The organism is Burkholderia savannae (assembly GCF_001524445.2).
GTDB classification, from domain to species: domain Bacteria; phylum Pseudomonadota; class Gammaproteobacteria; order Burkholderiales; family Burkholderiaceae; genus Burkholderia; species Burkholderia savannae.
In genome coordinates this window covers 2,645,254-2,758,874 of sequence record NZ_CP013418.1, presented here as the reverse complement: position 1 = coordinate 2,758,874, position 113,621 = coordinate 2,645,254, and the positions used below count along the sequence as shown (strand labels likewise).

The following is a 113,621-nucleotide window of genomic DNA, read 5'->3' as shown; positions in this document are numbered from 1 at the left end:
CGTGCGGCGCGGTGCCCGGCCGCCCGATCGGGTAATACTCGATGCCGAGCTCGCGCATCGCGATCGGCTCGTACAGATTGCGTCCGTCGAAAATCACGGGCGTCTTCCAGCGCTTGCCGAGCGCCGCGAAATCCGGGCTCTTGAACGCCTTCCATTCGGTGACGATCACGAGCGCGTCCGCGTCCTGCGCGACTTGTGCTTCGTCGTCGGCGAACGCGAGCCGCGCGAGCGCATCCGGTCGATCGTGCAAGTCGAGCGCGAGCACGCGTTGCGCTTCGGCCTGCGCGACCGGGTCGTACGCCGTGACGTGCGCGCCGCGCGACAGCAGCTCCGCGATCAGCGCGCGGCTCGGCGCCTCGCGCATGTCGTCGGTGTTCGGCTTGAACGCGAGCCCCCACACGCCGAAGCGGCGGCCCGTGAGGTCCTCTCCGAAACGCGAAACGACCTTCCGCGCGAGCACATGCTTCTGCTCGTCGTTGACGGCCGACACCGCCTGCAGCACACGCAGCGCCTGCCCGTGCTCGGACGCGGTGCGAATCAATGCTTCGACATCCTTCGGAAAGCACGAGCCGCCGAAGCCGCAGCCCGCGTACAGAAAGTGATAGCCGATGCGGGGATCGGAGCCGATCCCGCGGCGCACAGCCTCGATGTCGGCACCGAATCGGTCCGCGAGATTCGCCAGCTCGTTCATGAACGAAATGCGCGTAGCGAGCATCGCGTTCGCCGCGTATTTCGTGAACTCGGCCGAGCGCACGTCCATGTAGAGCGTGCGCTCGTGATTGCGATTGAACGGCGCATAGAGCTTCTTCATCAGCTCGCGCGCGCGTTCGCCGGGCACGTCGTCGTCGCAGCCGATCACGATCCGGTCCGGCCGCGTGAAGTCCTCGACCGCCGCGCCTTCCTTCAGGAACTCCGGATTCGACACGACCGAGAACATCGAATCGTCGCCGCGCGCTTCCAGTTCCTCGGCGACCACCGCGCGCACGCGCTCGGCCGTGCCGACGGGCACCGTCGACTTGTCGACGATCACCTTGAAGCCCTTCATGTGCCGGCCGATGTTGCGCGCGGCCGCGAGCACGTACTGGAGATCCGCGGAGCCGTCCTCGTCGGGCGGCGTGCCGACCGCGATGAACTGCACGTCGCCGTGCGCGGCGGCCGCCTCGACGTCGGTCGAGAATTGCAGGCGGCCCGCCGAACGGTTGCGTGCGATGATCTCCTTGAGGCCCGGCTCGTGAATCGGCACGCCGCCGCCGTTCAGGATGTCGATTTTCTTCCGGTCGACGTCGAGACAAAACACGTCGTGGCCGATGTCGGCGAGACAGGCGCCCGTGACGAGCCCCACGTAACCGCTGCCGATGATAGTCAGATTCATCTGTCGAACCTCTTACCCAGTGAGTCGAAAAACGCGTTGCCGCGCTCAGTACGCGTTGCTGCCCGTGAAGCCTTTCCACAGCGTCAGCGCGACGATCTTGATGTCGAGCCAGAACGACCAGTTCTGCATGTAGTACAGATCGAGCTTCACCCGGCCCATCATCTTCTCGACGCGATCGGTCTCGCCGCGAAAGCCGTTGATCTGCGCCCAGCCGGTGATGCCCGGCTTGATCCGGTAACGGAACATGTAGCCCTTGACGAGATCCTTGTAGATGTCGTCGTGCTCGAGCGCATGCGGACGCGGGCCGACCACCGACATCTCGCCCTTCAGCACGTTGATGAACTGCGGCAGCTCGTCGAGGCTCGTGCGGCGCAGGAAGCGGCCGACGGGCGTCACGCGCGCGTCGTTCTTCTTCGCCTGCGTGATCCTCCCCGCCGCCTCGTGATGCACCTTCATCGAGCGGAACTTGTAGATCTCGAACTCGTTGCCGTCGATGCCCTTGCGCTTTTGCCGGAAGAACACGGGGCCGGGCGACGTCAGCTTCACGAGCGCCGCGATCGCGAGCATCGCGGGCGACAGCATCATGAGCGCGGCGAGCGCGAACAGCCGGTCGAACACGAACTTCGGCAGGATGCGCACGTCGGTGATCGGCGACGCGGCGAGATTGATCGCGGGCACGCCGAGCAGTTCGATGACTTCCTGATTGAAGAACGACAGGCTGCGCACGTCCGGCACGAAGCGAATGTTGACGAAATCGTTTCGGAACTCGGTCACGATCCGGTGAATCTGCGGCTCCTCGGACAGCGGCAGCACGAGCCACAGCTCGCGGATCTCGCGGCCGCGCACGAGGCGCACGAGATCGCCGAAGCGGCGCTCGATCGCGACGCCTTCGATCTCGGCGAGCGCCGCGTCGTCGTGCTCGTCGTAGATGCATACCGGATTGAAGCCCGCATCTGGACGTGCCCGCATGTGGGCGACGAGGCGCTTCGTCGCGGCTGCATCCGCGCTGCCGACGATCGCGACCGACTTGTGATTGAAGCCGCCGCGCCGCAGTTGCCGCAGCACCGCGTAGACGCCGGCCTTCGAGGCGACCAGCAGCGTGATCGTCGCCATCGCCCAGTAGCCGAGCCACAGGCGCGACAGCTCGCCCGCGTGATGAACGCTGAAGCTCATCAGGATGCCCGCGCCCTCGACGACGAGCCACGCGACCGACACGCGCCACATGAGCCCGAACAACGGCTTGCCGCGCCACGACTGATAGATGCCGAACGCCGGAAAGAACACGACGACGAGCATGCAGTCGAACACGACGACCGTGCGCTGAAGGTCGTCGAGCCACACGAAGCCGCCACGATGGATCATCGCGGCGAACAACGCGCCCGCCACGGCCATCGCGATATCGATCATCCTAGCCAGCACGCTCAACATGACTCTTCCTCGTGAGACGGAAACCGGCCGCACACATCTCGTCGACGTGCATCCGATTTAAACATTGCATGGCGTTATTGAACCGGGAAGAAAATTCCTCCCGCAAGCGCACAAGTATTTCTAAAAATAATCGGAAATTTTTTCGGTCGCGCGATGCTTTTCAGGCAGCATGATTTTCCGAATCAATCACTTCGATAGAGAACCATAAGATCTGAAGATCGAGATGAAACCCTTGTCCCGCAAGGGCACCAAGGACCCGCACCCAATATTTTTTTAATTTTTTATTCATTACTTATCGCGCATTCGATGCAACTTGTTTGCATCGCACGATAACAAGCCGTCAATCGGGTGCATCCGTGCGATTCTTTTATTGTCGATTTACGTCGTGCTACAACCTCGGGACTGTCTTGTATTCGAGGAGCGCCATCATGAACGCCACGCCCGCCGCCGCCGGCCCCGCCACCGCCGCCGTCGGCGCGCGCCTTTCCGTGCAACCCGTCGTTCTGGCCGGGGGGGCGGGCACGCGGCTCTGGCCGATGTCGCGCGAGCGTCATCCGAAGCAACTGATCAACCTGCTCGGCAACGAATCGCTGCTGCAATCGACCGCGCGCCGTCTCGACGGCCTGTCGGCCGATCATCCGGTATCCGAACGAATGATCGTCGTGTGCGGCGAAGAGCACCGCTTCACGACCGCCGAGCAATTGCGGCTCGCGGGCAAGGACGCGACGCTCGTGCTCGAGCCGCTCGGCCGCGACACCGCGCCAGCGCTGACGATCGCCGCGCTGCATGCGGCCGCGGGCGGCGGCGACGCCGTGCTCGCCGTGATGCCGGCCGACCACGCGGTGGCCGACGTCGCGCGCTTCCAGCAAGCGGTCGCGGCCGGCGTGCGCCATGCCGAGCAAGGGATGATCGCGACGCTCGGCATCGTGCCGACGCGCGCCGAGACGGGCTACGGCTACATCCGCGTCGGCGCCGCGAGTGCGGGCGACGCCGGGCTCGGCGTCGCGGTCAGGAAGCTCGAGCGCTTCGTCGAAAAGCCGCATCTCGAGCTCGCTCAGCAATACGTCGCATCGGGCGAGTACTGGTGGAACAGCGGCATCTTCATCGTCCGCGCGTCGGTGTGGCTGAAGGCGATCCGCCACTTCCAGCCGGCGATCCACGAAGCCTGCGCGCGTGCGGTCGCGCTCGGCAGAGACGACGGTCCGTTCTTTCGCGTCGACCGGGACAGCTTCGCCGCATCGCCGTCGAACTCGATCGACTACGCGGTGATGGAACCGTTGTCGAACCTGCCCGCCGTTTGCGAGAGCGTGGTCGTGCCGCTCGACGCCGGCTGGTCAGACGTCGGCTCGTGGGACGCGCTCTGGCAGATCAGCGACAAGGACGCCGACGGCAACGTCGCGCGCGGCCGCGTGTGCTTCGAGCAGGCGTCGTCGACGTTCGCGCATTCGGAAGGACGCCTGATCGCCTGCGTCGGCACGCAGGATCTCGTCGTCGTCGAAACGCCGGATGCGATCCTCGTCGCCGATCGCGCGCACGTGCAGGACGTGAAAAAAATCGTCGGACGCCTGAAGGCGGAATCCGGCGCGGAAACGTCCGATCACCGCAAGGTGCATCGCCCGTGGGGGCATTACGATTCGGTCGACAGCGGCGAGCGCTTCCAGGTGAAGCGGATCGTCGTCAAGCCGGGCGCGCGCCTGTCGCTCCAGATGCATCACCACCGCGCCGAGCACTGGATCGTCGTGCGCGGCACCGCACGAATCACGCGCGGCGACGAAACATTCCTGCTGTCGGAGAACGAGTCGACCTACATTCCGCTAGGCGTATCGCATCGGCTCGAAAATCCCGGCAAGATGCCGCTCGAACTGATCGAAGTGCAATCGGGCTCGTATCTCGGGGAGGACGACATCGTCCGCTTCGAAGACAACTATGGAAGACACTGACGGTAACGGGACGGCCGCCCCGCAGCGGCCGCGCGGTCCGCGACCAAGCGGGCCGCGCGGCGACGGGCGCTACGGCATTCAACCGACGCGATATGCGTATTCGTGCCGGTCGACCTGCACTTGCGGCGCATCGCCGCGTCCCTCTGCCAGCGCGCGACGGCGCTCGGCCGCGAAATGCTTGATGTTGGTTTCGGCCATCGCGAGCGCGGACAGCCCGGCGATCGTCGGCACCGACTTGCCCGCCGCCCCGTCCGCGGGCGCAGACGCTTCACGCTTGCTCTGCGCGCTCCCGGATTGGCGATCGATCCATTGACGCGCCCAATCGAGCGCGTACTGCTCCGCCGATTCGGCGTCGGTGAAGCGCGGGCCGATGAGTCCCGAGCGCTCGACGCGCCGATCGTCCTGCACGATCTCCGCCCATGCCCGATACATCAGGTTCTGCACGGGCTGCGCGATGCCGTACACGGTGTAGCCGCGATAGGTCTCGGTTTGCGGCGCGTGTGTCGCGAAGCTGAACGAGGCGGGATGCGCGCGGCCATGTCCATGGTCGCGCACGGCCGCGCCGGGCACGGCGAAGCCGTCGCGATGCGATTTCTCGACGTCGCTCGGCTCGTCTTCCTCGTCGTCGCTCGCGAAGCGCCGGACGTTCACGCCCGCGCCCGAGCGGCAGGCGTTCGCTTGCGCGACGGGCAGTTGCCACGACTCCGGGTTTTGCCAGAACACGCCGCGCAGCCGATCGCAATCGGCTGCGGGCTCCGCGCGCCGCACGGGCGTGACGGACTCGGGCGGCGGCGGCACGTACGCGAACGCGCGGCCGCTTTCTTCCGACAGCACTCTCACCATCTCGCCGAGCGTGCCGCTCGCGAGCCATTCTTCGAAACGGCGCCGGCACGTCGGACCGGACGGATAGCGACCGGGCAGCTTCGACCACGGTTCGCCCGTGGTGAGTATCCACAGCACCGCGTTCGCAACGACCCGATTCTCCGCGCGCGGACGACCTCGTCGGTTCAGTCGGATGGGTTCATCGGCGATCAACGTCGACAGACGGGCCCACTCTTCATCGTTTAGCTCATCGAAGAACATAGATCTCTCCACGCAGCCAGGCCGGGCTGCGATTGGCGGCACGGCCACGAGCGTGTCGCTCTCGTGACCGCGGCCAGGTTGCACATGGACCGCTATTCGGTTGTGCACGCCGGCGCGCTAGGCACAAACAAGGTGCCGCGACTCCCGACGATGAGGCACGAACCACTGTCTCACTCGTATGCGATATTTTTTGTGCATGAAGCATACCATCATCAGGGTTTATCTCAATATGACACCGGCGTCATGTTACGCACTGAAACAAGAAAGTGGTCAAGCAGGGTCAGCTTTTCCTTCATATTTTTATGAATTTCTTATCTCGAGTGGCCACAAAGCCCCGTCCAGCAAGGCTGAATGGAATATGAAAAGTATATTTCAAGCGGTTCCGGCGCAAGCTCCCAGCATGAGTGGAAGCATTTTCCGACGTCGTTGCAACATCGGTAAATTAAGGGAAAATACGTGACAAATTGTTTATTGTTCGGTAATTAAATCCTTTTCCAATCGTTATACTTTTCATTACACGCAATCTCATAATTGATTAAATGCGATCGATGCCAGCTCGTTCGGCCGCGTGCCGCGCGCTCGCTCAATCCAGATCGCCGGCGAGCGACGCGGCGACGTCCGGATCGATCCGCATCGTTTGCACCGGGTAGTTGGGATGGTCGCAGCCAATCGACAGCGGCGCGCCCGCCTTGAGCCTCGCCTTCATCGCACCGCTCAACTCGAAGCGCAGGAAGTGCACGGCGGACGTCTTCTGCGCCGTTTCGCGTTCGAGATCCTCGTCCGCGATCGCATAGACAGGCGTCTCATCGCCGACGACGAGAAAAACGCGATCCTCGATGCCGATGAGGCGCGTGAGCGCCGCGCGCCGCTGCGTTTCGTTTTCGTATTCGATCTGCATCGTCGCTTTGAGATTGCTGCCGTCCGGCACGAGCGGAAGATACGCGTCGAGCTCGGCCGAGATGCCGTCCTCGTCGAAGATTTTTTCGACGTGCAGCATCTCGTGGATCTGATAGCGGATCGTCGTCTCGTCCTCGAACAGCAGGCGCAGATGATTGCCGACCGGCACCGCGCGGCGCTTCTTGTGCTCGATCACGCGAGCTCGTTCCTGGCGGCGCACCTTCGCGTACGCTTCGAGCGTCAGCAGCGAGTCGCGGGTGAGCGTCATGTCGTGGTCCTCGTTCGGTGGGCCGCGCTCAGATGCCGTATGCCTTGCGCAGCAGCGTGAGCGGATGCGCGAAGGGCGGCGGCTCGACGCCTTTCGCGCCGATGCCCTCTTCGATATGGTGTCCGGCGAGCGCGCAATCGGACGACATGTAGTCGGGCGCCTGCTCCGCGATCGACTTGAACACCGGCGCGCCGATCCTCAGCGCCTGCGCATGGAATTCCCTCTTCACGCCGAACGTGCCCGCGTGGCCCGAGCAGCGCTCGACGACGTTTACCTTCGTGCCCGGCACGAGCGACAGCGCGTCGGCCGTCTTGCGCCCGATGTTCTGCACGCGCGCATGGCACGGCACGTGATACGACACGGTGCCGAGCTCGTGCTTGAAATCGGTCTTCAGCAGTCCGTCGCGATGGCGCGCGATCACGTATTCGAACGGGTCCCAGAACGCGTCGGCGACCGCACGCACATCGGGATCGTCGGGGAACATCGACGGCAGCTCGCTCTTGAACATCAACACGCAGCTCGGAATCGCGCCGATCAGCGCATAGCCTTCGCGCGCGTAGCGGGCGAGCACCGGAATGTTCGCGCCCTTCTTCCGTGCGACGCCTTCGAGATTGCCCTGTTCGAGCAGCGGCATCCCGCAGCATGCTTCGCTCGAGACGAGTTCGTACGGAATGCCGTTGTGCGCGAGCACCGCGAGCAGATCGTGGCCGATGCCCGGTTCGTTGTAGTTCACGTAGCAAGTCGCGTAGATCGCGACGCGCCCCGGCGTGCGCTCGCCGTCACGCGGCGTCGCGCCGGGCGAGCGCTGCGCGGCGCGGCGGAACTTGCGCGGCGCGAACGGCGGCAGCCATGCGTGCCGGTCGACGCCGAGCGTCGCCTCGAGCGCGCCGCGCAAGGGCTGCGTGCGATTCGCGGCATTGACGGCCTGCGTGACGATCGGGATGCCGGCGAAATAGCCGAGCATGTCGGTGTTCGACAGCAGCTTGTCGCGCAGCTTCACGTCGTTGCGCTTGTAGCGCGCGGCCCTCGCGCGCAGCATCAGATGCGGGAAGTCGACGTTCCATGGATGCGGCGGCACGTACGGGCATTTCGTCATGTAGCAGAGGTCGCACAGATAGCACTGGTCGACGACCTTGCCGAACGATTTCGGATCGACCGCATGCGCTTCGCCCGTGTCGGTCTCGTCGACGAGATCGAATAGCGTCGGAAACGCGCCGCACAGCGACACGCAGCGCCGGCAGCCGGCGCAGATCTCGAATACGCGGGTGAGCTCGGCGTCGATCGCGGCTTGATCGTAGAACGCATCCGATCGCCAATCGAGCGGATGCCGGGTGGGAGCCTCCAGACTGCCTTCTCGATGGGACATGGGGCAGCTCCATCATGTTGCGCGCGGACGCGCGCGTGGCGCCCGCCCCGCGGCGACGCGCTCGCGCGCGGCCGCGTCCGGCCGGCGATGCGGCGGGCGAACGCTCGCGGGCCGGCGAGCGGCGCGCTCAGTCGACGAGCCCGTCGAGCGCTTTCGTATACCGATTCGCGTGGCTGCGCTCCGCTTTCGCGAGCGTCTCGAACCAGTTCGCGATTTCCTCGAAGCCTTCTTCGCGCGCGGTCTTCGCCATGCCCGGGTACATGTCGGTGTACTCGTGCGTCTCGCCCGCGATCGCCGATTGCAGATTCTGGCGGGACGTGCCGAACGGCAAGCCGGTCGCCGGATCGCCGACCGCTTCCAGATATTCGAGGTGGCCGTGCGCGTGGCCGGTCTCGCCTTCGGCGGTCGAGCGGAACAATGCGGCGATGTCGTTCTGTCCCTCGACGTCCGCCTTCGATGCGAAATACAGGTAGCGGCGATTCGCTTGCGACTCGCCCGCGAATGCGTACTTCAGGTTCTCTTCGGTCTTGCTGCCCTTGAGCTGTGCCATCTGCGCCTCCGTGTCCGATGCCGGCGCGCGGCGCCGGACCGGATGAACGATTGTGGGGAACGATGCGCAACTCGGCTGCCGCCGCTGGGGCACCGTGCATTTCAATCTAGGCGCTTCCGTGCGCATCCCCCAATAGGCTTTTTCAATGCCGTCGATAGTCGTGGCGATGACCTTCGAAGGCCGCGGCTCGGCGGACGGCGGTCTCACCGCACGGCGCGGCGCCGTACCGCACCGTGACGTACCGCGCCGCGTCGCGTCGCGGCACGGTACGCGCGCGTCTGCGACGTCAGCGCGGCGACGCCGGCGCAAGCGGCCATACGTCGCTGCCCTTCTCTCCCGCCGGCGCGGTCGCGCCCGGCAGCACCTGCTTGCTGATCGCGCGGCTGCGGTTGAAGTACTTCTCGAGCAGCGCGTCGAGGATCGCGACGGTTTCGACGTCCGGCGCGCCGTCATAGCGCGACGGCCTGAAGTGCATCTGGAACGCCGACACGACGTTGACCGTCTGTGCGTCGAGCGTGCCCGTCTGCGGCGTGTCGTAGCCGTATGCGAGCAACTTCGACTGCAGGCTCGCGACATCGCCCGAAAAAGGCCGGTTGGTCCGGTAGTAGTCGACCGCCTCGGCCTCCGGCCACGCGCCGATCTTGTATTGATCGTAGAGCTTCTTCCACGGGAACAGCGGCCCCGGATCGGTCTTGCGGCCGGGCGCGACGTCCGAATGCCCGACCACCTTGTGCGGCAGCACCTGGTGCCGCGCGACGACGTCGGCGGCGAGCGCGCCGAACACCGCGACCTGCGCGTCCGGATACGAATACCAGCGCCGGTTCATCAGCGGCAGGTTCTCGTCTTCCGGCGGAAAGCCGAGATTGACGATCTCGATGCCCACCGAGCCCGCGTTGAGCATCCGGTCGCCCTGCCAGTAGCTGACGCCCGCATGCCACGCGCGGCGCGCCTCCGGCACGAGCTCGAATACCTTGAAGCGCTGGCCGTCGTCGGCCGCGTCGGGCACGAGATAGTGCGAGCTGACCTGCCGCTGCGGACTGGTGAGCGATGCCAACGAATCCGCGAGCGTCTGCGCGGTGTAGTGCAGCACGAGCGTGCGCACGCGCGAATCCTGATTCGGCGACTGGATCGAGCGATCGATCGTGTAGCCCGCGCCGCCCGTCGAGCCCGACGATTGCGACGCATCCTGCGCGTGCGCGGACGACACGACGCCGTCGCCATCGCCGCAGCCGGCGAGCGGCAGCATGAGCATCCCCACCGGCCATGCCGACGAACGCGCGAGAAAACCGCGCCTGCCCTCGTTGATGATTTTCGCTTGTTGTTCTTCAGCCATACCCTTTTCCGTTCGAGTCGTAACTTGCGATTGAGAATCGGCGCGGCGCGCCGAGCGAGTAGGTTGCGCGATGAAGCGATGCGCGACCGTGGGAGTCGTCGACGCGGCGCAAGTTCCTGTTCGGACTGCGATGCATTATCGGAAAACGGGAAAGCTTCGAAATGAAATCGACGATGGGGAGGGCTTGAAAATGCTTCGCTTGTCGATTCTTTGCCGGGCGGTTGGCGGTTGGCGGTTGGCGGTTGGCGGCTTTCGGCTTTCGGCTTTCGGCTTTCGGCTTTCGGCTTTCGGCTTTCGGCTTTCGGCTTTCGGCTTTCGGCTTTCGGCTTTCGGCTTTCGGAAGACTACGTGAAGCGGTTCACCAGATGTCCGAATGAAGCGGCGCTGTTCCGACACATACCAACGCAGCGCAACGACTCACATGTGCATCGTCGCCCCGATCGACATCGACATGTGCGTCGCGCGACGTCGTGGCACACGCCCGCGCGCCGCGCGCGTCGAAAGCCCGTCAAGCCGCGTGCTCGCACATCGAGCGTCGAACATCCCGCATCCGCAGCGCGCACCCGCCCGACGACACGCCGCCGACACGCCACGCATCACGCATCGAAAATCGAAAGCACCATCATCGCTCCATCGCCCGCGCGAGCAGCATCTCGCGCTCGCGCGCATTGAGCGTCATGCCGGCCGCGCGTCGAAACTCCGCCCGCGCTTCGTCGCGCCGCCCGAGCTTCGCGAGCAGATCGCCGCGCACGCTCGGCAGCCAGTGATAGCGCGCGAGCGCCGGATCGGCCGCGAGCCCGTCGACGATCTCGAGCCCCGCCGCCGGCCCGAACGCCATGCCGACCGCGACCGCGCGATTCAGCTCGACGACGGGCGACGGCGCGACTTGCGCGAGCGCGTCGTAGAGCGCGACGATCTGCTCCCAGTCGGTGTCGGCGGCGCTGCGCGCACGCGCGTGGCACGCGGCGAGCGCCGCCTGCAGCGCATACGGGCCGCTCGCGCCGCCGAGCGCTTCCGAGCGCGCGAGCGCGGCGAGCCCGCGCCGGATCAGAAGCGGGTCCCAGCGGCTGCGGTCCTGATCGAGCAGCAACACGGGGCGCCCCCGCGCATCGACGCGCGCATGCATCCGCGACGCCTGGATCTCCATCAACGCAACGAGCCCGTGCACCTCGCTCTCGCTTGGCGCGAGCTCGGCGAGCACGCGCCCGAGCCGCAGCGCCTCGTCGGTCAGCGCGGGACGCATCCAGTCGTCGCCCGCCGTCGCCGAATAGCCTTCGTTGAAAACCAGATAGATGACTTCGAGCACCGAAGCGAAGCGCGATGCGCGCTCGGGCGCGCGCGGCACTTCGAACGGCACCTTCGCGGCAGACAGCGTGCGCTTCGCGCGCACGATCCGCTGCGCGATCGTCGGCTCGGGCGTGAGAAACGCGCGCGCGATCTCGCCCGTCGTCAGCCCGCCCAGCAGGCGCAGCGTGAGCGCGACGCGCGCGTCGGTCGACAGCACCGGATGACACGCGGTGAACACGAGCCGCAGCAGATCGTCGCCGATGTCGTCGTCGCGCGCCGCCTCGAGCACGTCGGCGACGTCCGGCGAAACGTGCGCGCCGAGCGCGTCGAGATCGAGGCCGATCTGCTCGTGCTTGCGCGCATGCAGCGCGTTCTGTCGCAGATGATCGAGCGCGCGGCGCTTCGCGGCCGTCATCAGCCATGCACCGGGATTATCCGGCACGCCGCCGCGCGGCCAGTGCTCGAGCGCGGCAACGAGCGCATCCTGCGCGAGCTCTTCGGCCACGCCGACATCGCGCACGAGCCGCGCGACATGCGCGATGATTCTCGCGGCCTCGATCCGCCAGACGGCGTCTATCGCGCGATGAACGGCGTTCCCCGTCATGCGCGTCCTTCGGCGAGCGCCTTCAGGTTCGCGAGCCCCGCGGAAAAATCCGCGCCGACCATCTTGTCGATGCTGAAGAACACTTGCATCAGCTTCGACAGGAACGGCGACGGCCCGCGCATCGCCCACGTGACGACCGTCGCGTCCCCCTCCGGCCGCAGCGTGAATTCCGCGACGTTGTGTGCCTCGAACGGCTTCTCGAAATCGAGCCGCATCGTCACGTGCGAAGGCTCGTCGAGTTCGGTGATCTCGAAACGGCCGATGCCCACTTTCTCGCTCGTCCACGCATAGCTCGCGCCGACGCCCGAGGTCACCGCGCCGTATTCGCCGCGCAGCGTCGGGTCCTTGCGCTCGTACGGATTCCACGTGTTGAAGCGGCGCAAGTCCGCCACGTATGGAAAGATGCGCGCGGCGTTCGCGTCGATCCGCGCGCTGCGCTCGACGCTAAACGTGCCCGGCCGCGACGCCGCATACAGCATCAACAGCAGCGCGAGCGCAATCACCACCGCGCCGGCGATCACCACGATCTGGACCATTGCCGTCTCCTGTCGCCGGCGTCAGCCGAGCTTGCTCTCGAGCTCGCGGAATCGCTCGACCGCGCCGCTCGGCTCGAAATCGTCGAGCTCGAACAGTTGCCGCACTTCGATCTCGCCGTCCTCGCGCTCGCCGAACGGCGCGGGAAAACGGCGGGCCCATTCGAGCGCCTCGTCGCGCGAGCGCACCTGAATCAGCGTGTAGCCGGCGATCAGCTCCTTCGTTTCGGTGAACGGACCATCGACGACGGTGCGCCTGCCGCCCGAATAGCGCACGCGCCAGCCTTTGGACGAAGGCTGCAGGCCGGACGCGTCGAGCAGTACGCCCGCCTTCGCCAGTTCTTCGTGATACGTCGCCATCGCGGCGATCAGCGACTCGTCGGGCATCGCGCCGGACTCGCTCGTCGCGTTGGCCTTCACCATGATCATGAAACGCATCGCGCTCTCCTTCGGCAGATGACAGGACGCCTGACCTGGCGTCCTGCCCCTACGACGGACGACGCGATCCCCGCTCGACATCAAGGATATCGAATCAGGGAAAACCCCAGATTCATGCGGCGCACGGCTTCCGGCGAGCGTTGCGCGCGCGCTCGCATCCGGTCACGAGAAGCACGGGCCGATCTCGCGCACTTCGACCGAGCACCACTCGGCTGCGGGGCAATCCTTGGCGATCGCGAGCGCCTCGCCTTCCGTCGCGACGTCGAGCAGGAAGAAGCCGCCGACCATTTCCTTCGCTTCGGCGAACGGCCCGTCCACGAGCCGCACTTCGCCGTTGCGCACCTGCACGCGCGTCGATTTGTCGTCGGACACGAGCGATTCGGCGCCGATCAGTATGCCGCGCGACTGCAACTCGCTGGCGTAGTGGCGCATCCGCTCGTACAGGATCTCGCCTTCGGCTCGCGCGCGTGCCGCGCGTTGGCCCCGCGGTTCGACGATCAACAACATGTAGCTCATTTGCGTCACCTCCTATGACGTGGCCCTCCGGAATCGCGCGATGCGGCCACATCGCGCCGCCGATCACGGACGGCTGCGCTTCTATTTTGAGCGGCCAACGAGCGGCGGTCCATCGGAATCGATGGCTGCCCGCGCGCGGCGAAGCCGTGCGGCCATTCGCTCGCCCGGCGCATGAGCGCAACCGGCTCCAGCGGCCCGGACGATGGAAACGGTTCGCTCGCGCGCCGCCGCGCCCGCGCCGCCGATGCGCTGGGCCATTGCTCAAAAAAACCTGGCCAGATTACATATCCATATCTATTCTTTACGCAAAACTGTCAACATGCACCATTAAGCTTTCAGGATTCCCACACAACGGACTGTCCCCATGCGCACTCCGACGCCCTTGCTCACCGCCCTGTCGCTTCTGTCCGCCATCGCGACCACGCCCGCCCTCGCGGCCACGGCCGCGCCCGTCAGCACGAACTGCGGCGGCAGCACGACGCCGATCGCCGAGATTCAAGGCGCCGGCGCGCCGTCGCCGCTCGCCGGCCGGAACGTATCGATCGAAGCCGTCGTCACGGCCGACTTCGGCGGCACCGACGGCTTCGGCGGCTTCTTCGTCCAGCAAGCCGATCCGCAGCGCCGCAATCAGCCCGGCGTCTCCGAGGGGCTGTTCGTCTACGCGCCGAAAGCGCGCGCGCAGGCGGGCGACCTCGTGCATCTGACGGGCAAGGTCGAAGAGAAATACGGGCAGACGCAGCTCACGCTGTCGGGCGGCATCGCGGTCTGCGCGGGCGGCCAGTCGGTCACGCCCGCTACGCTCACGCTGCCCGTCGACAGCCCGGGCACGTTCGCCGCCTATGAGGGCATGCTCGTGCGGCTGCCGCAGACGCTGACCGTCACCGAGGTCTACGAGCTCGGCCGCTACGGCAGCGTGCTGCTCAGCAACGGGCGTCTGCGCACGCCGACGAGCGTCGTGCCGCCCGCGCAGGCGAACACGGTGGCCGACGCGAACGCGCGCAACCGGCTGATCCTCGACGACGGCTCGAACAAGCAGAATCCCGCGACCGTTCCCTACCCGGCGCCGGCGCTCTCCGCCGCGAACACGCTGCGCGCGGGCTACACGGCGGCGAACGTCGAAGGCGTGCTCGAAATGCGCTACGGCACGTGGCGCCTGCAGCCGGTGCCGGGCTCGCGCACGCCGGCGTTCGCCGCGAATGCGAACCCGCGCACGTCCGTGCCCGCGCGCGATCCGCGCGCGAACCTGCGGGTCGCTTCGTTCAACGTACTGAATTACTTCAACGGCGACGGCACGGGCAAGGGCTTCGACGATCCGAACAACCGCGGAGCGAAGAGCTATGAAGAATTCGTCCGGCAGGACGCGAAGATCGTCAGCGCGCTGAAGGCGCTCGACGCCGACGTGATCGGCCTGATGGAAATCGAGAACGACGGCTACGGCGAGTTGAGCGCCGTGCGCCAGCTCGCGGCGAAGCTCGGCGACGGCTGGCGCGTCGTCGATCCGGGCGTCGCGCGGCTCGGCGGGGACGCGATCGCGGTCGCGCTGATCTACGACAGCCGCAAGGTCAAGCCGGTCGGCGAGCCGGCGACGCTCGTGATCGACGACAAGAACCGCCAGCCGCTCGCGCAGACGTTCCGCCCGGTCCGCGGCTCGCGCGCGGTGACGGTCGCCGTGAATCACCTGAAATCGAAGAACTGCCCGAACGCGGCGGGCGACGACCTCGACCAGGGCGACGGTCAGGGCTGCTGGAACGCGACGCGCACGCGCGCGGCGGCGAAAGTCGCCGACTGGCTCGCCCGCAATCCGACCGGCGCGCACAGCGAAGGCGTGCTGCTGATCGGCGACCTGAACAGCTACACGTATGAAGACCCGGTTCGCGCGCTCGAGTCGCGCGGCTACCTGAATCTCGTGTCGAGCAAGATCGGCTCGGGCGCATACAGCTATATGTACAACGGCGAGGCCGGCTATCTCGATCACGCGCTCGCGACGGGCGCGCTCGCGTCGCGCGTGAAGGCCGTGCACGACTGGCACATCAACGCGGACGAGCCGGTCGCACTGCAATACACGCTCGCGTACAAGAGCGCGGAGCAGCAGCGCACGTACTACGCTCCCGACGCGTATCGCTCGTCCGATCACGATCCGGTGCTGATCGACGTCGCGCTCGCCGACGAATACGCGGCGGCGGCCTCGCGCCGGGGCGCGGAAATGGCGAGGGCGCATAGCCGCCGCGCTTCGCGGTAACGCTTTCGATGTCGCGCTGCTCGCCGTTCGCTGCGCGCGGCGGACGGCGGACGGCGGACGGCGGACGGCGGACGGCGTGCGATGCGCAACGCGCCGCTATCGGCGTTCACGCGAGCGACGCCGCAAACCGGGCTGGCAACGTGCCGGCCGTCGGCGGTTGTATTCTCGATGGCGAGAAGTGGCGGGCGCGCATGCCGCTTTTCATCGCGTCATGCCGCGGCCCGAACGCGGATCTCGAACACGTTCGACAGCCGCATCGGCGCCTCCGGGCACCGTCGAATCGGCGCATAGGCGCATAGGCGCATAGGCGCATAGGCGCATAGGCGCATCAGCGCGTCGGTGAATCGTTGAATCGGTGAATCACCGATTCAGCGCATCGACGACTCAACCGATGCTGCCGACATCGAATCATCGATGCACATGCGCGCATGCGTATCCGAAAACGACGGAATCCTCACGATCTCGGCGCGAGCGCCCGTCTGGCGACGCGCATCGCAACGATGCGCAAAACGCGCGAACAAGAAGAAAGAACCACCCCCTTCTCCCGCACGCGACGCCAGTCACATTTACCGAAATCCGGCACACCGATCCGCAAAAACTTCCACCATCGATTCGAACGCGCAGCGGCGCTGTGCCCGATTGCCGCACAAACTGTTGCATTTTCCGCCGAGCCCCGCCCCGCAAAGGCTTCGGCCCCACCGCGCCGGCGCGCCGCCGCCGCCGCGCGAAACTCGGGGCCGGATAGCGGATCACATAGGGGCAACGTCCGCACCTTTCCCTCAAACCCTCAGGAGAACGATCATCATGGCTCTTTCCGACTCCGTCGAATACAAGCTCGACCGCGGCCTCTCCGAAGCACGACGCGCCGGCCGCCGGTTCGCGCACGATGCGCGTTCCGCGGCGCGCGACCTGAACGGCGACGTGAAGGACAACATGCGCTCGCTCGTCGACGAGCTCGACGCGCTGCTCAAGGAAGACGTCGACATCGAGGCGCTCCGCAAGCGCCTGCACGGGCGGCTCGAAGCCGCGCGCGACACGCTCGACGACGCATCGTGGCACGCGTCGCGCCGGCTGCGGCAATCCGCGCAACGCGTGTCCCGGGTTGTCCACGACAATCCGTGGCAGACGGCCGGCATCGTCGCCGGCCTCGCATTCGCGGCAGGCATCCTCCTTGCGCGTCGATAAGCGCGGCGCTGTCGCCCGACGTTCAACCTTCAAGATGGAGGAAGCATCATGCGCAAGACTCTCGTTATGAAAGCCGCGATCGCGGCCATGCTCGGCAGCCTGGCGCTCGCGGGCTGCACCACCACGCCCGACACGCCGTCGACCGCGGCGTCCAATGCGTCGACCCGCGAAGCGATCGACGCGCGCGTGAACGCGACGCTGTCGCGCCTCTACTCGACGGTGCCGGGCTCGCACGAACTCGTCGCGAAATCGCGCGGCGTGCTCGTGTTCCCGAACGTGCTGCAGGCAGGCTTCATCTTCGGCGGCCAGAGCGGCAACGGCGCGCTGCGCGTCGGCGGCGCGACGCTCGGCTACTACAACACGTCGTCGCTGTCGGTCGGCCTGCAGGCGGGCGCGCAATCGAAGGCGCTCATCTTCCTGTTCATGACGCAGGACGCGCTCGACAAATTCCGCGGCTCGCAAGGCTGGGCCGCCGGCGCCGACGCGTCGGTCGCGCTCGTCAAGATGGGCGCGAACGGCGCGGTCGACACGTCGACCGCGACAGGCCCGGTCGACGTGATCGTGCTGACCAACGCCGGCCTGATGGGCGATCTGTCGATCAACGGAACGAAGGTCACGCGCCTGAAGCTCTGACGAAAGCGGCGCGGCGCATCGCGCATTCGCGCCGCGTCCCCGCCCGCGCCGCGGCGTTGCGCCGCGGCGCTTTCGATCGCAGCCCGAACGATGTGCGCTCAGGGCGCGGCAGCGCACGCTCGCCGTGCGGCACGCGTCAGGCATAATCCACGCATCAAGGCGGGCCGCCGCGACGCGGCTTGCCCGGCCGATCAACCATCCTCCCCGAGCACACCATGGATAGCGGGCACGATCACCAGAAATTCTTCCACCTGCTGCTTTTAGTCGTCACCGTCGGCCTTTGCTGGATATTGACGCCGTTCTTCGGCGCAATCTTCTGGGGGACCATTCTCGCGATCCTGTTTCAGCCGGTGCAGCGCTGGCTCGCCGCGCGCTTCGGCAAGCGCCGCAATCTCGCCGCGCTCGTCACGCTGTCGCTCATCATCCTGATCGTGATCCTGCCGCTCGCGTTCGTCGCCGGAACGCTCGTGCAGGAAATCGCGTACGCGTATCAGCAGATCAAGGCGATGCAGCCGAACATGACGCAGTACTTCCAGGAGTTCATGCACGCGCTGCCGACGTCCGTGCACCGGGTGCTGCGCAACTACGGGCTCACCGACATCGCCGGCATCCAGAAGAAGCTCACCGACGGGGCCGCCGCGATCAGCCAGTTCGTCGCCGCGCAGGCGCTCAGCATCGGACAGAACACGTTCCAGTTCGTCGTGAGCTTCGGCGTGATGCTGTATCTCGTGTTCTTCCTGCTGCGCGACGGCGGCGAAATCGGCCGCCGCGTGCGGCGCGCGCTGCCGCTCGACGACGAGCACAAGCAGCATCTGCTCACGAAGTTCACGACCGTCGTGCGCGCGACCGTGAAGGGAAACATCGCGGTCGCGGCCGTGCAGGGCGCGCTCGGCGCCCTGATCTTCTGGATTCTCGGCATCGAGGGCGTGATCCTCTGGGGCGCGCTGATGGCGTTCCTGTCGCTGTTGCCCGCGATCGGCGCGGGGCTCGTCTGGGTGCCCGCCGCCGGCTACTTCGCGATCACGGGGCAAATCTGGAAATGCGTGATCCTCGTCGCGTTCTGCGTCGGCGTGATCGGGCTCGTCGACAATCTGCTGCGGCCGATCCTCGTCGGCAAGGACACCAAGATGCCCGACTGGGTCGTGCTGATCTCGACGCTCGGCGGGATGGCGCTCTTCGGAATCAACGGCTTCGTGATCGGCCCGCTCGTCGCCGCGCTGTTCATGGCGAGCTGGGACATCTTCGCGCGCACGGAGCAAGCCGACCTGGAATGATGCGTGGCGCGGGCAGCGGCAGCTTGGCGCGCCGCCCAACAGGCAATCCGATGCGCGACCCGATGCTCGTCGGCATTCCAAACGAAAAAACCCGGCCTCGGCCGGGTTTTTCTTTGGCGACGCCGAAGCCCGCTGCGGTCGCCCCCCAACGCGTGCCGGCGAGCCGATCGAGCCTGAGCGGCAGCGGCATCCGCATGTGCGACGCACGACGCATCGCCGCGGGCGCCGCCGCGCACCGCCCCCGTTACTCGAAGCTGAAGCGCAGATCCTTGACGACGGGCTCCTTGCCCCAGTTGAACGAGCACACGCGCCCGGTCTCGAGGCTCACCGCGTCCGCGCCCTTGCCCTGCGTCTCGCTGATCGGCTCGCAGCCGCCCGCAATCGTCACGGTCGGCGTGCCCTGCTTCGACAGAGGGAACTCGATCGCGCCGTCCTCCGGCACCGTGTGCGTCAGCGCGACCTTCTCGACGTAGTCGTCGGGCAGCATGAAGATCGGCGAATCGTCGACCCACAGCGTGTAGTAGTCGTGCTTGAACGGCGTCTGCTCGACGCACATCTTCGACGTGTGCGCGCCGAGCTTCTGCGTCTGGCACAGCGGCGCGGCGGCGCAGACCGAACCCGCGACGAGCAGCGGCACGAGCGCCGCCCAGCTTTTCTGGATTGTTCTTTTCATGCTCGACTCGAAAAGGAATGGCGGAAGAAAGTCATGCCGTTTCGCACGACGCTGCGCGCGCCCTCAGCACCGCGCGCGGCGACCGCTATCTTACAAACGAACGGCCGGGAACAGAAGAGGGGCTGCGGGGACGTCGGGTTTTGTGCGTTTTGTGGGTTCCGTGGGTTTTCCGAGCCTTGGGCGTTTGGCGTTTGGCGTTTGGCGTTTGGCGTTTGCCGTTTGCCGTTTGCCGTTTGCCGTTTGCCGTTGGGCGTTGGGCGTTGGGCGTTGGGCGTTGGGCGTTCGCCCTTTGACATTCGACATTCGGCGTTCGGCGTTCGGCGTTCGGCATGAGGCACCAAGCGGCAAGACTAGCCAATCATCAAGTGCGCCCCCGCGCTCAGCCTGGCCGCCCCTCGCCGCCGGTTCCCCGCCCGCACACGCGCGCTCAAAACGTCGTGCGCATCCCGACCGTCACGCTGCGTCCGCCCTGCGGCGCGATGTTTCGCACAACCGAACTCGCGTAGCGGATATCCTGGTTCGTCAGGTTGTCGCCGCGCAGGTATGCGAGCCAGTTCGTCGCGCCCACGCGGAACTTGTACGTCAGCACGACGCCGAGCGACGTGTAGCCGTCCGTCGCGAGATCGTTGTCGGGCACGCGGTGCTGCGCCCATGCGTGCGTGACCTGCGCACGCGCGCCAAACGGCCCGTAGCCGTAATCGGCCGCGAGCGTCGCGCGCAGCGGCGCGATCCGCGGCAGCGGCTCGCCCGTGTCCGCGTTGCGCGCGTGCGTGTAGTCGGCCGTCAGCTCGAGATCCACGCGATGCCCGCGCTTCTCGAACGCGCGCCACTTGCCTTCGAGCTCGACGCCGTAGAACTCCGCGCGCACGCCGCGATAAACGGCCTCGCGCAGCGCGTCGGCGGAGCCGGCCGCGACGAGCGCGCCCTCGTCGTCGACGAGCCGCCCGGTGTCGTATTCGGCGAGATAGTTCCGAAAGCGGCTGTAGAACACGCCGACGCTGCCGCGGTTCGGCCCGCTCGCATAGCGCAGCGCGAGATCGGTCGACACCGCCTTCTCCTTCTGCGCATCCGGCAGGCCGATCAGGTATTGCCCCGTCGCGCCGTGCGGCCCGTTCGCATACAGCTCGTAGAAGGTCGGCGCGCGCTCCGTGTACGACACGTTGCCCGCGAGCGCCCACGCAGGCGCGAGCTGGTACAGCGCGCCCGCCGACACGCTGCCCGCATTGAAGTCGCGCGAGCGCGCGAAGCCGAACTTGTCGTCGCCGTTCGCGCTCGGGTCGAGCCGCACGTGCTCGATGCGCGCGCCGGCGGACAGCTTCAGCGCGTCGCTCGCCTGCCATTCCTCGAGGCCGAACAGCGCGACGCTCGTCGTGCGCGTCGTCGGCGCGAGCGCCTCGCCGCCGAGCGCGGAGAACGTGTTCTGGCCGACCTGCACGCCGAGCGCGCCCTCGAACGGGCCTAGCTTGCGGTGACGCGCCTCGACGCGCGCCTCGTAGCCGTGGTTGCGGAACGTCGTGCCCGTCACGCCGTCCTCGATTTCCTTGTGCAGATAATTCGTGTAGCCGAAGTCGAACTTCAGTTGCGAGAACGGCCCGCGCAGATTGCGCACTTCCGACGCGACCGCGGCGCGTTCCTGCCGCATCTGCAGCCGCGCGTCGGTCTCGGCGACCGAGCCGTAATTCGATTCGTAGCCGCTGTACGACGCGCCGACGTAGCCGTCGGCCCACGTGTACGAGCCGCCCGCCGCGCCGCCGTAGCGGCGTCCGTCGCTGTTCGGCAGCTTGCCGTACGGCTCGCTCGCGTCCTCGCCGTCGAGCGCGCGCTGGCGCGCCGAGTGCGCATAGCCGGGGATTCTCAGCTCGTCGGTCTCGCGGCCGAACGCGTCGAGATGGAAGGCGAAGCGGCCGTTGCCGCCCTCGACGAGCGCCGCGCCCGCGCGCGCGTTGTTCGCGCCGCCGTAGCTCGCGTCGACCGCGCCCGAAACGCCGTTGACCGCCTCGCGCGGAATCCGGTTGTCGATGGTGTTGACGACGCCGCCGACCGCGTTGCCCCCATACAGCAGCGCGGCCGGCCCGCGCACGATCTCGACGCGCTCGACGGTGAGCGGCTCCTGCGGCACCGCGTGGTCGTACGACAGCGACGATGCGTCGTACGCGGCGACGCCGTTCTGCAGCAGCCGGATGCGGTCGCCGTCCATGCCGCGGATGATCGGGCGGCCGACGAGCGGGCCGTAGGTCGTCGTCGACACGCCGGGCAGGCCGTTGAGCGTATCGCCGAGCGAATCGGCGCGGCGCAGCGTCAGCGCATCGCCGGACAGCGACGCGGTTGGCGACGTGAGCGCCGATGCGCCGAGCGGATTGGCGGTCACGAAGATCGGCGAGAGCGTCGTCGCCGGCGGCTCGTTCGACGGGCGATCGGCGGGCGGCGCGAGCGTCTCGCCGTGTGCGAGACTCGCGGCGAGCAGCAGCGACATGGGATGCAGCCTGCGAACGAAAGGCGGCGCGGGGCGTCGGTGGTCATCCATTGCGGTAATCGGTGTGGTGTTGTCGGAGTGGACGGGATCACGGACCGAATCGCGCAGCGCCATCGAAACGATATAACGTATCAAATCCTGCGCGCACGTAGGCCGTGGCGAAACACATCGACAGCCGATCCGGCTGGCTGCGACGGTGCAGTCGCGGCTCGCGGCGGCTTACGATGGGATGGATATGTTATATCATTTCAATTTAAGCAACAAATGCCTTACGGTGCGTTTGGGCGCGGTCAGGGCGGTGGTGGTGACATCGGCGGCGGCTGCATCGGTGGTCCCTGCATCGGTGGTCCCTGCATCGGTGATGGTGGCATCGGCAAGGCCGTGCCTGCATCCTCGGCGACGACAGCCGCCGCCGCAAGTCGCGCCGGCACGCAAAACCGACGATGCGCGGAATCAGTCCAGCGTGATTGCCGCATTCATCCACCGAGCATGCGCTGCGCCGGGCCGTCATTGCGCGATTGACACGCCGTTCATGCCGGGCCGCTCGCCGCGCGCCTCGCCATGCCGTTCAAGCGCCCTCGACATCGTCACGACGCATGGCGCGCGCGAGCGCGCTCCGCACCCCGCGCTCCAGGTCTCGGCCGGCTTTCCTCTTGCCGCACATACATACACAAGCGCCGCTGCATTGCTGTGCGCATAGTTGATGCGTGGAACGCGCGCCGCCCCGCGCCGTAGACTCGCGGAGTCGAACTCGGAACGTCGACCGCCAAGCGCTTGCGCCCTCGTCGTCGCGAACGTGCGCCGCGCGGGCCGCGCGCGTCGACGTGGTATCGTCGGGCGCTCGCAAACCGACAAAGTCCTTTCAGTTTCACGCATGCATCCTCTTCGATCGATTTTCCCGCTGGCCCTGTTGACGGCCGTCGGGCTCCTTGCAACCGACCTGTATCTCCCCGCCGTGCCGTCCCTGCCGCAGCAGCTCGGCGGCTCGATCGAAAGCGCGCAGGCGACGCTCGCCGTGTTCTCGGCCGCGCTCGCCGTCTCGCAGCTCGTCTGGGGCGCCGCCGCCGACCGCCTCGGCCACCGCCGCACGCTCGCATTCGCGGTGCTGCTGCAACTCGCCGCGGGCGCCGCGTGCGCGCTTGCGCCGTCGATGGGCGTGCTGATCGGCGCGCGGGCCGTGCAAGGCTTCGGCGTCGGCGCGGCGACGGTCATCGTCCCCGCGCTCGCCAGGCAATCGTTCGGCGACGGCGGCGCGGTCCGCGCGCTCGCGTGGCTCGGCATCATCGAAAGCGCGGTGCCGGGGCTCGCGCCGGTCGTCGGCGCGGCGCTGCTCGTCGTCGCGGACTGGCGAATGAGCTTCTGGATCATCGTCGCGCTGTCCGTCGTCGTGGCGCCGCTCGTGTTCCGCGTGGTGCCCGCCGCTTCGCCGGCGCCCGCCCCCGCGAACGCGAACGGACGCGCGGGCGGCTATCGACGGCTGCTGCGCTCGCCCGTCTATCTCGGCTATGCGCTCGGCCACGCGCTGTGCTTCGCCGCGCTGCTCACGTTCGTCGCGAGCGCACCGCAGGTCGTCGAGATCTGGCTCGGCGCGGGGCCGTCGACGTTCAGCCTGTTGCAGGCATGCGGCGTCGCGGCGTTCATGCTGACCGCGGCGCGCAGCGGCAAATGGACCGACGCGCTCGGCCTCGACCGGATCATCTCGCTCGGCGCGCTGCTGCAGTTCGCGGCCGCCGCCGCGTTCCTGCTGCTCGCGCATCTCGAGCTGCGCTCGACCGCGCTCGTCGTCGCGTCGTGGATGCTGTTCTGCGGCTCGCTCGGCTTGCGCGGACCGGCGTCGATGGCGCGCGCGCTCGCGGCCGAGCCGTCGATCGCCGGACGCGCGGCCGGACTGCTGATGTTCTTCGGCCTCGGCGGCGCGGCGCTCGCGACGCAGGCCGTCGCGCCGTTCCTGCATCTCGGGCTCGCGCCCGTCGCGTGGATGTGCACGGGCTTCACGCTCGCGAGCGGCGTGGTGATCCTGTGGGGAATCGCGATGCGCGGCAAGCACGAAGACGTTGCGGCGGGGCCGGCGGCGTCCTGAGCGCCGCATGAGCGGCGCGCTGCGGCATTTTCTTGAATCGGAGGATGCGGTGAATTCGAGCGGCGGCGAAACCGTCGCGCGCGCCGCGGCCGGCCGCGGCTCGACGGCCGGCGCCGTGGCCGCGCGTGCGGCCGCGCGGCTTCTTTCGGTGTTTCGGTGTGTCGACATTCGCGGCGCGCGCATCGATTGAAGTAATCGATGCATTCGCGAGGCTCGAAGTCGACGCATTGAAACCGCAAAGGCTGGCGAAGCATCCGAAAACTTCGAGGCGACTGCGAACGGCATGCGGTTGAAGTTGTCGATGCGGTCGATGCGGTCGATGCGGTCGATGCGGTCGATGCGGTCGATGCGGTCGATGCGGTCGATGCGGTCGATGCGGTCGACGCCTTCGACGCCTTCGACGCCTTCGACGCCTTCGACGCCTTCGACGCCTTCGACGCCTTCGACGCCTTCGACTCTGTCGGCAGCATAACGATCGCCCGCCGGTAACGCACGGTAAATTGCGTTAATTTGCCGAAATTGACTTGGTTCGCCCGATTCCCAACAATGGGAACTGCTTAGGATGCCGTGTCGTTTCCGGACGCACGGCGCGCCAGAGCGGCTAGACCCAGTCAACCCTCCCCCCCTGACTGGAATTCCCACGCCACGGCAAGCCGCCGTGGCGTCTTTTTGTCTCGACGTACGCGTGCGGTCGAGCCGCCCTTCGTGATATCGACGAATAGACGTGTTCGGCGCGCGCCGTCGCCGAACGCAGCGCGACCCGAAAAAAGCGCACGGCGCGCGAGCGCCGCCCGATCAACCGAGCGCCCGTCGGCACGACGCAACGCAACGCAACGCAGCGCGACGCGACGCGACGCGACGCGACGACGCTATCAAGCCTGCGGATCGACCCGCAACACGAGCTTGCCGCGATGGCTGCCGTCGAACAGCCGATTCAGCACGTCGGGCGCGTTGCTCAGTCCGTCGACGACGGTCTCCTCCGCTTTCAGCCTGCCGTCGCGCAGCCAGCCGGCGAGCGTCGCGACCGCCTCGCGGCTCTTGCGGTAATCGAGAATCAGGAAGCCGCGCATCGTCAGCCGCTTCGCGATCAGCACGCTGACGTCGTCGGACGGGCGGCCGCTGTTGTAGTTCGCGATCACGCCGCACAGCGCGACGCGCCCGCCGATCGCCATCCGCGACAGCACCGCGCGCATGATCTCGCCGCCGACGTTCTCGAAGTTCACGTGCACGCCGTCGGGCGTCGCATCCTTCAGTGCGCGCTTCCAGCCGTCGGCCTTGTAGTCGACGGCCGCGTCGAAGCCGAGCTCCTCGGTCAGATAGCGGCACTTGTCCGCGCCGCCCGCGATGCCGACGACGCGCGCGCCGTGAATCTTGCCGATCTGCCCGGCGACGGAGCCGACCGAGCCCGCCGCGGCCGACACGACGAGCGTCTCGCCCGGCTGCACCGGCGCGATCTCGGTCATCCCGTAGTACGCGGTGAGCCCGCTCATCCCGCACGCGCCGAGCAGGCGCGGCAGCGGCAGGCCGAGCGCGGCGGGCAGCTTCGTGTACTGCGCGGCTTCGTCGGCGCGCACGTGCGCGTAGTCCTGCCAGCCGACGAGCCCCTGCACCAGATCGCCCTCGGCGAACCCCGGCGCATTCGACGCGACGACGCGCCCGATGCCGAGCGCGCGCATCACGTCGCCGATCGCGACGGGCGGCAGGTATTGCGGGATGTCGCTCATCCACACGCGATTGGTCGGGTCCATCGACAGATACAGCACGCGCACGAGCATCTCACCCGGCCCGAGCTCGGGCAACGGCGCTTCGACGAGCGTGAAGTGCTCCTGGCCGACGCGTCCGTCGGGGCGCGACTTCAGGCGCAGTTGGCGATTGACGGGGTTGGACATGGGCGTCACCTTCAGGATGAGTGGAAAGATGCGGCGTACGCCGCGTTGGCGAACTCGGCGCGCATACCGCTGTCGCATGCGCGCGATCCGCGATCCGCGATCCGCGATCCGCGATCCGCGATCCGCGATCCGCGATCCGCGATCCGCGATCCGCGATCCGCGATCCGCGATCCGCGATCCGCGATCCGCGATCCGCAACGATGCAATCACGTCGCCGCGCATGATTCGAACGCGCCGGCGGCCGCGCATAAAGACCATCGCCGGCATGCGCATGCCACGTCAAACCGCGCACATCCCGCCGTCGATCACGAGCTCCGCGCCCGTCACGTAGCGGCTCTCGTCGGACGCGAGATAGACGGCCGCATGCGCGACGTCGTCCGGCTCGCCGAGCCGGCGCATCGGCACGCCGCGCGCGAGCTTGCGCGCCGCCTCCTTCTCGCCGACTTGCTGGACGATCGGCGCGACGATGCCCGTCATGATGAACGACGGATGGATCGAGTTGCAGCGCACCTCGGTCTGCCGGCGCGCGCAATCCACCGCGATGGATTTCGTCAGCGAAGCGACCGCCGCCTTCGACGCGTTGTACGCTGTGTAGTCAGGCTCGTGCTTGAACGCGGCGACCGACGAGATGTTGACGATCGACGCGGGCGCGCCCGCCTCCAGATACGGCAGCGCACGCTTCGTGCCGAGCACGATGCTCTCGACGTTGATCGCCATCACGCGCCGCCATTCGTCGAGCCGAACCTGCCCGACCGCGCCGAACGAGCCGACGCCCGCGTTGTGCACCAGCACCGACAATCCGCCCATCGCGTCGTTCGCCTGCGAAAGCCGCGACGCCCACTGCACTTCGTCGGCGACGTCCTGCACGGCCGCCCACGCGACGCGCTCGCCCGCCGCTTCGTTCAGCTGCGCCGCGAATGCGTCGAGCACCGCCGCGTCGACGATGTCGGTCAGGAACACTTTCGCCGCCTGCTCGGCCATTCGCCGCGCGATCGCGCGCCCAAGGCCGCCCGCCGCGCCGGTGATGAACGCCCGCTTGCCGGCAAGACGCGGCGCCAAGTTCTTCGTCATGAACACTCCCAGTCGTTTCGCTATTCGCTATTCGCTCGTCGCATGCGCGATCGCGCGCATGCGGAATGCGTGATACATGATGCGTCGCGCACCCCACGCGTCGCCGTGAACGCGGCTGCAATCGCAATCGGCGCCGCCGTCAGCAGCGTACGGCATCCGGTGCGGCATGCGTACGCCGAGCGCCAACCGTCAGACGGACAAATACCCGCCGTCGACGTTGAGCACCGCGCCCGTCGTGTAGCTCGACGCCGCCGACGCAAGATACAACACCGCGCCCGCCATCTCCGACGGCTGCGCGGCGCGCCGCATCGGCACGTGCGCGAGCACCTGCTTCAGCACGTCGGGCGCCTGCGTCAGCGCCGACGCGAATTTCGTGTCGGTGAGGCCCGGCAGCAGCGCGTTGCACCGCACGCCGCTCGCCGCGCATTCGATCGCGAACGCCTTCGTCATCGAGATCACCGCCGCCTTCGTGATCGAGTAGATGCCCTGCCAGTAGCCGGGAACCACGCCGTTCACCGACGCGACGTTGACGATCGATCCGCCGCCGCCCTTGCCCATCAGCTTCGCGCCGCGGCTCGACATGAAGAAGTAGCCGCGGATGTTCACGTCGACGGTCTTCTGGAACGCGCCGGGGTCGGTGTCGACGATCGGCCCGTAGTACGGATTCGCCGCCGCGTTGTTGACGAGCACGTCGAGCCGCCCGTGCTTGTCTTCGAGCGCGGCGAACAGCGCGTCGATCTGGTCGAGCTCGCCGATGTGGCACGCGGCCGCCTCGGCCGAGCCGCCGGCCTCGACGATCTCGTTCGCGATCGTGCGGCAATCGTCGATGCGCCGGCTCGTGACGACGACGTGCGCGCCGAACGCGCCGAGCAGCCTCGCGGCGTCCGCGCCGATGCCGCGGCTCGCGCCCGTGACGACGGCGATCTTGCCGGACAGATCGAACAGGTTGGATGCGGTCATGGAGAATATCCTGAGTCGATGAAGGGGGAGGAAATCAGCGATGCGTGACGAGCCGCTCGTCGTCCGCGCCGTCGAGGTGCGGCCAGCCGTTGTACGTCGTCACGCGCGCGCCGCCGCGGCCGATCCTGATTCGGCTCACGCTCGTGTTGACGAGCGGCCACGCGAGCTCGAAGCTGCGCTCGACGGGCACGCCGAGAAGCGTCGCGACGATCACGCCGATCGGCCCGCCCGACGTGAACGCCCAGATCTCGCGCGCCGGCTGCCGCGCGAGCGCGTCCCACGCCGCGAGCGTGCGCGCGCGGAATTCGGGCCACGGGCAGACGTAGTCGCCGTCGTGCGCGCCGCCCGTCCAGCGCGCGACGGCCGCCGCGAACAGCGCCTGGAACGCGCGGCGCGGATCGGCTTGCGCCCTCATCGCGCGCAGCAGCGCGTCGCGCGAAGCAAGCTCGGGCCGATGACGCGCGATCAACTCGTCCGAGTCGAGCTCGTCGAGGCCCGCGAGCGCGAGTCGCGGCGCGTCGACGCCCGCCGCGCGCGCGCAGCCGTCGGCCGTCTGCGCGTGGCGGCGCAGCGTGCCCGTCGCGATCAGCCCGGGCCGCCGCGCGCCGCGCGCCATCCATGCGCCGAGCCGCGCCGACTGCTCGTCGCCGAGCGGCGACAGGCAATCGTAATCGGCCGCATCGAAGCTCGCCTGCGCGTGGCGGATCAGGAACAGCTCGCTCATCGCGCACTCCCGGCCGCCGCCGCGATCACGCGCCGGCACCGCTCGCCGAGATAGCGCACGGCCGCGCCGAAGCCCGCGAACTGTTCGTTCGTCGTATGGCCGAGCACGAAGCGCCGGTAGATCTGCTGCGCGATCACCATCAGCCGGAACAGGCCGAACACTTCGTAGAACTCGAAGCCGCCGACGTCGATGCCCGTGCGCGCGCCGTAATAGTCGACCACCTCGCGGCGCGTCATCATCCCTTGCGCGTGCGTCGGCTGGCGGCGCATCGCGACGAACGCGGGATCGTCGTCGGCCTGCACCCAGTACGCGAGCGAGCCGCCGAGATCCATCAGCGGATCGCCTAGCGTCGCCATCTCCCAGTCGAGCACGCCGACGATCGACAACGGGTCGGCCGGATCGAGCACGACGTTGTCGAAGCGATAGTCGTTGTGAATCACGCAGATGCGGCGCTCGCTCGCCGGGCGGTTGCGCTCGAGCCACGCGAGCACGTCGTCGCACGGGTTCGCGCCGTCGGTGAGCGCCTTGCGCCAGCGCTCGCCCCAGCCGCTCAACTGCCGCGCGACGTAGCCCTCGCCCTTGCCGAGCGCCGCGATTTCGGCGCGCGACGCGTCGATCGCGTGCAGCTCGATCAGCCGATCGACAAAGCTCTCGCACAGCTTGCGCACGCCGTCGCGATCGAGGTTCAGCCCGGCGGGCAGTTCGCGCCGCAGGATCACGCCGGCGATGCGCTCCATCACGTAGAACTCGCTGCCGATCACCGCGGTGTCGTCGCAGCGCGCAAGGATCGCGGGCACGTAGCGGTAGTCCGGCTTGAGCGCCGCCATCACCGCCGCCTCGCGCAGCATGTCGTGCGCGGTGCCCGCCTTCGCGCCCGCGGGCGGCCGCCGCAGCACCAGCTCGCGATCGCCATAGCCGATCAGGTAGGTCAGGTTCGACGCGCCGCCGTGGAACTGCCGGATGCTCGGCTCGCCCGTCAAGCCGTCGATCCGCGACTTCAGGTACGCGTCGAGCTTCGCCGCGTCGAGCCGGTCTTCGTCGCGCACGTCGCGCGCATCGTCGAGGCGCACGCTCATGCCGCCTCCGCCGCGGCGAGCTGCCGCTTCACCTCGAGCTTCGCGACGACCGCGCGATGCACCTCGTCCGGCCCGTCCGCGATCCGCAGCACGCGCGCGTACGCATAGAGCGCCGCGAGCGGAAAGTCGTTCGACAGGCCCGCGCCGCCGTGGATCTGGATCGCCGCGTCGGCCGCCTGCTGCGCGACCGCCGGCACGACCACCTTGATCTGCGAGATCAGCGACAGCGCCGCCTTCACGCCCTGCGTGTCGATCGTCCACGCGGCCTTCAGCGTCAGGAGGCGCGCCTGCTCGATCGACATCCGCAGGTTCGCGACGACGTCGCCGTTGCCGCCGAGCTTGACGAGCGGCTTGCCGAACGCGGTGCGCGTCGTCGCGCGCGCGCACAGCAGCGTGAGCGCCTTCTCCGCCGCGCCGAGCGCGCGCATGCAATGGTGGATACGGCCCGGCCCGAGCCGGCCTTGCGCGATCTCGAAACCGCGCCCCGGCCCGAGGATCACGTTCGACGCGGGCAGCCGCACGTTCGTGAAGCTGACTTCGCCGTGGCCCGACGGCTCGTCGTACGCATTGAACACGGGCAGCATCCGTTCGATCTTCACGCCGGGCGCGTCGAGCGGGCACAGCACCATCGTGTGCCGGCGGTGCGGCTCCGCCTGCGGATCAGTGAGCCCCATGAAGATCACGACGCGCGCGAGCGGATGGCCGATGCCCGTCGACCACCACTTGCGGCCGTTCAGCACGACTTCGTCGCCGTCGATCGCCGCGGTGGCCCGCATGTTCGTCGCGTCCGACGACGCGACCTCCGGCTCCGTCATGCAGAACGCCGAGCGAATCTCGCCCGCGAGGAGCGGCTCGAGCCAGCGGCGGCGCTGCTCGGGCGAGCCGTAGCGCGCGAGCACCTCCATGTTGCCGGTGTCGGGCGCGTTGCAGTTGAACGCTTCGGGCGCGATGAACGAGTGCCCCATCAGTTCGGCGAGCGGCGCGTACTCCGCGTTCGACAGCCCCGCGCCGCCGTGCTCGGCCTGCGGCAGGAACAGGTTCCACAGGCCGGCCGCGCGCGCCTTCGCCTTCAGCGTTTCCATCACGTCGGGCTGGCGCCAGAGGCGCCAGTCGGCGCCGCCCGTCGATTGCTCGACATAGCGCGCCTCGACGGGCGCGATCTCGTCGCGCATGAAGCCCGCGATGCGCTCGCTCAGTTCGCGGCTGCGGGCCGAAGGGGAGAAATCCATGGCGTCTCCGTGTGGTCGGTTCGAATGAAGACGAGCGTACGCGATCCTCGACAATCGATGAAATGAATATTTATTATGCAAGGACATAGACTTCACTGATGGGCTTGCGCGATCGCGCGAGCCTTCCCGGAACGCCGAATCCCCGACATGCCGATGCCGCCCGACCACCGACTCGACCTGAACCTGTTCCGCGTGCTCGACGCGGTCTACGTGCAAGGCGGCATCAGCGCCGCCGCGCGCGCGCTGCACCTGACGCAGCCGGCCGTCACGCACGCGCTGAACCGGCTGCGCGCGCACTTCGGCGATCCGCTCTTCGTGCGGCAGGGCAACAAGGTCGTGCCGACCGAGCGCACGCGCGCGGTGATCGCCGACGTCCAGCTGCATCTGAAGGGGCTGCAGGACGCGGCGCGCGCTCAGACGCGCTTCAGCCCGGACGCGCTCGACCTCGGCTTCGTCGTCGGCGTGCGCGACGTGCTCGAATCGATCGCGCTGCCGCAGCTCGTCGCGTCGCTCGCGCGCGACGCGCCCGGCGTGCGGCTCGTGAGCCGCCGCGTGCCCGTCGCCGACATCGAGCGCGAGCTCGGCAGCGGCAACCTCGATCTCGCGATCGAGCGCCGGGTGCCCGCAGGGCCCCGGATCGTCGGCGAAAACGTGGTCGACGACACGCTCGTCGTCGCGATGCGGCGCGATCATCCGCTCGCGGGCGCGCCGCTGCGCCGAGCCGACTATTTCGCCGCGCGGCACGTGACGGTGTCGCCGCTCGGCGAACCGCACACGCTCGACGTGCTGCTCGGCGCCGACGGCCGCTTCCGCCGCATCCAGCTCGTCTGCCAGCACTATTTCGCCGCGTGCCAGATCGCGGCGTCGGGCGATCTGCTGCTGACGCTGCCGCGCTCGTACGCGCTACGCATGACGCGGCTCCTGCCGATCGCGGTCCAGCCGCTGCCGCTGCGGCTCAAGCCCTATCCGATCCTCGCGTACTGGCACGAATCGCGCGAGCTCGACCGCGCGCACCAGTGGCTCCGCGAGCGCGTGATCGACGCCGTGCGCGCGGCGTCGACGCATCCCGCGGGCGCATGACGGCCGCTGCACGCGGGCGCGAAGCCGTTTATGCTCGTGAATCGGGGCCGGCATGCCGGCCGCTCCTTCCCTTTACCTCGAGGACACGCGATGCCGCTCATTCACGCCTCAGCCGAAATGGCGCCCGACGCGCCGAACTACGTCGTCGATCTCGAAGCCGGCGAGCATCGCCTGCAAGGCGACGAAAACGAGCACGAGGGCGGCGGCAACGTCGGGCCCGCGCCGTACGAGCTCGTGCTGTCGGGGCTCGCCGCGTGCACGGTCGCGACGCTGCGGATGTACATGCAGCGCAAGGAATGGCCGGCCGCGCGCCTCGCCGCGCGCGCCGAACTGCACGTCGACCGCGAGGGCGCGCAGTACGTGCGGCGCACGATCGCGGTCGACGGCGCGCTCGATGATGCGCAGCGCAAACGGCTCGCGGAAATCGCCGAGAAGACGCCCGTCACGCTGTTCATCAAGCGCGGGACGCGGATCGAGACGACGTTGAAGTGACGGATGCGGCGGCGCGGCGTAGGGCGGCGCGACGTGCCGCGTTGCGCTGCGACACGCGGCGGCCTCGTGCGTGCCGCGTCGGGCGTGCCGCATTGCGCCGCACCGTGCCGTGTCAGGCGTCAGGCGTCGGGCGACGCGGTGACGCGCCTCGATCGCTTAGCGGCGGCGATGCGGGACAAATCGGGCCCGCCCGTTCGATGGATGCACGTTGCAGGCTCTCGCGCGTGCGCGCTTCGCATCCGCGGTGGTGGCGGCGGCGGTGGCGGTGGCGGCAGCGCCGCTTCAGTCACCGGCGCCGACCTCTCGGCAGCCGCACGTAAGCTCGCCCGCCAGAACCGAACCGGCGGCGGCACCGCGCCCGGCCGTCGCACCGACCGCCCGAACCGCGAGCGACGATGCAACCGGGCGGCATGCAACCAAGCGGCGAGGCGGGGCCAGACGACGCGTCGCGCCCCACGCCGCCGAACGAGCGCGACGCGCCCGAGGGTCAAGGCAGCGTCAGCAGAATCGACTTCGGCCCGCCCGGCAGATTGTGCGGCTGCCCCACCGCGTAGCCGCCCGTGCTCATCCGGAAGTTGCCGTTGACCACCGAGAACTGATAGTTCGAGCAGATCTCGTTGTGATCGGGCGTGTAGACGGCCGACGTCGTCGCCTTCTTGACCGCGACCCACCGCCCGGCCACCCTGTCGAACGCCCATACGTTGCCGTACTGTCCGGCCCGCTGCGTCGCGTCGAGACACGACGCGCCTTGCGTCGCCCAATCCTCGACGAAGCTGTTCGCGAAATTCGCCGACTGCAGGCTCTTCTGATAGCGCAGCGTCGCGATCAGCTCGCGCACGTTGGTCGACGTGTCCGTGAACCACACCGAATAGTCGGTCTGGTTCTGGCCGGCGACGGGCGCGATCGACGCCATGAAGCGATATGTCCGGCCCGCGACGGGCGCATGGCTCTTCGAGCACTTGTAGCCGGTGCCTTCGCCGCCGAACTGCGTGCAGCTGACGCCCGGCCCCTTCGCGATGATCTGCGGCGACTTGCCGTTCGCGTCCCACACTGAAAACAGGACCAGGCCGTTCTGCTTGCCGTCGACCGACTGGATGCCGGTGTAAGCGCCCGGCCAGCCGATCGCTTCCCAATAGGTGGTCGGCGCGAGCGCTTCGGGCGTCACGTCGACGCTGAACGCGGTCCAGTCGCTCGCCTGCTGGTAGTTCAGATGGACGGAGTTCGCGCGCGTGCGGTGCGGCTGCGCCGAGCCGCCGATCGCGACGCTCTGCGCCGTGCCGTCGAACCTGCGGATGCTCGCCACCGCCGTTTGCGCGCCGCCGCTGCCGGCGATCCACCACGCCGACGCGACCCCGTCCGCGCCGGTCGACGCGTTCACCGGAAAGAGCCAGCCCGACGCACTGCCTGCGCCCCGCGGCTGCCACGCGACATCGCAGCCGGAAACCGGCTGGCCCTTGTTCGTCACCTTCACCGTCAGCATGACGGGGTTGTGCGTGCGGTTGTTCGACGTGATCGCCGGATCGTAGAGCGTCGACGAGAACGCCGAGCCTTGTCTCGCGACGAGCGGCGCGCTCGTCGACGAAGCGATCACGGAGCCGTTCAGGCAGGCGCCGGCGGCCGTCGCGTCGACGGCCGCCACGGCCAGGACGGTTGCTGCGATGCACTTGAATTTCAATTCGATCCTCCTCGTACGGGTGTTTCGATTGGCGGACATGCGTCGTGCACTATAAGCGACGCTCACTCGCCCGATGAAAATAACCGACCATATCCGACGGGATAATCAATTTCTTTTAATATTTAATATATTATCTACTTGTTTAAATGATCGAAGCCGACTCCGTGAAAATCGGCGCCGCGCTTTTCATCGGCCCGTCCGGCGGCTCGCAACGCGCGACACTGCTCACTTCGCCCGAACGAAGCGGCGCTGCCGACAGGAAATCGAAGCCGTTCGAAAAACGTCCGTTCCGATGAATCGATTGCCGCCGATTAAACATCAGGCTGCCGATTGATTGCGCATTCGCGTCGGTATTCGCCGGCAGCGCGAATCAGCCTCGATCGCATTCGAAATCCGTCGACCGGATGCCCCGAACGCCGATTCCCGGAATGCTTCGAGTGACGGGGAACGATCGCCGCGACGCCGCGCCGATGCCGGTTCGTACGAAACCCGGCGTGCCGGGCGCGTCGATGTCGCGATAAACGACCATCTTGCGCCGATCCTCGCGCGGGGATGCGGGAACCGGCGATACGCCGAGCCCCGCGCCGACGAGACTCACGGTGGTGTCCCTCCGGATCGCACGCTGCGAGACCTGCGGCGTGCAGCCCGCCTGAGCGCGCGCGTCGACGATGCGGCCGTGCAAACCCAAGCCTTCGGATTCGGGAGACAAGGCCCACGGCACAGCGGCGAGCGATGCGAGCGGCACGGCGCCGGCGCGGCCGAGCGCGAGCCCGGCGTTTCTGCGCAAACCCTGACGGAAGATTCGGGCGCGCAACGCGGCGACGTGGAACGGTCCGCCGGCACGCGCGCGAATTGACGGATTCGCTGCACGCGCCGGCCGCACGGACGCCCGTGCGGCGACGCCGCGCGACCGCGTTACAGCCCGAGCGCCGACAGATCGAGCTTGCCGCCCTTGGCGGGCGGACACCAGAAGAACGAGCCGGTGATCGGCTGCGTGAAGCGGAACAGGCCGTCGTGCACGCCGTCGGTCGCGCCGATCATCCGGCGCATCTGCACCTCGAACGCGCGGAACGAATGGCCGAATGCGACGAAATACAAGCCGGCGCGGCGCTCGTCCGCCCACGGCGACGAGCGCCGCAGCACCTTCGCCTCCGGCTTGAAGCTCTCCTGCTCGGTGCGCTTCACGTGCGCGTACGCGGGCGCGTCTTCGAGTTCTTCGTTGTCGTCCTTGCGGCGGCCGATGATCCGGTCCATTTCGTCGCCCGGGATCTCGCGCATCTTGCCGAAGTCGTGCACCCATTGCTGGACCGCGACGAAGCTCGCGCCGTCGAAGCCCGCGCCCTTGCCGGACACGAACGCGGTTTCGATCGCCTCGTCGCCTTCCGGGTTCTCGGTGCCGTCCTCGTAGCCGGACAGGTCGCGGTCGTCCGCGTAGCGGAACGCGTTCGCGGCGCAGTCGAGCTCGAACGCGGGCGCGACGAGCTGCTCGATCTCGCGCGAGCGCACGGTGGCCGCGCCGAGATCGTCGGCGCGCAGCCAGACCCAGAGCGCCGCGGGCGTCGACGGCACCGGCGCGCCCGGCACCGACAGCTCGGGAAACTCCTTCAGGCCGTCGATCTTCTTGTCGAGCGCCTGCACGAGCGACGGCCCGATGCCGATCACCGTGTCGACGCCGTCAATGGCGTCGCGCAACGCGGCGAGCGCGCTCGCCGCACGCTCCGGATGCGTGATCCGGAAGGACAGGTAGCGGCTCGCCGCCGGAATCGGAGCCAGAATGCCTTGCTGAAAATCGCTCATCGTTTCCTCGATGCAGTGTTCGGTTCTACAGGGTGGGGGACGCCGGATTGTCCCATAACGTCGGGACGCGCCTGCTTGGGACGTGCCTGCTTGGGAAGTGCCCGTTCGGGACATGCCAGTCCGGGACATGCCCGTTCGGGACGTGCCCGTTCGGGACGTGCCCGTTCGGGACGTGCCCGTTCGGGACGTCCCCGTTCGGGACATGCCCGTTCGGGAGCGGCCCTTCTGGGAGAGACGCGTTCGGGGCTGCATGTTTGGGACGCGCCCGTCTGGGACGTGCCCGTCTGGGACGCGCCCGCTCGGCGTGCGTCCGTTCGCGCCGTCCCGGTCGGGAACGCGTCGTCCCGAGCACATGCGTTCGCCGCGGCCCCCCCGGAACGGGGAGCCACGGTCGCAATACACGCGCTCGAAGCATGTCCGGCCGCGCGCAAGGCCAAACCGACGCACCCGCCCGGGACATATCAGCGGACGCATCCCGCCCGCGACTTCCGCATCGGCGACATGCACGCCGTGACAGCTTCGCGCGCCGCGCACGCGCACGCGTGTACGAACCGCTTCGGCCCGCCGGGCGCATAGCGCCACACGCATACGCCCATACGCCCGTACGCCCGTACGCCCGGCGCGCCCGCGCGTGGCAATCGCGGCGCACGTCGAGTCCCGATGCCAACCCACTCCCTCCGCCCCCAATCGAATGCGGCGAGCCGCATCGCCGCGCATCGCCCCGTATCGAATCGGCAACATCCATTCGTCTGACATTGCAGCAATGCGAAACGGCCGCTAGAATCGCTTCACGAGCTGAACTCCGCTCGCTTTCACTCCACTCACTCAACGTTCGAAGGAGGTGCCAGATGTCGCGAATGCATGTCACCTCCCCGACGGCAGTTCCACGACGCGCGTTCTAAGTCGTCGTCTTCGCGGGCCGCTATCCAGCCCGCACAGCTTCCGGACAGTTCCCCGCCTTCGCTTCGCGCGCTGACGCGCAGCGGCATGCGTCCGGCTTTCGTTTCGAACAACAATCGACAAGTCCCGTTCGCCACGAGCGACCGGGCCCCGACAAATGGCCCAAAAAACAACCCATCCGGGTGGACGAGCGTTTACCGACGTGCTCGCGTTCACCTTCCGGCACTGGCGCGCGCAACCCGCGCGCATCGCCGCCATCGCGTTCTTCGCGCTCGCCACCGCGCTCGGCGACGTGCTGACGCCGCTCTTCGCGGGACGCCTCGTCGACGCGCTGTCGCACGGCGTCACCGCCGCGGACAAGGCGCTCGCATGGAGCCGCGCGCTGCACGCGTTCGGCATGCTGATCGGCATCGGGCTCGCTTGCACGTTGCTGCGGCAGGCGGCGTTCCGCAACATCATCGTGCTGACGCTCGAGATGATGAGCCAGATCGCGGCGAACGCGTTCCATCGCGTGCAGCGCTTTTCGACCGACTGGCACGCGAACAGCTTCGCCGGCTCGACCGTGCGCAAGATCACGCGCGGCATGTGGGCGATCGACCTGCTCAACGACACGCTGCTCGTCGCGCTGCTGCCGTCCGTCGTGATGCTCGCGGGCGCGACGCTTCTGCTCGGCTCGCACTGGCCGGTGATGGGCGCGGTGGTCGGCGGCGGCTCCGTCGTGTTCATCGCGGTGACGGTCACGATGTCGCTGCGCTTCGTCGCGCCCGCCGCGCGGCTCGGCAACCTGTGGGACACGCGTATGGGCGGCGCGCTCGCCGACGCGGTGAGCTGCAACCCGGTCGTCAAGGCGTTCGGCGCGGAGACCCGCGAAGAGGCGCGGCTCGACGGCGTCGTGTCGAAGTGGCGCGCGCGCACCCGCCGCGCGTGGCGGCGCGGCACGCTGAACGGCGGCGTGCAGGGCGCGATGCTCGTCGCGATGCAGGCGGCGATCCTCGGCGCGGCGCTGTGGCTGTGGGCGCACGATCGCGCGAGCGTCGGCGACATCGCGTTCGCGCTCACGACGTTCCTCGTGCTGCAAGGCTATCTGCGCGACATCGGGATGCACATCCGCAACCTGCAGCGCTCCGTCAACGACATGGAGGAGCTCGTGTCGCTCGAGCGGCAGCCGCTCGGCATCGACGACAAGCCGGGCGCGAAGCCGATCTCGATCGCGCACGGCGAGATCCGCTTCGAGCACGTGACGTTCGGCTACAGCGGCGCGCATGCGAAGCCGCTGTACGACGATTTCTCGATCCGGATCGCGCCGGGCGAGCGGATCGGGCTCGTCGGGCATTCGGGCTCGGGCAAGACGTCGTTCATCAAGCTGATTCAGCGGCTGTACGACGTCGACGGCGGGCGCATCGCGATCGACGGGCAGAACATCGCCGACGTCACGCAGGCTTCGCTGCGCAGCCAGATCGCGATCGTCCAGCAGGAGCCGCTGCTGTTCCACCGCACGCTCGCCGAGAACATCGCGTATGCGCGACCCGGCGCGACGCGCGGCGAGATCGAGCGCGCCGCGCGGCTCGCGAGCGCGCACGAGTTCATCGCCGAGCTGCCGCAGGGCTACGACACGCTCGTCGGCGAACGCGGGATCAAGCTGTCGGGCGGCGAGCGGCAACGCGTGGCGATCGCGCGCGCGTTCCTCGCCGACGCGCCGGTGCTGATCCTCGACGAAGCGACGTCGAGCCTCGATAGCGAAAGCGAGGTGCTGATCCAGCAGGCGATGGAGCGGCTGATGGTCGGACGCACGACGCTCGTCGTCGCGCACCGGCTGTCGACGGTGCGCGCGCTCGATCGGCTGATCGTGCTCGACAAGGGGCGCGTGATCGAGGAAGGCAGCCACGACGAGCTGATCCGGCTCGAAGGCGGCGTCTACCGGCGGCTGTTCGAGCGGCAGGCGCTCGAGCTCGCGAAGGGCCTGATCGAGCAGACGGGCGGCGACGCCGCCGAGTGGCTGAGCGACGAGCATGACGGACGCGACGAGCGCAACGAGCGCGGCGAACGCGACAAGCCCGGCGTGCTCGACGGACACGACGCGCGGCGCGCGCATCGCGCGCCCGACGGCGGCGACGGGCGGATCGACGATTCGGCGGTCGCTGTCGAGAAGTAGCCGCGGGCGCGACGAAGGCAAGGCACGGGCGCGCGCGAGCGCGCCGACCGTCTTGCGTCGCTTCGTCTTGCGTCGCGCTCGCGCGATGCGCTTCACGCGACGCGCGCACATCACGCGCAATCGCGACGCCCCGCACGCACGCCCCGCGTGAACGGCGCGCAGCGTCGCGGCGTTCGATCCACGCGGTCAAACGCGATTCGATCGAATCGCGACGAACGGAGCGGAGCCACGCAGCGCGGCGTCGCTTCGAAGCGCACGCTGTCCGCGCGAGCGCCGCCCCGCGATCCGGCGGCATCCGCCCGCGCCCCGCGCCGCCGCGCTCCGCTATCTCCGGCTCGCGCCCCCGTCCGTCAACGGACCATACGCGTCAACGCTCCGCCCGGCCGCGCTCCAGCGCCGCCGCCACGCGCGCGACCACCTGCTCGCGCCGCGCGAGCACCGGCTTCGACCGCTCGCGCACGCGCTCGACGATCCGCGCCGGCGCGGTGTCCGGATCGCCCGCGTCGAACGGCGGCGCCGGCGCGTATTCGAGTTGCAATTGCACGGCCTGCGCAACGTCCTCGCCGACGAGTTCCGCCGCGAGCGTCAGCGCGAAATCGATCCCCGCCGTCACGCCGCCGCCCGTCACGAGGTTGCCGTCGCGCACGACGCGCTCGCGCACCGGAATCGCGCCGAGCGGCGCGAGCAGCGAATGGAACGCCCAGTGCGTCGTCGCGCGCCGGCCGCGCAGCAGCCCCGCCGCGCCGAGCACGAGCGCGCCCGTGCACACCGAGCTCACGTAGCGCGCGTGCGCCGCCTGCCGGCGGATGAACGCGAGCGTGTCCGCGTCCTCCATCAGATCGGCGACGCCCATGCCGCCCGGCACGCAGATCACGTCGAGCGGCGGACAGTCGTCGAACGTCGCGTCCGGCGCGAGCGCGAGCCCGCTGCTCGCCGCAACCGGCTCGCGCGTTTTCCAGACGAGCCGCGCCGTGACGCCCGGCAGCGACGCGAACACGTCGTGCGGCCCGGTCAGGTCGAGTTGCTGCACCTGCGGAAACAACAGTAATCCCACTTCGATGGCCATTCCTCACCTCCTCCTTTTCGCAGTTGTCGCACCGCGCCGCGCGCCCGCGCCGGCGTCGTGGACAAACCGACTGTACGCAAGTACCGTATGGCGGATATGCCAAAGTCCCCACGAATCCCGCCAGCCGAGCCGCTCATATCCGTGCCCGCGCCCGCCGCCGCGCGCCGCGCCGTACACGTGCTCGCCTTCGACGACGTGCAGTTGCTCGACGTCGCCGGGCCGCTCCAGGTGTTCTCGACCGCGAACGACTTCGCGGCGCAACGCGGCCTCGCGATTCCGTACGCGCCGCGCGTCGTCGCCGCGAACGCGCGTTCGGTGGCGTCGTCGGCGGGGCTTGCGTTCGTCGCCGCGCCGCTGCCCGCCGCGCGCGAGCCGTCCGACACGCTGATCGTCGCGGGCGGCTGGGGCGTCCACGACGCGGCGCGCGATCCGCGGCTCGTCGACTGGGTGCGCCGCCGCGCGGCCCGGACGCGGCGCGTCGCGTCGGTGTGCTCGGGCGCGTTCGTGCTCGCGGCGGCGGGGCTGCTCGACGGCCGCCGCGCCGTCACGCACTGGTCGCGCTGCGAAGAACTCGCGCGGCGCTACCCCGGCGTGCGCGTCGACCCCGATCCCATTTTCGTACGCGACGGCAACGTCTGGACGTCGGCAGGCGTCACGGCCGGCATCGATCTGGCGCTCGCGCTCGTCGAGAACGATCTCGGCCGCGCGCTCGCGCTCGACGTCGCGCGGCATCTCGTCGTGTTCCTGAAGCGGCCGGGCGGCCAGGCGCAATTCAGCACGGCGCTGACGCTGCAGCATGAAGGCGGCGGCTTCAGCGAACTGCACGCGTGGGCGGCCGCGAATCCGGGCGCGGATCTGTCGGTCGCGGCGCTCGCCGCGCGCGCCGGCATGAGCGAGCGCAGCTTCATGCGCCGCTATCGCGAGGCGACCGGCAAGACGCCCGCGCGCGCGATCGAGCAGATGCGCGTCGAGGCGGCGCGCAATCTGCTGGCCGGCGGGCCGCTGCCGATCAAGCGCATCGCCGCGCGCTGCGGGTTCGGTTGCGAGGAAACGATGCGGCGCAGCTTCCTGCGCATACTCGGCGTGACGCCGCGGGCGTACCGCGAGCGGTTCGCGCCGCATGGCGCGAGAACCGAAAATGTGCGACCCTAGCCGCATGTCCACGCAGCTTCCTCCCCTCTCGCACTGCTGGCGCCGCGCCTGACGCAGCGGCATAGTCACATCCCGTTCACGACCATGCCGCCGCATCCGGCCGGCATTGCGTCGATCGCGCCCCAGCTCGGCCCGGATTGCGGCGGTTCTTCCCGGAGAAACCGTTCATGCAAGACGACATCTCGATCCCGGCACGAGCGCCGATCGCGCTGACGGGCGACCGCCCGACCGGCCCGCTGCACCTCGGCCATTACGTCGGCTCGCTGAAGACGCGCATCGCGCTGCAGGACACCCACCGGCAGTTCATCCTCGTCGCCGACACGCAAGCGCTGACCGACAACGCGCACGATCCCGACAAGGTCCGCCGCAACGTGATCGAGGTCGCGCTCGACTATCTGGCCGTCGGCATCGATCCGCGCAGGAGCACGATCGCCGTGCAATCGGGGCTGCCCGCGCTCGCCGAGCTGACGCTCTTCTATCTGAACTTCGTCACCGTCGCGCGTCTGGAGCGCAATCCGACGATCAAGGACGAGATCCACGCGCGCGGCTTCGGCCGCGACATTCCCGCGGGCTTTCTCTGCTACCCGGTCGCGCAGGCGGCCGACATCACCGCGTTCAAGGCCGACACGGTGCCCGTCGGCGACGATCAACTGCCGCTCATCGAGCAGACGAACGAGATCGTCCGGCGCATCAACCGGCAGGCGGGCGTCGACGTGCTGCCCGAGGCGAGCGCGCTGATCTCGTCGACGGGGCGGCTGCCGGGCGTCGACGGCCGGGCGAAGATGAGCAAATCGCAGGGCAACGCGATTGCGCTGTCGTCGCCGCCGGCGGCGATCGCCGATGCGGTCAAGCGGATGTACACCGATCCGAACCACTTGCGCGTGTCCGATCCGGGCACGGTCGAAGGCAACGTCGTGTTCACGTATCTCGACGCGTTCGACGACGAGCCGGACGAAGTCGAGCGGCTGAAGGCCGCGTATCGCGCGGGCGGGCTCGGCGACATGACGCTCAAGCGCCGCCTCGAAGACAAGCTGCAGGCGCTGATCGCGCCGATCCGCGAACGGCGCGCGCAGCTCGCGCGCGAGCCGGGCTACGTCGTCGACGTGCTGAAGGAAGGCACCGCGCGCGCGAACGACGTCACGCAGCGCACGCTCGACGACGTGCGCGATGCGCTGGGCGCGTTTTCGTACCGGCGGTTCGTCGGGTGACGCGCGCGTCGGCGCGGAGCGACGTTGCGCCTTTTCGCCTTTTCGCCCGTTTCACCGTTTCACCGTTTCACCGTTTCACCGTTTCACCGTTTCACCGTTTCACCGTTTCACCGTTTCACCGTTTCGACGTTTCGACGTTTCGACGTTTCGCCGCAGCACCGGGACGCTGGAGCGTCTGGGTATCGCTGCATGGCGGCATCGCTTGGCGTGTGCCGTTCGAGCGTGTCGGTCGGATCGCTCGACGCACGCGCTCGACAACGCGCCGTTTCCTCGGACGAATCGTTTCACCGGCCCGAAAACAGCCGTCCCGGACGGGATTTCCGCACGCGCCGACCGCGCGGCTACAGACTTTACACACTGTTACGCGCGGCGCTCATCCAACGATGACGGCATTCCCTATACTGCCGCCGTGCAATAGCAACCACCCGCTACCATGAACACGAAGCCCATCCGAAAGACGGCAACGCAGCGCCCGGCTTTCACGAAGACTGCTCTGCTCGCGTCGCTCGCCGCGACAGCCGCGCTGTCGCTGAGCGCATGCGTCGCGCCGGGTGCGTACGGACCGTATGGTTCGCAGCCGCAGTACGGCGCGCCCGTCTATTCGCAGCCGTCGTATGCGCAGCCGTCGTACTCGCAACCGTCGTACGCGCAGCCCGATTACTCACAGCCTGCGCAGCCTGATTACTCGCAGCCCGGTTATCCGCAGCAAGGCTATGCGCAGCCCGGCTATCAGCAGGGCTATCAGCCCGGCTACTCGACCCAGTACGGCACGATCGCCGGCATCCGCCCGATCGGCGGCGCGATCGGCCCGTCGGGCGTCGCGGGCACGGTCGTCGGCGCGCTCGTCGGCGGCGTGCTCGGCAACCAGATCGGCCGCGGCCATGGCCGCGACGCCGCGACGGTCATCGGCGCGCTCGGCGGCGCGGTCGCGGGCAACCAGATCGGCCAGCAGATGGGCGCGCAGCCGAGCGCCTATCGCGTCGACGTGCAATTGAGCGACGGCTCGATGCGCTCGTTCGACCTGCAGACGCCGGGCGATCTGCGCCCGGGCGATCGCGTGCGCATCGACGGCAATCAGATTTCACGGTATTGAATCGCGCCGCCCGACAGCGGCGGCGGCCGCGTACGCGGCGCATGAGCAAAGCGACGGAAAGCTCGGGGCCGGCCGTTACGGCCGCCCGGCTCCCGTCGTTTTTTTATGCGGCGTCGCGAAGCCCGTCTCGACCGTCCGGCCGCGTGATCGTTCGACGATTCGCGGCATGCGCCGGACTGCACGAGCCGACGCATCCTTGCGTCCCTTTCGCCTTCCTCGTCTTCGCGAGCAGGCGTACATCGACTTCCTTGGCCTCGTCACGCGCGTCGCCGGACACCTCGCGCGGAAGCTGATCCACTATCGCGCGAGGCTCGCCGCCGTCGGCGACATCGACGCGGCGCTCGCGCGCGGCCGCGCGTTGCGCGAACTCGTGCACGAAACGAATCGCGGCGACGCGTTCTGGTTCGTCGCGGATGTCGGCGCGCTCGCGCAACAGCTGCCCGAGCGCAGCCGCGCCGCCGGCGCGCGCTGAGCGCGCGGAGCCATCGCGTCGCGCGCGCCGAACCGCACGGATCGCGAACCCGAATCGGCGCGTCGATCCCGTGCGGCGCCCAGCGCGAGGCGATGCGAACGGCGTTGCGGCGCACCCGACGCATCGCCGCCCGCCCCGGACGCACGCGCTGAAACCGCTCGCTGAACCCGCGCGAGGCCCCGCCGCGCATCGCGCGACACATCGCGACCATTCTCCACAATCCGCGACACCACATTTCCTCGCGCCGGATGTACCATTCGGCCCGGTACGCGCCGCATTCCGAGACCTGGCCGAGCGACGTACGCGAAGGCAATTCGTAAGCATTTCCATCGAAAAACCAGTGACGTGCAAATGGGAGATGTGAACAAAACCGGCTGGCCGCCCCCGTCATCGCCTCGACTCAAACGCATCTGGTACGGCGCCCACGGCCTGCGAACCGGCTGGGCCGTGCTGCTGTATGCGGCGATCGTCGTGGCGATCGTGCTCGCGCTCGGCTACGCGGCTCGCATCGCGCACCATCCGTTTCGTCCGCACATCGAGTCGAGCGCGGCCGGCCAGATTCCGTTCGAGCTCGCGCTGTGCGCGGCGTCGCTGATCGCGACGCGCGTGATGAGCCGCATCGACCGTCGCTCATGGCTCGACTACGGGCTGCGCGCGCCGCACAGCGCGTCGCACTTCGTCTGGGGCGCGCTCTGCAGTCTCGTCGCCGTGTCGGCGATCATGGGCCTGCTCGTGCTGACGGGCGGCGCGACGATCGAATACTCGGGCGCGAGCCGGGCGGCCGCGCTCGAATCGGCGCTCGCGTGGGCGGCCGCGTTCGCGCTCATCGCACTCGCCGAGGAAGTGGCGTTTCGCGGCTACCCGTTCTTCAAGCTCGCGCAGCGCGCGCATCCCGTCGTCGCGGCGGCGCTCACGTCGCTCGCGTTCGGCATGTCGCACGTATCGAATCGCAACGAGAACATCGCGGGCATCGTGCCCATCGTGATGTACGGGCTCGTCGCGTGCGTCGCGATCTGGCGCACCGGCTCGCTGTGGTGGGCGCTCGGCGAGCATGCGATGTGGGACTGGAGCGAGTCGTTCCTGTTCGGCGCGGCCGACAGCGGGCTCACCGCGCACGACACGCTGTTCAGGAGCCACGCGATCGGCCCCGTCTGGCTGAGCGGCGGCACGGTCGGCCCCGAGGCGAGCGTGCTCGTGTTTCCGGCGCTCGCGGCGCTTGCATACGTCGCATGGCGCCTGCCGCCGCGCGCGGCGTCGAACGATCCGGCGCTCGCGCACAAGCGCCGACAGATGATCTGAGCCGCCTGCGGCGGTCGATTCACAATCGGCGCGCGGCCGGCGCGCTGCAACGCGCCTTTAGAGATCACGCACGCGCCGCCCCGTCCCCACGCGCCGCGGCGCGCGCTCACCTCGCCGCCGCCTCCTTCGCAGCCGGCTGCGCGACGCTCGCTTCGCCGCGCGGCCCCGGCAGCTTCGCTTGACCGACGCGCTGCGCGCGATAGATGCCCGCCTGCCCGGAGAACAGATACGCGACGACGCAGGCCAGCGCCGCATACACGCCGATCGGCGCGCCGAACAGTTCGATCGCCATGATCGTCGACGCAATCGGCGTGTTCGCCGCGCCGGCGAACACCGCGACGAAGCCGAGCCCCGCGAGCACGGGCAAGGGCAGCGCGAGCAGATGCGACAGCGCGTTGCCGATCGTCGCGCCGATGTAGAAGAGCGGCGTCACTTCGCCGCCCTTGAAACCCGACGCGAGCGTGACGACCGTGAACGCGAACTTGCCCGCGAAATCGTAGACGGGCAGCGGCCCGCGAAACGCGGCTTCGATCGTCGGAATGCCGAGGCCGAGATACTGCGGCGTGTGAAGGAGCGTCGCCGCGAGCGCGACGAGCGCGCCGCCCGCGACGGGACGCAACGGCGCATAGGCGATCCACCGCTTCGCGCGCGCGCCGAGTGCATGCGTCGCCGCGGCGAACAACCGGCCGACGATGCCGAACGCGATGCCGGCCGCCACCGCCGACGCGGCGCCCGCCGCGCTCAACGCGGGCACGAACGGCACCGCATAGACAGTGTGATGGATGCCCCACATCCGGCACACGGCATCGGCGACGACCGACGCCGCGACGCACGCGAGCAGCGCGTCGTAACGCAGCCGTCCGATCGCGAGCACTTCGAGGCCGAACACCGCGCCCGCGAGCGGCGTGCCGAACACCGATGCGAAGCCGGCGGCGATCCCGCCCATCAGCATGATCCGGCGGTCGTCGCGGCCGAGTGCGAAAAGCTGCGTGACGCGATCGGCGAGCGCGCCGCCCATCTGCACCGCGGTGCCTTCGCGCCCCGCCGAACCGCCGAACAGATGCGTGAGAACGGTCGCGGCGAGCACGAGCGGCGCCATCCGCTTCGGCACGATGCGCTGCGGATCGTGGATCTCGTCGATCAGCAGGTTGTTGCCGCGCTCGACGGACCGGCCGGCGCGATGATAGACCCAGCCGGTCGCGAAGCCCGCGGCGGGCAGGAGCCACAGCAGCCACGGATGCGCGACGCGCGCGCCCGTCGCGAGATCGAGCGCCCGGAGAAAGAACGCGGACGCCGAGCCGGCGAGCGCGCCGACGACGGCCGACAACGCGAGCCAGCGGCACAGATGCGCGAGCGCCGCGACGGGCTCGAGGGTGTGCAGACGTTTCATGGATTTCCAGATTCGACAGGACATCAAACCCGGGCGGCAGGATGCCGCTTGTTGACGGATGGCCTACGACCTCCTGCACCCAGGAACGCGTAGGCATCATCAGCCGGCTCGCCGGCGGTTGTACGGAGGCATGCCATCTCCGGTCGCCGCGGATTGTACGCGATGCGGCTCGCGCGCGGCAACCGTCGCGGCGAACGCGGCGCGGCGGTTGCCGCGCGCCCTCGGCCCTCAGCGCATGCGCGGCCGGTCGAGGCACGGCGCGCGGCCCGTCGACCGGCCGCGCGCCGCGTCGCTCGTCACGCGCCGAGCCGCTGCGCGAGCTCGACGAAATCCGCCGCGACGACGTCCCAATCCTGCTCCGCGCGCAGATCCGTCGTCTGCGCGGGGCCGTGCTCGCGCGGGCGCGCGACGAACGCGCTGCGGTAGCCGCAGCGCCGCGCGGCCGCGAGATCGCCGTTGTGCGCGGCGACGAGGCACACCTGCTCGGGCCGCAGCGCGAGGATGTCGGCCGTGCGCAGATACGCTTCGGGCGTCGGCTTGTACGCCTGCGCGAGTTCGGCGCCGAGGATCGCGTCCCACGGCAGACCGGCGCGCTTGGCCATGTCGATCATCAGGATCACGTTGCCGTTCGACAGCGGCGCGATGATGTAATGCGCCTTCAGCCGGGCGAGCCCCGCGACCGAATCGGGCCACGGATCGAGCCGGTGCCACGCGAGATTCAATTCGTCGAGATCGGTGTCGGGCACGCTCGCGCGATCGACGCCGAACGCGGGCAGGATCGCCTCGAGATTCTCCCGGTGCAGCACGTCGAGCCGCGTGAACGGCCGCCGGCCGCTTCGCACTTCCTCCATCGCGGGCGAATAGCTCGCGCGCCACGCATCGGCGAACGCCGCGGGATCGGCCCCCGCGCGGCCATACTTCGCCAGAAAGGGGCCCGCGTCGCGAATGATGCCCGCGCGCCAATCGACCACGGTGCCGAACACGTCGAAAACCAACGCCTTCACGCCAAGCGCTTGCATGATGCTCTCCTGAGTCGTGGGATGAAGTTTCAGGATGCAGCGGGCCCGTCGGGGAAATCGTGCGGTGCTCGTCGGCCGTGCGCGCGCGGCCGGCTCGTGCCGCGGCCGGCCGCGCGGGCGGAATCGACGAACGCAGAACCGCCCCGCGCGGCCGCCGAACGCAAACTGCCGAACGCGGACCGCCGCTCCTGCACGTCTGGAAAATCGCACATCTGCCGCTCGACATTATCGGCGAATAGCGCGCGCGCTTTCGCTAGGACGCAATCGAGGCAGAAGTCGATGTCGATGTCGATGTCGAATTGGAAGCCGAATCCGCGGTGCGAAGGGGAACTCGGGGAAGACTTCGAACGCTTCGAACGCTTCGAACGCTTCGAACGCTTCGAACGCTTCGAACGCTTCGAACGCGCGCTCAGCGCCAGCGATGCTTGCTGCGCGGAACGAGCGAGATCAGTTGATCGGCGATCCGGTCGAGCGGCAGCACGGCGGTCGCCGCGCCGATCGCGGCGGCCGCCTTCGGCATGCCGTACACGGCGCTCGTCGCCTCGTCCTGCGCGATCGTGTAATGCCCCTTCGTGCGCATCGCCTTCAGGCCAAGCGCGCCGTCGCGTCCCATGCCCGTCAGCAGCACGCCGATCGCCCCGCCCTTCCAGTGCTCGACGATGCTGTGAAAGAACACGTCGACCGACGGCCGATAAGGCGTCTCCTCCGGCCGCCGCGTGTAGCCGAGCAGCCCGCGCGGCGTCAGATGCAGGTGATCGTTCGTCGCCGCGAGCAGCACCTCGCCCATCTGCGGCACGCTGCCCTGCCGCGCGATGCGCACCGGCAGCGGCGAGTAGCCGTCGAGCCATTGCGCCATCCCGATCGCGAACGCCTGATCGACGTGCTGGACGATCACGATCGCCGCCGGGAAATCCTCCGGCAGCCGCCGCAGCAGCGCGGTCAACGCGGTCGGCCCGCCCGCCGACGCGCCGATCGCGACGAGCGGCGGCAGCGCGCCCTGCGGCGCGGGCGCGGCGGCGGACGGCGCGGCGGACGGCGTGCGCGTCGCGAGCAGCCGGCCGATCTGGTCGATCTTCGCGAGCAGCGGCTGCGACGGATCGGCGCTGCCGCCCTGCTCGAGCGTGGGCGTGTCGACCGCGTCGAGCGCGCCTTCGCCCATCGCCTCGTACACGTACGACGCATTCGCGCCGACGTTCGCGGTGACGATCAGGATCGCGCACGGCGAGCGCGCCATGATGCTGCGCGTCGCCGATACGCCGTCGATTCTCGGCATCACGAGATCCATCAAGACGAGGTCCGGCGGCTGCGCGACGCAGAAATCGACGGCCTGTGCGCCGTCCGTCGCAACCCACAGCACGCGATGCTCGGGCCGCAGCGCGATCGTGCGGCGCAACGCCTCGACGGCGAGCGGCAAGTCGTTGACGATGCCGATGTTCATGGCTTTACGCGTCCCCAATCAGGTCGTGCACGGCGTCGAGCAACGCCTCGTCGTGGAAGCCGCCCTTCGCCAGGTAATAGTCGGCGCCCGCTTCGAGCCCGCGCCGGCGGTCCTCGTCGCGATCCTTGTACGAGACGATCATCACGGGCACCGATTTCAGCAGCGGATCGCCCTTGATCAGCGTGACGAGCTCGATGCCGTCCATCCGCGGCATGTCGATGTCGGTGACGACCAGGTCGAAGCTGTCGCTGCGAATCGCGTTCCAGCCATCCATCCCGTCGATCGCGATCGTCACGTCGTAGCCGCGCTTCTCGAGCAATTTTCGCTCCAGCTCGCGCACGGTCAGCGAATCGTCGACGACGAGCACGCGCTTGCTGCGCCGCGCGAGCGCGTCCTGATCGCCGCGCCGCACCTTCGCGAGCTCGCCGCCGCGAATCAGCTTGTCGATCGAGCGGATCAGATCCTCGACGTCGACGATCAGCACCGGATCGCCATTTTCCAGCAAAGCGCCCGCCGCAATGTTCTGAATTTTGTTGAGGCGTCCGTCTAAAGGCTGCACGACGAGCATCCGCTCGCCGAGAAAGCGGTCGACCGCGACGCCGTAGGTTTCCGGCTCGCCGCCCACGACGACGACGGCCGTCGTCGGCCGACCCTCGTCGAGCTCGCCTGCGTCGAGCAGCTGATGCGCGGTGACGAGGCCGACGCGGCGATCGTCGAGCGGGAAATGCTGCTGGCCTTCGAGCACGTCGATGTCCGCGCGGTCGAGCTCGAGCGTGCGGCGCACCTGCACGAGCGGGAACGCGTACGGCTCGCCGCCGACCTCGACGATCAGGCTGCGGATCACCGACAGCGTGAGCGGCAGCTGCAGCACGAAGCGCATGCCGAGGCCCGGCTCGTTGAAGATCCGCACCGCGCCGCGCACCGATTTCACCATCTCCTGCACCGCGTCGAGGCCGACGCCGCGGCCGGACACGTCCGTCACCTGCTCGCGCATCGAGAAGCCCGGCAGCAGCAGGAATTCGAGCAGTTCCTGATCGGACAGGCGCGCGGCCGTGTCCTCGTCGGTCAGATTGTGGCGGACGATCGCCGCGCGCACCGCGGCGAGATCGGCGCCGGGGCCGTCGTCGCTCACGCTGACGAGCAGCGACCCGGCGCTGTGCCGCGCCTCGAGCGTGATGGCCGCTTCAGCCGGCTTGCCGCGCGCGAGCCGCGCATCGGGCGGCTCGACGCCGTGGTCGATCGCGTTGCGCAGCAGGTGGCCGAGCGGCGCGTCGAGCATGTCGAGGATGTCGCGGTCGACCTGCGTCGCTTCGCCGGCGATCGAAAAGCGCACACGTTTGCCGAGCGAGCGCGCGAGATCGCGCACGACGCGCGGATACGCGCGCGTCGCGTCGCCGAACGGGCGCATCCGGCATTGCAGCGCTTCGTCGTAGAGCTGCTCGGCGATGTGCGAGCTGCGGCGCTCGAAGCGGTCGAGCTCGTCGAGCCGCGTCGCGAACGTGCGCTGCACGTCGGTGAACATCTGCCGCGCCTCGTTGAGCGCGCCGAGCACGCGCGGGTCGGCGTCGTCGGCGAGCGATTCGACGAGCGCGTCGAGCGAGCGGGCCGCATCGCGCTGCGCGCGCTTCACGCGCAGCATCGATTCGGCGAACGGCTTCAGCCAGCGCGATTCGACGAGCGATTCGCCGGACAGGCTCAGCAGGCGGTTCAGCGTGTCCGCGCGCACGCGGCGCATCGAGCCGGATGCGCCGCGTGCTTCGCCGGCGTCCGATGCAACGCGAACGCCACCGACACCGGCCGCATCACTCGCATCACCGGCGCCACTCGCGCCGCCCATGCCGCTCGCATCGCCCGCGCCGACCGCGCCGACCACATCGCCCGCACCGCGTCCGCCGCCGCTTGCGCGCATCGCGTCGGTCTTCCCGCTCGATCCGGCGGCGGCATCTCCGCCCGCCGCCCCGCCGCCGCGCGCGCCCGCGCCATCCGCCTCGCCCGCGTCGCCCGTCTGCGCGTCGCCCGTCCCCGCATCCGCCGCCGCGAGCGCCGCCGCGAACGCGTCGATCTCGTGCTGCGCGACCAACGCCGCCGCCTGCGGATCGCCCACGCGCACGAGCAGGTCGACGCCCGTCAGCAGCGCGTCGACATGACACGGCGTCAGCGGCTGCCGCCCGTGCTGCGCGGCGACGAAGCAATCCTCCATTCGCCCCGCGATGTCGACGCCCTGCGGCACCCCGACGATCCGCGCCGCGCCCTTGAGCGAATGCGCGGCGCGCATGCACGCCTCGAGCGTCGCCGCGTCCTGCGCGCCGCGCTCGAGCGCGAGCAGCCGCTCGGAGAGCGCCTGCGTCTGCGTGTGCGTCTCCTCGCGAAACAGCTCGAGCAGCGACGCGCGGCCGAAATCGTCGTCGTGACTCATCGCAGGCTCCGCGTGAGCGAATCGAACAGGCGGTCCTCGTCGAGCAGGCCGATCGTCTTGCCGCGCCACGCGAACACGCCGCGCGAATGCGCGTCGCCCGTGCGCGCGACGGTCGCCGGCACCGGCATCCACTCGGCCGGCGTGAAGCGCAGCACGCCTTCGACTTCGTCGACCGGGAACACGACCGGATCGCCGCGATGCGCGACGACGAGCATGCGCGTGAAGCTCGCGCGCGACGCGGCGCTATCGGCGCGCGCATCGAGGCTCAGCAGCTCCGCGAGCGACACCGCGACGCGCAGCGTGCCGCGCACGTTGACGATGCCGAGCACCGCGCGGTTGCGGCGATGCGGCAGCGGATGAATCGATCTCGTGTCGGTAATCTCGCGCAGCACGCGGATCGGCAGCGCGAGCCATTCGTCGGCGACGCGAAACGCGAACGCCGAATGAACGGTCTCGGCCGCGCCGTCGCGCGCCGCCGACGGGGCCGGGGCCGCGTTCGCGCGCGGCGCGCGCTCGGCGGCGAGGCGCGCCGCGTCGGCGAGATCCGCGTCGGTCAGCGGGCGGTCGAGCAGCAGCGCCGCGTGACGCTCGAACACGGGGCAGTTCAAGCAGCGGCGGTACGTATCGAGCCGCTCGCACGAACGGTCGCCGCGCGTGCCGATGCGATTCCAGCAAGCGTCGATGTCGAATGCGATCCGTGGTCGCTCAACGGCGTCGCGGTCCATGGGTTCCTCTCGGTTCGCCGCCGTCCGTGTCGGTCACGGACGCGGCCGATTCGTATTGGGCCGCGCGCCGGGCCCGTTGCATCAGCCACTGTGCGCCGTCGCGATCGCCCGCTATGTCGAGCAGCGTCGCCAAATGAGTCAACGCTTCGTAATGCGACGGCTCGAGGTACAGCGCCTTCCGATAGCAGTCCGCCGCTTCGTCGCCGCGGCCTCGCGCATCGGCGATCAGGCCGAGCAGGTAGAAGGCGTCGGCGCACGGGCCGGACTGTTCGATCGACGCATGCACCGCCTGCTGCGCGGCGTCGAGCGCGCCCGCGTCGGCGAGGCGGCGGGCCACGTCGAGCAGCGCCTCGGGCGGCGCGCCGATGCGCGGATCACCGGTCGCGCGCTGCGCGGCGTCGATCGCGGCGCCCATCGCGGCGGCGCCGCCGAGCGCCGGCGAGCCGGGCGCGCGCGGCGCGGGTGCCGGCTGCGCGACGCCGGCCGCGCCGGCGATCGGCCCAGACGCGAGCCACGCGGTGTCGAACGCCCGCGCGAGCGACGCGGACGTGCGCGGCACGGCGCCGGCATCGCGCGCGATCGGCCCGGCAGCGGGCCAGCCGGCGTCGGCCGCCGCCGTGGGCAGCGATTCGAGCGCCGGACGCGCGACGTTCGCGCGACGCGCAAGCGGCTCGGCCGCGACATGCGCGCCGCCGCCCGCACGCTCGAACGCATCGGCGTGCGCGTGCGCGCCGCCGGGCGCGCGCGAGAACGCGCCGGCCGCCGCCCAGCCCGCATCGAACGCGTTCGCTTGCGGCGAGATCGCGGCGCGTGCGGCGTCGCGAACCGCTCGCGCGAGCGGGACGCCACCGGGCCGCGCGACGTCCGGCGCGCGCGCGAATGCGCCGACGGCCCGCCAGCCGGGATCGGAGCCGGAGTTGAAACCGGAGTTGAAGCCGGAGTCGAAGTCGAAGTCGGAATCGGAGCTGAAGTCGGAATCGGATTCGGAATCACCGCCACGCGCGAGCGGCTCGGATGCGGAGCGCATCGCGGCCGGCGCGGGCACCGACGATCCGGCGGACGGCTCGGCCGGTGCGCCGTCGATCGCGCGCGCGATCGGCTCGGGCGTCGGCCATCCGGCATCGAAGAACCATTCATGCGCGATCGCGCGCAACGTGCCGCCGAGCGTCAACGTGCGATCGGCGCCCGCGATGCCCGCCGCCGCCGATCCGCCTCGCCACGCGGCGCCCGCCGCATGCGCGCCGGTGCCGTTCGCGCCGGGCCACGCCGACGCGTCCACGGCCGGCTTGCGAAACGCGAATGCCAACGGAATCTGCGCGGACGTCAACCCCTGCCGCATCACGACCCCCGTCTCGGCCGGCCCGACGAACAGGATTCCGCGCTCGTCGAGCTGCTCCTCGACGATCCGCACGACGCGATCCTGCGCGTCGCGATCGAAATAGATCAGCACGTTGCGGCAAAACACGAAGTCGTACGGTTGACCGGGGCAGCCGAGCAGATCGAGCAGATTCGCCTGCCGGAACCGCACGCACGCGCGCACTCGCTCGTCGAGCACCCAGGCGTCGGCCGCCGCCTTGAAGTGCCGGCCGCGAAAGCCGAGCGCGTGGCCGCGAAACGAGTTGCGCCCGTAGCGCGCGCGCTCCGCGTGCGCGATCGCGCGCGCGCTGATGTCGAGCGCGTCGATCTCGAAGCGCGCCGGATCGATGCCCGCGTCGAGCAGCGCCATCGCCGCCGAATACGGCTCCTCGCCCGTCGAGCACGGCGCGCTCAGGACCCGCAGCGCGCGCGCGGGCTGAGCCGACAGCCGCTGCGCGCCGAGCCGCGCGAGCGCGCCGAACGCCTCGCGCTCGCGGAAAAACCACGTCTCCGGCACGACGAACAGCTCGATCAGCGCGCGCCGCTCGTCGTCCGACGCGTTCAGGCGCTGCCAGTACGCATCGAGCGCTTCGCTCGTGATCGGCTGCGGCGAACGTGCGGCCTGCTCGGCCGCATCGCCGCCCGCGCCCGGCTGCGTCGCGGCGATCCGCTCGGCGAGCGCGCGCGCGACGAAGTCGTTGCCGAGCGAGGCCGGATCGATCCCCGTCTCGCGCGACAGCCACGCCTGAAAGCGCGGATCGAACGCGTTCATCGGCCGCCTCCCGTCGGTGCGCCCGCGAGCGGCGCGCTCGCGCCGGCCGGATCGAGCGCCGCCGCGTAGTCGAACAGCAATGCGCGCGCATCGCCGCTAACGATGTGCTGGACCGCGACCCACTGGACGACGCCGTCCGCGTCGCTCGCGATCGGCCCGAGCCAGCGCGCGTGCGGCGTCGCGATTCCGCTGTCGCGGAACGCGTCGCGCGCGATTCGCGCGGTCTGCGTCGCGCGCTCGACGATGAGCCCGAGCAGACGCACGCGCGGCGGCGCGACCGCCGGCTCGGCGGCAGGCAGCCGGTAGCGCACGAGCACGAGCCGCGTCGAGCGCAACGGCTGCGCGGCGCGGCCGAGCGCGAGCCGCGGCACGTCGATCACCGGCACCGGCTCGCCGCGATGCATGAGGATGCCGGCCGCCCACGCGGGCGCGCCGGGAATCGTCTTGGTCGCGGCGAGCGGCAGCACTTCGGCGATCTCCGCCGCATCGAGCGCGTAGCGCTCGCCGTCTAGGTGAAACAGCAGGAACAGCATGTCGGCTCCGCTTGGCGCGTCACGCACATCACGCGTCGACCTTGAAGCGCGACACGCCCGTGCGCAACTGGTTCGCGACGAGCGTCAGATCGTCGATCGCCTGCGACGATTGCCGCAGCGATTCCGCCGTCTGCTGCGCGGCCTCCGACAGTTGCGACAGCGCCTGCGTGATCTGCTCGGCGCCGCTCGCCTGCGTCTGCATCCCTTCGTTGACCATCTGGAAGCGCGGCGCGAGCGTCTGCACTTCGGCGATGATCTGCGACAGCTGGCCGCCCACCTGCTGCACGTCGCGCATTCCGCGCCGCACTTCCTCGGAAAACTTGTCCATCCCCATCACGCCCGCCGACACCGCCGACTGGATCTCCTTCACCGTCTGCTCGATGTCGTACGTCGCGACCGCCGTCTGATCCGCGAGGCGGCGGATCTCGGTCGCGACGACCGCGAAGCCGCGGCCGTACTCGCCCGCCTTCTCCGCTTCGATCGCGGCGTTCAGCGACAGCAGGTTGGTCTGGTCGGCGACCTTCGTGATCGTCGCGACGACCTGGTTGATGTTGATCGCCTTCTCGTTGAGGATCGCGAGCTTCGCGTTCACCGAGCCCGCCGCATCCATCACGCTGCGCATCGTCTCGCCCATCCGAGTGAGGCCGCTCTGGCCGACGCCCGCGAGCGTCGCCGACTGCTCGGCGACCGCCGACACCTCGTTCATCGTGCGCAGCAGATCGCGCGACGTCGCGAAGATCTCGCGCGAGGTCGCGCCGATCTCGGTCGTCGTCGCCGCCGTTTCGTTCGCCGTCGCCTGCTGCTCGCGCGACGTCGCCGCGATCTCGGCGACCGACGTCGTCACCTGCAGCGACGACTGCTGCGCCTGCGCGACGAGCGCGGTCAGCTCGTCGGCCATGCGGTTGAAGCCGCTCTCGAGCGTGCCGAATTCGTCGCTGCGGCCGAGGTTCAGGCGCTGCGTCAGATCGCCCGTGCGCATCACGTCGTGCACGTCGACGAGCCGCGCCATCGGCACCGTCACCGCGCGATAGAGAAAATAGCCGAACACGAGCGCGGCGACGAGCACGACGCCGAGCGCGACCGCGAGCGTGATCTCGGTGCCGTGCACCGATTCGCGGATCAGCGTCGCCGACTGCTCGGCGAAGCGCCGGTTCTCCTGCACGAGAACGTTGGCGGTGCGAATCACCTCTTCCCACGCGGGCGTCATCTTCGCGTACGCGGCGAGCGAATCGGGCTTCGCGCCGTGCGCCTTCTGCACGGTGTCGTTCAGGAGCGGCACGTAGCGCTCGTAGGACGCGCGAAACGCGTTGAAGCGCTCCTGATCGTCGTTGCGGAAGATCGACGCCTGATACGCGGACATCAGCTTGTCGGTTTCCTCGAGCAGGCTGGGCACCTTCGCGAGATCGCGCCGGACGGCGTCGGCGTCGGCGTCGACGAACACCGCGCGCTGCAGCGCGATGTACGATTCGTTCGTCGCCGCGCGCAACGAAGCGGCGAGATAGACGCCCGGAAGGGAATCGCGCTCGATGCTGATCGCTTCGTCGTTGATCGCGCGCAGGCGCTGATAGGACAGCGCCGCCATGAACAGCATCAGCACGAACAGCGCGCCGAAGCTGAACAGTATCCGGTTGCCCAGCGTGAGCCGGCTGCCGGCGGCGGGTTTGCGAAGAATCTCGTGGCTGGCGCGAGGCGTCACTGTGGGCATGTCGTTTTATCCGGCTGGCGGAAAATCAGATGAGGAAAGCGTCGCGCTACGCACGGGGCGGATCGCATCGATCCCGGCGCGACGCGAAACCCGGGCATCGCGAGTGTAACTTGAACCATCGTGAACGAGGACAGGTCGGTGCGCGCGAAGCGGATCGTGTCGCACGGACGGCGGCGTGCGGCCAGCGCGCGCGTCACGCGGCGCTCGCATCCTTCGGAATCCGAAGTCCCGCGAGGAAGCCGCGCGGCGTGTAGCGCATCAGGATCAGACCGCGATGCTTCGCGGCCGTCGCGCGCACGAACGCGAGCCCGAGCCCGAAGCCGCCGCGCTGCGCGCCGCCCGCCGGCACGAGCCGCACGAACGATTCGGTCGCGGCCGCGCGCTGCTCGGGCGCGATGCCGGCGCCTTCGTCCTCGACGCCGATCAGCCAGCCGTCGCCGTCCTCGACGAGCGTGCAGCGCACCTCCGAGCCCGCCGGCCCATACTTCAGCGCGTTGTCGACGAGATTGGCGACCGCGCGCGTGAGCATCATCCGGTCGCCGATGCACAGGCACTCCGTCGGCGGCACGTCGGCGCTCACGCGGCTGCCGACGCTGCCCGCTTTCTCCCACATCTGGTCGACGGCATCGAGCACGACCTCGTTCAGGCTCACCGTCTCGCTCGGCCGCTTCTCCGATTGCGCGCGCGTCAGATGAATGAAGCCGTCGGCGAGCGCGAGCGCGCGGCGCGCGTGCGTCTCGATCCGCTCGAGAATCGGCGGCATCGCGCCGTGCTCGTTGCGATAGACGTCGAGCAGCGCGAGGATCGACGTCTGCGGCGTGCGCATGTCGTGCGACAGGAAATCGAGCACCTCGTCGCGCTGCCGCAGCATCAGGTAGGAATTCGAGTGGTAGCGGATGCGCGCGATCAGCTCGATCGTGTCGGGCAACTTGACGAGATAGTCGTTCGCGCCGGCGACGAACGCCGCGCGCTTGACGACAGGCTCTTCCTTCGCCGAGAGCACGATGATCGGCACGCGCGCCGTCTGCGCGTCGGCGCGCCATGCGCGCACGAGATCAAGGCCGTCGATGTCGGGCATCACGAGGTCCTGCAGGATCACGGTCGGCTTCACTTCCCTCGCCATCGCGAGCGCGCGCTGCGCGTCGGTGCACGTGTGCAGCACGATGTCGCGCTCCGGGACGAGCGAGCGGCGAATCACTTCGCCGACGAACGCCTGGTCGTCGACCAGCAGCACCGAGATCCCCGATTCAAGCGAATCCGAAGCATTATCCCTACTCGTTTTGTTCATCATGTCGTAGCGCTACGCAATCGTTGCCTTGTTGCCTGTTCCAGCCCCGTTCGTCGCTCGCCTGCCCGGCTGGTTCAGCATGCGATCGCGTGAGCGCGAGCCCGCCGTTCCTCGTGAACGGCAATGAAACGGGCCCTCATTCTTTCTTAAAACGAATATAAAGTGCTGATGTTAAATGAAATTAAGTCCGCTCGCTGATCTCGCTCGATAATCGATGCGCATTTCACTCCTTTTTACGATCGAGTCATCGTTCGATCAGGTAAAAGCGTGTGTCGGAGCGGCCCGGCTGATTTCGTGGTCACAATGCGCCGGATACGCGCGGCGCGCAATTGCATCCGAGCAGTGTGTTATCTGCTCGCCACAGTGCGGTTTATCAATCGAGCTCGCGACGCCGGAAGATGAAGGGAGCGCAAACGTTTTCTTCGACGCAAGTCATCGCATGTTCGCCGAACCTGCGCGGCCTGCCGGAAATCGGCCTGCGGCGCCCGCTCGACGGGCGTTTGACGCGCGCGCGCGACACGCGCCGGCGCTCGGCTCTCGGCTCTCGGCTCTCGGCTCTCGGCTCGACGCCTCACACATGCACGAAGCCGCCCGGTTCGGCCGGACGCGCCGTCAGATTGACCGTCCGGTCGGTGAACGATAGCATCTCCAATCGATGCGGCGGCGCGCATCGCCGTCAATGCCGGCGTGAGCGGGAACGCTTCGCGCGCCGCCCCCCCGGTTTTTCGAGACGGCGACGATCGCGACCATTGCCGCCTTATCTCGATATTCGGCAATTGCCGTTTAATACGCGGCCGCCACTTTCTTATCCAATTATTCTGCGCATCCTCATGAATACGAGTTACAACGTCGGCGAAACTATCTCGAAAATGGTCACGTTCGACATTGAATCCGTTCGCCGATTTGCCGCGCTCGCCGGCGACATGAATCCGCTGCATCACGACGAGGCGCTCGCCGGATCGACGCGATTCGGCGGACTGATCGTCAGCGGCACGCACTATTCGGCGCTGATGATGGGGATGGTCGCGACGTTCCTCAGCGAGCGGCGGCCGGCGCTCGGGCTCGAATTCGAATTTCAGTTCCGCAAGGCGGTCGCGGCGGGCGATACGGCGACGATGGAACGGCGGATCGTCGCGATCGAGCCGAACCCGAAGCTCAAAGGCGACGTCGTGCGCCTCGAAGGCACGCTGCGCAACGCGGCGGGCGACGTCTGCGTGCTCGCGAAGTCGACGAGCCTCAGCCTGCCGGGCCACGCGATCGCGGCGGCGTAGCGCGCAAGGCGCCGTTGCCGCGATTCGCGGCCGTCTTGTCGCGGCGGCCGCTGCGCATTTCGCCCTGCATCGACGCCAAGCACCGCCCGTCGCGCTCGCCCGCTTCCCGCGCGCCGATCCGCCGGATGCTCGTGACGAAAGGATAGGTCTGCGGAATCGCACGCCGAGCGCACCGAACAAGCCGAGCGCGCAGCGAAGCGGCGGCGACGCGCGCGACGGCGGCACCGCATCACGCCGCCGCGCCGCAATCAACGCTTGCGCACCACCATGAGCCGCAGCTCGGTCATGTCCTCGATCGCGTAGCGAATCCCTTCGCGGCCGAGCCCCGAATCCTTCACGCCGCCGTACGGCATGTTGTCGACGCGGAACGACGGCACATCGTTGATCACGACGCCGCCCACTTCGAGCTCGTCCCACGCGCGCTGCGCGTGCGCGAGCGAATCGGTGAACACGCCCGCCTGCAGGCCGAAATCGCTGTCGTTCACGCGCGCGAGCGCGTCGTCGAAATCGGAGAACGTCTCGAGCAGCGCGACGGGGCCGAACGCCTCCTTGCGATACAGATCCTGATCGCGGCCGACGTTCTCGAGCAGCGTCGCCTCGAACATCGCGCCGTCGACGCCGCCGCCCGCGACAATCCTCGCGCCCGCCGCGACGGCCGCTTCCATCCAGCCGGCCAGCCGCCGCGCCTCGGATTCGGAGATCATCGGGCCGACGAACGTCGCCGGGTCCTTCGGATCGCCCATCTTCAGCGAGCGCGTCTTCGCGATCAGCTTCTCGCGCAGCGCGTCGTAGACATCCGCATGCGCGATGATCCGCTGCACGCCGATGCAACTCTGCCCTGACTGGTAGTACGCGCCGAACGCGAGCCGCTCGACGACGTAGTCGAGCCGCTCGCGCTGATCGGCGTCGACGATCGCGGCCGCGTTGCCGCCGAGTTCGAGCACGACCTTCTTCTTGCCCGCCTTCTTCTTCAGCTCCCAGCCGACCGCGGGCGAGCCCGTGAACGACAGCAGCTTGAAGCGCTCGTCGGTCGTGAAGAGATCGGCGCCGTCGCGATGCGCGGGCAGGATCGAGAACGCGCCCTTCGGCAAATCGGTTTGCGCGAGCACTTCGCCGATGATCAGCGCGCCGATCGGCGTGCGGCTCGCGGGTTTCAGCACGAACGGGCAGCCCGCGGCGAGCGCGGGCGCGACCTTGTGCGCGGCGAGGTTCAGCGGAAAGTTGAACGGCGAGATGAACGAGCACGGCCCGATCGGCACGCGCTTGTAATAGCCGCTGTAGCCCTGCGCGCGCGGCGAGATTTCGAGGTTGATGAGGCCGCCCTCGATGCGCACCGATTCCTCCGCCGCGACGCGGAACGTGTCGATGAGGCGCGTCACTTCACCCTTCGAATCGTTGATCGGCTTGCCCGCCTCGATGCACAGCGCTTCGGCCAGCTCGTCGAAGCGCTCGCGAAACCGCGCGACGCAGTGCTCGAGGATCGCCTGCCGCCTGAACGCCGGCAGCTCGCGCAGCGGCTTTTGCGCGGCGACGGCCGCGCCGATCGCGGCGTCGATCGCCTTCGCGTCGGCGAGCGCGACGCGCGTCGCGACCTCGCCGCTGTACTTGTCGGTGACGTCGAGATCGGTGTTCGCGTACACCGCCTCGTTCGCGAGGTAATACGGATAGGTTTCCTTCAGCATGTCGAATCACTCCGTCCGGTTTGATGCGCCGTGCCGCCCACTGCGGTCACAACTGCGCCGACAGGCGCTTGATTTCGCGATTGAGCACGCGCTCGTTGTCCGAGTAGTCGATCGGCACGTCGATCAGATGCACGCCCGGCGACGCAAAGCATTCGCGCACGAGAGGCTCGAGTTCGTCGGCCGACGCGATCCGGTGCCCATGCGCGCCGTAGCTCTGCGCGTACGCGACGAAATCCGGGTTCGCGAGCGTCATCGCGTAATCGGGGAAGTTCATGTTCTCCTGCTTCCAGCGGATCATTCCGAACGCGTCGTCGCGCAGGATCATCACGACGAGGTCGAGCTTGAGCCGCACCGCCGTTTCGAGCTCCTGAGAATTCATCATGAAGCCGCCGTCGCCGCACACGGCCATCACCTTGCGTTGCGGATGCACGATCTTCGTCGCGATCGCCGACGGCAGGCCCGCGCCCATCGACGCAAGCGCGTTGTCGAGCAGCAGCGAATTCGGCTCGTGCGCGCGCCAGTAGCGCGCGAACCAGATCTTGTACATGCCGTTGTCGAGGCAGACGATGCCGTCCTCCGGCATCGACCGGTACAGATCGTTGACGATCCGCACCGGATACATCGGAAAGCGCGGATCGTCCTGCCCTTTCTTCAGGTGCGCCTCGAAGTGCTCCTTGATCAGCATGAAGCGCGAGAAATCCCAGTGCGGTTGGCGCGCGAGCGTCTCCTTCATCTGCCACACCGCGTTCGCGATGTCCCCGACGACCTCGATCTGCGGGAAGTACACGGGATCGACCTGCGCGCCGAGGAAGTTCACGTGGATCACGGTCTTGTCGTCGGCGCGCATGAAGAACGGCGGCTTCTCGATCACGTCGTGGCCGACGTTGATGATGCAGTCCGCGTGCTCGATCGCGCGGTGCACGAAATCGCCGTCCGACAGCGTCGCGTTGCCGAGCCACAGCGGATGCGTTTCGTCGATCACGCCCTTGCCCATCTGCGTCGTGAAGAACGGTATGCCCGTCGTGTCGACGAATTCCTTGAGCATCTTGCGGGTCGTCTTGCGATTGCCGCCCGCGCCGATCATCAAGAGCGGATGGCGCGCCGCCTGGATCGCTTCGGCCGCGTGCGCGACCGCCTTCTCCTCGGCGATCGGCCGGCGGCTGTAGCTCGCGGGAATCGGCTTGCCGTCGCCCTCCTCGTGCGCGATGTCCTCGGGCAATTCGAGGTGCGTGGCGCCGGGGCGCTCTTCCTCCGCGCGCCGGAACGCCTCGCGCACCGCCGACGGAATGTTGCCGATCGACACGATCTGCCGCGTGAGCTTCGTGAGCGGCTGCATCATCCCGACCACGTCGACGATCTGGAAATGGCCCTGCTTGCTCGACTTGATCGGCTTTTGCCCGGTGATCATCAGCATCGGCATGCCGCCCAGCTGCGCATACGCGGCCGCCGTCACGAAATTCGTCGCGCCGGGGCCGAGCGTCGCGAGGCACACGCCCGTCTTGCCGGTCAGCCGCCCGTAGGTGGCCGCCATGAAGCCCGCCGCCTGCTCGTGGCGGGTCAGTACGAGCTTGATGCGGGAGCGCCGCAGGGACTCGAGGAGATCGAGGTTTTCCTCGCCGGGAATGCCGAACACATACTGGACGCCTTCCGCCTCCAGCGCCTTCACGAACAGATCGGATGCTTTCATGGGGACTCTCGGTTGGTGCCGCGCCTCCGGCTTACGGCGCGCGCGGCGTTGAGCGACGCTTACGCCGGCCTACGGCGCACGCGACCCTTTCCTTCGACAGACAAAAGCAAAAGCAAGCAGAGCGAAACAGCCGCGGCGATGGGCTGCGCGGCCCGCTATTTCCGGCCGCGGCCGGACGGCTGCCGGCGCGCGATCGACGCCGCATCGGCGGCGCATCGGTGGCGGCGATTCTCGATTGTAGGAGATCGCCGAAAAAGCCGCTTCGAGGCGGGCAGCTTACGAAACGATGACACGCCGGAGGGCAATGCGCGTCGCGCCGCGCACACCGCTATCCCTTCGCGTGCTGCGCCGCGATCTCCTGCAAGTCGAGATCGCGTTCGAGCAGGTACAGCATCTCGTCGTGGATCTGGCCGCCGCGATGCAGCCGCAGCAGCTCCGCACGGCCGGCCGCGATCGCCGCGAGCACGACGTCGTAGTGCGCGTTGCGCTCGTGCTCCGGAAACGCCGGCTCGTTCTGATGGCGCGCGGTCACGTTCGCGCGGTACGTATATTGCTCGAGCAGCCGCGGATGAATGAGGTTGCCGCCGGCGTCGCGCACGAGCGGCTGGATCGCCGTGAGCTGCGCGGCCTCGACGCGCGCCCACGTCTGCGGTTCCGTCAGATGATGCGGCGCGGGCCCCGGATCGCGCAGCCTCAGCAGTTGAATCAGCGGCCCGATCGTCGTGCCCTGCAGCAGCACGGTGACGAGGATCACCGCGAATGCGGCGACGAGGATCAAATCGCGGCCCGGCATCGCGTCCGGCAGCGACAGCGCGATCGCGAGCGTCACGACGCCGCGCATTCCCGCCCAGCTCATCACGGCCGCCGCCTTCCAGTCGGCGAGCGGTCCACGCCCGCGCACGCGCGCGACGGGCGCCTTCAGCAGCTCGACCGCGAACACCCAGACGAAGCGCGACACGACGACGGCGGCCAGCACCGCGACCACCGCGGGCGTCATCGTCGCGAACACCTCGCCGAGCCCGCCGAGCCGCTCGATCACGCCGCGCAGCGACAGGCCGATCAACACGAACACGAGCGCCTCGAGCAGGAACACGATCACCTGCCAGAACGCGGTGCCGCGATTGCGCACCGACGCGGAGAACACCTCGTGCTGATGCCAGCCGAGCATCATCCCGGTCGTCACGGTCGCGATCACGCCGGACACCTCGAACATCTCGCCCGCGATGTAGCTGATCCATGCGGCGAGAACGGCCGTCGTGATCACGAGATAGTCGTCCTCGATGAGTTTCAGGAAGCGCACGATCAGCCAGCCGACGACGAAGCCCACCGCGACGCCGCCGAAGCCGAGCTCCGCGAAGCGCACGAGCGCGTCGCCCGCGCTGAACGCGCCCGTCAGCGCGGCGGCGAGCGCGAAGCGAAACAGCACGAGCCCCGCCGCGTCGTTCAGCAGGCTCTCGCCTTCGAGCAGCACCATCAGCCGGCGCGGCAGCGCGACGCGCTCGAGCACGGCCTTCGCGGCGACCGCGTCGGGCGGCGACACGATCGCGCCGAGCGCGAAGCACGCGGCCCATGGCAGGCCCGGCGCGACGAGATGCACGGCCAAGCCGACCGCGAACGTGGTGAACGCGACCGCGCCGATCGCGAGCATCATGATGCCGCCGACGTTGCGCTTGAACTCCTCCCATACCGAGAAGTACGCGCCGTCCATCAGCAGCGGCGGCAAGAACACGATCAGCACGAGATCGGGATCGAGATCGACGGGCGGCAAGCCGGGCAGGAACGCGATGCCCGCGCCGCCGACGAGCAGCGCGGCGGCGGGCGGCAGCTTGAGCCGCTTCGCGAGCAGCTCGAGCGCGACGATCGCGAGAAACGACAGCAGGACGAGCTTGAATGCCGAGACCGGAGACATGGGTGCGCCTTCCACGCGAGAGTTAAACGGCCGAACGACGGGCGGCCGATCGCGCGATTACAGCATGCCGACGCATGCGGCGTCGAGCGCGCAATCGTCAAATTCGTTCAGGATGCCGATGCTTCGGCGCGCTGATCTCGCTGATCTCGCTGATCCCGGCGAAAGCGCCGAAAACGCAGCGGCGACGAACGCGCGCGCTCAGAAAGGCAGCGCGCCCGCCCAGCGCGCGAGGCTCGACACCGCATAGAGCCCGAGCCCGATCAGCCCGCCGACCAGCGTGCCGTTGATCCGGATGTATTGCAGATCCTTGCCGATGTTCAGCTCGATCTGCCGCGACATCTCGCGCGCGTCCCAGTTCTTCACGGTGTCGCTGATGTGCCGCGTCAGGAACTCGGCGAACTCGGGCGCCATCTCGCTCGCCGCGCGCTCGACGTGCTCGTTCATCGAGTCGCGCAATTGCGGGCTCTGCGCGAGCCGCTCGCCGAGCCAGCCGCCGAGCGCCGTCGCGCGCTGGTGGACGACCGAATCGTCGCGCGCGAGATCGGCCTTCAGCCAGGCGCGAAGCTGGTCCCACATGTCCTTCACGTAGCGGTTGAACACGTCGCCGTCGCGCAGATAGCGTTTGATTTCCTCACCCTTCTCGATGAACGCGGGGTCGCGCTTCAATCGCACCACGAGGCGCGCTGCCGCGTCGTCGAAGCTGCGCCGCAGCCGATGCTCGGGGTCCTCGGCGATCTGCGTGAGCACTCGCGTCACGACGTTCGAGATCAGCTCCGCGCCGTGCTCGCCGAGCCAGCTCGTCGGCAGCAGCTTCTCCATCTTCGGAAACTGGTATTTCAGCCAGTCGACGATGTACGTCGCGATCGACGCGCGATTGTCGGGATCGCGAAGGAATCCGACGATCTGCGCGATCCCGTCGTCGAGCAACGCCTGATGGCGGCCGTCCTTCGTCAGCGTGTCGAGGATCGCGCCCGCGGATCGCGACAGGTCGATCCGGTCGAGCGCCGCATGAAACGCGTCCTTCACGAACGACTGGATTCGCGCGTCGTCGGTCATGTCGAGCCCGAACGCGACGAGACGCGTCGCGTAGCCGCCCAGCACGTGCGCGTTGCGCGGCGTCGCGAGCCACTGCGCGAGCCGGGCCGCCGGGTCGTGCCGCTTGATCAGCGCGACGATCGACGCCGGGTCGAGAAACTTCTCCTGGACGAATGCGGCGAGATTGTCGGCGATCTTTTCCTTGTTCTGCGGAATGATCTCCGTGTGCCGCGACACGAACGGTATCGGCACGCGCCGAAACAGCGCGACGACCGCGAACCAGTCGGCGAGCGCGCCGACCATCGACGCCTCCGCGATCGCCTTGACGCCGTCGATCCAGAAGCCGCGCGGCGCGAACAGCGTCGCCGCGAACACGCCCGCCGCGGCGAGCAGCAGCGCGAGCGCGCGCCGCTTGCTGTTTCGGAGTTCCCGTTCCTTGTCGTCGAGCATCGCGATTCGGTCGTATCGATTTCGTCTCGTCACGCGCGCGGCGGCGCGGACGGCAGGAACTTCACCATCAACCATTCGTCCGCGTAGCCGTTCGCTCCCTTGAGCGCGCGCGGCTCGACGCCGTACGCGACGAAGCCGTGCCGCTCGTAGAACGCGCGCGCCGCGCCGTTGCCGTCGGCGACGGCGAGCGTCACCTGCTCGGCCGCTTGCTCCGCGGCCGCGAGCACCGCGTCGAGCAGCGCCGCGCCGACGCCGCGCCGCCTTGCAGCGGGTGCGACATACATGCCCCACAGGAAGCCCTTGTGACGCTCCTTCGCACCTTCCTGACGCTTGAAGCCGGCCATGCCTGCGATCGCGCCGTCGACGTACGCACCGAACACGATCGCGCTGTCGAGCCGCTCGGCGAACGCGACCGGCGGCCGCGCGGCCTCGGCTTCGTAGGTCGAGCCGAATGCGTCCGGCGCGTCCTTCAGCGCGGCGAGGCGGATCGCGCGATAGTCGGCCGCGTGCGCGGCGCGAAGGCGCCTGATTTCGATGCAAGGCGAGGATGCCGGATGGGCCATGACGGGCTTCGCGAGCAAGAATGACGGACTCGTCAGATGGTACACCGGGCGGCGCGCGGCTCGGTTGACCCGCGTCGCCGGCGACACTTAGAATGCCTTCGCGCGGCGCCCCGGCCTGCCGCGCCGTCGATTCGACGATCATCCAGACAGATGCCCGAAGGAGGTCTCAACGTGCCGGATCGCGCCGCCCGCCGCGGCTTGCCGCTGCACCGCCCCACCCGCTTCATGACGGCCGCCGCGCGCGCGCTCGTGGTGTGCGCGGCGCTCGGGCTCGCCGGCTGCGCGACGCATCCGCCCGCCACCGCGCTCGACCGCACGGTCTCCTACGCGTTGCCGCCCGGCACGTCGACGCCCCTCGCGGCCGCGCTCGCCACGCAAGCGCCGCTGCACCCGGGCGAATCGGGCTTTCTCGTGCTGCCGCGCGGCGACGAGGCGCTGCAGATGCGCATCGCGGTCGCGCGCGCGGCGACGAAGACGCTCGACATTCAGTACTACATCGCCGCCGAGGACACGACGGGCAAGCTGCTGCTCGGCGCCGCGCTATACGCGGCCGACCGCGGCGTGCGCGTGCGGATGCTCGTCGACGATCTGAATTTCAAGGACGTCGACAAGCTGATGTCCGCGCTCGACGCGCACGCGAACCTCGAAGTGCGCGTGTTCAATCCGTTCGGCGCCGCACGCCGTGGGATGCTCGCGCGCACGACGAACCTCTTCACGCAGATCGACAATTTCACGCGCCGGATGCACAACAAGGCAATGATCGCGGACAACCAGATCGCGATCGTCGGCGGCCGCAATCTCGGCGACGAGTATTTCAACGCGAGCCCGACGCTGCAGTTCCGCGATCTCGACGTGCTCGCGGCCGGCCCCGTCACGCGCGACATTTCGGCGAGCTTCGACGCGTACTGGGCGAGCGCGCTCACGTATCCGCTGCCGGCGCTGAATCGGCGGCACTACGACGCGACCGATCTGGACGCGGCGCGCGAGGCGCTGCGGGCGCACTGGCGCGCGAACGCGACGCCGTACAACGCGAAGCCGCTGAACGCGACGCCGCTTTCCGCGCAGATCGCGCGCAGCGAACTCGGCCTCGTCTGGGCGAGCGCCGAGTTCACCGCCGATTCGCCCGACAAGATCGCCGCGCCCGACGACAGCTACAAAAGCCCGCCGATGCAGCGGCTCATCGCGCTGACGCGCGACGCGCAGCGCGAATTCCTCGTGCTGTCGCCGTATTTCGTGCCGCACAAGGCGGGCGTGAAGGCGCTCGGCCAGTTGACCGCGCGCGGCGTACGCGTAGCGATCCTGACGAATTCGCTCGCGGCGACGGATGCCGTCGCCGTGCAGGCCGGCTACGCGCCGTATCGCGTGCCGATGTTGCGGCACGGCGTCGAGCTGTACGAATACAAGCCGGATCAGGCACGCGCGCGCATCGGCATGCTCGGCTCGCGCTCGCGCGCGAGCCTGCATGCGAAGGCGTACGTGATCGATCGGAAAATTCTCGTGATCGGCTCGATGAATCTCGATCCGCGCTCCGCGCACCTGAACACGGAGCTCGCGCTCGTGATTCACAGCCCGCAACTCGCGAACGAAGTCGCGAACCTGTTCGACGAAGTGACGAAGCCGGCGATCAGCTACCGCGTGACGCTCGCGCCCCACGCGCCGGATGCGCTCCAGACGGCGGGCGCGAGCGCGACGGCGTGGCCGCTCGTGTGGACCGAGGTCGCCGACGGCCGCGTGCGCACGTACAGCGTCGATCCGAACGCGGGCTTCTATCGGAACCTGCTGGCGGGGCTGTGCCTGCTGTTGCCGATCGACGATCAGCTTTGACGCGCGGCGCGGCGCAGCCCGTCGCCGCGCCGCGCCCGCCCGCGCATGTTGCGCTTACAACGCCGCGCGAATCCGCTCCGCCAGCGCTTGCAGTTCCGCCGCATCGGCCATCTCGCGCGCGTGCATCTTGAGCGGCTCGTCGGCCCAGCGCGGGATCACGTGGAAATGCACGTGCGGCACCGTCTGGCCCGCCGCCGCGCCGTTGAACTGGCCGATGAACAGCCCTTCCGGTTCGAGCGTCTTGCGCAGCGCGAGCGCGACGCGCTTCACCATCTTCATCGATTCCGCCGCCGCTTCTTCGGACAGCTCGTAGAACGTCTCCGCCGCCTCCTTCGGCACGACGAGCGCATGGCCCTTCGATTGCGGCATGATGTCCATGAACGCGAGCGTCGTGTCCGTTTCGCACAACCGGATGCACGGCACCTCGCCACGCAGGATCTTCGCAAAAATGTTCGATTGATCGTAGGCCATCAAAGTCTCCCGGCTCGCGAGCCTGTCTGTCGGATGTCAGTCAACACGCGATTCTTACCGCTCGCGCGCGAACGCGCAAGCGATACGGCGCGAGAAGGCGCACGCGCGCAAGCGTCCGGCGCTCGCACGCGTGCGTGACGGCATCGATCGGGCAGCCGTTCCGCAAGGCGCGGACGCTACGCGCTACGCACCGCGAGGCAACATCGAGCGCAACGCGGCGGACGGGTCCGCGAGGCGCGCGGGATCGAGCACGACGTTCGCCGTCATCAATCGGCGGCACGCGGAGATCTCGCGCCCCGCGTTGACGGCCGCGACCGCCTTCAGCTCGCCGCGCGCGTTCAGCGCGAACACGCAAAACGCGCCGTCGCGCTCGGGCGAGCCGCGCAGCACGAGCGTCTGCTCGCCGTCGAAGAGGCCGAGCGTCTGCAGATTGCAGTCGTACTGATCGGACCACAGCCACGGCCATTCCGCGTAAGTCTCGGCGCCGCCGAGCATGTTCGCCGCCGCGACGGCCGGCTGGTTCTCCGCGACCTGCCACGACTCGATCCGCAGATCACGGCCGACGAGCGGATTGAAATGCCGCGTGACCTCGCCCGCCGCGAAGATCGCCGGATCGGCGGTGCGGCACCCGTCGTCCACGCAGATGCCGTTGTCGACGTCGAGCCCCGCCGCCTGCGCGAGCTCGACGTTCGGCACGACGCCGATGCCGGCCACGACCACGTCGGCCTCGACGTCGCCCGCGCTCGTCTCGACGACGGCCGCGCCGCTCGCGCAGCGGCGGATGCGCTCGGGCAGCGCGGCGAGCCGCACGTCGACGCCGCGCCGCGCATGCAGCGCGAGCGCGAATGCACTGACGACTTCGGGCATTCCGCGCTGAAGCAGGCGCGGCGCGGGATCGACGACCGTCGCGCGGCAGCCGAGCCGCACGGCCGACGCGGCCACTTCGAGCCCGATGAAGCCGCCGCCCAGCACCACGACGCGCTTGCCCGGCGCGAGCGCCGCGCGCAACGCGCGCGCGTCGGCGACCGTGCGCACGTAGTGAACAGGCACGCCGGCGTCGATCGGCCCGGCGAAGCGCCGAACGCGCGAGCCGGTCGCGATCAGCAAACGCGCGTAGCCGACGCTCGCGCCGTCGCTCAAGCGCACCCGCTGCGCGGCGCGCTCGATCGCGTCGACGCGCACGCCGAGCCGCAGCGCGATGTCGCGCTCGCGATACCACGCGGCGTCGCGCACGAACGCGCGGCGCTCGCCTTCGTCCGCTTCGACGAGCGCGTCCTTCGACAGCGCCGGCCGGTCGTACGGCAGCTCGAGCTCCGCGCCGATCATCACGATGCGCGCGGCCGGATCGCGCGCGCGCATCGTCTCGGCCGCGCGCCGCGCCGCGTGCCCGCCGCCCGCGATCAGATACGGATCATTCGTCGACATGGATCTCGACCTGTCCGTCGACGATGCGGATCGGATACGCGCGCACGGCTTCGGTCACCGGCGCGCATTTCGGCGCGCCCGTCCGGATGTCGAAGAGCCCCTGATGCAGCGGGCACTCGACGCAGCCGTCCTCGACGAATCCTTCGGACAACCGAGCATGCCCGTGCGTGCACAGGTCGTGCAGCGCGAACACGTCGTCGCCGATCCGAAACACCGCGACCGGCCTGTTGCCGACGACGCGCGCGGCCGGCTCGTCCGCCGAGAACTCGTCGAGTGCGCCGAGCGGATGCCACGCGGCGACGGTTTCGTTGCTCATGCTTCGAACTCCTGGTGAAAATCAGATCGGCGTCGCGAGCAGCGTCTGCACGCGCGACGTGTCGTAAATCACGCGCTTCTTCTTGTAGCGCAGCCCCTCGGCCGTGCGCACGACCGTGTCGTAATACTTGCCCGCCTGGTAGACGTTCGATTCGCCGTCGCTGCGCGTCTGCACGACGACGTAGCTGCTCTCCGTCTCGATCTCACCGCCGTTCCCGCCGACGATCGTGAGCCCGGACGTCATGTGCCGGTACGTGTGCGCCTCGTAAATGTTCGCGTGGCGCAGCGACACGACGCGGTCGCGCAGCATCCGCCGGTTCGTGCAGTAGACGATGCCGATCGGCAAGCCCATGTCGGCGTTTTCCTTCGGAACGATCTCGTACAGGCAGTCTTCGGTGAAAAGCTCCGGCCACCGTTCGAGCCGATCGTTGTCGAGGTGGCCGATGTAACGGTCCTGCAGCATGTGCAGTTCGAACCAGGTGCGGATATCGCCGGTGATGTCGTCGGTGATGTCGGTCATGTTCGTCTCCCCTTCAATAGCCCATCAGCTTCTGGTAGCCGACCCAGAACTTGCGGATCAGGCTTTCGGTGATCGCCGTGTCCTGCTGGTCCGGATTGCCTCGCGACATCTCGATCACCGACGCCGCATCCGCGTCGCGCACCGTGCCGCGCTGCACGAGCTCGGTCGCCTCGGTGTCCTCCATCGAGATGTAGCCCGCGGGCCCGACGAGGTTCGCCTGCTTGATCCGCAATGCGCGCAGCTCGGGCGTGTCGTCCGCGTAGCCGAAGAAGTGGAAGATCAGCTCGAAGTTCTTCGGCCCTTTCGGCAGCAGCTGACGCGCGACGAGCGTGTTGTGGATCTGCTGGATCACGAGCTGCGGAAAGATCGGCTGGATGTGGTTCGTCGTGTCCTCGTCGTACTCGGACACGAGCGCGAGGATCGAATCGTCCTCGAGCGAGAAACCTTCGTCGAACGAACGGATGTTCTGCTGCTTGTATGCGCTCGCGGTGTCGGCGTCCTCGCGCGTCTTCGTCATCGTGATGATGCTGTGCAGGCCGTGCGTCGCATCGGGAATCGAGCGCGCCTTCATCCCGACGCGGAAGATGTTGAACGTCGTGTGAAACAGGTGCAGCATGCTCGCGTGATACGGGTCCTTCACGTTCTCGAAGTACAGCTTCCAGTTCGATTTCGAATACTGGCGCGTGCAGCCGAGATACTCGACCGGCTTATGGAAGATGCGGTCGATCCACGGGCGCATCTGCGCGCCGAGATAGTCGGGCAACGGCGCGACGTCGTCGCTGAACGTCGCGAACACGAGGCCCTTGTAGCTGTCGACGCGCAGCTTGCGCAGCCCGTGGTTTTTCGGATCGAAATCCGCGGGCATCCCGGTCATGCCCTTCTGGCCGCGCCGAAACGGCACGCCGAGCAGGTTGCCCTGATTGTCGAAGCTCCACTGGTGGTAGACGCACGTGTGCGAGCTCGCGTTGCCGCGCGCCTTGCGGCACACCTGCGCGCCGCGATGCGCGCAGCGGTTCACCCACACGGCGAGCGCGCCGTCCTCGCCTCGCGTGACGACGACGGGCGTGTCGCCGACGAACGTGCTCTTGAAGTCGCCAGGCTTCGGAATCTCCGCTTCGAGCGCGACGAAATTCCACGTCGGCCCGCGGAAGATCCGCTCCTGCTCGCGGTCGTACACCGCTTGCGAGCTGAACACCTTGTACGGCACGCGCGATCCGTCGTCGCGCGGGAATCGCACGTCGGACGAATCGGCGCGATTGATCAGCGATACTGGCGATTCGGTCGTTTCCATCGTTGTCTCCTGTCGATCGGAGCCAGCGCTTCAGCGCTCACTCCACTCCCATGCAAGATGCTTGCGGTTGAGGCGGACGACAATCCGCCTGACGAGACCGATTTTTGAAACGCTAGAATTCGCCGTCTATCCGGAAAGTGCGATTGCGGCGGCGCAGTATCCACTTCCGGCGGATTTCCGCGCTACGATGCGCGCATCAGACATGCCGCCCGGCCGACGAACGATATTCAGGACGCCGGCGCTTTGTGCGAGGCAGACGATCATGCCCCCGACCCCATTCGACCCGCTCGCGCTGCGCGGGCACCGGCTGTTCGAATCGCGCGACCTCGACGAGACGCGCGAGCGGATCTCGCGCGTGATGCAGCCGCATGCGCTGCTGCCGGACGGCACGCGCCATGGGCCGTCGCACATGGATTTCGTGCGGCTCGGCGGGCTTGGAATCGGAACCATTGCGTTCGGCGACGCGATGCGCGTGCGCATCGACGCGGTCGACGGCTACCACCTGTTGATGTTTTGTCTGACCGGCAGCGCGCAGGTCCGCACGATGGGCCGCGCGTTCGACGTCGATGCGCACACGGGCGTGCTGTGCGCGCCCGGCGAGCCGTTCGACGCGCATTTGTCCCGCGATTGCGAGCAGTTCGTCCTCCGTATCGATGCGGCGACGCTCGCCGCGCACGCGGGCGACGCGGCCGCGTCGCTCGACCCGGTGATCGGCGTCGACGATTCGGCGCTGAGCGCGTGGATGCAGCAGTTGAAGCTCGTCGCGCGCTCGCCCGAGCTGATCGCGAGCGCGAGCGCGAACCCGCGCGTCGCGGCCGCGCTCGAACAACTGCTGCTCGATCTGCTGATCGACGGCCATCCGCCCGCCGCCGCGCCCGTGCGGCGCGCCGATCCCGCGCCCGGCTTCGTGCGGCGCGCGCAGGAATTCATCGACGTCCAGTTCGCGCTGCCGCTGCAACTCGCCGACATCGCACAGGCGGCGGGCGTGCCCGAGCGCACGCTGCGCGACGGCTTCCTGCAGTTTCGCGGGATGAGCCCGATGCAGTACCTGCGCAAGCTGCGCCTCGACCGCGCGCGCGAACTGCTGCGCGCGGCGGGGCCCGACCGCCGGATCGCCGAGATCGCGCTCGACTGCGGATTCGCGCATTTCGGCCGCTTCGCGCTCGCATACCGGGAACGGTTCGGCGAACTGCCTTCCGCGACGCTCGCCGGCGAGCGCGACGCCTGATTCTTACGTTTCCCCTTCATCCGCGCGGCGCGCGGCGTCAGCGGCCCGCCATCAGCTCGCGCGCGAGCGAGCAGAACAGCGCGGTCGCGCGGCTTTCGTCGTGCAGCCGCCGGCTCAGGATGATCGGCGACGTCGCGACGGGCTCCGGCAGCCGCCGGTAGACGACGCCCTTCACCCTCACCCCTTCGACGCTCTCCGGCACGAGCGACACGCCCACTTGCGCGGCGACGAGCCCGAGCGCCGTCTGCAGCTCGCGCACCTCGTGCACCGCCGCGGGCGCGAGCCCGCCGTCGCGCAGCGCGGACAGCTGCTGATCGGCGAAGCTCGGCCGCGGCGTGCTCGGGTACACGATCAGCGTCTGCCCGGCGACGTCCGCGAGCGAGATCGGCGCATCCGGCGCGGCGAGCGGATGGCCGTGCGGCAGCGCCGCGATCAGCCGCTCCTCGACGAGCACCTCGCGCACGAGCTGGTCGTCGTCGAAACGCAGCCGGCCGAAGCCGATGTCGATGCGCCCGCCCTTGAGCGCGCCCAGTTGCTCTAGCGTGAACATTTCGATCAGCGACAGCTCGACCGCCGGCGCGGCCTCGCGAAACGCGCGAATCACGTCGGGCAGCGCGCCGTACAGCGTCGACGGCACGAAGCCGATCACGATGCGCTCGGCCGCCTGCGCGAGCCGCCGCGTGAGCGGCGCGAGTTCGTCGGCCTGCTCGAGCACGCGCCGCGCCTGCGCGTACAGCACCCGCCCCGCGTCGGTCAGCTTCAGCGGCCGCGCGCCGCGCTCGAAGAGCGGCAGGCCGATCTCGTCCTCGATCAGTTGCAACTGGCGGCTGAGCGGCGGCTGCGTCATGTGCAGCCGCTGCGCGGCGCGCGTGATGTTCATCTCCTCGGCCACCGCGATGAAATACCGGAGCTGACGCAGTTCCATGCATACCTCGAAAGTATGGAAGTAGTCGGAAAGGGTGTTGGACGCCGCCGCGCGTTTGTTTCTACCATGTGTGCGACAGGAGGATTCCGATGATAGCAACAGGCATCACCATCGACCGCATCGAGACGCTGCTCGTCGACGTGCCGACGATCCGGCCGCACAAGCTGTCGGTTGCGACGATGAACCGCCAGACGCTCGTGCTCGTGCGCGTTCGATGCTCGGACGGTATCGAAGGCGTCGGCGAAGGCACGACGATCGGCGGTCTCGCGTACGGCGAAGAAAGCCCCGAGAGCATCAAGACGAACGTCGACACCTATTTCGCGCCGCTGCTGCAAGGCGCGGACGCGACCCGTCCGGGCGCCGCGATGGCGCACGTGCGCAAGCTGTTCCAGGGCAACCGCTTCGCGAAATGCGCGCTCGAGACGGCCCTCTTCGACGCGCAGGCGCGCCGTCTCGGCGTGCCGCTCTCCGAACTGTTCGGCGGCCGCGCGACCGATGCGCTCGACGTCGCATGGACGCTCGCGAGCGGCGACACCGGCCGCGACATTGCGGAGGCCGAAGCGATGCTCGAGGCGCGCCGCCATCGCGCGTTCAAGCTGAAGATCGGCGCGCGCGCGGTGGCCGACGACGTCGCGCACGTCGTCGCGATCAAGCGCGCGCTCGGCGAGCGCGGCGACGTGCGCGTCGACGTGAACCAGGCGTGGACCGAAAGCGAGGCGGTGTGGGCGGGCGCAAGGCTCGCGCAAGCCGGCGTGAGCCTCGTCGAGCAGCCGATCGCCGCCGCGAACCGCGCGGGCCTCAAACGCCTGACCGCGCTCGCGCACATTCCGATCATGGCCGACGAGGCGCTGCACGGCCCCGTCGATGCGTTCGCGCTCGCGCGCGACCGCGCGGCCGACGTGTTCGCGGTGAAGATCGCGCAATCGGGCGGCCTGCAAGGCGCGGCCGCCGTCGCCGCGATCGCGGCCGCGGCCGGCATCGAGCTGTACGGCGGCACGATGCTCGAAGGCGCGGCCGGCACGATCGCGTCGGCGCAGCTCTTCAGCACGTTCGGCCCGCTCAAGTGGGGCACCGAGCTGTTCGGCCCGCTGCTGCTGACCGAGGAGATTCTCGTCGAGCCGCTGCGCTACGCGGATTTCAAGCTGCACCTGCCGGCCGCCCCCGGCCTCGGCATCACATTCGACTGGGCCCGCATCGAGCGGATGCGACGCCGGGCCCGCTGACCACGCCATCATTCTTTGATATTGGAGACGCAGATGAACAAGGAAGCCATCGACGCCCTGCTGAAGTCGTTCGACGACGCCGCGACGAAGCCCGGCAACCCGCGCGTGCGCGCGATCGTCAATCGGATCGTGAAGGATCTGTTCCACACGATCGAGGATTTCGACGTGCAGCCGAGCGAGTTCTGGACCGCGCTCAACTACCTGAACGAAGCGGGCAAGGAATTCGGCCTGATCGCAGCCGGCCTCGGCTTCGAGCGCTTCCTGGACGTGCGGATGGACGAAGCCGAAGCGAAAGCGGGCCTGCAAGGCGGCACGCCGCGCACGATCGAGGGGCCGCTGTACGTCGCGGGCGCGCCGGAATCGGTCGGCCACGCGCGGCTCGACGACGGCACCGATCCGGGCCAGACGCTCGTGATGCGCGGCCGCGTGCTCGGGCAAGACGGCGCGCCGCTCGCGAACGCGCTCGTCGAAGTGTGGCACGCGAACCATCTCGGCAATTATTCGTACTTCGATCCGTCTCAGCCGGCGTTCAATCTGCGCCGCTCGATCCGCACCGGCGCCGACGGCCGCTACAGCTTCCGCAGCGTGCTGCCCGTCGGCTACAGCGTGCCGCCCGGCAGCAAGACCGAGCAGTTGCTCGACCAGCTCGGCCGCCACGGGCACCGCCCCGCGCACATCCACTTCTTCGTGTCCGCGCCGGGCCATCGCAAGCTGACGACGCAGATCAACATCGAGGGCGATCCGCACATCTGGGACGACTTCGCGTTCGCGACACGCGAGGGCCTGATTCCGAAGATCGAGCAGGCCGAAGGCGCGCAAGGCAAGCCGTACGGCGTCGACGGCCGGTTCGCGCTGATCGATTTCGACTTCTCGCTGACGCCCGAGCGCGGCGACGTGCCGGCGAGCGAAGTCGAGCGCGTTCGCGCGCAAGCGTGACGGGTGTCGCGATCACGTTCAACACAAGGAGCGAACCATGCTGTTTCATGTGGAAATGACCGTCAACCTGCCCGTCGACATCGATCCGGTGAAGGCGGCGAGCCTGAAGTCGGAAGAAAAGGAAATGGCGCAGCGGCTGCAGCGCGAAGGCGTGTGGCGGCACCTGTGGCGCGTCGCGGGCCGCTACGCGAACGTCAGCATCTTCGACGTCGAGAGCCCCGCGCACCTGCACGACGTGCTGAGCCAATTGCCGCTGTTCCCGTACATGCAGATCGACGTGCGCGCGCTGTGCCGTCATCCGTCGTCGATCCGCGACGACGATCGCTGAGCGGCGGCGCACCTCTTCGCAATGCGCCGCCCCGACGAAAACGCCGCCCGTCGCCAGGCGGCGCGCATCGCTCGATCGCTGCCGCCCGGCTCGCTCGTCGGAGACTTACGCGCGTGCGATGCCGCCCGCGCATCCGCTGAGGCGCGCCGCCCAGATTGAGCCGATCGCCCGCCGATGCGCCTGCTCATTCGCCTGCTCATTCACCGACCAACTCGCCTCGACACGACGACGCCGACATCCCCGAGCGTCGCATTCCGCCGCGCTACCCGCTGCGCCCCGGCGCCGACCAGCCGCCGCCGAGCGCCTTGTACAGCGTGATCAGGTTCGACTGCTTCGCCAGCAGATCCGTGACGAGCTGCTGTTGCGCGGTGTACAGCGTACGCTGCGCGTCGAGCAGCGTGAGGAAGCTGTCGGTGCCATTCCGGTAGCGCGCCTGGGCAAGCGCGTAGTATTCCTGCGCCGACGCGACGTATTCGCGGTCGGCTGCCACCTGCTCGACATAGGTCTCGCGCCCGACAAGCGCATTCGCGACTTCCTTGAACGCGGTCTGGATCGCCTTCTCGTAGTCGGCGATGTCGATGTCCTTCTCGATCTTCGCGACGTCGAGCGACGCCTTGTTGCTGCCGTAATCGAAAATCGGCATCGTGATCGTCGGCGCGAACGTCCATGCGCCGCTGCCCGCCTTGAATAGGCCCGACAGGCTGCTGCTCGACGTGCCCGCCGACGCGGTCAACGCGATCTTCGGGAAGAACGCCGCGCGCGCCGCGCCGATATTCGCGTTCGCGGCCTTCAGCGTGTGCTCGGCCTCGACGATGTCCGGCCGGCGCGCCAGCAGGTCCGACGGCACGCCCGCGCCGATATCCTCCAGCAGGCTCCGGCTCTCCAGCGTCCCGGCGGGCGGCAGATCGTCGGGCAGCGGACAGCCGATCGCCGCGACGAGATTGTTGAGATCCTGCTCGACCGCGCGCGTGTAGGACGCGAGGCTCGCCCGCGCGCTCGCGAGCGAGTTCTGCGCCTGCCGAACGTCCTGCAGCGACGCGTTGCCGATCTTCATGCTCGCCATCGTCAAATCGAGCGTCTGCCGATCGGCGGCCACCGTGTCGGCGGCGATCTTCAACAGCGCGCCGTCCGCGAGCCATTGCAGATAATCGGTCGCCACCGTCGCGATCAGACTGATCTGCGTGCTCGTGCGCGACGCGTCGGTCGCGAGATACTGTTCGAGCGCCTGCCGCTTCAGGCTGCGCAGCCGCCCAAAGAAATCGATCTCCCAAGACGTGGTGCCGACACTCACGCTGCTGGAGCCGAGACCGGACTCCGTGCCGAGCGCGCGCTCGCGCGTGAGCGAGCCGGACGCGTCGATCGCCGGCGCGAGATTCGCCCGTGCGATCCGGTACTGCGCCTCGTATTCGGCGACGTTCAGCGCGGCGACGCGCAAATCGCGGTTATTGTCGAGCGCGAGCGCGATCAGCCGCTGCAGCCGCGCGTCCTTGAAGAAATCGCGCCAGCCCACGTCGGCCGCGAGCGGCGCCTGCGCCGTACGCGACACCGCGGCATCGGATGCGTACGCCGGCCACGCCGCTTCGACGGGCGACGCGGGACGCTGATACGCGGGATCGAGCGAACAGGCGCTCAGCGCGATCGCGCAGGCCAGACTCAAAGTCTTGAATTTCATGCTTCGCCCTCGCCGGCCTGTTGCGTGTCGCTCGAATGGCCGTGCTCGCCGAACAACCTGCGCACGACGACAAAGAAAATCGGCACGAAGAAGATCGCGAGCGCCGTCGCGGCGACCATCCCGCCCGTCACGCCCGTGCCGATCGCACGCCGGCTCGCCGAGCCCGCGCCCGTGCTGATCACGAGCGGCAGCACGCCGAACACGAACGCGAGCGACGTCATCAGGATCGGCCTCAGCCGCATGTGCGCGGCTTCCAGCGCCGCGTCGATCAACCCGCGCCCTTCCGCCTGCAGATCCTTCGCGAATTCGACGATCAGGATTGCGTTCTTCGTCGACAGCCCGATCGTCGCGAGCAGCCCGACCTTGAAATAGATGTCGTTCGACAGCCCGCGCAGATGCGCGCCGAGCAACGCGCCCAGCACGCCGAGCGGCACCACCAGAATCACCGCGAGCGGCACGGACCAGCTCTCGTAAAGACCCGCCAGGCACAGAAACACGACGATCAGCGAGATCGCGTAAAGATAGACCGCCTGCGATCCGGCGAGCCGCTCCTGATAGGACTGGCCGGTCCATTCGACGCCGAACCCGGCCGGCAACTGCTTCGCGAGCCGCTCGACGGCCGTCATCGCCTGCCCCGTGCTCGCGCCCGGGCCGGTCTGCGCGGACATTTCCATCGCGAGCGTGCGGTTGTAGCGCTCGATCTGCGGCGGCCCGAACGTCCAGCGGCTCGTCGAGAACGCGGAGAACGGCACCATCGATCCGTCGTAATTCGTCGCCCCCGATGACGTGGAAGACGAAGACGAGGACGACGACGAAGCCTTCACGTACCATTGATCGATGTCGGCGGGCATCATCCGGAAGGGCGCGTCGGCCTGCACGTAAACCTTCTGAATGCGCCCCGTATCGACATAGTTGTTCACGTAGGTCGAGCCGAACGCGGTCTGCAACGTGCCGTCGACGTCCGAGATCGACAGCCCGAGCGCGCTTGCCTTCTCGCGATCGATGTCGATGTGGAACTGCGGCGCATCTTCGAGGCCGGACGGCCGCATCAGCGCGAGCGCCGGGTCCTTCGCAGCCAGCGTCATCAGCCGGTTGCGCGCGGCGAGCAGCTTGTCGTGCCCCTGTCCGCCGCGATCCTCGAGCTCGAAATCGAGGCCGCTCTGCGTGCCGAGGTCGTGAATCGCGGGCGGATTCATCACGAACACCTGCGCATCGCGTTCCTTCGCGAAATGCGCGTTCGCGCGCGCGATGATCGCGGTGGCCGTCTGGCCGGACGCGGTCCGCACGCTCCAGTTCTTCAGCGAAACGAATGCGAGCGCGTTGTTCTGGCCTTGTCCGTTGAAGCTGAAACCGTTGACCGTGATCATCTGGTCGACCGACGGTTCGTCCTTCAGGAAGTAGCGTTCGACCCGCTCGACCGTCTTCAGCGTTTGCCCGGCAGGCGTGCCGACCGGCGTCGAGATCGACACGAGGAAATAGCCCTGGTCTTCGTCCGGCAGATACGACGACGGCAGCTTGACGTAAAGCCATGCAACGAGCGCGCCGATCAGCGCGTAGACGATCAGGTAGCGCCCCGGCCGGCCGACCATCCGCACGAGCGTCGCGCTATAGCGAGCGTTGCCGGCCGCGAACGCGCGATTAAACCAGCCGAGGAAACCGCGCCGCGCGTGATGCTCGACGTCGGCGCGCTTGAGCAGCGTCGCGCACAGCGCGGGCGTAAGCGTCATCGCGAGCACGACCGACAGCGCCATCGCCGCGACGATCGTGATCGAAAACTGCCGGTAGATCGCCCCCGTCGATCCGGAAAAGAACGCCATCGGAATGAACACGGCGGTCAGCACCGTCGTGATGCCGACGAGCGCACCCGTGATCTGTCCCATCGCCTTGCGGGTCGCGTCCTTCGGTCCGAGCTTCTCCTCGGCCATGATCCGCTCGACATTCTCGACCACGACGATCGCGTCGTCGACGAGCAGGCCGATTGCGAGCACCATGCCGAACATCGACAGCACGTTGATCGAGAAGCCGACTGCGGCCATCACCGCGAACGTGCCGAGCAGCGCGACCGGCACGACGATGGTCGGGATCAGCGTCGCGCGCACGTTCTGCAGGAACAGGTACATCACGAGGAACACCAGCACGACCGCCTCGACGAGCGTCTTCAGCACCTCCTCGATCGAGATCCGCACGAACGGCGTCGTATCGTACGGATACGTGATTGCGAGGTCATTCGGCAATTGCGGCTTCAGCTCATCGATCTTCGCGCGTACGGCGGTCTCGACCGTCATCGCGTTCGCGCCCGTCGCGAGTTTGATCGCGAGCGCGGCGGCCGGCTTGCCGTTCAGCCGCGACGACGTATCGTAGCTGTCGCCGCCCACTTCGACGCGCGCGACGTCCTTCAATCGCACTTTCGAGCCGTTGGCGTTCACGCGCAGCAGAATGTCGCCGAATTGCTCCGGCGTGGTCAGGAGGCTGGCGGCGGAAATCGTCGCGTTGAGCGCCTGCGCGTCGGTGGCGGGCGCGCCGCCCAACTGCCCGACCGACATCTGCACGTTCTGGTTGGTGATCGCTGTCGTCACGTCGGATGTCGCGACGCCGAAGCCATGCATCTTCACCGGATCGAGCCAGATCCGCATCGCATGTTGCGCGCCGAACAGCGTGACGTCGCCGACGCCGCTTACCTGCGTGAGCTGATCCTCGAGCTGCGTCGCGATCACGTTGCCGAGATCGATCGAATCGAGGCTGCCGCCCGGCGACGACAATGCGACGATCATCAGGAAATCGCTCGCCGATTTCGCGACCTGCACGCCCTGCTCCTGCACAGTCTGCGGTAGCGACGACGTCGCCTGGCTGACCTTGTTCTGCACCTGCACCTGCGCGATGTCGGGATCGGTGCCGGGCTGGAACGTCAGCGTGATCGTCGCCTGGCCGGCCGCGCTGCTCTTCGAAGACAGGTACAGCAGATTGTCGATGCCGCTCAGCTTCTGCTCGATCACCTGCGTGACGGTGGCCGCGATCGTCTCGGCGGATGCGCCGGGATAGGTGGCCGTGATCTGCACCGAAGGCGGCGCAATGCTCGGATACTGCTCGACCGGTAGTGTCGTGACCGACGCCGCGCCGATCATCATCACGACGATCGCCATCACCCACGCGAGAATCGGACGGTTGATGAAGAAGCTCGCCATGCCGCCCCCCTCAGTGTGCCGCCGACGCCGCGGTTGCGGCGGACGTGTCGTCGCCGGCGATCCGGACCGGCGTTCCGCTACGCACCTGCTGCAATCCGCTGACGATCACGCGATCGCCCGCCTTCAGCCCCTGTGTGACGATCCATTGATCGCCGTATGCGGTGTCGGCCTTCACCGCCGCCTGCTTCGCGTTGCTTTTCTCGTCGACCACGAATACCGTCGCGCCGCCATCCGATCTGCGCGTCACCGCGAGCTGCGGCACGAGCAGCGCATGATCGTCCGTGCCCTCGTCGAGCCGCGCGCGTACGAACATGCCGGGCAGCAGCGCGTGGTCCGGATTCGGAAAGATCATCCGCAGCGTCACGGAGCCTGTTGTCGCATCGACCGTAATGTCCGAGAACTGCAGCGTGCCGGCTTGCTCGTACTCCGCGCCGTCTTCGAGCAAGAGCTTGACGGCCGCACCGCTCCCCGCCGTTTTCAGCCTGCCCGACGCGAACGCGCGGCGCAGCTTCAGCCAATCGGCGCTCGCGCGGGACACGTCGAGATACATTTCGTCGATCGCCTGGATCGTCGCCAGCGCAGTCGTCTGATCCGCCGTGACGAGCGCCCCTTCGGTGACGCTCGACGCGCCGATCCGCCCCGACACGGGCGCGACGATCCGCGTGTAGCCGAGGTTGACGCGCGCGGATTCGAGCGACGCCTGATCGGCGATCACGTCGGCGGCGTCCTCGCGCACGGCCGCGACCGCGTCGTCGTAATCCTGCCTGCTGACCGCGTTGATCTTGACCAGTTCCGCGTAGCGATCGGCCTTGGTCTTCGCCGACGCGAGCGTCGCCTGCGCCTTCGCGAGCGTGCCGCGCGCCTGATCGTATGCGGCCTGATAGGTCGCCGGATCGATCTGGTACAGCACCTGCCCCGCCTTCACGTCCGAGCCTTCGGTGAAGAGCCGCTTGCGGACGATCCCGCCGATCTGCGGTCGCACCTCGGCGACCTTGATCGCGGACAACCGGCCCGACAATTCGGTGTGCTGGACGATGGACTGCTCGGCTAGCGTCACCACGCCGACTTCGACAGCCGCGGCGCCTGCGCCGGACGCCCCGCGCTGGCCGCACCCCGCTTGCAACGAGACGGCCAGGACGACGAGCGCGAGCGACGCACGCCGGTGCAACGGGCGCGCCGGTGCGCGCGGACGATCGGATGGAATGGGTAGGCGGTTCATGGCTTCTCGTCAGCTCCGTGTCGGTTCCGCCGCACGCGCGACGGCGCGCGCCGAAAGTAGCCGGTGCACGGCGGAACAGGAAACCACGAGCGTAAGGAAATGCCCCTTACGGGTGCTTAGCGCCGCATTACAGCGTGTAACGGACGTCAGGAAATGCGTCGTTCAACGCCCCAAATCGTCGGGATGCGTGATCGCGCCGCGCGACGGGAGCGGGAAGGTCATCGTCGCGACGAAGCCGCCGTCGGGCGCGTTGCACGCGGCGAGCGCACCGCCGTGATAGCGGACGAGCCGCCTGACGATTGCAAGGCCGAGGCCGCAATGCGCTTCGCCGCCGCGCGCGGCGTCGAGCCGAACGAACGGACGCAGCGCGCGTTCGAGCTGCGCGGGTGGAATGCCTGCGCCGTGATCGCGCACGCTCAGCACGTAGCCGCCGGCCGTCGCGCGCGTCGCGATCTCGACGGGCGGCTCGCCGTAGGTGAGCGCGTTCTCGATCAGGTTCGACAAGATCCGGTCCAGATCGACGAGCGGCAGGCCGAAGCCGTCGCCCGCGCGCAGGTCGAGCGTCAGCAGCGCATCTTCGCCCAGGCTGTCGCCGTAATGCTGACGGCAATGCGCATCGACGTTCGCGACCGGCGACGCGTCAGCGGCGTCCCGCGCGAAGTCGAGGAACTGCGTGACGATCCGCGACAGCGATTCCGCATCGCGCAGGAAGCCCGTCCGATTCGCCTCGTCGGGCAGCAGATCCGCGCGCACCTGCATCCGCGTGATCGGAGCGCGCAGGTCGTGCGCGAGCCCCGCCAGCATCACCGAGCGCTCCTGCTCCGTCTGCGCCAGTTCGCGCACCATGTCGTTGAAGTCGCCGATCAGCTCCTTCACCTCGCGCGGCCCGCTCTCCCGCACGACAGGCGGCCGGTGGCCGAGCCGATACTCGCGGGCTGCCTGCGCGAGCCGCCTGAGCGGCCGCTGCAAGTGCCATGCGCCGAGGACGGCCAGCGCGATCGCCAGCAGCACCGCCAGCGACGACATGCCGATGAAGCGGGCAAACGACGGCATTGCGCTCGTCATCGTCACCCAGTAATGATCGTCCGGATAGCGCACCCACAGCGTGTTGGTGCCTTTGTCGGCGACGACGTGCGAGCCGGGCGGAAGCTGGCGGCGCAGATCGCGCTCGAACGGCCCGTTCGTATCCACGCACGACGCGGGACAACCATATGCCGCCGCGTCGCCGACGTTGACGAACGATGCGCCGAGCGTCGAGCTGACGGCGCGCCCCAGTTCGCCGCCCGTCGTGCGCGACTGCACCGACAGCGCGACTACACGCCGCGTCTGGTCCACCGCGAGCGCGAAGCGCTCGCGGTCCACCAGCACGATGCCGAGCACGTGAACCGCGACGATGAGTCCCATCGTCATCAGCGCGAGGCGGACGAACAGCGTGTCAGCGGGATTCTTCATCGTCGCCGCCGCTCGCGCCGCCCGGTATGAACATGTAGCCCGCACCGCGCATCGTCCGGATATGGTGCGGCTGCGCGGGATCGTTTTCCAGCAGGCGGCGCAGGCGCCACACCGGCACGTCGATGCCGCGCTCCGTCAGATCGGAATACGGGCCGTGCAACAAGTCGAGCAGCCGCGCGCGCGACAGCGTCTCCATCGGATGCAGCGCGAACGCTTCGAGCAACGCGTATTCGCTGCCCGTGAGCTTCACCGGATCGCCGTCTCGCAGCAGCGCCCGCGCGGCGAAATCGAGCCGAAACCGGCCGAACCGCAGCGGCGCCCGCGGCTCTGCGCCCCGCCCCTGCGCGCGCGGCGGCGCTTGCCGGCGCAGCACCGCCTGAATCCGCGCAAGCAGTTCCTGCGGCATGAACGGCTTGCCGAGATAGTCGTCCGCGCCGAGCTCCAGCCCGACCACCCGGTCGACGCCGTCCGCGCGCGCGGTCAGCATGATGACGGGGATCGTGTCGCCGCTCGCGCGTAACTGCTTGAGCGCCGTCAGCCCGTCGACGCCCGGCATCATCAGGTCGAGCACGATGATCGACGGCCGCTCTCGTTCAAGTCGGCGCGCGAGCCCGGTGGCGTCATGGAGAACCGAGACGGCGATGCCGCGTTGCTGGAAGAACGTTCTCAGCAGATCGCGCAGCGCGGCGTCGTCGTCGATCAGCAGGATCTGAAGGGACGTATCGTGCATGGTCGTGAGCACAAGATGGCGGCAAACGCACAAGGCCGCGAACCCGCGCCGCTTCCCGCCGCGCCGGTAGCCGGCCTTCTGACCCGGCGACTATAGCGAAGAACGCGCGCCGATCGGTTGCCGGTCCTTTGCGATTCTTACCGTTCATTACGGCGCAGTATCGCATGCATGCCCCGCGCGCACCGGGCACGCAAAAAAGCCGCCCCGATGTGAAGCGCCCCCAAAAAGTTGGATCGGTGTCCAATTCTTGCGGGACGATTCGGAAAAAAGGCGGCTTCTCCACGAGCCGACCGGCGCGGCCCCATGCTCATCGGCCGTTCGGCGCCTGCCGCGGCTGCCGTCAGCGCGACATCATGTTCATGCCGACATTGTGCATGACCCAAAGCGTGCCGACGATCAGGATCGCCGCCGTCAGCACCGTGTAGCTGAACGCCATCACGTTCCAGCGCTGGCTGGACGATCCGTTCATGTGCAGGAAGTAGACGAGGTGCACGACGATCTGCACGAACGCGAGCACCGCGAGCGAGATCAGCGACGCGTGCGACGACAGCGCGCCGCTCAGCACGAGCCCGAACGACGCGGCCGTCAGCAGCACCGACAAAATGAATCCGGCGACGTAGCCGCCCACCGTGCCGTGCGCCTCGCCTTCATGAGAGAGATGGGTGTCGGCCATTTAGATCACGCTCGCGAGATAGACAAAGGAAAACACGCAGATCCAGACGATGTCGAGGAAGTGCCAGAAGAGGCTCAGGCAGGTGAGCCGGCGGATGTCCCGCTCGGTCAGCGCCGGGCGGCGCATCGCCTGGAACGCGAGCACGGCCATCCACAGCAGGCCGATCGCGACGTGCAGCCCGTGCGTGCCGACGAGCGTGAAGAACGACGACAGGAACGCGCTGCGCTGCGGCCCCGCGCCTTCGGCGATCAGGTGCGAGAACTCGCGCAGCTCGAGGCCGAGGAACGCCGCGCCGAGCGCGAACGTCACCGCGAGCCAGCCGAGCAGCGCGCCGCGGCGGCCGCGCTGCGCGCCGATCATCGCGAAGCCGTACGTGATGCTGCTCGTGAGCAGCAGCGCGGTCTCGAGCGCGACGCCCGGGATGTCGAACAGGTCGACGGCGGTCGGGCCGCCCGCGAACTGGTGCGCCATCACCGCGAACACGGCGAACAGCGCGGCGAAGATCACGCAGTCGGTCATCAGGTACAGCCAGAAGCCGAACACCGAATGCGACGGCGGATGATCGTGCGCATCCAGATGACGAGCGGCGCTCGCGGATTGATACGACATCAGTTTGCCTCCAGTTCGACTTGCGCCGGCCGCGCGACGAAGCGCGCGCCGCCGCGTTTTTCCTCGATCTTGCGCACGGCTTCGGCCGGGATGTAATAGCCGTCGTTGTCGCTCGCGCTATGCGCGATCACCGTCGCGACGATGCCGACGAGCGCCGCGATCGCGAGCCACCAGATGTGCCATACCGCCGCGAAGCCGAGCACGAGGCTGAACACGCCGACGAACAGTCCCGCGCTCGTGTTCGACGGCATGTGGATGTCGCGATACTCCGCCTGCTTGCCGATGCCGAGGCCGCGCTCCTTGCGGTACGCGAATTCGTCGAGCGCGTGCACGCGCGGAATCGTCGCGAAGTTGTACGCGGGCGGCGGCGACGACGTCGCCCATTCGAGCGTGCGGCCGCCCCACGGGTCGCCCGTGAAATCGCGGTTCTCGGGCTGCTTGCGATCGCGCAGGCTGACGACGAGCTGCAGCAGCTGGCACGCGATGCCGATCGCGATCAACGCGGCGCCGCATGCGGCGACGATGAGCCACGGATGCCACGCGGGGTTGTCGTAATGATTCAGGCGGCGCGTCATGCCCATGAAGCCGAGCACGTAGAGCGGCACGAACGCGACGTAGAAGCCGACCTGCCAGAACCAGAACGCGGCCCGGCCGAGCTTCTCGTTCAGCTTGAAGCCGAACACCTTCGGGAACCAGTAGTTGAAGCCCGCGAGATAGCCGAACAGCACGCCGCCGATGATCACGTTGTGGAAGTGCGCGATCAGGAACAGGCTGTTGTGCAGCACGAAGTCCGCGCCGGGGATCGCCATCATCACGCCCGTCATCCCGCCGAGCGTGAACGTCACCATGAAGCCGATCGTCCAGAGAACCGGCGTCGAGAATTCGAGCCGGCCGCGATAGATCGTGAACAGCCAGTTGAACACTTTCACGCCGGTCGGAATCGCGATCACCATCGTCATGATCCCGAAAAACGCGTTCACGTTCGCGCCCGAGCCCATCGTGAAGAAGTGGTGCAGCCACACGAGGAACGACAGCACCATGATCGCGCACGACGCATAAACCATCGTCTTGTAGCCGAAAAGCGGCTTCTTCGCGTAGGTCGCGACCACTTCCGAGAAGATCCCGAACGCAGGCAGGATCAGGATATAGACCTCCGGATGGCCCCACGCCCAGATCAGGTTCAGATACAGCATCGCGTTGCCGCCGGCATCGTTCGTGAAGAAGTGCATGCCGAGGTAACGGTCGAGGCCGAGGAGCGCGAGCGTGACCGTCAGGATCGGGAACGACGCCATGATGAGGACGTTCGTGCAGAGCGCGGTCCACGTGAACACGGGCATCTTCATCAGCGTCATGCCGGGCGCGCGCATCCGCAGGATGGTCACGAAGAAGTTCACGCCCGTGAGCAACGTGCCGACGCCGGATATCTGCAGCGCCCACAAGTAGTAATCGACGCCGACGCCCGGACTGAACTGCAGCTCCGACAGCGGCGGATACGCGAGCCAGCCCGTTTGCGCGAATTCGCCGACGACAAGCGAGATGTTGATCAGGATCGCGCTGACCGCCGTCATCCAGAAGCTCAGCGAATTGATGAACGGGAACGCGACGTCGCGCGCGCCGATCTGCAGCGGCACGATGATGTTCATCAGACCGATCATGAACGCCATCGCCATGAAGAAGATCATGATGACGCCGTGCGCGGTGAAGATCTGATCGTAATGATGCGGCGGCAGGTAGCCCGGGCCGTTGTATGCGAGCGCGAGCTGCAGGCGCATCATCACGGCGTCGGCGAAGCCGCGCAGCAGCATGATCAGCGCGACGATGATGTACATCACGCCGAGCTTCTTGTGGTCGACGGTCGTCAGCCACTCGGACCACAGCCATTTCCAGCGCTTCGTGTAGGTCAGCGTGCCGACGACCGAGAGCGCGACGAGCGCCATGAACACGGCCGCGCCCATGACGATCGGCTGATCGAACGGGATGGCAGAAAGCGTCAATTTACCGAACATGCGTTACCCCTTCGTCCGACAGGCGGCGTCCGTCAGATCGAGGACGTGGCCGTTGTTGTACTTCGCGATGATGTTGTGAAAGAGCCGAGGGTCGATCGTCGAGTAGTAGCGCACGGGCTGCTTCTCGCTCGGCTGCGCGAGCTGGCCGTACGCGCTCATGTCGAGCCGGTCGGCCGACGCGCGCACCTTCGCGACCCACGCGTCGAACGCGTCGCGCGACGTCGCGAGCGTGCGGAACTTCATGTCGGAGAAGCCGCGGCCGCTGTAGTTCGCGGAGATCCCGGCGAAGTCGCCCGGCTCGTCGGCGATCAGGTGCAGGCGCGTCTGCATGCCGGCCATCGCGTAGACCTGCGTGCCGAGCTGCGGAATGAAGAACGAGTTCATCACCGAATCGGACGTGATCCGGAAATTGATCGGCGTGCCGACAGGCACCGCCAGTTGGTTCACCGAAGCAATGCCGAGATCCGGATAGACGAAGAGCCACTTCCAGTCGAGCGCGACGACCTCGACGTCGATCGGCTTCACCGACGATTGGATCGGCCGATACGGATCGAGCTCGTGCGTGGTCTTCCACGTGAGGATGCCGAGGAACAGGATGATCAGCGACGGCACCGTCCAGATCACGATCTCGATCGCGGTGGAATGCGCCCACTTCGGCGAGTAGGTCGCGTTGCGGTTCGACGCGCGGTAGCGCCACGCGAAGAGCAGCGTGAGGAGGATCACCGGCACGACGACGATCAGCATCGCCCACGTCGACGTGGCGATCAACGCCTTCTCCGCGGCGCCGATCGCGCCCTTCGGATCGAGCACGTCGAGCCCGCACCCGGACAGCGAGGCGAGCGCACCGATCGCCCCGAACCACGACAAGCTTCTCAAAGCCTTTCTATTCATCACATTCGCCAGCAAGATGTATCGCACTCCGATCGAAACCGTCGGACGACCGGTTCGCGGAAGCGCTCGCATCATACGGCCGGCGAGCGAGATGAAAATCAGTCAATGAGACAAATCATCTTTGCCGAAAATGACAGTGCGACACGATGTCACAGCGTTGGCGGCGCCTGTTTCGATGCGGTGGGAAGATGAGTTGCGCATGTGCGCGTGCGTGCGCGTATACGCGCGAGAAGAAGGCCGCCGGAGACGGAATGGCCGTCGCAGCGGCCGGACACGCGATTGACAACGCGCGCGCGAGGTGCTCGACGTGCGGGCGATCAGCCGCCGCCGCTCGGGCGCGGCGACGCCGATTGTACGCGGCGCGCGCGACGGCCGCAGGTTTCGCTACGCGCGCTTCGCTTCAACACGCCGTCGATCGTGCATCGCATTCGAATGCGCCGCGGCGTCGGAATTGTCGGCATGACGGAAAGCGAAGCCGGCGATCGTGATCCGCCGCCGTCGCGTCATTCGCTTCGATGAACGCGGCGGCGCTGCGCGCGGACACCGGGCCGGCGAAGCATCCCGTGCCGCCTCAAATGCATGCCGATGCATGCGAATCCCGGCGATCGGTCTCCGAAATGCACCGACATGCGCCGACGTGCGCAAACATGCGCGGACATGCTCCGACTTGCGCGAACGCACGTTTAGTCCCGCCCAAACACGCGACGATCGCGCCGGCGCACGCCGCCCGCCGCACCGCGCTCAAAGCCGTGCGGCGAGCCTCGCGCCCTGGTCGATCGCGCGCTTCGCATCGAGCTCGGCCGCCAGCTCCGCGCCGCCGATCAGATGCACCGGCACGCCCGCCGCCTTCAGCGGCTCGTACAGCGCGCGCTCGGGCTCCTGCCCCGCGCACAGCACGATCGTATCGGCCTCGATCACGGTCGGATCGAGACGCTCCTTGCCGAACGTCACGTGCAGCCCCTTGTCGTCGATCAGCTCGTAGTTGACGCCGCCGATCATCTCGACCTGCTTCATCTTCAGCGTCGCGCGATGAATCCAGCCGGTCGTCTTGCCGAGCCCCTTGCCGAGCCCCGTCGCCTTTCGCTGCAGCAGGGTGACGCGGCGCGCGGGCGGCGCGATCTCGCCGAGCGTCACGCCGCCGCGCGCGAGCGCGGGATCGGTCACGCCCCACTCCGCTTTCCATGCGTCGAGATCGAGCGCCGGCGATTCGCCGTCCTGAACGAGAAACTCCGACACGTCGAAGCCGATCCCGCCCGCGCCGACCACCGCGACGCGCTCGCCGACCGGCTTGTTGCGCGCGAGCACGTCGATGTAGGTCAGCACCTTCGGATGATCCTGGCCCGGAATGCGCGGATTGCGCGGCGCGACGCCCGTGGCGAGCACGACGTCGTCGTAGCCGGCCGCGATCAGCTCGGCCGCGTCGACGCGGCGGCTCAGACGCAGCTGCACGCCCGTCAGCTCGATCTGGCGTGCGAAGTAACGCAGCGCCTCGTGAAACTCCTCCTTGCCCGGAATGCGCTTGGCCATGTTGAACTGGCCGCCGATCTCGGCCGCCGCGTCGAACAGCTCGACGCGATGCCCGCGCTGCGCGAGCACCGTCGCGCACGCGAGGCCGGCGGGCCCCGCGCCGATCACCGCGATGCGCTTCACGTTCGCCGCGCGCGCATAGTTCAGCTCCGTTTCGTGGCACGCGCGCGGATTCAGCAGGCACGATGCGATCCGATTCTTGAACGCGTGATCGAGGCATGCCTGATTGCAGCCGATGCACGTGTTGATCTCGTCGGCGCGCCCCTCGGCCGCCTTCTTCACGAACTCGGCGTCGGCGAGGAACGGCCGCGCCATCGACACCATGTCCGCACAGCCGTCCGCGAGAATCTGCTCGGCGACTTCCGGCCGATTGATCCGGTTCGTCGTCACGAGCGGAATGCCGACCTCGCCCTTCATCTTCTTCGTGACCCACGCGAACGCGCCGCGCGGCACCGACGTCGCGATCGTCGGCACGCGCGCCTCGTGCCAGCCGATGCCGGTGTTGATGAGCGTCGCGCCCGCGCGCTCGACCGCCTTCGCGAGCGTCACGACTTCGCTCCAATCACTGCCGTCCGGAATCAGATCGAGCATCGACAGCCGATAGACGATGATGAAATCGCGGCCGACCGCCTCGCGCGTGCGCTCGACGATCTCGACCGGCAGCCGCATCCGGTTCGCGTACGAGCCGCCCCATTCGTCGGTGCGCTTGTTCGTGTGCAGCGAGATGAACTGGTTGATCAGATAGCCTTCGGAGCCCATGATCTCGACGCCGTCGTAGCCCGCTTCGCGCGCGAGCTGCGCGCAGCGCACGAACGCGCGAATCTGCCGCTCGATGCCGCGCGCCGTCAGCTCGTGCGGCGTGAACGGCGAGATCGGCGACTTGAGCCGCGTCGGCGCGACCGCGAACGGGTGATAGCCGTAGCGGCCGGTATGCAGGATCTGCAGCGCGATCTTGCCGCCTTCCGCATGCACCGCGTCCGGAATCACGCGATGGCGGCGCGCCGCGGCGTCCGTCGACAGCGTGCCGCCGAACGGCTTCGTCCAGCCCGCGACGTTCGGCGCGAAGCCGCCCGTGACGATCAGGCCGACGCCGCCGCGCGCGCGTTCGGCAAAATAGTCGGCGAGGCGCGGCAGCGTCTTGCGGCTGTCTTCGAGGCCCGTGTGCATCGACCCCATCAGCACGCGGTTGCGCAGCGTCGTGAAGCCGAGATCGAGCGGGGCGAGCAGGTGTGGGAACGGAGTCGTCATCGGGTATCGCGGGAACGGATTGATCGGGATCGTTACATCGTAGGCGCACGCACCGCTTGTCCGTGAGGGGGCAAATAGCCATAATGCTTGTCATTCGTGGCCAATTTTGGCCACACTCGTCCAGTTCACGACACGATGACGCGACGAACGACGAAAGACCACCTGGGCCTGCGCCGGCCGACGATTCCGGTCGCGTACCTGCGGCATCTGCTGAAGGTGTTCGAGGAGCGCGGCATCGACGCGCGCGATGCCCGCGCGGGCACCGGCCTGCGCGACGACGTGCTCGGCGAACCGGACGCGCGCGTCGCGCCTTCGCAATGGGGGCGGCTCGTGCTGAATGCGATCCGGCTGAGCGGCGACGAGGGGATCGGCTTCGAGCTCGGGCTGCGGCTGCGGATGTCGGTGCACGGCTTTCTCGGCTACGCGGCGCTGACGGCCGCGGACCTGCGCGCGTCGCTGCTCGTCAACGCGCGCTATTTCCGGATGCGCAACCGGCAATACCGGCTGCACTACGCGGAGCGCGACGACGGCGCGACGCTTTCGCTGCACGGCGTGCAGGCGAGCCCCGTGCTCCAGCATCACGCGATGTTCGAGATCGTGCTCACCGGGATCGCGCAGAACGTCGGCACGGTGACGGGGCGCGCCGCGCCGCCGATCGAGCTGCAATTCGCGTGGCCGCAGCCCGGCTATTACGCGCGCTATCGCGACCGGCTGCCGCCCGTGCGCTTCGATTGCGCGTCGAACGCGCTGTGGGTGTCGCGCGATGCGCTCGACTGGCCGCTGCCGATGGCGGACGAAGTCGCGCATCAGCAGGCGCTCGCGCAGGTCGAACGCGAATATGCGGACGTGCGCCACGAAGAAGGCGATCTGGTCGCGCGCGTGCGCGCGGAACTCGCGCTGGCGGCGCAAGGCTATCCCGAGCCCGACGCGCTCGCGCGGCACCTCCTGATGTCGACGCGCACGCTGAGGCGGCGCCTGCTCGATGCAGGTTCCGGCTACCGCGCGCTCGTCGACGAGGCGCGGCTGCGCGACGCGCGCCGGCTGCTGCGCGCATCCGATCTCGATCTGAAGACGATCGCCGAGCGGCTGCAATTCTCCGACCCGGCGAACTTCACGCGCGCGTTCCGCAAGTGGACGGGGCTCACGCCGAGCGCGTATCGGGAAGCGGGCGACGACGCCGAGCGATAGACGGCGCGCGGCGTGCAATCGCGCCGCGATTCGCACCGGCGCGAGCGCAAGCTGTTGCCGATGCGCGTCACGCGAGCGCAACACGTGTGCATGCGTGCAACGCGCGCGACGACGGGCGGGAACGCCCGGCCCGCGGACGCGAATCCGCTTGCCCGCCGCTTGCCCGCCGCTCGCCAACCGCTCACCAACCGCTTGCTGTCCGATCGCCGTCCGACCCGCGACGCTTCGCGAGCGCGAGCTGCGGACGCCTCACGAACGAGCGGGCGACGCGCGCCGTCGCTCGGCAACCGGCGCGCGCGGCTCGTTCGCATACGCGTCGAGCCCCTCGACCAGCGCGTCGAACGCCGCCCGGCAGCGCGGACTGCCGCGCAAATCCTCGTGCATCGTGACCCACATATCGAGCCGTCCGGCAAACGCCTTCGGCAGCACGCGCACGAGCGCGGGATCGCGCCTCGCGAGCGCTGCCTGGCAAATGCCGATGCCCGCGCCGCCGCGAATCAGCGCGAGGTGCGCGAGATCGCTGTCGGTGCGCAGCGTGAACGCGCCGCGGTCGAGCCCCGGGAACGACTTCGCGGCCATCTGCCGGATGAACGCCGTCGGGCGGTCGTAGCCAATCAGCGAATGACGAACCAGTTCGTCCGCATTGCGCGGCGTGCCGCGCCGCGCGAGATAGTCGCGATGCGCATGCAGGCCGAGCTCGATGCCGCCGATGCGCCGCGCGATCAGCTGCGTCTGTTCGGGGCGCGTCATTCGCACCGCGACGTCGGCCTCGCGGCGCAGCAGATCCTGAATGCGGCTCGTCAGCGCGAGCTCGATCTTCAGCGCCGGATGCCGTTGCTGCAAGCGCGCGACGATCGGCGGCAGCACCTCGACGCCGATCACGTCGCTCGCCGAGATCCGCACGACGCCGCGCACGTCCTTGCCGAAGCTCGTTGCCGTGCGCGCGAGCGCATCGGCCGTGCTTTCCATCGCCTCGGCGTCCGCGCGCAGCGCGAGCGCCACGTCGGTCGGCATCAGCCCGGTCGACGATCGTGTGAAAAGCGGCACGCCGAGCGCCGCCTCGAGCGCGGCCACATGCCGGCCGACGGTCGGCTGCGTGAGGCCGAGCACGCGCGCCGCGCCCGACAGCGAACCCTCGCGCAGCACGCCGAGGAACGAACGATACAGCTCCCAGCCGATTTCCGAGCCCATACGAAAATGTATAGCCGTTAGACGAGATTCGGTAATGTTAATCGATCCGCGCGCGGCGCAGAATGCGCCTGTGGATCACGTTCAGGAGCAAGCGATGGCGACTCTCGACACGGCGCTCGTGGTGGGCGCGGCGGGCGGAATCGGTGGAGAAATGGCGCGAGCGCTGCGCGACGCGGGCTGGCGCGTGCGGGCGCTCGCGCGCTCGTCGCCGGCGGCGAATGGCGGCGCGGCGGACATCGACTGGCGGCTCGGCGACGCGTTGAATCCGCGCGACGTCGCCGATGCCGCGCGCGGCTGCGCGGTGATCGTGCACGCGGTCAATCCGCCCGGCTATCGCCGCTGGAACGAATTGGTGCTGCCGATGCTCGACAGCACGATCGCGGCCGCAGCGCGCGAACGCGCGACGATCGTGCTGCCCGGCACCGTCTACAACTTCGGGCCCGACGCCGGCCACCTGCTGCGAGAGGATTCGCCGCAGCGCCCGCTGACCCGCAAGGGCGCGATCCGCGTCGAGATGGAACGGCGCTTGCACGACGCCGCGGATGCGGGCGCGCGCGTTCTGATCGTTCGGGCCGGCGACTTCTTCGGCCCCGGTGCGCGCAACAACTGGTTTTCCCAAGCTCTCGCGAAATCCGGGCGGCCCGTGCGGACCGTACGCTCGCCCGGCCGCGCGGGCGTCGGCCATCAGTGGGCGTATCTGCCCGACGTCGCGCGCACGATGGTCGAATTGCTCGCGCGCCGCGACGCGCTCGACGCATTCTCATGCTTCCACATGGCCGGCCATTGGGACGCCGACGGCGCGCAAATGAGCGCGGCGATCCGCCGCGTCGTCGCGCGGCGAACGGGCGTCGAGCCGCGCATCGCTGCGTTTCCGTGGTGGCTCGTGACGCTCGCGTCGCCGTTCGTCACGACCTGCCGCGAAATGCGCGAGATGCGCTATCTGTGGCGCGAAGCGCTGCGCATGGACAACGCGAAGCTCGTCGCCGCGCTCGGACGCGAGCCGCACACGCCGCTCGACGCGGCGGTGGAAACGACGCTCGATGCGCTCGGCTGCCTGAGCGGCCGCGCACCGCGCGTTGCGCCGTCATCGGGCTGACAATGCGGCCGCGTCGATCCCGAGCCGCTCTCGCAAGCCCGTCCAGCCGCGCGGCGTGACCTGTATCTCGCGTGACGCCGCGACGCGCCGCAGCCATCCGCGCTCGCACAGGCAGCGCATCAGCTGCGCGCCGAGCGGGCCCGCCAGATGATGCTGCCGCTCGGTCGAATCGAGGCATTGGGTCGCGACGCCTCGCCGGCCCGCCGTCAAGCCGTCGACCTCCACGCCCAGTTCGGAAAACCACGCGCGCCCCGACGGCGTGACGTCGAAGCGCTTGTCCGGCGCGGCTGCGAGCAGGCCGAGCGCCTGCATCCGCTGCGTCATCGCGACGCCCACGCGCCCCGCGAGATGGTCGTAGCAGCAGCGCGCGAATTGCAGACGCCGCATGCCCGCGCGCGGACGCGGCGGAAGCGGACGCCGCGTCTCGATCGCGGCGAGACTTTCGAGCGCGAACGCGACCTGCGGGCTCGACAACCGATAGTAGCGATGCCGCCCTTCCGATTCGACGGCGAGCAACTCGCCGTCCACGAGCTTGCGCAGGTGCGAGCTCGCCGTCTGCGGGCTCACGCCGGCCACGCGCGCAAGCTCGCCCGCCGGCCGCGCGCGGCCGTCCAGAAGGCTCACGAGAATCGCGAGACGCGCCGGGTCGGCGATCAGGAACGCGGATGTGACGATGTTCGCTTGAGCTTCCATGGGAGATCCGTCGAATCGAGCGGTGTCGACGAAGATAGCACCGCCCGGCCGCCGACGCTTCGATGCGCGTCGAAACATCCGGCGCGCCGGCGCGGCTACGCTTGACGAACCTTCCCGTCGCCGCTTTCGCCAAGGAGCCCGAAATGACCGACACGACGCCTGCAGAGATCCGACACATCCACGCCGCATGGCACGACGCCGTCGTGCGCCGCGACCTCGACGCGCTGATGGCGCTCTACGCGCCCGACGCGATACTCGAGACGCCGCTGATCGTCGCCGTGCTGCGCGAGCGCCCCGACGGAGTGCTTCAGGGCAGCGCGGCGATCCGCGCGTTCTTCGAAGCGGGATTCCGGCAACTGCCGAACGAGCTTGCACGCTGGCACCGCACCGATACGTTCTTCACGAACGGCCGGCAATTGATCTGGGAATATCCCCGCGAAACGCCGCAAGGCGATCAGATCGACCTGATCGAATCGATCGACGTCGCCGGCGGGCGCATCGCGCGCCACCGGGTCTACTGGGGCTGGGCCGGATTCAACGCGCTCGTCGCGGCGATGAAGCGCGCCGAATCGGCCGCGTGACGCGGCAAGCTTCGGCAAGAGAAAAAGACGAAAAAGGACCGCACGCCGCGCGGCCGTGCGGTACGTGCCGCCGCGTCCGGGCGCAAGCGCGCATCCGCCGCCGGCTCACCGGCACGGCGGCGGATTGGAGCGCGCGGCCCGGGCGGGCTCGACACACGCACCCGCCGGCCGATGCAACACCGACACGCATCGGCCGTTCCGTCGGCGCTACGCTTGACGCGGCGCGTCGACGGGCGGCGTGCCGTCGTGAAAAAGCGTCTTCAGCTGCGCGCGCAATTCCGGCGAATCGGTATGACGATGAACCGTGACCGCGTGCTGCACGGCGGCCTCCATCAATTCGTCATCCGAATCGGCGGACAGCGCGACGGTGCAGTGCATTTCGCTCGGAAACTCCCGGCAATCGATGTATTTGCGAGCCATGACGCCCTCCTCGCATGTGATCTGAAGCCAACCTGACGATCGATCTTCCCCCGGGGCAATCGCTTCGGAAACGACGATGACGCGCATCGAACGAAGTGATGGTTGGATTCTAGGTCACGGCGAAACGGTTCGTTAGGCTAACCGATGAAGAACGCGAACGCGCGGCGCACCGCGCGCCCTCGCGGCATTCGCCGCCGTCCCGACGGCCCGCTCCTCGCGCGCGCTCGCAACGCATGACGCAACCGCGCCGCGTCATTCGTGCGGCGGCAGGTAATCCATCTGGAATTCGTCGTACAAGCGATAGATCAGTTCGAGCATTGCGCGGATGTCCTCCGATTCGTCGAGCATCCGCGTGCTCATGATGATCGGCGACACGAGATTCGAATCGTCGAGCTCCTTGTAGCCGACGTCGTCGCGCTTGAGCCCGTACACGCTGTGCGGCACGACCGATACGCCCTCGCCCGCCGCGACGAGCCCGAGCGCGATCTGCAGCTCGCGCGTCTCGTAGATCCGGCGCGGCTTCAGCGCGCGATCGTGAAACGCGGCGAGCACCTGGTCCGCGTAGCTCGGCCGCGGCGTCTTCGGAAAGATGATCAGCGTCTCGTTGACGAGATCGTGCAGCGACAGCACCGGCTTCGCCGCTTCGAGCGGATGCCCGAGCGGCAGCGCGACGATCATCCGCTCCTCGCGCAACACGATGCGCCGCACGCTCGGGTCTTCGTGGCGAATGCGGCCGAAGCCGACGTCGATCCTCCCCTCCTTCAGCGCCTTGATCTGATCCATCGTCGACATCTCGTGCAGGCTCAGCTCGACCTCGCCGTATTCGTCGCGAAAGCGGCGGATGATTCTCGGCAGCATCCCATACAGCGTCGAGCCGACATAGCCGACCGACAGCGCGCGCTCGATCTTGCCGATGCGCTTCGTCATCGATTCGAGCTCGGCCGTCTGCGCGAGCAGTTGCACCGCGTGCGAATAGAAGAAACGCCCCGCATCGGTCATCTTCAGCGGCCGAGCGTGCCGCTCGAACAGCATCACGCCGAGCGCGTCCTCGAGCTGCTGGATCTGCCGGCTCAGCGGCGGCTGCGCGATGTGCAGGCGCTCGGCCGCGCGCGTGAAATTCTGCTCCTCCGCGACCGCGACGAAGTAGCGCAAGTGCCGCAGTTCCATCTTCATACCTCGTGGATATCGATCCGATACTCAATCGGTGTTGGACGCACCGTTTTGCCGGCAACTATCCTCAATCTGACCGCGTTGTCGTCAAGCACTATACCTGCGAAGCATCGCAGGTTCATCCGGGTTTTCCGCACGACGCGCATTGCGGCGCAGCGACGGACCGCTCGTCCGGACGCACGCCGGCCACGAACAGAGCCCATCAGGAGACGCCCCCCATGATCCCGATCTACCCGGATCGTCACCCGACGCTGCGATGCATCGACGACTTCCTCGTCGAGGACAAGGCGCACGGCGACTACCGCCTGCACCGCAGCGCGTTCACCGACGAGATGCTGTTCGAGCTGGAGATGAAGCACATCTTCGAAGGCAACTGGATCTATCTCGCGCACGAGAGCCAGATCCCGAACGCGAACGACTATTACACGACCACCATCGGCCGCCAGCCGATCGTGATCGCGCGCAACCGCCAGGGCGAGCTGAACGCGTTCGTCAACGCGTGCACGCATCGCGGTGCGATGCTGTGCCGGCACAAGCGCGGCAATCGCGCGAGCTACACGTGCCCGTTCCACGGCTGGACGTTCAGCAACAGCGGCAAGCTGCTCAAAGTGAAGGACCCCGAAGGAGCCGGCTATCCGGACTGCTTCAATCGCGACGGCTCGCACGATCTGAAGAAGGTCGCGCGCTTCGAGAACTACCGCGGCTTCCTGTTCGGCAGCCTGAATCCGGACGTCGAGCCGCTCGCCGCGTATCTCGGCGACGCCGCGCGCATCGTCGACATGATCGCCGACCAGTCGGCGGACGGCCTCGAAGTGCTGCGCGGCGCGTCGACATACACGTACGAAGGCAACTGGAAGCTCACCGCCGAGAACGGCGCGGACGGCTATCACGTGTCGGCCGTGCACTGGAATTACGCGGCGACCGTCAATCACCGCAAGACGGATGCGCAGCACGAAGACGCGATCCGCGCGATGGACGCGGGCAAATGGGGCCGCCAGGGCGGCGGCTTCTACGCGTTCGATCACGGCCACATGCTGCTGTGGACTCGATGGGCGAACCCGGAGGACAGGCCGAACTTCGATCGCCGCGACGAATTCGCCGCGCGCTGCGGCGGCGACATCGCCGACTGGATGATCCGGAACTCGCGCAATCTGTGCCTGTACCCGAACGTCTATCTGATGGACCAGTTCGGCTCGCAGATTCGCGTGCTGCGGCCGCTCGCCGTCAATCGCACCGAGGTCACGATCTACTGCATCGCGCCGAAGGGCGAAGCGCCCGACGCGCGCGCGCGCCGCATCCGCCAGTACGAGGATTTCTTCAACGCGAGCGGGATGGCGACGCCCGACGATCTCGAGGAATTCCGCGCGTGCCAGCAAGGCTATGCAGGCCGCGCGGTCGAATGGAACGACATGTGCCGCGGCGCCGCGCACTGGATCGAAGGCCCCGACGAAGCCGCGCGCAAGATCGGCATCCGTCCGCTGCTGAGCGGCGTGAAGACCGAGGACGAAGGGCTGTACACGGTCCAGCACCGCTACTGGATCTCGACGATGAAGCAGGCGCTCGCCGCCGAAAGGAGCCGCGCATGAAGACGATCGACATCGCGGACATCCGCGCGTTCCTCTACCGCGAATGCCGGCTGCTCGACGACAAGGCATGGGACGCGTGGCTCGACTGCTATCACCCGGAGGTCGTGTTCTGGATGCCGTCGTGGGACGACTCGGACGAGCTCGTCACCGATCCGCAGCGCGAGATCTCGCTGATCTACTATCCGAACCGGCAGGGGCTCGAGGATCGCGTGTTCCGCATCAAGACCGAGCGCTCGAGCGCGACGATGCCCGATACGCGCACGAGCCACAACGTCGCGAACGTCGAGCGCGAAAGCATCGAGGGCGACGTGCACATCGTGAGATTCAACTGGCACACGCTCAGCTATCGCTACAAGACGGTGTCGAGCTACTTCGGAACGTCGCGCTACGCGATCGACTTCTCAGGCGACGCACCGAAGATCGTCAGCAAGTACGTCATCCTGAAGAACGACTACATCAACCAGCTGATCGACATCTATCACATCTAGCCGGCCGCGCGCCGCACGCCGCTCGCCGCGTCGCGCCCGAGGAACGCATCATGGAACACCGCATCGCTCTCCAGTTCGAAGACGGCGTCACCCGCTTCATCACGTGCCGCGACGGCGAAACGCTCGCCGACGCCGCGTATCGCCAGCAGGTCAACCTCCCGCTCGATTGCCGCGACGGCGCGTGCGGCACCTGCCGCTGCCGCTGCGAATCGGGCGACTACGACCTGCCCGAATCGAGCTACATCGAAGACGCGCTCACGGCCGACGACGCCGCCCGGCGTTACGTGCTCGCGTGCCAGACGCGCCCGCGCGCCGATTGCGTGATCGACGTGCCCGCGTCGTCGGCCGCATGCAAGACGAGCGCCGTGCGCCACGAGGGCACGCTCGCGTCGATCGAGCGGCTATCGGCATCGACGATCCGCTTTTCGATCGACGTCGACGAGCCCGCGAAGCTCGCGTTTCTCGCGGGCCAGTACGTGAACGTCGAGATTCCCGGCGCGGGCGCGACGCGCTCGTACTCGTTCAGCTCGCAACCGGGCGACGCGCGCGTGTCGTTTCTCGTGCGCAACGTGCCGGGCGGACGGATGAGCCGCTATCTCGTCGACGAAGCCGCGCCCGGCCAGCGCATCGCGTTCTCCGGGCCGCACGGCAGCTTCTATCTGCGCGACGCCGCGCGGCCCGCGCTTTTTCTCGCGGGCGGCACCGGCATCGCGCCGTTCCTGTCGATGCTCGACGTGCGCGCGACGCGCGACGGCGCGCCGCCCGTGCGGCTCGTCTACGGCGTCACGCGCGACGACGATCTCGTCGCGCTCGATCGCATCGGCGAAGTCGGGCGCCGCCTCGCCGGCTTCGAGTACCGGACCTGCGTCGCGGACGATGCGAGCGCGCATCCGCGCAAGGGCTACGTGACCGCGCACGTCGAACCCGAGTGGCTGAACGGCGGCGACGTCGACATCTACCTGTGCGGCCCCGTGCCGATGGTCGACGCGGTGCAGACGTGGCTGCGCGAGCGCGGCGTCACGCCGACCAATCTGTACTTCGAAAGATTCTCGTCGAGCAGCGGATCATGAATCGCCAACATGCACCCGGCCGCTTCGGCGGCAAAGTAACGGTCGTCACGGGCGCCGCGCAAGGCATCGGGCGCGGCGTCGCATTGCGCGCGTCGCGGGAAGGCGCAACGACGGTGCTCGTCGATCGCGCGGAATTCGTGCATGACGCCGCGGCCGAAATCGCGGCCGAAGGCGGCCGCGCGCTCGCCGTCGTCGCCGACCTCGAAACGTACGCGGGCGCGGAAGCGATGGCGCGCGCGGCCGTCGACGCGTTCGGCGCGATCGACGTGCTCGTCAACAACGTCGGCGGCACGATCTGGACGAAACCGTTCGATCGCTACGACATCCCACAGATCGAGGCGGAAATCCGCCGCTCGCTGTTCCCGACGCTGTGGTGCTGCCGCGCGGTGCTGCCCGGCATGATCGAGCGCGGCCGGGGCGCGATCGTCAACGTGTCGTCGATCGCGACGCGCAGCATTCATCGCGTGCCGTACGCGGCGGCGAAAGGCGGCGTCAACGCGTTGACCGCGAGTCTCGCGTTCGAGCATGCGGCGCACGGTGTGCGCGTGAACGCGGTCGCCGCCGGCGGCACCGACGCGCCGCCGCGCAAGGTGCCGCGCAACGCCGAACCGCAAGGCGACGACGACGCGCGCTGGTATCGCGCGATCGTCGACCAGACCCTGTCGTCGAGCCTGATGCACCGATACGGAACGATCGACGAGCAAGTCGCCGCGATTCTGTTTCTCGCATCGGACGAAGCGTCGTACATCACCGGCTCGGTGCTGCCCGTCGGCGGCGGTGATCAGGGTTGAGCGCCGCGTGCGTGCGCACGCGTGCGTTTGCGTGCGTTTGCGTGCGTTTGCGCACGCGTATTAACGCTGCGGAATTTCATGCGCGAACTCGCGGCGCCGCGCGCACGAATTCCGCTACGTCGTCGAGCACCGGCAGAAAGCGCCGCATCGGCATGCCCAGTGCGCCGACGAGCAGCGCATGCCCGATGCGCGGATAGAGCCTGACCTGCACCGCGCCGCCCGCGGCGGCGACGCGCGCAGCGAACCGCGCCGTGTTGCCCGGCCTCACCGTCGCGTCGTTTAGGCCCGATACGAGCAGCATCGGCGGCTCGCTGCCGTCGACGAAGCGGATCGGCTGGCTCGCGTCGCGCACGGGCTCGGGAAAGATCCGCATCAGCGTCGCGTCGGCGAGCGGCAGGAAATCGTACGGACCGGCGAGTCCGACCACGCCCGCAAGATCGCGCTTGCCCAGACCGTGCGCATCGAGAAAGCGGCCGTCGGTCGCGAGCAGCGCCGCGATCTGCGCCCCCGCCGAGTGACCCGCGACGTACACGCGGCGCGGGTCCGCGCCGAGCTCGGCCGCATGATCGCGCGCCCAGCGCACCGCCGCGGCTGCGTCTTCGACGAAGTCCGGAAACACCGCGCCCGGATACAGCCGATAGTCGGGAATCGCGACGACGCAGCCGCGCGACGCGAGCGCCTCGCCGACGAACCGGTAATCGCCGCGCCGGCCGCTCTGCCAGCTGCCGCCATAGAAGAACACGACGAGCGGCTTGCCGTCGCCGCACGTGCGCGCGCCGCGTCCGGCCGGCAAATAGACGTCGAGCGAACGGCGCGGCCCCGCACCGTAGACGATGTCGAAACGGCCGGCAAACGTCGCGCGGCGAGCCGCCGCGTTCAGTACGACCAACGGATTGCGGCCGGCCCACACGCCGAGCGTCACGGCCGATCCGATCAACATCATCCCTGCCAGCATCGCCTGCTCCTCGGTTACTCGAACGACGACGCACGCATCGCGCGCCGCCATATCGGCGCGCGCACGCAACATTCAAACGCTTCGAACGCGCGCGGCGCATTGCCGCGTAGCCGCGCGCATTCGATCCACGCGCCTTTCCGTTGCGAGAATCGTCTTCCCTGAAAAACCGGTAAACGATAAAGCGGCCAAATAGTCGATTCGTAGAGTGTCGTCTCGGTATTGCGGGACTCGCTCGCTCCGCACCCACACCGGCGATGGCCGTGTGCAATGCGCTCGTCGAACCTCGCCGCGCTGCCGCGCGAGTTCGACGGCGGCGGCCTGATCCGGCGCCGCGCCGATTCCGACGACGGCCGCAAGGGCCGCATGTCGCCGACCGCGAGCGGCGAGCGGCGAGCGCCACGTTCGCTCGCGCGACGTTCGCGATGCGCCACGCACGCCGTCGAGCATCAAAACAAAAGCGACGGGCAACGTGAACAAAAAAAGCGGCCGGCCCGATGCCGGGCCGGCCGCTCGTCGACATTGCAGCGAGCGTCGCGCGGCGAGCGCGCGACGCGATGCATTACGAAGCCGCTTCGGGGCTCGACGGCACGCGCACGGCCGCCGCCTCGCGCGCTTCGCGCGCCGCCGCGCGCTCGTGCTCGGCGACCCACGACGCGATGTCCATCTCTTCGAAGCGAACGAAGCGCGTCTTGTGAACGAGCCGGTAGCCGAACCACACGACGAGGAAGAGCGGAATGCCGACGTAGGTCGCGAGCACGCCGACCCAGTCGATCTTGTTCGCGAGGAACGCCTGATAGTCCTGGCCGAGCGCGATCACGATGCACAGCGCGAACGCGAAAATCGGGCCGTACGGATACAGGTTCGACTGATACGGCAGCTGATCGATCGAGAAGCCCTGCCGAACGAAGCCCTTGCGAAACCGATAGTGGCTGAGCGCGATGCCGAGCCACGCGATGAAGCCCGTCATTCCCGACGTGTTCAGGAGCCACAGATAAACCGTCTTGTCGCCGTACAGCGACGACAGGAAGCACAGCGCGCCCACCGCGGTCGTCGCGTACAGCGCGTTGCGCGGCACGCCGCCCGCCGACAGCTTCGCGAACAGCTTCGGCGCGCGGCCTTCGGTCGCGAGGTTGTAGAGCATCCGCGTCGACGCGTACATTCCCGAGTTGCCCGCCGACAGCACGGCGGTCAGGATCACCGCGTTCATCACGCCCGCAGCGAACGCGAGGCCCGCATGACGGAACACGAGCGTGAACGGGCTCACGCCGACGTCGGTCACGTCGCTCTTCAGCAGGCTCGGATCGGTATAAGGAACCAGCACGCCGATCACGAAAATCGCCAGCACGTAGAACAGCAGGATGCGCCAGAACACCTGACGCACCGCGCGCGGGATCGTCGTGCGCGGGTTTTCCGATTCGCCGGCGGCGACGCCGATCAGCTCGGTGCCCTGGAACGAGAAGCCGGCGATCATCGCGACGCCCATCATCGCGGGCAGGCCGCCCGCGAACGGCGCGTCGCCGATCGTGAAGTTGCTCCAGCCGTTGCTCGGGCCGCCCTTCAGGATGCCGAAGATCATCAGCAGCCCGACGCCGATGAACGCGAGCACGGTGACGACCTTGATCAGCGCGAACCAGTATTCGGCCTCGCCGAAGCCGCGCACGGTCAGCACATTGAGGAGGAACATCACGCCGAGGAACGCGGCGCTCCACCAGACCCCCGGCACGTCGGGAAACCAGTAATGCATGACGAGCTGCGCGGCGACGAGCTCGACCGCGATCGTCACCGCCCAGTTGTACCAGTAGTTCCAGCCGAGCGCGAAACCGAAACCCTCTTCGACGTATTTCGCGCCGTAAGTCGCGAACGAGCCGGACACCGGCATGAACGCGGCCATCTCGCCCAGGCTCATCATCAGGCAGTAGACCATCACGCCGATCAGCAGGTACGCGAGCATCGCGCCGCCGGGGCCCGCCTGCGAGATCGACGCGCCGGACGCGACGAAGAGCCCCGTGCCGATCGAGCCGCCGATCGCGATCATCGTCAGGTGACGGGCTTTCAGGCTGCGGCGCAGCTCGGGAGGTTTCGATTGTGCGGTTGAACGGTCGGAATTCGGGTGTGGTGACATAAAGGGCTGGCAAGGAGCGGCGGGCGACGGTTCGACGCCGCGCCGGGCAGGACGCCGGATTCGGCGCGTCCCCGGGACGATCTGCGGCGCGCCGCCCGGTGCCGACCGGGCGCGCCGCGCCACACGCATTTTTTGCGCAGCGCGGATTCTACCCGATTCATCAGAGCACGCCTGCAACACGGCGTGCTGCGACGCGCAAGATAACCGCCGGCAAAACGCTTTGCCGATCAATGGGTTGCGCGCAGAACGCGGTGCATCGGGGCGCGCCGCCGCGCGTCGCGAGCCGGCGCGCCCCGATGCACCGCGTCATCGAAAAATATGATGAATCCGAAAACGCCCGGTATTCGCTGCGGTGCGGCACGCCGCGGCGGACAACGGACCATGCACCGCGAACGGCGCACGCGTGCGGCGGCGGCGCCCGAAAAACGGAAGGGCCGCTCGTAGCGGCCCTTCTCTTCTCCCTGATTTGCCTGCTTATCCTGCCTTACAGCGCTGCCTTACAGCGCTGCGTTACATCGCGATCGCGGCCTCACACCGCCTGCGGCACCGGATGCAGCGGCACCCGGCGCGGCGCGGCCTTCGCCGCCTGGCGCGCGTTGCTCGCGTCGATCTCGGCGATCAGATCGTCGAGACGCTCGAGGTGCACGCTGTTGTCGTGATCCCACGGATGGAAGCCCGGGCGGAAGTAGTCGATCCATTCGCGCGCGATCAGCGCGAAGATGCCGTTCTTCGGGCCCCACAGATACTTGACCAGCTTGCCGATGCCGAGGCCCTTGCCGATGCGGCGGCGATGCGAGATCAGCAAGCGCGTGTTGAAATCGAACAGCGTCGCCCAGAACACGACCGTGACGAGCATCATCATGCTCGTGCGCAGCAGGTAGCTCTTCAGGCTCGGCTTCATCACGGTGCGCCACACGTCGTATGCGACCGCCTTGTGCTCGGTTTCCTCCATCGAGTGCCACATCCACATCTGGCGGTAGCCGTCGACTTCGCTGGTGGTGATGCGGTTCGCGAGCACGAGGCCCGTGAACATCGCGGTGTAGTGCTCGAGCGCCATCGTGATCGCGAGCTGCATCGAATTCGGCAGCGCTTTCTTGAACCAGCCGAGCACCGTCCACAGGCGCTTGTCGAGCTTGTGCGCGGGCATGCCCGCCGCCTGCAGCAGATCGTTGAACTCGACGTGCTCGCGCGTGTGCATCGCTTCCTGGCCGATGAAGCCCGCGATGTCGCGCTTCAGATTCGGCTCCTCGACCCGGTCGCGATAGTTGCGCACCGAATCCATGAAGAAGCGCTCGCCCGCCGGGAACAGCAGCGACAGCGCGTTGAACAGATGCGTCACGCCCACGCCTTCGGTGTGCCAGTCGCAGATGCGGTCGGGCGGCAGGGCGAAGCGAATATCGCGACGAACAATAGCATTCACGGTGTTTGTCTCCAGGTCCCGTCATGGGACGTCGGTGCGACTCGATGCAACGCCCCCGATGGTTCGATTTGGGAATTGGGGCGTGGTCGCAATCTCACATCAAACCATCAATCAACGTTACATTGATGGATGTCATCATAGAAGACGATCCAAGTCCGCGCAAGAACGACTTCACGCAAAAAACACATTCTTCGTTGCGGAATTTCCCTTACCCGCGTGCGCAAGCCCCCGTGCGCGCGGCTTGCGCGGCTCGCGACGACGCCCGAGCGTCTCCTTCAAACGGCGCGCGGGCACACCGGGCATTCGCGTCGGCCGCATGCGGCATGGCGACGTTCGCCGCTTGCTTCGGCAATCGCGAAGGCTTTCGTCGCAGCGCACAAGCTGCATCGCACCAAGCCCCGGATTCGCGGCTCGGAAGATGCTGCTCTTCGCTCGCAGGCATTCTCCCGTTCGCGTCGGCACTGTATTCGCCGCGTTGCAGCACGACGCCGCGCATCGCGATGCCGGCGCAGGCGGCGCTCGCCCAAGAGGCGATGCGCGAGCAGCGCGCCGACGCGCGCATCGGCCCATGCCCCTTTTTCGCCGCATGCGCGCGATGCGTGGCCGCGCAGATTGATCCACGTCAGCAATGCGCGCGACGCGTGTAGTGCAATGAACGCATCGGACATCGCACGTTTCCCCAGGGGGTCTCATGAAACTCACGTTCCTCGGCGCGACGGAAACCGTCACGGGCTCGAAGTATCTGCTCGAGGACGGCGGGACACGCGTCCTGATCGACTGCGGGCTGTTCCAGGGCACGAAGAACCTGCGGCTGCGCAACTGGAGCCCGCTGCCCGTGCCCGCCGATTCGATCGACGCCGTCGTGCTCACGCATGCGCATCTCGACCACAGCGGCTATCTGCCCGTGCTCGTGCGCGAAGGCTTCCGCGGGCCGGTCTATTGCACGCACGGCACGGCGGAGCTCTGCGAGATCATGCTGACGGACAGCGCACGGCTCCTCGAGGAAGAAGCCGAGTTCGCGAACCGCCACGGCTACTCGAAGCACCATCCGGCGTTGCCGCTCTACACCACCGACGACGCGCAGCGCGCGCTCCAGCGTCTCGCGCCGCGCGAATTCGACGCGCCGACGCCGCTCGCGGGCGGCCTGCACTTCCGCTTCCTGCCGGCCGGGCACATTCTCGGCGCGGCGAGCGTCGTCGTCTGCTGGCGGCACACGCTGCTCGCGTTCTCCGGCGATCTTGGCCGCGCGCACGATCCGATCATGCGCTCGCCCGTGCCGCCCGTTCATGCGGACTATCTCGTCGTCGAGTCGACGTACGGCGACCGGCTGCACGACACGAGCGATCCCGAAGCCGAGCTCGCCGACGTGTTCTCGAAGACGTTCGCGCGCGGCGGCGTGGTCGTGATGCCGTGCTTCACCGTCGGGCGCGCGCAGGAGGTCCTGTATTACATCGCGCAACTGAAAAAGACCGGACGAATGCCGCACGTGCCCGTGTTTCTCGACAGCCCGATGGCGACGAGCGTCACCGAGATCTACCAGCGGCGGCTCTCCGATCACCGGCTCACGATGTCCGACGCGGACGCGATCAGCCACGCGGCGGTGATGGTCCGCACGGTCGAGCAGTCGAAGGCGATCGCCGACCACAACGGGCCGATGGTCATCATCGCGGGCAGCGGAATGGCCACGGGCGGCCGCGTGCTGTATCACCTCGAGCGCTACGCGCCCGACAGCCGCAACACGATCCTGCTCGTCGGGTATCAGGCGGCGGGCACGCGCGGCGCGGCGCTCGCCGCGCACGAACCGACGCTGAAAATCCACGGCGAATACGTGCGCGTGCGCGCGCAGGTCGAAATGATCTCGTCGCTGTCCGCGCATGCGGACTATGGCGAGATCCTCGGATGGCTCGGCGCGCAGTCGAGGGCGCCCGTGCGCACGTTCGTCACGCACGGCGAGCCCGCGGCGGCCGATGCGCTGCGGCGGCGGATCGAGGAATCGCTGCACTGGCGCTGCGAAGTGCCGTCGTATCTCGAATCGATCGAGCTGGAAGACACGCCCGCGCGAACGACGTGAATGCGACGAGGCAAACGCAACGCCGGACACGTGGCCATCTCCGGCGCATCGGAATGCGCAACGCTTCGGGGGAATCGGCCGGATACCGGGCGGCGTGCGCCGATTCGTAGGCGCCGGCGTAACGAATCGGCTGACGAATGCCGTGCGGGAGGCACGTCTGCGGCAAGATCAGGCGCCGATGTTTCGGTTCCCTGAACGATCGCGCGAATCGATCGCGCGATCGTGCCGCGAAGTGATCTCAACCCGGCTCGGCGCCGCCGCCGGATGTCGAGCAACGCGGAAACGAAGCATGCGAGCGTTGCCGTCATGCAAGGCAACGCACCGCACGAAAGAGGCGTTCGCCGCCGCTGCGCACAACGCCGGCGGCCGCGCCTCCACCGCCTCGACTCGGCGGGTGCCGACTTCGCGCGGCGGGCGCCGGCGCGGCCACAATCAGCACATGTGCATCCCGCCGTTGATCGCGAGATCGGCGCCGGTGACGAACGCGGCGTCGTCCGAGCACAGGAACGCGATGAGCGCGGCCACTTCGTCGGGCCGCCCAAGCCGGCCGACCGGAATCTGCGGAAGAATCTTCGCTTCGAGCACGTCCTGCGGCACCGCTTCGACCATCGCGGTCGCGAGATAGCCGGGCGACACGGTGTTGACCGTGATCCCGCGTTTCGCCGTCTCGAGCGCGAGCGTCTTCGTGAAGCCGTGGATGCCCGCCTTCGCCGACGCGTAGTTCGCCTGACCGAACGCGCCGCGCGAGCCGTTCACCGATCCGATGTTGACGATGCGCCCGAAGCGCCGCTCGACCATGCCCGCGATGAACTGTTTCGTCACATTGAACATCGCGTCGAGATCGGTTCGCATCACGGCGTCCCAGTCGCCCTTCGTCATCTTCAGGAACGTCGCGTCGCGCGTGATTCCCGCATTGTTGATCAGCACGTCGACCTTGCCGAAATCCGCGAGCACCTTTTCCGCGCACCGCTCGCACGATTCGAAATCCGCGACGTCGACGCTGTACGCCTTGAAGTCGCGCCCGGCATCGCGCTCGTGCATGAGCCACGTCGACACATGATCGTTGCGCTCCGAATGCGACACCGCCACGGCCATGCCGGCGTCGTGCAGCCGCCGACTCACCGCGGCGCCCAGCCCGCCCATACCGCCTGTCACGAACGCCACGCGTTTTGCTTCCATCACGGCCTCCCGATAAGATGCCCGGCGCGACATCGACGCCGCGCGGCCCGCGAGCGATGTCGCGCGGCCGCCATCCGGGCATGGGTTGAGAAATATGTTGCTTGCGGCTCGCGGCGAACGCGCGCACCGATTCATATGTGCGGCAACGTGTCGACGCCCGTTGCCGTGACGTTGCGTGTCGTCCCTCTACGCCATCGCGTTTTACTGTAAGCACGCACTCACGCGATCCGTTGACCTGAGTCAAACGGATGCACGGCACCGACGCACAGCCCTGCTGTAGGAAACGCCCTACAACGCTACGCTGATGCCTACCGGAAGTTCAACGTTCGACAGTATCGATGCGGCAATCCGCGTTGCATACTGACAAGCGTAGGGGTGGTCTTCGAATGATCATTCCGACCCGCGTTTCGTCGTCTATGCTCTTAGCGGGCGGGCTTGCCTCGGCTGATTCGGCAATCGCAACGAAACGACGGATTGCGCACGACGAGATGCAAGCCTCGCTCCCGGACGGCAGTTCCGGCCGTTTGCCATCATCGTCCGGCATGCCGCGCAGCGCAGTCGCCCTTCTTCGCCGACGCCGCCGCGCAATGCGGCACTGCGTGCCGCGCCACGTGTCTGCGCGCTCGACCGTGCCAGTCGAGCCCGCCGCATGAAAGGAGCCGATTATGCTGACCGCCTCAGCCAATGAAGCCGCGCCCTCGTCCGTGCCGCAACGGCCCGTGTTGCAGTTGCATCCCGTTGCGGCCGAGGACACGCCGAAGCAGCCGGCGACGCGCTGCTCGACCTGCGCGACACGCAACGTGTGCATGCCGGCCAGCCTCACGCCGAGCGAGCTCGCCCGGCTCGACGCAATGGTGTGCACGACGCGCCACGTCAAACGCGGCGAAGCATTGTTTCGCACGCACGATACGTTTCAGAGCATCTATGCGGTGCGCACCGGCTCGTTCAAGACGGTCGTCATGCATCGCGACGGCCGCGAGCAGGTGACGGGCTTTCAGATCGTCGGCGAAACGCTCGGTCTCGACGGCGTATGCGGCGGCCGCCACAACAGCGATGCGATCGCGCTCGAGGACAGCACCGTCTGCATCATCCCGTTCGCGCAGCTCGAAGCGGTGTGTCGCGAAGTCAAGCCGATGCAGCACCACGTACATCAGTTGATGAGCGGCGAGATCGTCCGCGAATCGAGCCTGATGATGCTGCTGGGCACGATGACGGCCGAGCAGCGCGTCGCCGCGTTCCTGCTCAACATCTCCGAGCGTTTCCAGAAACGCGGCTATTCGGCGTCGGAGTTCAATCTTCGGATGACGCGCGAGGAAATCGGCTGCTATCTCGGGATGAAGCTCGAAACCGTCAGCCGGATGTTGTCGAAGTTCCAGCGCGACAAGCTGATCGCGCCGCGCGGCAAGCAGATTCGCATCACCGATCCGCAGGGGCTCGCGCGCGTGTGACGCGTCGCCGGCGCGGCGCACGCCCGAAGCCTGAAGCCGCGCGCGCATCTTCGATGAAGCCGCTTGCTTCGCGGCGGGAGCGGTGCGCCCGTGCGCCGCGCACGGACGCCGCTTGATTCAGCGCATCGTCAGCACCGCCGCGCCCGTCAGGCGCCCCGAGCGCAGATCGTCGAGCGCCTGGTTCGCTTGCGCGAGCGGATACGGCGTCGCCTCCACGTCGAGCTGCACGTCGTTCGCGATCCGCATGAATTCCGCCGCATCGTCGCGCGTCAGGTTCGCGACCGACACGATCCGCCGCTCTCCCCACAGCAGGTCGTACGAAAACGACGGAATGTCCGACATGTGAATTCCGCCGCACACGACGACGCCGCCCTTCGCGACCGCCGCGAGCGCGGCCGGCACGAGCGCGCCGACCGACGCGAAGATCAGCGCGGCGTCGAGCGGCTCGGGCGCGGGCTCGTCGCTGCCGCCCGCCCATGCCGCGCCGAGCCGGCGCGCGAGCTGCTGCGCCGGGACATCGCCGGGGCGCGTGAACGCGTAGACCGTGCGCCCCTGGAAACGCGCGACCTGCGCGACGAGATGCGCGGCCGCGCCGAAACCGTACAGGCCGATGCGGCGCGCGGGGCCCGCCATCTTCAGCGTCCGGTAGCCGATGAGGCCCGCGCACAGCAGCGGCGCCGCGTGGACGTCGTCGTAGCGGCTCGGCAAGTGCACGCAGAAGCGCGCGTCGGCGACCGTGCGCTCCGCGTAGCCGCCGTCGATCGTGTAGCCGGTGAAGCCGGGGGCGTCGCACAGGTTCTCGCGGCCGCTCTTGCAGTACATGCAGTGGCCGCATGCGCGGCCGAGCCACGGCACGCCGACGCGATCGCCGATCGCGAAGCCCGCCGCGCCCACGCCGAGCGCGGCCACCGTGCCGACGATCTCGTGGCCCGGAATCACCGGCCGCTTCGGATCGCGCAGGTCGCCGTCGACGACGTGCAGATCGGTCCGGCATACGCCGCACGCGTGCACGTCGATCAGCAACTCGCCCGACGCCGGCCTCGGATCGGGCAGCTCCGCCTCGCGCAGCCGCGGCGCGCCGCCGTCGAACACCATCGCGCGCATCAACGCGCTCCCGAGCGCCGCGCATGCGCGGCGTCCGCCGCCCGCGCGTGCGAGGCGAGGCGTTCGCGCACGCGCCTGATCGCGATCACGCGCAGGTAGTCGTGAACGCGCGCGCCGTCCGCAAGGCGCGCGATTTCGTCATCGAGCATGTGCATCAACTCTCCCTCCGTGATCGAGCGCCGCCGCGCGGCGGCGAGCAGCGAATCGAAAAGCATGTCGTGGTGCATGATGCGTGCCCCTGTGCGTCGTCGAATCCGTTGATGTCCATCGGTTCCAGCGTAGGTGCATCGTCATCGATTGAACCCCCGCGGCACGAGGGCGGCTTGACCTGGGTCAAGCGTCGCCGGTTCGCCGCCGCGCCGACGCGCAGACACGCCTTGCGCCGGCACGCGCCGACGCAAAAGAGCGCGACCCGCGACGCGCGCGCGGTGCGGTGCGGCGCGGCGCTGCGCGGCGCGCCGTCATCGTCCTGCCGCGACAATTTCGCCCGGATCGCATTGACCTGCATCAATGGTCGCGCCCCGTCGCCGCTTAGACTGGAATCGAATCTCCGATCGAGGTACGCGCCATGTTGAACAGTCTGCCGAATCTTGCGCTGGCGTGCATG

97 protein-coding genes and 1 riboswitch (2 of these 98 only partly in view) are annotated in these 113,621 nt (G+C 68.3%); of the genes, 34 read left to right on the top strand and 63 right to left on the bottom strand.

Annotated features, from left to right (window positions below; genetic code table 11):
- Positions 1-1,372, bottom strand: the 5' portion of a protein-coding gene (locus WS78_RS33275) for a UDP-glucose dehydrogenase family protein (protein ID WP_059581193.1). Its footprint begins 50 nt before the window's first position; the window shows 1,372 of its 1,422 coding nt (coding positions 1-1,372); it begins with the start codon at positions 1,370-1,372; its stop codon lies beyond the left edge, outside the window.
- 45 nt (positions 1,373-1,417) lie between these two features.
- Positions 1,418-2,800 (bottom strand): undecaprenyl-phosphate glucose phosphotransferase, encoded by a 1,383-nt coding sequence (locus WS78_RS33270; RefSeq protein WP_059581189.1) that lies wholly within the window; start codon positions 2,798-2,800, stop codon positions 1,418-1,420.
- Between the two features lie 428 nt (positions 2,801-3,228).
- Here WS78_RS33270 and WS78_RS33265 point away from each other — a divergent pair, with 428 nt between their 5' ends.
- Complete coding sequence (locus tag WS78_RS33265; RefSeq protein WP_059581183.1) at positions 3,229-4,740, top strand: mannose-1-phosphate guanylyltransferase/mannose-6-phosphate isomerase; 1,512 nt, start codon at positions 3,229-3,231, stop codon at positions 4,738-4,740.
- A gap of 78 nt (positions 4,741-4,818) precedes the next feature.
- Here the strand turns inward: WS78_RS33265 and WS78_RS33260 are convergent, their stop codons facing one another.
- Positions 4,819-5,823 (bottom strand): transposase, encoded by a 1,005-nt coding sequence (locus tag WS78_RS33260; RefSeq protein ID WP_059581180.1) that lies wholly within the window; start codon positions 5,821-5,823, stop codon positions 4,819-4,821.
- A gap of 196 nt (positions 5,824-6,019) precedes the next feature.
- Here WS78_RS33260 and WS78_RS36775 point away from each other — a divergent pair, with 196 nt between their 5' ends.
- Complete coding sequence (locus WS78_RS36775) at positions 6,020-6,283, top strand: hypothetical protein (protein WP_156439884.1); 264 nt, start codon at positions 6,020-6,022, stop codon at positions 6,281-6,283.
- A gap of 123 nt (positions 6,284-6,406) precedes the next feature.
- Here WS78_RS36775 and WS78_RS33250 read toward each other — a convergent pair whose 3' ends face one another.
- The 8 genes from WS78_RS33250 to WS78_RS33210 all read right to left on the bottom strand — a co-directional run bounded on the left by WS78_RS33250 (position 6,407) and on the right by WS78_RS33210 (position 13,615).
- A complete protein-coding gene (locus WS78_RS33250; RefSeq protein ID WP_038748016.1) occupies positions 6,407-6,988 on the bottom strand; it encodes a DUF3501 family protein in 582 nt (193 codons plus the stop codon).
- 28 nt (positions 6,989-7,016) lie between these two features.
- A complete protein-coding gene (locus WS78_RS33245; RefSeq protein ID WP_059581176.1) occupies positions 7,017-8,354 on the bottom strand; it encodes a heterodisulfide reductase-related iron-sulfur binding cluster in 1,338 nt (445 codons plus the stop codon).
- 127 nt (positions 8,355-8,481) lie between these two features.
- A complete protein-coding gene (locus tag WS78_RS33240) occupies positions 8,482-8,904 on the bottom strand; it encodes a rubrerythrin family protein (RefSeq protein WP_038748009.1) in 423 nt (140 codons plus the stop codon).
- A gap of 286 nt (positions 8,905-9,190) precedes the next feature.
- Positions 9,191-10,237 carry an N-acetylmuramoyl-L-alanine amidase gene (locus tag WS78_RS33235; protein WP_038748006.1) on the bottom strand — a complete coding sequence of 349 codons (1,047 nt, stop codon included), beginning with the start codon at positions 10,235-10,237 and terminating at the stop codon, positions 9,191-9,193.
- Between the two features lie 622 nt (positions 10,238-10,859).
- Complete coding sequence (locus WS78_RS33225) at positions 10,860-12,128, bottom strand: RNA polymerase sigma factor (protein ID WP_059581173.1); 1,269 nt, start codon at positions 12,126-12,128, stop codon at positions 10,860-10,862.
- Positions 12,125-12,664: an SRPBCC family protein gene (locus WS78_RS33220; protein WP_038748001.1), complete on the bottom strand. Its 540-nt coding sequence runs from the start codon at positions 12,662-12,664 to the stop codon at positions 12,125-12,127. Before WS78_RS33220 ends, WS78_RS33225 begins: the two co-directional genes overlap by 4 nt.
- Positions 12,665-12,685: 21 nt before the next feature.
- Positions 12,686-13,099 carry a YciI family protein gene (locus WS78_RS33215; RefSeq protein WP_038747998.1) on the bottom strand — a complete coding sequence of 138 codons (414 nt, stop codon included), beginning with the start codon at positions 13,097-13,099 and terminating at the stop codon, positions 12,686-12,688.
- A 162-nt stretch (positions 13,100-13,261) separates the two neighbouring features.
- Positions 13,262-13,615: a YciI family protein gene (locus WS78_RS33210; RefSeq protein WP_038748132.1), complete on the bottom strand. Its 354-nt coding sequence runs from the start codon at positions 13,613-13,615 to the stop codon at positions 13,262-13,264.
- Positions 13,616-13,979: 364 nt separating this feature from the next.
- On the opposite strand from WS78_RS33210, the gene WS78_RS33200 reads away from it, so the two are divergent.
- From WS78_RS33200 to WS78_RS33170, 4 genes are all read left to right on the top strand, one after another.
- Positions 13,980-15,854 carry an ExeM/NucH family extracellular endonuclease gene (locus WS78_RS33200; RefSeq protein ID WP_059581170.1) on the top strand — a complete coding sequence of 625 codons (1,875 nt, stop codon included), beginning with the start codon at positions 13,980-13,982 and terminating at the stop codon, positions 15,852-15,854.
- An 804-nt stretch (positions 15,855-16,658) separates the two neighbouring features.
- Positions 16,659-17,039 carry a DUF883 family protein gene (locus WS78_RS33185; protein WP_038747989.1) on the top strand — a complete coding sequence of 127 codons (381 nt, stop codon included), beginning with the start codon at positions 16,659-16,661 and terminating at the stop codon, positions 17,037-17,039.
- Positions 17,040-17,087: 48 nt separating this feature from the next.
- Positions 17,088-17,672 carry a BPSL1445 family SYLF domain-containing lipoprotein gene (locus WS78_RS33180; protein WP_038747986.1) on the top strand — a complete coding sequence of 195 codons (585 nt, stop codon included), beginning with the start codon at positions 17,088-17,090 and terminating at the stop codon, positions 17,670-17,672.
- Positions 17,673-17,887: 215 nt separating this feature from the next.
- Positions 17,888-18,946: an AI-2E family transporter gene (locus WS78_RS33170; RefSeq protein ID WP_038747983.1), complete on the top strand. Its 1,059-nt coding sequence runs from the start codon at positions 17,888-17,890 to the stop codon at positions 18,944-18,946.
- Between the two features lie 244 nt (positions 18,947-19,190).
- On the opposite strand, the gene WS78_RS33165 is transcribed toward WS78_RS33170, so the two are convergent.
- Together WS78_RS33165 and WS78_RS33155 are read right to left on the bottom strand one after the other, a co-directional pair.
- Entirely contained in the window at positions 19,191-19,619 is a 429-nt protein-coding gene (locus WS78_RS33165) for a hypothetical protein (RefSeq protein WP_059581162.1), read from the bottom strand.
- 427 nt (positions 19,620-20,046) lie between these two features.
- Positions 20,047-22,092: a TonB-dependent receptor gene (locus WS78_RS33155; protein ID WP_059581158.1), complete on the bottom strand. Its 2,046-nt coding sequence runs from the start codon at positions 22,090-22,092 to the stop codon at positions 20,047-20,049.
- Positions 22,093-22,966: 874 nt separating this feature from the next.
- Between WS78_RS33155 and WS78_RS33150 the strand changes: the two genes are divergently transcribed.
- Entirely contained in the window at positions 22,967-24,172 is a 1,206-nt protein-coding gene (locus WS78_RS33150; RefSeq protein WP_038747975.1) for an MFS transporter, read from the top strand.
- Positions 24,173-25,044: 872 nt separating this feature from the next.
- Here the strand turns inward: WS78_RS33150 and WS78_RS33135 are convergent.
- From WS78_RS33135 to WS78_RS33105, 6 genes are all read right to left on the bottom strand, one after another.
- Complete coding sequence (locus WS78_RS33135) at positions 25,045-26,061, bottom strand: NADP-dependent oxidoreductase (RefSeq protein ID WP_059581312.1); 1,017 nt, start codon at positions 26,059-26,061, stop codon at positions 25,045-25,047.
- Between the two features lie 279 nt (positions 26,062-26,340).
- Complete coding sequence (locus WS78_RS33125) at positions 26,341-27,132, bottom strand: SDR family oxidoreductase (protein ID WP_059581146.1); 792 nt, start codon at positions 27,130-27,132, stop codon at positions 26,341-26,343.
- A 189-nt stretch (positions 27,133-27,321) separates the two neighbouring features.
- Positions 27,322-28,092 carry an SDR family oxidoreductase gene (locus WS78_RS33120; RefSeq protein WP_038744322.1) on the bottom strand — a complete coding sequence of 257 codons (771 nt, stop codon included), beginning with the start codon at positions 28,090-28,092 and terminating at the stop codon, positions 27,322-27,324.
- Between the two features lie 34 nt (positions 28,093-28,126).
- Entirely contained in the window at positions 28,127-28,816 is a 690-nt protein-coding gene (locus WS78_RS33115) for a histidine phosphatase family protein (protein WP_059581309.1), read from the bottom strand.
- Positions 28,813-29,892: a phosphotransferase family protein gene (locus WS78_RS33110; protein WP_038744325.1), complete on the bottom strand. Its 1,080-nt coding sequence runs from the start codon at positions 29,890-29,892 to the stop codon at positions 28,813-28,815. Before WS78_RS33110 ends, WS78_RS33115 begins: the two co-directional genes overlap by 4 nt.
- Positions 29,889-31,121, bottom strand: a complete 1,233-nt coding sequence (locus WS78_RS33105) for an acyl-CoA dehydrogenase family protein (RefSeq protein ID WP_038744327.1) — start codon at positions 31,119-31,121, stop codon at positions 29,889-29,891. Before WS78_RS33105 ends, WS78_RS33110 begins: the two co-directional genes overlap by 4 nt.
- A 153-nt stretch (positions 31,122-31,274) precedes the next feature.
- Here WS78_RS33105 and WS78_RS33100 point away from each other — a divergent pair, with 153 nt between their 5' ends.
- Both WS78_RS33100 and WS78_RS33095 read left to right on the top strand, forming a co-directional pair.
- The gene (locus WS78_RS33100; protein ID WP_059581306.1) at positions 31,275-32,201 is read left to right on the top strand and encodes a LysR family transcriptional regulator; all 927 of its coding nucleotides are present in this window, start codon (positions 31,275-31,277) and stop codon (positions 32,199-32,201) included.
- A gap of 90 nt (positions 32,202-32,291) precedes the next feature.
- The gene (locus tag WS78_RS33095; protein WP_059581141.1) at positions 32,292-32,693 is read left to right on the top strand and encodes an OsmC family protein; all 402 of its coding nucleotides are present in this window, start codon (positions 32,292-32,294) and stop codon (positions 32,691-32,693) included.
- A 487-nt stretch (positions 32,694-33,180) separates the two neighbouring features.
- Here WS78_RS33095 and WS78_RS33090 read toward each other — a convergent pair whose 3' ends face one another.
- Entirely contained in the window at positions 33,181-34,407 is a 1,227-nt protein-coding gene (locus tag WS78_RS33090) for a DUF3472 domain-containing protein (protein WP_059581138.1), read from the bottom strand.
- Positions 34,408-34,702: 295 nt separating this feature from the next.
- Between WS78_RS33090 and WS78_RS36760 the strand changes: the two genes are divergently transcribed.
- Positions 34,703-35,224 (top strand): hypothetical protein, encoded by a 522-nt coding sequence (locus WS78_RS36760; protein ID WP_156437475.1) that lies wholly within the window; start codon positions 34,703-34,705, stop codon positions 35,222-35,224.
- 59 nt (positions 35,225-35,283) lie between these two features.
- Here the strand turns inward: WS78_RS36760 and WS78_RS33075 are convergent, their stop codons facing one another.
- Positions 35,284-36,165 (bottom strand): Dyp-type peroxidase, encoded by an 882-nt coding sequence (locus WS78_RS33075; RefSeq protein WP_059581132.1) that lies wholly within the window; start codon positions 36,163-36,165, stop codon positions 35,284-35,286.
- Positions 36,166-37,222: 1,057 nt separating this feature from the next.
- Here WS78_RS33075 and WS78_RS33065 point away from each other — a divergent pair.
- On the top strand, positions 37,223-39,217 hold the full coding sequence (locus tag WS78_RS33065; RefSeq protein WP_059581129.1) for an ABC transporter ATP-binding protein: 1,995 nt from the start codon (positions 37,223-37,225) through the stop codon (positions 39,215-39,217).
- A 367-nt stretch (positions 39,218-39,584) separates the two neighbouring features.
- Here the strand turns inward: WS78_RS33065 and WS78_RS33060 are convergent, their stop codons facing one another.
- A complete protein-coding gene (locus WS78_RS33060; protein WP_059581126.1) occupies positions 39,585-40,283 on the bottom strand; it encodes a DJ-1/PfpI family protein in 699 nt (232 codons plus the stop codon).
- 87 nt (positions 40,284-40,370) lie between these two features.
- Between WS78_RS33060 and WS78_RS33055 the strand changes: the two genes are divergently transcribed.
- From WS78_RS33055 to WS78_RS33035, 5 genes are all read left to right on the top strand, one after another.
- Complete coding sequence (locus WS78_RS33055; protein WP_059581121.1) at positions 40,371-41,435, top strand: GlxA family transcriptional regulator; 1,065 nt, start codon at positions 40,371-40,373, stop codon at positions 41,433-41,435.
- A 167-nt stretch (positions 41,436-41,602) separates the two neighbouring features.
- Complete coding sequence (trpS, locus tag WS78_RS33050; protein WP_038751052.1) at positions 41,603-42,643, top strand: tryptophan--tRNA ligase; 1,041 nt, start codon at positions 41,603-41,605, stop codon at positions 42,641-42,643.
- 433 nt (positions 42,644-43,076) lie between these two features.
- Positions 43,077-43,736: an outer membrane lipoprotein gene (locus WS78_RS33045; protein ID WP_059581118.1), complete on the top strand. Its 660-nt coding sequence runs from the start codon at positions 43,077-43,079 to the stop codon at positions 43,734-43,736.
- Between the two features lie 196 nt (positions 43,737-43,932).
- Complete coding sequence (locus WS78_RS33040; protein ID WP_059581115.1) at positions 43,933-44,208, top strand: DUF4180 domain-containing protein; 276 nt, start codon at positions 43,933-43,935, stop codon at positions 44,206-44,208.
- A 351-nt stretch (positions 44,209-44,559) separates the two neighbouring features.
- Complete coding sequence (locus tag WS78_RS33035; protein ID WP_038751050.1) at positions 44,560-45,507, top strand: CPBP family intramembrane glutamic endopeptidase; 948 nt, start codon at positions 44,560-44,562, stop codon at positions 45,505-45,507.
- A gap of 106 nt (positions 45,508-45,613) precedes the next feature.
- Here WS78_RS33035 and WS78_RS33030 read toward each other — a convergent pair whose 3' ends face one another.
- From WS78_RS33030 to WS78_RS32980, 9 genes are all read right to left on the bottom strand, one after another.
- Complete coding sequence (locus WS78_RS33030; RefSeq protein ID WP_059581112.1) at positions 45,614-46,897, bottom strand: chloride channel protein; 1,284 nt, start codon at positions 46,895-46,897, stop codon at positions 45,614-45,616.
- An 83-nt stretch (positions 46,898-46,980) separates the two neighbouring features.
- Positions 46,981-47,047, bottom strand: a riboswitch (Fluoride riboswitch).
- Between the two features lie 146 nt (positions 47,048-47,193).
- Positions 47,194-47,916, bottom strand: a complete 723-nt coding sequence (locus WS78_RS33020; protein ID WP_038751047.1) for a haloacid dehalogenase type II — start codon at positions 47,914-47,916, stop codon at positions 47,194-47,196.
- A gap of 409 nt (positions 47,917-48,325) precedes the next feature.
- Positions 48,326-49,354, bottom strand: coding sequence for a chemotaxis response regulator protein-glutamate methylesterase (cheB, locus tag WS78_RS33015; RefSeq protein ID WP_038751045.1), 1,029 nt, complete (start codon positions 49,352-49,354; stop codon positions 48,326-48,328).
- 4 nt (positions 49,355-49,358) lie between these two features.
- Complete coding sequence (locus WS78_RS33010) at positions 49,359-51,770, bottom strand: hybrid sensor histidine kinase/response regulator (protein WP_059581108.1); 2,412 nt, start codon at positions 51,768-51,770, stop codon at positions 49,359-49,361.
- Complete coding sequence (locus tag WS78_RS33005) at positions 51,767-52,495, bottom strand: chemotaxis protein CheW (RefSeq protein WP_059581104.1); 729 nt, start codon at positions 52,493-52,495, stop codon at positions 51,767-51,769. The genes WS78_RS33010 and WS78_RS33005 overlap by 4 nt, the downstream gene beginning before the upstream one ends.
- Complete coding sequence (locus tag WS78_RS33000) at positions 52,476-54,623, bottom strand: CheR family methyltransferase (RefSeq protein ID WP_059581100.1); 2,148 nt, start codon at positions 54,621-54,623, stop codon at positions 52,476-52,478. The genes WS78_RS33005 and WS78_RS33000 overlap by 20 nt, the downstream gene beginning before the upstream one ends.
- Entirely contained in the window at positions 54,620-55,156 is a 537-nt protein-coding gene (locus tag WS78_RS32995; protein WP_038751037.1) for a chemotaxis protein CheW, read from the bottom strand. The genes WS78_RS33000 and WS78_RS32995 overlap by 4 nt, the downstream gene beginning before the upstream one ends.
- A gap of 28 nt (positions 55,157-55,184) precedes the next feature.
- Entirely contained in the window at positions 55,185-56,861 is a 1,677-nt protein-coding gene (locus WS78_RS32990) for a methyl-accepting chemotaxis protein (RefSeq protein ID WP_059581095.1), read from the bottom strand.
- A gap of 193 nt (positions 56,862-57,054) precedes the next feature.
- Positions 57,055-58,152 carry a hybrid sensor histidine kinase/response regulator gene (locus tag WS78_RS32980; RefSeq protein ID WP_059581092.1) on the bottom strand — a complete coding sequence of 366 codons (1,098 nt, stop codon included), beginning with the start codon at positions 58,150-58,152 and terminating at the stop codon, positions 57,055-57,057.
- Positions 58,153-58,478: 326 nt separating this feature from the next.
- Between WS78_RS32980 and WS78_RS37885 the strand changes: the two genes are divergently transcribed.
- Positions 58,479-59,420 carry a MaoC family dehydratase gene (locus tag WS78_RS37885; protein WP_226377273.1) on the top strand — a complete coding sequence of 314 codons (942 nt, stop codon included), beginning with the start codon at positions 58,479-58,481 and terminating at the stop codon, positions 59,418-59,420.
- 248 nt (positions 59,421-59,668) lie between these two features.
- Here the strand turns inward: WS78_RS37885 and WS78_RS32970 are convergent, their stop codons facing one another.
- The 5 genes from WS78_RS32970 to WS78_RS32940 all read right to left on the bottom strand — a co-directional run bounded on the left by WS78_RS32970 (position 59,669) and on the right by WS78_RS32940 (position 66,746).
- Complete coding sequence (locus WS78_RS32970) at positions 59,669-61,102, bottom strand: aldehyde dehydrogenase family protein (protein ID WP_059581088.1); 1,434 nt, start codon at positions 61,100-61,102, stop codon at positions 59,669-59,671.
- 46 nt (positions 61,103-61,148) lie between these two features.
- Entirely contained in the window at positions 61,149-62,789 is a 1,641-nt protein-coding gene (locus tag WS78_RS32965; protein ID WP_038751030.1) for an acetolactate synthase large subunit, read from the bottom strand.
- Between the two features lie 328 nt (positions 62,790-63,117).
- Entirely contained in the window at positions 63,118-64,698 is a 1,581-nt protein-coding gene (locus tag WS78_RS32955) for a Na+/H+ antiporter (RefSeq protein WP_059581084.1), read from the bottom strand.
- Positions 64,699-64,896: 198 nt separating this feature from the next.
- A complete protein-coding gene (locus WS78_RS32945) occupies positions 64,897-66,183 on the bottom strand; it encodes a DUF445 domain-containing protein (protein WP_038751025.1) in 1,287 nt (428 codons plus the stop codon).
- 29 nt (positions 66,184-66,212) lie between these two features.
- A complete protein-coding gene (locus WS78_RS32940) occupies positions 66,213-66,746 on the bottom strand; it encodes a GNAT family N-acetyltransferase (protein WP_059581298.1) in 534 nt (177 codons plus the stop codon).
- Positions 66,747-66,917: 171 nt separating this feature from the next.
- Between WS78_RS32940 and WS78_RS32935 the strand changes: the two genes are divergently transcribed.
- The gene (locus tag WS78_RS32935) at positions 66,918-68,570 is read left to right on the top strand and encodes a phospholipase D family protein (RefSeq protein WP_059581294.1); all 1,653 of its coding nucleotides are present in this window, start codon (positions 66,918-66,920) and stop codon (positions 68,568-68,570) included.
- A gap of 54 nt (positions 68,571-68,624) precedes the next feature.
- Here the strand turns inward: WS78_RS32935 and WS78_RS32930 are convergent, their stop codons facing one another.
- From WS78_RS32930 to andAc, 5 genes are all read right to left on the bottom strand, one after another.
- On the bottom strand, positions 68,625-69,041 hold the full coding sequence (locus WS78_RS32930) for an HIT family protein (RefSeq protein ID WP_038751023.1): 417 nt from the start codon (positions 69,039-69,041) through the stop codon (positions 68,625-68,627).
- A 183-nt stretch (positions 69,042-69,224) separates the two neighbouring features.
- Positions 69,225-70,466, bottom strand: coding sequence for an anthranilate 1,2-dioxygenase system ferredoxin--NAD(+) reductase (gene andAa / locus WS78_RS32925; protein ID WP_059581076.1), 1,242 nt, complete (start codon positions 70,464-70,466; stop codon positions 69,225-69,227).
- A complete protein-coding gene (andAb, locus tag WS78_RS32920; RefSeq protein WP_038751020.1) occupies positions 70,453-70,782 on the bottom strand; it encodes an anthranilate 1,2-dioxygenase ferredoxin subunit AndAb in 330 nt (109 codons plus the stop codon). The genes andAa and andAb overlap by 14 nt, the downstream gene beginning before the upstream one ends.
- 21 nt (positions 70,783-70,803) lie before the next feature.
- Entirely contained in the window at positions 70,804-71,301 is a 498-nt protein-coding gene (gene andAd, locus WS78_RS32915) for an anthranilate 1,2-dioxygenase small subunit AndAd (RefSeq protein WP_038751018.1), read from the bottom strand.
- A 13-nt stretch (positions 71,302-71,314) separates the two neighbouring features.
- Positions 71,315-72,592, bottom strand: coding sequence for an anthranilate 1,2-dioxygenase large subunit AndAc (andAc, locus tag WS78_RS32910; RefSeq protein ID WP_038751016.1), 1,278 nt, complete (start codon positions 72,590-72,592; stop codon positions 71,315-71,317).
- Between the two features lie 202 nt (positions 72,593-72,794).
- On the opposite strand from andAc, the gene andR reads away from it, so the two are divergent.
- Complete coding sequence (gene andR, locus WS78_RS32905; RefSeq protein WP_059581290.1) at positions 72,795-73,820, top strand: anthranilate 1,2-dioxygenase regulatory protein AndR; 1,026 nt, start codon at positions 72,795-72,797, stop codon at positions 73,818-73,820.
- A 37-nt stretch (positions 73,821-73,857) separates the two neighbouring features.
- Here the strand turns inward: andR and WS78_RS32900 are convergent, their stop codons facing one another.
- Positions 73,858-74,745: a LysR family transcriptional regulator gene (locus tag WS78_RS32900; protein WP_038751012.1), complete on the bottom strand. Its 888-nt coding sequence runs from the start codon at positions 74,743-74,745 to the stop codon at positions 73,858-73,860.
- An 89-nt stretch (positions 74,746-74,834) separates the two neighbouring features.
- Here WS78_RS32900 and WS78_RS32895 point away from each other — a divergent pair, with 89 nt between their 5' ends.
- From WS78_RS32895 to catC, 3 genes are read left to right on the top strand one after another with little or no spacing between them, the layout of a single operon-like run.
- Positions 74,835-75,968 (top strand): muconate/chloromuconate family cycloisomerase, encoded by a 1,134-nt coding sequence (locus tag WS78_RS32895; RefSeq protein ID WP_038751011.1) that lies wholly within the window; start codon positions 74,835-74,837, stop codon positions 75,966-75,968.
- Positions 75,969-76,001: 33 nt separating this feature from the next.
- Positions 76,002-76,904, top strand: coding sequence for a catechol 1,2-dioxygenase (gene catA, locus WS78_RS32890; RefSeq protein WP_038751063.1), 903 nt, complete (start codon positions 76,002-76,004; stop codon positions 76,902-76,904).
- A 37-nt stretch (positions 76,905-76,941) separates the two neighbouring features.
- Positions 76,942-77,232, top strand: a complete 291-nt coding sequence (gene catC, locus WS78_RS32885) for a muconolactone Delta-isomerase (protein WP_038751009.1) — start codon at positions 76,942-76,944, stop codon at positions 77,230-77,232.
- A gap of 262 nt (positions 77,233-77,494) precedes the next feature.
- On the opposite strand, the gene WS78_RS32880 is transcribed toward catC, so the two are convergent.
- The 10 genes from WS78_RS32880 to WS78_RS32835 form a co-directional block, all read right to left on the bottom strand.
- Entirely contained in the window at positions 77,495-78,904 is a 1,410-nt protein-coding gene (locus WS78_RS32880) for an efflux transporter outer membrane subunit (protein ID WP_038751007.1), read from the bottom strand.
- Positions 78,901-82,086, bottom strand: a complete 3,186-nt coding sequence (locus tag WS78_RS32875) for an efflux RND transporter permease subunit (protein WP_059581072.1) — start codon at positions 82,084-82,086, stop codon at positions 78,901-78,903. Before WS78_RS32875 ends, WS78_RS32880 begins: the two co-directional genes overlap by 4 nt.
- A gap of 10 nt (positions 82,087-82,096) precedes the next feature.
- Entirely contained in the window at positions 82,097-83,305 is a 1,209-nt protein-coding gene (locus tag WS78_RS32870) for an efflux RND transporter periplasmic adaptor subunit (RefSeq protein ID WP_059581069.1), read from the bottom strand.
- A gap of 162 nt (positions 83,306-83,467) precedes the next feature.
- Positions 83,468-84,757: an ATP-binding protein gene (locus tag WS78_RS32865; RefSeq protein WP_059581066.1), complete on the bottom strand. Its 1,290-nt coding sequence runs from the start codon at positions 84,755-84,757 to the stop codon at positions 83,468-83,470.
- Complete coding sequence (locus WS78_RS32860; RefSeq protein ID WP_059581287.1) at positions 84,741-85,487, bottom strand: response regulator; 747 nt, start codon at positions 85,485-85,487, stop codon at positions 84,741-84,743. The genes WS78_RS32865 and WS78_RS32860 overlap by 17 nt, the downstream gene beginning before the upstream one ends.
- A 340-nt stretch (positions 85,488-85,827) precedes the next feature.
- Positions 85,828-86,160 carry a cytochrome o ubiquinol oxidase subunit IV gene (cyoD, locus tag WS78_RS32855; RefSeq protein WP_038751001.1) on the bottom strand — a complete coding sequence of 111 codons (333 nt, stop codon included), beginning with the start codon at positions 86,158-86,160 and terminating at the stop codon, positions 85,828-85,830.
- A complete protein-coding gene (cyoC, locus tag WS78_RS32850) occupies positions 86,161-86,769 on the bottom strand; it encodes a cytochrome o ubiquinol oxidase subunit III (RefSeq protein WP_059581061.1) in 609 nt (202 codons plus the stop codon). It abuts the gene before it with no gap.
- The gene (cyoB, locus tag WS78_RS32845) at positions 86,769-88,775 is read right to left on the bottom strand and encodes a cytochrome o ubiquinol oxidase subunit I (RefSeq protein WP_085701549.1); all 2,007 of its coding nucleotides are present in this window, start codon (positions 88,773-88,775) and stop codon (positions 86,769-86,771) included. Before cyoB ends, cyoC begins: the two co-directional genes overlap by 1 nt.
- 3 nt (positions 88,776-88,778) lie before the next feature.
- Positions 88,779-89,666, bottom strand: a complete 888-nt coding sequence (gene cyoA / locus WS78_RS32840; protein WP_085701548.1) for a ubiquinol oxidase subunit II — start codon at positions 89,664-89,666, stop codon at positions 88,779-88,781.
- A gap of 741 nt (positions 89,667-90,407) precedes the next feature.
- Complete coding sequence (locus tag WS78_RS32835; protein ID WP_059579285.1) at positions 90,408-92,441, bottom strand: NADPH-dependent 2,4-dienoyl-CoA reductase; 2,034 nt, start codon at positions 92,439-92,441, stop codon at positions 90,408-90,410.
- A gap of 135 nt (positions 92,442-92,576) precedes the next feature.
- Between WS78_RS32835 and WS78_RS32830 the strand changes: the two genes are divergently transcribed.
- A complete protein-coding gene (locus WS78_RS32830; protein WP_038753641.1) occupies positions 92,577-93,629 on the top strand; it encodes an AraC family transcriptional regulator in 1,053 nt (350 codons plus the stop codon).
- A 249-nt stretch (positions 93,630-93,878) separates the two neighbouring features.
- Here the strand turns inward: WS78_RS32830 and WS78_RS32825 are convergent, their stop codons facing one another.
- Positions 93,879-94,820 (bottom strand): LysR family transcriptional regulator, encoded by a 942-nt coding sequence (locus WS78_RS32825; protein WP_059579287.1) that lies wholly within the window; start codon positions 94,818-94,820, stop codon positions 93,879-93,881.
- Between the two features lie 94 nt (positions 94,821-94,914).
- On the opposite strand from WS78_RS32825, the gene WS78_RS32820 reads away from it, so the two are divergent.
- A complete protein-coding gene (locus tag WS78_RS32820; protein WP_059579426.1) occupies positions 94,915-95,916 on the top strand; it encodes an NAD-dependent epimerase/dehydratase family protein in 1,002 nt (333 codons plus the stop codon).
- Here WS78_RS32820 and WS78_RS32815 read toward each other — a convergent pair.
- Positions 95,905-96,609: an ArsR/SmtB family transcription factor gene (locus tag WS78_RS32815; RefSeq protein ID WP_059579288.1), complete on the bottom strand. Its 705-nt coding sequence runs from the start codon at positions 96,607-96,609 to the stop codon at positions 95,905-95,907. The genes WS78_RS32820 and WS78_RS32815 overlap by 12 nt on opposite strands.
- A gap of 143 nt (positions 96,610-96,752) precedes the next feature.
- On the opposite strand from WS78_RS32815, the gene WS78_RS32810 reads away from it, so the two are divergent.
- Entirely contained in the window at positions 96,753-97,190 is a 438-nt protein-coding gene (locus WS78_RS32810; RefSeq protein ID WP_038753692.1) for a nuclear transport factor 2 family protein, read from the top strand.
- A gap of 207 nt (positions 97,191-97,397) precedes the next feature.
- Here the strand turns inward: WS78_RS32810 and WS78_RS32805 are convergent, their stop codons facing one another.
- Both WS78_RS32805 and WS78_RS32800 read right to left on the bottom strand, forming a co-directional pair.
- Complete coding sequence (locus WS78_RS32805; RefSeq protein ID WP_038753695.1) at positions 97,398-97,610, bottom strand: DUF1059 domain-containing protein; 213 nt, start codon at positions 97,608-97,610, stop codon at positions 97,398-97,400.
- A 252-nt stretch (positions 97,611-97,862) separates the two neighbouring features.
- Positions 97,863-98,777 carry a LysR family transcriptional regulator gene (locus WS78_RS32800; protein WP_038753698.1) on the bottom strand — a complete coding sequence of 305 codons (915 nt, stop codon included), beginning with the start codon at positions 98,775-98,777 and terminating at the stop codon, positions 97,863-97,865.
- A gap of 221 nt (positions 98,778-98,998) precedes the next feature.
- Here WS78_RS32800 and benA point away from each other — a divergent pair, with 221 nt between their 5' ends.
- Genes benA through WS78_RS32780 form a run of 4 tightly spaced genes read left to right on the top strand, consistent with a single transcriptional unit; the run spans position 98,999 to position 102,715 of the window.
- Complete coding sequence (gene benA / locus WS78_RS32795) at positions 98,999-100,366, top strand: benzoate 1,2-dioxygenase large subunit (protein WP_059579291.1); 1,368 nt, start codon at positions 98,999-99,001, stop codon at positions 100,364-100,366.
- Positions 100,363-100,854, top strand: a complete 492-nt coding sequence (gene benB / locus WS78_RS32790) for a benzoate 1,2-dioxygenase small subunit (protein WP_038753656.1) — start codon at positions 100,363-100,365, stop codon at positions 100,852-100,854. The genes benA and benB overlap by 4 nt, the downstream gene beginning before the upstream one ends.
- Before the next feature lie 50 nt (positions 100,855-100,904).
- Positions 100,905-101,924, top strand: coding sequence for a benzoate 1,2-dioxygenase electron transfer component BenC (benC, locus tag WS78_RS32785; protein WP_059579295.1), 1,020 nt, complete (start codon positions 100,905-100,907; stop codon positions 101,922-101,924).
- Positions 101,921-102,715 (top strand): 1,6-dihydroxycyclohexa-2,4-diene-1-carboxylate dehydrogenase, encoded by a 795-nt coding sequence (locus WS78_RS32780; RefSeq protein WP_059579300.1) that lies wholly within the window; start codon positions 101,921-101,923, stop codon positions 102,713-102,715. The genes benC and WS78_RS32780 overlap by 4 nt, the downstream gene beginning before the upstream one ends.
- Before the next feature lie 76 nt (positions 102,716-102,791).
- Here WS78_RS32780 and WS78_RS32775 read toward each other — a convergent pair whose 3' ends face one another.
- The 4 genes from WS78_RS32775 to WS78_RS32750 all read right to left on the bottom strand — a co-directional run bounded on the left by WS78_RS32775 (position 102,792) and on the right by WS78_RS32750 (position 107,212).
- Positions 102,792-103,670 carry an alpha/beta hydrolase gene (locus WS78_RS32775; protein WP_082717470.1) on the bottom strand — a complete coding sequence of 293 codons (879 nt, stop codon included), beginning with the start codon at positions 103,668-103,670 and terminating at the stop codon, positions 102,792-102,794.
- A 14-nt stretch (positions 103,671-103,684) separates the two neighbouring features.
- Positions 103,685-104,101, bottom strand: coding sequence for a hypothetical protein (locus tag WS78_RS38440; protein WP_059579308.1), 417 nt, complete (start codon positions 104,099-104,101; stop codon positions 103,685-103,687).
- Positions 104,102-104,229: 128 nt separating this feature from the next.
- Positions 104,230-105,792: an amino acid permease gene (locus tag WS78_RS32765; protein ID WP_038753663.1), complete on the bottom strand. Its 1,563-nt coding sequence runs from the start codon at positions 105,790-105,792 to the stop codon at positions 104,230-104,232.
- Positions 105,793-106,321: 529 nt separating this feature from the next.
- A complete protein-coding gene (locus tag WS78_RS32750) occupies positions 106,322-107,212 on the bottom strand; it encodes a metal-dependent hydrolase (protein WP_038753666.1) in 891 nt (296 codons plus the stop codon).
- 44 nt (positions 107,213-107,256) lie between these two features.
- Here WS78_RS32750 and WS78_RS32745 point away from each other — a divergent pair, with 44 nt between their 5' ends.
- Together WS78_RS32745 and WS78_RS32740 are read left to right on the top strand one after the other, a co-directional pair.
- Positions 107,257-107,859, top strand: coding sequence for a hypothetical protein (locus WS78_RS32745; RefSeq protein WP_156437575.1), 603 nt, complete (start codon positions 107,257-107,259; stop codon positions 107,857-107,859).
- A gap of 44 nt (positions 107,860-107,903) precedes the next feature.
- The gene (locus tag WS78_RS32740; protein WP_059579312.1) at positions 107,904-109,283 is read left to right on the top strand and encodes an MBL fold metallo-hydrolase RNA specificity domain-containing protein; all 1,380 of its coding nucleotides are present in this window, start codon (positions 107,904-107,906) and stop codon (positions 109,281-109,283) included.
- Between the two features lie 432 nt (positions 109,284-109,715).
- Here the strand turns inward: WS78_RS32740 and WS78_RS32735 are convergent, their stop codons facing one another.
- Positions 109,716-110,462, bottom strand: a complete 747-nt coding sequence (locus tag WS78_RS32735) for a beta-ketoacyl-ACP reductase (protein ID WP_059579315.1) — start codon at positions 110,460-110,462, stop codon at positions 109,716-109,718.
- Between the two features lie 665 nt (positions 110,463-111,127).
- On the opposite strand from WS78_RS32735, the gene WS78_RS32725 reads away from it, so the two are divergent.
- Positions 111,128-111,910: a helix-turn-helix domain-containing protein gene (locus WS78_RS32725; protein WP_038753677.1), complete on the top strand. Its 783-nt coding sequence runs from the start codon at positions 111,128-111,130 to the stop codon at positions 111,908-111,910.
- Between the two features lie 117 nt (positions 111,911-112,027).
- Here the strand turns inward: WS78_RS32725 and WS78_RS32720 are convergent, their stop codons facing one another.
- Positions 112,028-113,014 (bottom strand): zinc-dependent alcohol dehydrogenase family protein, encoded by a 987-nt coding sequence (locus WS78_RS32720; RefSeq protein WP_059579320.1) that lies wholly within the window; start codon positions 113,012-113,014, stop codon positions 112,028-112,030.
- A complete protein-coding gene (locus WS78_RS32715) occupies positions 113,014-113,241 on the bottom strand; it encodes a DUF3562 domain-containing protein (RefSeq protein WP_038753684.1) in 228 nt (75 codons plus the stop codon). Before WS78_RS32715 ends, WS78_RS32720 begins: the two co-directional genes overlap by 1 nt.
- A 96-nt stretch (positions 113,242-113,337) precedes the next feature.
- Between WS78_RS32715 and WS78_RS36755 the strand changes: the two genes are divergently transcribed.
- Together WS78_RS36755 and WS78_RS32710 are read left to right on the top strand one after the other, a co-directional pair.
- Positions 113,338-113,589: a hypothetical protein gene (locus WS78_RS36755; protein ID WP_156437574.1), complete on the top strand. Its 252-nt coding sequence runs from the start codon at positions 113,338-113,340 to the stop codon at positions 113,587-113,589.
- Positions 113,583-113,621 carry the 5' end (the start) of a c-type cytochrome gene (locus WS78_RS32710; RefSeq protein WP_038753687.1) on the top strand. The gene runs 309 nt beyond the window's last position, so only the first 39 of its 348 coding nucleotides appear in the window; it begins with the start codon at positions 113,583-113,585; the stop codon falls past the right edge of the window. The genes WS78_RS36755 and WS78_RS32710 overlap by 7 nt, the downstream gene beginning before the upstream one ends.

What these genes read in the sequence shown, in the direction of transcription:
- WS78_RS32725 (WP_038753677.1), top strand. Translation starts at nt 111,128, where the DNA reads ATGCTGACCGCCTCAGCCAATGAAGCCGCGCCCTCGTCCGTGCCGCAA.
- cyoA (WP_085701548.1), bottom strand. Translation starts at nt 89,666, where the DNA reads ATGAATAGAAAGGCTTTGAGAAGCTTGTCGTGGTTCGGGGCGATCGGT.
- cyoB (WP_085701549.1), bottom strand. Translation starts at nt 88,775, where the DNA reads ATGTTCGGTAAATTGACGCTTTCTGCCATCCCGTTCGATCAGCCGATC.
- WS78_RS33225 (WP_059581173.1), bottom strand. Translation starts at nt 12,128, where the DNA reads ATGACGGGGAACGCCGTTCATCGCGCGATAGACGCCGTCTGGCGGATC.
- WS78_RS36775 (WP_156439884.1), top strand. Translation starts at nt 6,020, where the DNA reads ATGAAGCATACCATCATCAGGGTTTATCTCAATATGACACCGGCGTCA.
- WS78_RS32765 (WP_038753663.1), bottom strand. Translation starts at nt 105,792, where the DNA reads ATGTCACCACACCCGAATTCCGACCGTTCAACCGCACAATCGAAACCT.
- WS78_RS32745 (WP_156437575.1), top strand. Translation starts at nt 107,257, where the DNA reads ATGCAACGCCCCCGATGGTTCGATTTGGGAATTGGGGCGTGGTCGCAA.
- WS78_RS33250 (WP_038748016.1), bottom strand. Translation starts at nt 6,988, where the DNA reads ATGACGCTCACCCGCGACTCGCTGCTGACGCTCGAAGCGTACGCGAAG.
- WS78_RS33150 (WP_038747975.1), top strand. Translation starts at nt 22,967, where the DNA reads ATGCATCCTCTTCGATCGATTTTCCCGCTGGCCCTGTTGACGGCCGTC.
- WS78_RS32820 (WP_059579426.1), top strand. Translation starts at nt 94,915, where the DNA reads ATGGCGACTCTCGACACGGCGCTCGTGGTGGGCGCGGCGGGCGGAATC.
- WS78_RS33235 (WP_038748006.1), bottom strand. Translation starts at nt 10,237, where the DNA reads ATGGCTGAAGAACAACAAGCGAAAATCATCAACGAGGGCAGGCGCGGT.
- WS78_RS32945 (WP_038751025.1), bottom strand. Translation starts at nt 66,183, where the DNA reads ATGCTCGACGACAAGGAACGGGAACTCCGAAACAGCAAGCGGCGCGCG.
- WS78_RS32815 (WP_059579288.1), bottom strand. Translation starts at nt 96,609, where the DNA reads ATGGAAGCTCAAGCGAACATCGTCACATCCGCGTTCCTGATCGCCGAC.
- WS78_RS33270 (WP_059581189.1), bottom strand. Translation starts at nt 2,800, where the DNA reads ATGTTGAGCGTGCTGGCTAGGATGATCGATATCGCGATGGCCGTGGCG.
- WS78_RS33220 (WP_038748001.1), bottom strand. Translation starts at nt 12,664, where the DNA reads ATGGTCCAGATCGTGGTGATCGCCGGCGCGGTGGTGATTGCGCTCGCG.
- benA (WP_059579291.1), top strand. Translation starts at nt 98,999, where the DNA reads ATGATCCCGATCTACCCGGATCGTCACCCGACGCTGCGATGCATCGAC.
- WS78_RS32875 (WP_059581072.1), bottom strand. Translation starts at nt 82,086, where the DNA reads ATGGCGAGCTTCTTCATCAACCGTCCGATTCTCGCGTGGGTGATGGCG.
- andAd (WP_038751018.1), bottom strand. Translation starts at nt 71,301, where the DNA reads ATGACCGACATCACCGACGACATCACCGGCGATATCCGCACCTGGTTC.
- WS78_RS32880 (WP_038751007.1), bottom strand. Translation starts at nt 78,904, where the DNA reads ATGAAATTCAAGACTTTGAGTCTGGCCTGCGCGATCGCGCTGAGCGCC.
- andAc (WP_038751016.1), bottom strand. Translation starts at nt 72,592, where the DNA reads ATGGAAACGACCGAATCGCCAGTATCGCTGATCAATCGCGCCGATTCG.
- andAa (WP_059581076.1), bottom strand. Translation starts at nt 70,466, where the DNA reads ATGTCGACGAATGATCCGTATCTGATCGCGGGCGGCGGGCACGCGGCG.
- andR (WP_059581290.1), top strand. Translation starts at nt 72,795, where the DNA reads ATGCCGCCCGGCCGACGAACGATATTCAGGACGCCGGCGCTTTGTGCG.
- WS78_RS33000 (WP_059581100.1), bottom strand. Translation starts at nt 54,623, where the DNA reads ATGAACGCGTTCGATCCGCGCTTTCAGGCGTGGCTGTCGCGCGAGACG.
- WS78_RS33125 (WP_059581146.1), bottom strand. Translation starts at nt 27,132, where the DNA reads ATGACGAAGAACTTGGCGCCGCGTCTTGCCGGCAAGCGGGCGTTCATC.
- WS78_RS33005 (WP_059581104.1), bottom strand. Translation starts at nt 52,495, where the DNA reads ATGGACCGCGACGCCGTTGAGCGACCACGGATCGCATTCGACATCGAC.
- WS78_RS32715 (WP_038753684.1), bottom strand. Translation starts at nt 113,241, where the DNA reads ATGCACCACGACATGCTTTTCGATTCGCTGCTCGCCGCCGCGCGGCGG.
- WS78_RS32825 (WP_059579287.1), bottom strand. Translation starts at nt 94,820, where the DNA reads ATGGGCTCGGAAATCGGCTGGGAGCTGTATCGTTCGTTCCTCGGCGTG.
- WS78_RS33170 (WP_038747983.1), top strand. Translation starts at nt 17,888, where the DNA reads ATGGATAGCGGGCACGATCACCAGAAATTCTTCCACCTGCTGCTTTTA.
- WS78_RS32805 (WP_038753695.1), bottom strand. Translation starts at nt 97,610, where the DNA reads ATGGCTCGCAAATACATCGATTGCCGGGAGTTTCCGAGCGAAATGCAC.
- WS78_RS33105 (WP_038744327.1), bottom strand. Translation starts at nt 31,121, where the DNA reads ATGGATTTCTCCCCTTCGGCCCGCAGCCGCGAACTGAGCGAGCGCATC.
- catC (WP_038751009.1), top strand. Translation starts at nt 76,942, where the DNA reads ATGCTGTTTCATGTGGAAATGACCGTCAACCTGCCCGTCGACATCGAT.
- WS78_RS32870 (WP_059581069.1), bottom strand. Translation starts at nt 83,305, where the DNA reads ATGAACCGCCTACCCATTCCATCCGATCGTCCGCGCGCACCGGCGCGC.
- WS78_RS33110 (WP_038744325.1), bottom strand. Translation starts at nt 29,892, where the DNA reads ATGAGCGTGCGCCTCGACGATGCGCGCGACGTGCGCGACGAAGACCGG.
- cyoD (WP_038751001.1), bottom strand. Translation starts at nt 86,160, where the DNA reads ATGGCCGACACCCATCTCTCTCATGAAGGCGAGGCGCACGGCACGGTG.
- WS78_RS33065 (WP_059581129.1), top strand. Translation starts at nt 37,223, where the DNA reads ATGGCCCAAAAAACAACCCATCCGGGTGGACGAGCGTTTACCGACGTG.
- WS78_RS33100 (WP_059581306.1), top strand. Translation starts at nt 31,275, where the DNA reads ATGCCGCCCGACCACCGACTCGACCTGAACCTGTTCCGCGTGCTCGAC.
- WS78_RS32955 (WP_059581084.1), bottom strand. Translation starts at nt 64,698, where the DNA reads ATGTCTCCGGTCTCGGCATTCAAGCTCGTCCTGCTGTCGTTTCTCGCG.
- WS78_RS33010 (WP_059581108.1), bottom strand. Translation starts at nt 51,770, where the DNA reads ATGAGTCACGACGACGATTTCGGCCGCGCGTCGCTGCTCGAGCTGTTT.
- catA (WP_038751063.1), top strand. Translation starts at nt 76,002, where the DNA reads ATGAACAAGGAAGCCATCGACGCCCTGCTGAAGTCGTTCGACGACGCC.
- WS78_RS32895 (WP_038751011.1), top strand. Translation starts at nt 74,835, where the DNA reads ATGATAGCAACAGGCATCACCATCGACCGCATCGAGACGCTGCTCGTC.
- WS78_RS33215 (WP_038747998.1), bottom strand. Translation starts at nt 13,099, where the DNA reads ATGCGTTTCATGATCATGGTGAAGGCCAACGCGACGAGCGAGTCCGGC.
- WS78_RS33210 (WP_038748132.1), bottom strand. Translation starts at nt 13,615, where the DNA reads ATGAGCTACATGTTGTTGATCGTCGAACCGCGGGGCCAACGCGCGGCA.
- WS78_RS33035 (WP_038751050.1), top strand. Translation starts at nt 44,560, where the DNA reads ATGGGAGATGTGAACAAAACCGGCTGGCCGCCCCCGTCATCGCCTCGA.
- WS78_RS32900 (WP_038751012.1), bottom strand. Translation starts at nt 74,745, where the DNA reads ATGGAACTGCGTCAGCTCCGGTATTTCATCGCGGTGGCCGAGGAGATG.
- WS78_RS32865 (WP_059581066.1), bottom strand. Translation starts at nt 84,757, where the DNA reads ATGAAGAATCCCGCTGACACGCTGTTCGTCCGCCTCGCGCTGATGACG.
- WS78_RS33095 (WP_059581141.1), top strand. Translation starts at nt 32,292, where the DNA reads ATGCCGCTCATTCACGCCTCAGCCGAAATGGCGCCCGACGCGCCGAAC.
- WS78_RS33075 (WP_059581132.1), bottom strand. Translation starts at nt 36,165, where the DNA reads ATGAGCGATTTTCAGCAAGGCATTCTGGCTCCGATTCCGGCGGCGAGC.
- WS78_RS32990 (WP_059581095.1), bottom strand. Translation starts at nt 56,861, where the DNA reads ATGCCCACAGTGACGCCTCGCGCCAGCCACGAGATTCTTCGCAAACCC.
- cyoC (WP_059581061.1), bottom strand. Translation starts at nt 86,769, where the DNA reads ATGTCGTATCAATCCGCGAGCGCCGCTCGTCATCTGGATGCGCACGAT.
- WS78_RS33020 (WP_038751047.1), bottom strand. Translation starts at nt 47,916, where the DNA reads ATGCAAGCGCTTGGCGTGAAGGCGTTGGTTTTCGACGTGTTCGGCACC.
- WS78_RS32860 (WP_059581287.1), bottom strand. Translation starts at nt 85,487, where the DNA reads ATGCACGATACGTCCCTTCAGATCCTGCTGATCGACGACGACGCCGCG.
- WS78_RS32720 (WP_059579320.1), bottom strand. Translation starts at nt 113,014, where the DNA reads ATGCGCGCGATGGTGTTCGACGGCGGCGCGCCGCGGCTGCGCGAGGCG.
- WS78_RS32780 (WP_059579300.1), top strand. Translation starts at nt 101,921, where the DNA reads ATGAATCGCCAACATGCACCCGGCCGCTTCGGCGGCAAAGTAACGGTC.
- WS78_RS33240 (WP_038748009.1), bottom strand. Translation starts at nt 8,904, where the DNA reads ATGGCACAGCTCAAGGGCAGCAAGACCGAAGAGAACCTGAAGTACGCA.
- WS78_RS33045 (WP_059581118.1), top strand. Translation starts at nt 43,077, where the DNA reads ATGAACACGAAGCCCATCCGAAAGACGGCAACGCAGCGCCCGGCTTTC.
- WS78_RS33180 (WP_038747986.1), top strand. Translation starts at nt 17,088, where the DNA reads ATGCGCAAGACTCTCGTTATGAAAGCCGCGATCGCGGCCATGCTCGGC.
- WS78_RS32930 (WP_038751023.1), bottom strand. Translation starts at nt 69,041, where the DNA reads ATGGCCTACGATCAATCGAACATTTTTGCGAAGATCCTGCGTGGCGAG.
- WS78_RS33185 (WP_038747989.1), top strand. Translation starts at nt 16,659, where the DNA reads ATGGCTCTTTCCGACTCCGTCGAATACAAGCTCGACCGCGGCCTCTCC.
- benC (WP_059579295.1), top strand. Translation starts at nt 100,905, where the DNA reads ATGGAACACCGCATCGCTCTCCAGTTCGAAGACGGCGTCACCCGCTTC.
- WS78_RS32980 (WP_059581092.1), bottom strand. Translation starts at nt 58,152, where the DNA reads ATGATGAACAAAACGAGTAGGGATAATGCTTCGGATTCGCTTGAATCG.
- WS78_RS32835 (WP_059579285.1), bottom strand. Translation starts at nt 92,441, where the DNA reads ATGACGACTCCGTTCCCACACCTGCTCGCCCCGCTCGATCTCGGCTTC.
- WS78_RS32940 (WP_059581298.1), bottom strand. Translation starts at nt 66,746, where the DNA reads ATGGCCCATCCGGCATCCTCGCCTTGCATCGAAATCAGGCGCCTTCGC.
- WS78_RS32740 (WP_059579312.1), top strand. Translation starts at nt 107,904, where the DNA reads ATGAAACTCACGTTCCTCGGCGCGACGGAAACCGTCACGGGCTCGAAG.
- cheB (WP_038751045.1), bottom strand. Translation starts at nt 49,354, where the DNA reads ATGAACATCGGCATCGTCAACGACTTGCCGCTCGCCGTCGAGGCGTTG.
- WS78_RS32735 (WP_059579315.1), bottom strand. Translation starts at nt 110,462, where the DNA reads ATGGAAGCAAAACGCGTGGCGTTCGTGACAGGCGGTATGGGCGGGCTG.
- WS78_RS33155 (WP_059581158.1), bottom strand. Translation starts at nt 22,092, where the DNA reads ATGTCGCTGCTGCTCGCCGCGAGTCTCGCACACGGCGAGACGCTCGCG.
- WS78_RS33200 (WP_059581170.1), top strand. Translation starts at nt 13,980, where the DNA reads ATGCGCACTCCGACGCCCTTGCTCACCGCCCTGTCGCTTCTGTCCGCC.
- WS78_RS32995 (WP_038751037.1), bottom strand. Translation starts at nt 55,156, where the DNA reads ATGCTGTTCCTGCTGTTTCACCTAGACGGCGAGCGCTACGCGCTCGAT.
- andAb (WP_038751020.1), bottom strand. Translation starts at nt 70,782, where the DNA reads ATGAGCAACGAAACCGTCGCCGCGTGGCATCCGCTCGGCGCACTCGAC.
- trpS (WP_038751052.1), top strand. Translation starts at nt 41,603, where the DNA reads ATGCAAGACGACATCTCGATCCCGGCACGAGCGCCGATCGCGCTGACG.
- WS78_RS33260 (WP_059581180.1), bottom strand. Translation starts at nt 5,823, where the DNA reads ATGTTCTTCGATGAGCTAAACGATGAAGAGTGGGCCCGTCTGTCGACG.
- WS78_RS33135 (WP_059581312.1), bottom strand. Translation starts at nt 26,061, where the DNA reads ATGTCCAACCCCGTCAATCGCCAACTGCGCCTGAAGTCGCGCCCCGAC.
- WS78_RS33265 (WP_059581183.1), top strand. Translation starts at nt 3,229, where the DNA reads ATGAACGCCACGCCCGCCGCCGCCGGCCCCGCCACCGCCGCCGTCGGC.
- WS78_RS33165 (WP_059581162.1), bottom strand. Translation starts at nt 19,619, where the DNA reads ATGAAAAGAACAATCCAGAAAAGCTGGGCGGCGCTCGTGCCGCTGCTC.
- WS78_RS32775 (WP_082717470.1), bottom strand. Translation starts at nt 103,670, where the DNA reads ATGCTGGCAGGGATGATGTTGATCGGATCGGCCGTGACGCTCGGCGTG.
- WS78_RS33030 (WP_059581112.1), bottom strand. Translation starts at nt 46,897, where the DNA reads ATGAAACGTCTGCACACCCTCGAGCCCGTCGCGGCGCTCGCGCATCTG.
- WS78_RS33245 (WP_059581176.1), bottom strand. Translation starts at nt 8,354, where the DNA reads ATGTCCCATCGAGAAGGCAGTCTGGAGGCTCCCACCCGGCATCCGCTC.
- WS78_RS32800 (WP_038753698.1), bottom strand. Translation starts at nt 98,777, where the DNA reads ATGGAACTGCGGCACTTGCGCTACTTCGTCGCGGTCGCGGAGGAGCAG.
- WS78_RS33115 (WP_059581309.1), bottom strand. Translation starts at nt 28,816, where the DNA reads ATGAGCGAGCTGTTCCTGATCCGCCACGCGCAGGCGAGCTTCGATGCG.
- WS78_RS32970 (WP_059581088.1), bottom strand. Translation starts at nt 61,102, where the DNA reads ATGCTGAAGGAAACCTATCCGTATTACCTCGCGAACGAGGCGGTGTAC.
- WS78_RS33120 (WP_038744322.1), bottom strand. Translation starts at nt 28,092, where the DNA reads ATGACCGCATCCAACCTGTTCGATCTGTCCGGCAAGATCGCCGTCGTC.
- WS78_RS32830 (WP_038753641.1), top strand. Translation starts at nt 92,577, where the DNA reads ATGACGCGACGAACGACGAAAGACCACCTGGGCCTGCGCCGGCCGACG.
- WS78_RS33090 (WP_059581138.1), bottom strand. Translation starts at nt 34,407, where the DNA reads ATGTCCGCCAATCGAAACACCCGTACGAGGAGGATCGAATTGAAATTC.
- WS78_RS32810 (WP_038753692.1), top strand. Translation starts at nt 96,753, where the DNA reads ATGACCGACACGACGCCTGCAGAGATCCGACACATCCACGCCGCATGG.
- benB (WP_038753656.1), top strand. Translation starts at nt 100,363, where the DNA reads ATGAAGACGATCGACATCGCGGACATCCGCGCGTTCCTCTACCGCGAA.
- WS78_RS32965 (WP_038751030.1), bottom strand. Translation starts at nt 62,789, where the DNA reads ATGAAAGCATCCGATCTGTTCGTGAAGGCGCTGGAGGCGGAAGGCGTC.
- WS78_RS33055 (WP_059581121.1), top strand. Translation starts at nt 40,371, where the DNA reads ATGGCGGATATGCCAAAGTCCCCACGAATCCCGCCAGCCGAGCCGCTC.
- WS78_RS33060 (WP_059581126.1), bottom strand. Translation starts at nt 40,283, where the DNA reads ATGGCCATCGAAGTGGGATTACTGTTGTTTCCGCAGGTGCAGCAACTC.